Annotated in this window: 61 protein-coding genes (1 of these 61 only partly in view); 17 read left to right on the top strand and 44 right to left on the bottom strand. The window is 35.3% G+C overall.

Going from position 1 to position 97,654, the window contains the following annotated elements; translation table 11 throughout:
* The 4 genes from ACIEHO_RS06440 to ACIEHO_RS06425 all read right to left on the bottom strand — a co-directional run.
* On the bottom strand, positions 1-682 hold a 682-nt coding region (locus ACIEHO_RS06440; RefSeq protein WP_406969837.1), incomplete at its 3' end, for a hypothetical protein.
* Between the two features lie 796 nt (positions 683-1,478).
* The gene (locus tag ACIEHO_RS06435) at positions 1,479-2,369 is read right to left on the bottom strand and encodes a universal stress protein (RefSeq protein ID WP_406969835.1); all 891 of its coding nucleotides are present in this window, start codon (positions 2,367-2,369) and stop codon (positions 1,479-1,481) included.
* Positions 2,370-2,562: 193 nt separating this feature from the next.
* Positions 2,563-5,112 carry an ABC transporter permease gene (locus tag ACIEHO_RS06430; RefSeq protein WP_406969833.1) on the bottom strand — a complete coding sequence of 850 codons (2,550 nt, stop codon included), beginning with the start codon at positions 5,110-5,112 and terminating at the stop codon, positions 2,563-2,565.
* Positions 5,109-5,795: an ABC transporter ATP-binding protein gene (locus ACIEHO_RS06425; protein ID WP_406969831.1), complete on the bottom strand. Its 687-nt coding sequence runs from the start codon at positions 5,793-5,795 to the stop codon at positions 5,109-5,111. The genes ACIEHO_RS06430 and ACIEHO_RS06425 overlap by 4 nt, the downstream gene beginning before the upstream one ends.
* A gap of 73 nt (positions 5,796-5,868) precedes the next feature.
* On the opposite strand from ACIEHO_RS06425, the gene ACIEHO_RS06420 reads away from it, so the two are divergent.
* Positions 5,869-6,558, top strand: a complete 690-nt coding sequence (locus tag ACIEHO_RS06420; RefSeq protein WP_406969829.1) for an arylesterase — start codon at positions 5,869-5,871, stop codon at positions 6,556-6,558.
* A gap of 56 nt (positions 6,559-6,614) precedes the next feature.
* Here the strand turns inward: ACIEHO_RS06420 and ACIEHO_RS06415 are convergent, their stop codons facing one another.
* Positions 6,615-7,022: a CBS domain-containing protein gene (locus ACIEHO_RS06415; RefSeq protein WP_406969827.1), complete on the bottom strand. Its 408-nt coding sequence runs from the start codon at positions 7,020-7,022 to the stop codon at positions 6,615-6,617.
* A gap of 213 nt (positions 7,023-7,235) precedes the next feature.
* Here ACIEHO_RS06415 and ACIEHO_RS06410 point away from each other — a divergent pair, with 213 nt between their 5' ends.
* Positions 7,236-7,604 (top strand): hypothetical protein, encoded by a 369-nt coding sequence (locus ACIEHO_RS06410; protein ID WP_406969825.1) that lies wholly within the window; start codon positions 7,236-7,238, stop codon positions 7,602-7,604.
* A gap of 76 nt (positions 7,605-7,680) precedes the next feature.
* Positions 7,681-9,312 (top strand): ABC1 kinase family protein, encoded by a 1,632-nt coding sequence (locus ACIEHO_RS06405; RefSeq protein WP_406969823.1) that lies wholly within the window; start codon positions 7,681-7,683, stop codon positions 9,310-9,312.
* 81 nt (positions 9,313-9,393) lie between these two features.
* On the opposite strand, the gene ACIEHO_RS06400 is transcribed toward ACIEHO_RS06405, so the two are convergent.
* Positions 9,394-9,993, bottom strand: a complete 600-nt coding sequence (locus ACIEHO_RS06400; RefSeq protein WP_406969821.1) for a hypothetical protein — start codon at positions 9,991-9,993, stop codon at positions 9,394-9,396.
* 175 nt (positions 9,994-10,168) lie between these two features.
* Between ACIEHO_RS06400 and ACIEHO_RS06395 the strand changes: the two genes are divergently transcribed.
* From ACIEHO_RS06395 to ACIEHO_RS06360, 8 genes are all read left to right on the top strand, one after another.
* On the top strand, positions 10,169-10,939 hold the full coding sequence (locus tag ACIEHO_RS06395; protein WP_406969819.1) for an MlaE family ABC transporter permease: 771 nt from the start codon (positions 10,169-10,171) through the stop codon (positions 10,937-10,939).
* A 2-nt stretch (positions 10,940-10,941) separates the two neighbouring features.
* Positions 10,942-11,721 (top strand): ABC transporter ATP-binding protein, encoded by a 780-nt coding sequence (locus tag ACIEHO_RS06390; protein ID WP_406969817.1) that lies wholly within the window; start codon positions 10,942-10,944, stop codon positions 11,719-11,721.
* 11 nt (positions 11,722-11,732) lie between these two features.
* A complete protein-coding gene (locus ACIEHO_RS06385; protein WP_406969815.1) occupies positions 11,733-12,719 on the top strand; it encodes an MlaD family protein in 987 nt (328 codons plus the stop codon).
* Positions 12,720-13,000: 281 nt separating this feature from the next.
* A complete protein-coding gene (locus ACIEHO_RS06380) occupies positions 13,001-15,106 on the top strand; it encodes a bifunctional aldolase/short-chain dehydrogenase (protein ID WP_406969813.1) in 2,106 nt (701 codons plus the stop codon).
* Between the two features lie 81 nt (positions 15,107-15,187).
* Complete coding sequence (locus ACIEHO_RS06375) at positions 15,188-16,468, top strand: sugar isomerase (RefSeq protein ID WP_406969811.1); 1,281 nt, start codon at positions 15,188-15,190, stop codon at positions 16,466-16,468.
* Between the two features lie 12 nt (positions 16,469-16,480).
* Entirely contained in the window at positions 16,481-17,851 is a 1,371-nt protein-coding gene (locus tag ACIEHO_RS06370; RefSeq protein WP_406969809.1) for an FGGY-family carbohydrate kinase, read from the top strand.
* Positions 17,852-17,943: 92 nt separating this feature from the next.
* On the top strand, positions 17,944-19,233 hold the full coding sequence (locus ACIEHO_RS06365; RefSeq protein WP_406969807.1) for a class II aldolase/adducin family protein: 1,290 nt from the start codon (positions 17,944-17,946) through the stop codon (positions 19,231-19,233).
* Between the two features lie 39 nt (positions 19,234-19,272).
* Positions 19,273-20,688 (top strand): purine-cytosine permease family protein, encoded by a 1,416-nt coding sequence (locus ACIEHO_RS06360; protein ID WP_406969805.1) that lies wholly within the window; start codon positions 19,273-19,275, stop codon positions 20,686-20,688.
* Between the two features lie 124 nt (positions 20,689-20,812).
* Here ACIEHO_RS06360 and ACIEHO_RS06355 read toward each other — a convergent pair whose 3' ends face one another.
* The 9 genes from ACIEHO_RS06355 to ACIEHO_RS06315 all read right to left on the bottom strand — a co-directional run bounded on the left by ACIEHO_RS06355 (position 20,813) and on the right by ACIEHO_RS06315 (position 42,121).
* Positions 20,813-23,689 carry a polysaccharide lyase family protein gene (locus ACIEHO_RS06355; RefSeq protein ID WP_406969803.1) on the bottom strand — a complete coding sequence of 959 codons (2,877 nt, stop codon included), beginning with the start codon at positions 23,687-23,689 and terminating at the stop codon, positions 20,813-20,815.
* A 271-nt stretch (positions 23,690-23,960) separates the two neighbouring features.
* Positions 23,961-27,296, bottom strand: coding sequence for a hypothetical protein (locus ACIEHO_RS06350; RefSeq protein ID WP_406969801.1), 3,336 nt, complete (start codon positions 27,294-27,296; stop codon positions 23,961-23,963).
* 188 nt (positions 27,297-27,484) lie between these two features.
* Positions 27,485-29,284, bottom strand: coding sequence for a prolyl oligopeptidase family serine peptidase (locus tag ACIEHO_RS06345; RefSeq protein ID WP_406969799.1), 1,800 nt, complete (start codon positions 29,282-29,284; stop codon positions 27,485-27,487).
* 34 nt (positions 29,285-29,318) lie between these two features.
* A complete protein-coding gene (locus tag ACIEHO_RS06340; protein ID WP_406969797.1) occupies positions 29,319-32,330 on the bottom strand; it encodes a glycoside hydrolase family 2 protein in 3,012 nt (1,003 codons plus the stop codon).
* Positions 32,331-32,339: 9 nt separating this feature from the next.
* Entirely contained in the window at positions 32,340-35,234 is a 2,895-nt protein-coding gene (locus ACIEHO_RS06335) for a glycosyl hydrolase 115 family protein (RefSeq protein WP_406969795.1), read from the bottom strand.
* 38 nt (positions 35,235-35,272) lie between these two features.
* A complete protein-coding gene (locus ACIEHO_RS06330) occupies positions 35,273-36,874 on the bottom strand; it encodes a family 43 glycosylhydrolase (protein ID WP_406969793.1) in 1,602 nt (533 codons plus the stop codon).
* Positions 36,875-36,957: 83 nt separating this feature from the next.
* Positions 36,958-38,082, bottom strand: a complete 1,125-nt coding sequence (locus ACIEHO_RS06325) for a glycoside hydrolase family 88/105 protein (RefSeq protein ID WP_406969791.1) — start codon at positions 38,080-38,082, stop codon at positions 36,958-36,960.
* 13 nt (positions 38,083-38,095) lie between these two features.
* Positions 38,096-40,846: a glycosyl hydrolase gene (locus tag ACIEHO_RS06320; protein WP_406969789.1), complete on the bottom strand. Its 2,751-nt coding sequence runs from the start codon at positions 40,844-40,846 to the stop codon at positions 38,096-38,098.
* A 9-nt stretch (positions 40,847-40,855) separates the two neighbouring features.
* On the bottom strand, positions 40,856-42,121 hold the full coding sequence (locus ACIEHO_RS06315) for an oligogalacturonate lyase family protein (RefSeq protein ID WP_406969787.1): 1,266 nt from the start codon (positions 42,119-42,121) through the stop codon (positions 40,856-40,858).
* 162 nt (positions 42,122-42,283) lie between these two features.
* Between ACIEHO_RS06315 and ACIEHO_RS06310 the strand changes: the two genes are divergently transcribed.
* Genes ACIEHO_RS06310 through rhaM form a run of 3 tightly spaced genes read left to right on the top strand, consistent with a single transcriptional unit; the run spans position 42,284 to position 45,003 of the window.
* On the top strand, positions 42,284-43,651 hold the full coding sequence (locus ACIEHO_RS06310; protein WP_406969785.1) for a sulfatase family protein: 1,368 nt from the start codon (positions 42,284-42,286) through the stop codon (positions 43,649-43,651).
* A gap of 12 nt (positions 43,652-43,663) precedes the next feature.
* Positions 43,664-44,680 (top strand): family 43 glycosylhydrolase, encoded by a 1,017-nt coding sequence (locus ACIEHO_RS06305; protein WP_406969783.1) that lies wholly within the window; start codon positions 43,664-43,666, stop codon positions 44,678-44,680.
* Positions 44,680-45,003 (top strand): L-rhamnose mutarotase, encoded by a 324-nt coding sequence (gene rhaM / locus ACIEHO_RS06300; protein ID WP_406969781.1) that lies wholly within the window; start codon positions 44,680-44,682, stop codon positions 45,001-45,003. The genes ACIEHO_RS06305 and rhaM overlap by 1 nt, the downstream gene beginning before the upstream one ends.
* A 65-nt stretch (positions 45,004-45,068) precedes the next feature.
* Here rhaM and ACIEHO_RS06295 read toward each other — a convergent pair whose 3' ends face one another.
* The 29 genes from ACIEHO_RS06295 to ACIEHO_RS06155 form a co-directional block, all read right to left on the bottom strand.
* Entirely contained in the window at positions 45,069-46,526 is a 1,458-nt protein-coding gene (locus ACIEHO_RS06295; RefSeq protein ID WP_406969779.1) for a right-handed parallel beta-helix repeat-containing protein, read from the bottom strand.
* A 149-nt stretch (positions 46,527-46,675) separates the two neighbouring features.
* Positions 46,676-48,316: a right-handed parallel beta-helix repeat-containing protein gene (locus ACIEHO_RS06290; protein ID WP_406969777.1), complete on the bottom strand. Its 1,641-nt coding sequence runs from the start codon at positions 48,314-48,316 to the stop codon at positions 46,676-46,678.
* A gap of 98 nt (positions 48,317-48,414) precedes the next feature.
* Positions 48,415-51,402 (bottom strand): LamG-like jellyroll fold domain-containing protein, encoded by a 2,988-nt coding sequence (locus tag ACIEHO_RS06285; RefSeq protein WP_406969775.1) that lies wholly within the window; start codon positions 51,400-51,402, stop codon positions 48,415-48,417.
* A 206-nt stretch (positions 51,403-51,608) separates the two neighbouring features.
* Positions 51,609-53,363, bottom strand: a complete 1,755-nt coding sequence (locus ACIEHO_RS06280) for a RagB/SusD family nutrient uptake outer membrane protein (RefSeq protein WP_406969773.1) — start codon at positions 53,361-53,363, stop codon at positions 51,609-51,611.
* 36 nt (positions 53,364-53,399) lie between these two features.
* The gene (locus ACIEHO_RS06275; protein ID WP_406969771.1) at positions 53,400-56,561 is read right to left on the bottom strand and encodes a SusC/RagA family TonB-linked outer membrane protein; all 3,162 of its coding nucleotides are present in this window, start codon (positions 56,559-56,561) and stop codon (positions 53,400-53,402) included.
* A 21-nt stretch (positions 56,562-56,582) separates the two neighbouring features.
* On the bottom strand, positions 56,583-58,058 hold the full coding sequence (locus ACIEHO_RS06270) for a fasciclin domain-containing protein (protein WP_406969769.1): 1,476 nt from the start codon (positions 58,056-58,058) through the stop codon (positions 56,583-56,585).
* Positions 58,059-58,100: 42 nt separating this feature from the next.
* Positions 58,101-59,786: a fasciclin domain-containing protein gene (locus tag ACIEHO_RS06265; RefSeq protein WP_406969767.1), complete on the bottom strand. Its 1,686-nt coding sequence runs from the start codon at positions 59,784-59,786 to the stop codon at positions 58,101-58,103.
* 12 nt (positions 59,787-59,798) lie between these two features.
* Positions 59,799-61,277 carry a RagB/SusD family nutrient uptake outer membrane protein gene (locus ACIEHO_RS06260; RefSeq protein ID WP_406969765.1) on the bottom strand — a complete coding sequence of 493 codons (1,479 nt, stop codon included), beginning with the start codon at positions 61,275-61,277 and terminating at the stop codon, positions 59,799-59,801.
* A gap of 24 nt (positions 61,278-61,301) precedes the next feature.
* Positions 61,302-64,586: a SusC/RagA family TonB-linked outer membrane protein gene (locus ACIEHO_RS06255; protein WP_406969763.1), complete on the bottom strand. Its 3,285-nt coding sequence runs from the start codon at positions 64,584-64,586 to the stop codon at positions 61,302-61,304.
* A gap of 1 nt (position 64,587) precedes the next feature.
* The gene (locus tag ACIEHO_RS06250; protein WP_406969760.1) at positions 64,588-66,831 is read right to left on the bottom strand and encodes a fasciclin domain-containing protein; all 2,244 of its coding nucleotides are present in this window, start codon (positions 66,829-66,831) and stop codon (positions 64,588-64,590) included.
* A gap of 376 nt (positions 66,832-67,207) precedes the next feature.
* Positions 67,208-70,354 (bottom strand): efflux RND transporter permease subunit, encoded by a 3,147-nt coding sequence (locus ACIEHO_RS06245; RefSeq protein WP_406969758.1) that lies wholly within the window; start codon positions 70,352-70,354, stop codon positions 67,208-67,210.
* A gap of 6 nt (positions 70,355-70,360) precedes the next feature.
* Positions 70,361-71,506, bottom strand: a complete 1,146-nt coding sequence (gene lepB / locus ACIEHO_RS06240; protein ID WP_406969757.1) for a signal peptidase I — start codon at positions 71,504-71,506, stop codon at positions 70,361-70,363.
* A gap of 110 nt (positions 71,507-71,616) precedes the next feature.
* Positions 71,617-72,147 carry a hypothetical protein gene (locus tag ACIEHO_RS06235; protein WP_406969755.1) on the bottom strand — a complete coding sequence of 177 codons (531 nt, stop codon included), beginning with the start codon at positions 72,145-72,147 and terminating at the stop codon, positions 71,617-71,619.
* Positions 72,137-73,138 carry a BF3164 family lipoprotein gene (locus ACIEHO_RS06230; protein WP_406969753.1) on the bottom strand — a complete coding sequence of 334 codons (1,002 nt, stop codon included), beginning with the start codon at positions 73,136-73,138 and terminating at the stop codon, positions 72,137-72,139. Before ACIEHO_RS06230 ends, ACIEHO_RS06235 begins: the two co-directional genes overlap by 11 nt.
* 77 nt (positions 73,139-73,215) lie before the next feature.
* Entirely contained in the window at positions 73,216-73,500 is a 285-nt protein-coding gene (locus ACIEHO_RS06225) for a hypothetical protein (protein WP_406969751.1), read from the bottom strand.
* A gap of 21 nt (positions 73,501-73,521) precedes the next feature.
* On the bottom strand, positions 73,522-73,839 hold the full coding sequence (locus ACIEHO_RS06220; protein ID WP_406969749.1) for a hypothetical protein: 318 nt from the start codon (positions 73,837-73,839) through the stop codon (positions 73,522-73,524).
* 336 nt (positions 73,840-74,175) lie between these two features.
* Positions 74,176-74,376 (bottom strand): hypothetical protein, encoded by a 201-nt coding sequence (locus ACIEHO_RS06215; protein ID WP_406969748.1) that lies wholly within the window; start codon positions 74,374-74,376, stop codon positions 74,176-74,178.
* Between the two features lie 31 nt (positions 74,377-74,407).
* On the bottom strand, positions 74,408-75,934 hold the full coding sequence (locus ACIEHO_RS06210; protein WP_406969747.1) for a TolC family protein: 1,527 nt from the start codon (positions 75,932-75,934) through the stop codon (positions 74,408-74,410).
* Complete coding sequence (locus ACIEHO_RS06205) at positions 75,921-79,019, bottom strand: efflux RND transporter permease subunit (RefSeq protein ID WP_406969745.1); 3,099 nt, start codon at positions 79,017-79,019, stop codon at positions 75,921-75,923. Before ACIEHO_RS06205 ends, ACIEHO_RS06210 begins: the two co-directional genes overlap by 14 nt.
* Positions 79,020-80,111: an efflux RND transporter periplasmic adaptor subunit gene (locus tag ACIEHO_RS06200; protein WP_406969743.1), complete on the bottom strand. Its 1,092-nt coding sequence runs from the start codon at positions 80,109-80,111 to the stop codon at positions 79,020-79,022.
* 124 nt (positions 80,112-80,235) lie between these two features.
* The gene (locus ACIEHO_RS06195) at positions 80,236-80,754 is read right to left on the bottom strand and encodes a hypothetical protein (protein ID WP_406969741.1); all 519 of its coding nucleotides are present in this window, start codon (positions 80,752-80,754) and stop codon (positions 80,236-80,238) included.
* Between the two features lie 6 nt (positions 80,755-80,760).
* Positions 80,761-82,017 (bottom strand): 6-bladed beta-propeller, encoded by a 1,257-nt coding sequence (locus ACIEHO_RS06190; RefSeq protein ID WP_406969739.1) that lies wholly within the window; start codon positions 82,015-82,017, stop codon positions 80,761-80,763.
* A gap of 70 nt (positions 82,018-82,087) precedes the next feature.
* On the bottom strand, positions 82,088-82,444 hold the full coding sequence (locus ACIEHO_RS06185; protein WP_406969737.1) for a hypothetical protein: 357 nt from the start codon (positions 82,442-82,444) through the stop codon (positions 82,088-82,090).
* 211 nt (positions 82,445-82,655) lie between these two features.
* The gene (locus ACIEHO_RS06180) at positions 82,656-84,551 is read right to left on the bottom strand and encodes an O-antigen ligase family protein (RefSeq protein WP_406969735.1); all 1,896 of its coding nucleotides are present in this window, start codon (positions 84,549-84,551) and stop codon (positions 82,656-82,658) included.
* Positions 84,552-84,926: 375 nt separating this feature from the next.
* On the bottom strand, positions 84,927-86,876 hold the full coding sequence (locus ACIEHO_RS06175) for a hypothetical protein (RefSeq protein WP_406969733.1): 1,950 nt from the start codon (positions 86,874-86,876) through the stop codon (positions 84,927-84,929).
* An 80-nt stretch (positions 86,877-86,956) separates the two neighbouring features.
* Positions 86,957-88,465 (bottom strand): rhamnogalacturonan acetylesterase, encoded by a 1,509-nt coding sequence (locus tag ACIEHO_RS06170; RefSeq protein ID WP_406969731.1) that lies wholly within the window; start codon positions 88,463-88,465, stop codon positions 86,957-86,959.
* Positions 88,466-88,484: 19 nt separating this feature from the next.
* Positions 88,485-91,346 (bottom strand): glycoside hydrolase family 2 protein, encoded by a 2,862-nt coding sequence (locus ACIEHO_RS06165; RefSeq protein WP_406969729.1) that lies wholly within the window; start codon positions 91,344-91,346, stop codon positions 88,485-88,487.
* 8 nt (positions 91,347-91,354) lie between these two features.
* A complete protein-coding gene (locus ACIEHO_RS06160; protein WP_406969727.1) occupies positions 91,355-92,665 on the bottom strand; it encodes a rhamnogalacturonan acetylesterase in 1,311 nt (436 codons plus the stop codon).
* Positions 92,666-92,756: 91 nt separating this feature from the next.
* Positions 92,757-93,803, bottom strand: a complete 1,047-nt coding sequence (locus ACIEHO_RS06155; protein WP_406969725.1) for a GntR family transcriptional regulator — start codon at positions 93,801-93,803, stop codon at positions 92,757-92,759.
* Positions 93,804-93,973: 170 nt separating this feature from the next.
* On the opposite strand from ACIEHO_RS06155, the gene ACIEHO_RS06150 reads away from it, so the two are divergent.
* The 3 genes in view from ACIEHO_RS06150 to ACIEHO_RS06140 are tightly spaced (at most 21 nt apart) and all read left to right on the top strand, a layout consistent with a single transcriptional unit that may run on beyond the window.
* A complete protein-coding gene (locus ACIEHO_RS06150) occupies positions 93,974-95,446 on the top strand; it encodes a glycoside hydrolase family 28 protein (RefSeq protein WP_406969723.1) in 1,473 nt (490 codons plus the stop codon).
* A 10-nt stretch (positions 95,447-95,456) separates the two neighbouring features.
* Positions 95,457-96,536: a PKD domain-containing protein gene (locus ACIEHO_RS06145; RefSeq protein ID WP_406969721.1), complete on the top strand. Its 1,080-nt coding sequence runs from the start codon at positions 95,457-95,459 to the stop codon at positions 96,534-96,536.
* A 21-nt stretch (positions 96,537-96,557) separates the two neighbouring features.
* A protein-coding gene (locus tag ACIEHO_RS06140; RefSeq protein ID WP_406969719.1) for a DUF4450 domain-containing protein crosses the window boundary here: on the top strand, positions 96,558-97,654 show its start. The gene runs 2,344 nt beyond the window's last position; only the first 1,097 of its 3,441 coding nucleotides appear in the window; it begins with the start codon at positions 96,558-96,560; the stop codon falls past the right edge of the window.

Below are 97,654 nucleotides of genomic sequence, written 5' to 3'. Positions count from 1 at the left end.
TCGCCGAACCCGTTCCTCCACAAAGGTCAGAAAGTGCAGTAAAGTTATTTGACCAAGTTACATTACTACAAGTATCCAAGGCAGCAGCGCCGCCATTAGAATTTAACCATGCAGTAAGAGCAGTTCCATTACCGGCACCATCACATTCAACAGTTTGGTCAGATGCAGCGGTATCTATGCTAGGGTCTGTGGTATCTTGAATTGTAAAAGTAGCTGTCGTATTAGCAGAAAAAGGATCTCCACAAGTATCAGTAGCAGTAAAGGTTACTGTTACTGAGCCTGTTGTACCACAATCATCATTAACAGGATTTGTTATGGGGTCATAGTCATTAGACCATGTTACTATACCAGCACAACCACTAGAATGAGTTGCACCACCATTAGAGCTTAACCAATTATTAAGTTCAGATGCATTTCCGGAGCCATCACATTCAACAGTTAAATCAGAAGCAGGATTGTCTATAACAATAAGCACATTAGAGCTTATGAATTCCGCTTTTAGATTATAGGCATTACCAACACCAAACACTTTAACATAATCAGATATTAAACCATAGTAGGGGCTATAGTAATTTGAAGATACAGGATTTCGATCTAAGTAAATATTATTAGCCAATAAAGTACTGGATAATAATAGAGTGCCTAGAACACAAAGAAACATGTAAATGTAATTTTTTTTCATCGCCCATATCACATATTAACATAACATATACATATGTATCTCCTATATTTAATATAAATCTCTAAATATTGGAGTACCCTAAGCGGTTAGGTCATGAATTTTAACTTACAATTAATGCACTTTAAAAATCGAAAGATGGAACATACAATTAAAGTAGTTATATTGAAGGCAAAGCACAAATAAAGTCGATGAAAGACCTTATAATCCCATTAAGGTTAAATACTAAAAATTTTAGTTGTAAGTGACTTATAATAAGGCAATAAGATTAATCATTATTGTATGCAATAAAATAAAAAAGGTGATTAGCCCATTACACCTATCGAAGATATAAATTGGTTTAAATCAAAAACCATGTCTGTAACAGACAGACAGGCACCCCAATTTTTGTTCCTGATAGCCAACGGAGTAAAAAGAAACCCTTATCCATTGGTTCAACTATTTAAACTTTTAGAAAACGCGAGGTGCTTAATAAAGACACAACTTCTTTAAAACCAAAAATTACAATAACGCTATTTAAAAGGCAACTATATGCCCTATTATGATGGGATGTATGAGACCATTAAAAAAAACATGTTCTCCTGTCACTGCAGAAGATGGCACGCATTTATTTGAAGTGACTGAAGCGGCATCTAAAAACAATAAAGAAGATACAATGATTCAAAGTTAATTTATGTAACTCTAAATCTCGCAACATAATGTCCAGTCTAATATAGTAAGTCCATAACTCAATTAGGGCTGACCAAGTTAAACTAAAAACAGGTAGTATTTGTTGCAGTTATTCTATAATATATGACATCTAATACATCTTTACTCCATCATCAATCGAAAAAGTCAAATTTCCAGACTTTACACTAGGCTTTTTAAAAACTAGCAAAGGAATAGAAATATCGGATTCCATATCTTTTACCAAATCTTTGTAAAATAAATTGGTAAGATTCAAATCGCGTTTGCGCTCCAACATAGCTAGCATACTTGCATTTTCTTCATTTACAATATTTAATAACCCAGATTTTATTTTAGTCGACGCTATGGTTTTAAATGTTATTTCAGAATAGGTCAACTGTTTCGAAACTCTATCCTTAAATTGTTTCATTAGTAATTTCGCTGGGTACTCATAAGTTTTATAAACATGTATAACTTCTATTAATGCCGAAAACGGTTTTGCTATTTCCACAAGTTTCTTTAGTGATAAAATATCATATTCCTCAAAATCTGTAGCATAAACTATAGTTGAAATCGTGTTATAAGTCATTCTATTTGGTACTATTAATTGCGGTATTTCTATATCATCTAGTAGCGCATTAGCAATATTACCGGAAAAATACCCACGTGCACTATAGCTATCTTTCATGCCGATAATAATTAAATCGGGGTTTAGTGTTTTAGAAAGTCGCAAAATACTATCCGATATAGAATTGCTTTCAACCACGTGTGTAGTGATTGACTTTTGTTGGAATTCATTTTTTAAATTAACCTTGCAATATTTGTCCACCAAATCCATCTGTTCATTATGCATTCTTTTTTTTAGGGATTCTACTGGTTTTATTGATGAAAATGATATGGGAGGAAATTCATATACATGTAGAACATGCAAATCTGCTTTCATAATAGAGCTAAAACGGTAAACAAACCTCAACGATGAAGCATCATTATCCGTACAATCTGTGGCATATAGTATAGTTTTCATATTTTTTTCTTTAACTGAATAAAGTTAGGCTTCAGTTACCATTTTTAAAATGATATTTATCATATCCCTATAAACAGAATTAATCCAATATTAATTAATAGAGATTAGAGATATTATAGTCTAGGTCAATAACTTTAAGATTCAAGCAATTAAAATTACTCTCTTTTAATTTCCAGATAGCCTTTTATTTCTATTAAGCTTCTTTTCTCAAAACTTCCAATGGCGAATTTTTAATAACGCTCCTACTATTGTAGATCCCTATAACAAGAACCAAAATCGTAATAAAAGGAAAGATTACAACAAACGGAACTATTGACGGTGTAAAAGGGGTTTCAAACATCCATAAGCCTATCAATTGGCTACCAAGTAATGAAAGTAAAATACCGGTTAAACTCCCAATAATTCCTAAAAACATATATTCTAAAGCTATTATTTTAAGTATTTGGTTGCTTTTTGCTCCCAGTGTTCTTAGCAGTACACTTTCCTTAATACGCTGGTGTTTACTGGTACGCACCGCACCTATGAGTACAATAACACCTGTTAGGATACTGAAAAATGCCATAAAGTTGATAATCCAACCTATTTTATCAAGAAGTTTTTCTACAACATTTAGAATCTGGCGTAAATCTAATATGGAAATGTTCGGAAATTTATTAACCAATTTTTGTTGTAAACCAGCTGATTCCTCCTCATTCGGAACACGAGTTGATATAACCCTAAATTGTGGTGCCTTTTCCAACACCCCTTTAGGAAAGACAATGTTAAAATTCAACTGCGGACGCCCCCAGTCCACTTCCCTTACGCTTCCTACTTTTGTGTTTATTAATACCCCTTGAACATTAAACGTGATTTTATCATCCAAAGTCACTTTAGCATCTCTTGCAAAATTATCACTTATAGAAATAGGTACTAAATCTGAATTGGTTACAAATTGAGTGAACTCACCTTGTTGTATGGTTTCGGAGGATAAAAGCGAATCGCGATAGGTGGTCCTATACTCATGGTTTAATATCCGCCCGCTTATTCTTATTGTTGAATCATTACGTATTTCATTGACCGTTTTGCCCTTAATACTATGAACACGCATGGTCACAATTGGAATATTGTCAATTACGGGGTAAGATTCATTGGTTATTGTTGCTTCAACGCCATTAGTTTGGTTATTTTGAATATCGAGCAATATCATGTTGGCGCTATTTGTTTTAGCTTCAAATGAAGCTTGGGAAAGCAAAAGGTTTTTACTAAAATATAAGGTGCTAATTAAAAATGTACCTACACCAATGGTTACTACTAAAATTAATGTTTGATTTTTAGGACGGAATAAATTAAGTAAGCTAGTACGTGCCACAAAACCCCAAGAATATGGAAAGAATTTTTTTATGGCTCTCATAAAACCATGAGCAACCCCTCCTAAGATGGAAAAGGTTACAATAATACCGACTAAAAATGCCAATGCATATTCGATGTCTTTCAACAGCCAAAACGCAAATAAAAGAATAAAAGTAAATATAATGACCAACACGAATAGACCGGATTTTAATGATTTAGAGCTCGTCTCTTCTTGAATGCGAAGGGCTCGTAATGGTGAAATATAGATTGTGCCGATTAATGGATATAAAGCAAACAAAATAGACATGAACACTCCTAATAAGACTCCCACTAAAATAGCCTGGGGGACGAGACTTATTTGAACATTTATTGGTAATAACCCCTCGAGTAATACAGGAAAAAATTGTTGTAAAAACACACCAACTAAAGTCCCTAAAATACCTCCTATTAAGCCTATAAAAGCAATTTGAATGAGATAAATAAAAAACGTTTGTATTTTGCTCGCTCCAAGACACTTTAAAATAGCAACAGAGCGTAGTTTTTCTTTAATATAAATATGAACAGCACTAGCTATGCCCACACAGCCTAAAAGTAAAGCTACAAACCCCACTAGGTTGAGGAATTTACCAAAATTATCATAACGCCTTCCCAGTCGAGAACTGGTACTGGTATGCACATCCAAATCGGCATCGTTGGCATCTAGTCTATCGTCTATCGCATCGTCTAAAAGTTTTAAATTCGTATTTGATTTTGCAACAAAATAAAACTCGTAATCCAATCGACTTCCTGTTTGTACAAGTCCAGATGCTTCAATATAGTCATAAGGAATAATTACAGGCGGAGCCATGCTATTGAAAAATGAAGAGCTGCCTGGTGCAGATTTTAAAGCACCACCAATTGGCAGTGTTGTTTTTCCTATTTTTATGGAATCTCCTAATTTCAATGAAAATTGAAGCATAACGGTGGCATCAACCAATGCCGTTTCTTTTTCCTGATAATTTTTAGCGGCTTCTAGTGGTTCAGTTTCCAAAGCCCCATAAAAGGGAAAACCGCCTTCAATACCACGTATACGCACAAATTTAGTAGCCCCTTGCCTAGGAAATGCTACCATGGATGGAAAATTAATTTCACGAGCATCTGGCCCTCCTAAAGAGTCCATTATAGCCAAAACAACTTCATTAGGTGGCTTGTTGCTATCTATCTTATAGTCACTTCCCATTAAAGATTTTGACTGGAGCTTAATGTTTTCCTTCAAATTTTGACTAAAAGACTGTATAGATACCACGGCAGCAATGCCAAGTACAATTGAGGCTATAAAAAGTGTTAATTTTTTCCAGCTTGACTTGCCGTCCCGACAAGCCATTTTTAATATCCAGCCAAAACCAACTTTAGAATCAAATGTTTGTTGTGTCATTGGGCCAGTTTTGTATTTTCAACAATACGTCCACCCTTCAGTTTAATCATGTGTTTGGCCTTTTTCGCTAATTCAATATCGTGCGTTACTATAATGAGCGTAGTACCTAATTCTTTATTAAGGTCGAATAGCAAACGTTCAACCTTTTCTCCTGTTTCGGCGTCTAGGTTTCCTGTAGGTTCGTCAGCAAAAAGTATTCTTGGATTATTGGAAAAAGCTCTTGCCAGAGCCACTCGTTGTTGTTCTCCACCAGATAATTGTGAAGGATAATGGTGCAATCGGTCTGCCAAACCAACCTTTACTAAAAGCGTAGTAGCTTTTAAAGTGGCTTGTTTGTCTCCTTGTAATTCAAGCGGAACAGCCACATTTTCTAAGGCCGTAAGTGTTGGCAGCAATTGAAAGTCCTGAAAAATAAAACCAACTTTTTGGTTTCGAAGCTGAGCACGTTCATCCTCATTAAGGGTGCTTGTCTTGGTATTACATAGTTCAACAGTGCCAGAATCTGGTTGGTCCAAACTAGCACAAATGCCCAATAATGTAGTCTTGCCACTGCCCGATGGCCCCACAATTGCAAAAGTGTCTTGTGCTTCAATAGAAAAATTAATATCCTTGAGAATAGTGAGTTTTTTTGAACCACTAAAATAACTTTTCTCTAAGTTTGTAACGTTTAATATATTTACCATCAGCGTTTTTTAAGAGGATGTTTTGGATTTTCGACAAATTAAAAAAATGATTTCAAAAATGAATTTTTATGCCATGCGAAACCTGTTAATGTTTTGTTATTTTTTATTGATAACCATCACTGTTTCATGTAAAGAAACAAACAATAAAACAACTGAAAGAGCCGAAGATAATACCGAAGTTAACGAAGTTGGGCAAGCTACAGCCTCTAAAGACAAGATTATTTTGTTTTTTGGTGACAGTTTAACTGCAGGAATGGGATTAGATACAGAAGAAGCCTTCCCTGCCTTAATACAGGAAAAAATAGATTCGTTAAATTTACCACATCAAGTGGTGAACGCAGGTTTAAGCGGAGAAACCTCTGCCAGCGGCAAGAATAGAGTTGATTGGATACTGAACCAAAAGGTTGATATTATTGTATTGGAACTTGGTGCTAACGACGGGTTACGAGGTGTGCCATTGAGCGAGACCAAGAAAAACTTGCAGGCCATTATAAACTTTGTGAAAGAGGAAAATCCTGAAACCCAAATAATTTTGGCTGGTATGCAAATCCCCCCTAATTTAGGGTTGGAATATACTTCTGAATTCAAGAATATTTTTCCTGAACTTGCCGAAAAAAATAACTTGAAGCTTATTCCTTTTCTACTCAAAGATGTCGCAGGAATTCCAGAGCTGAATCAGAACGACGGTATTCATCCAACGGCCGAAGGACATAAAGTTGTAGCCGAAAATGTGTGGTCTGTATTAAAAGATGCGGTAAATTAAATTTACTTCTAGTTTATATTACCATATCCCTTTATCTGCCATATTGCTTTGTACAATTAAACGGCTTTCTTCAAGTAATAATTAATAATATCTGCTGTAGAAACAATACCAACTAATTTATCAGCCTCCAAAATAGGAATCGCATGATAATATTCTGTAGATAAAACTTTTGCTGCATCATTAATACTGGAGCTCGTGGTTAAATAGAATGGTTTTGTGGTCATAATATCCTTAACCTTAAGTTTTTTATAAACCTCATTATCATCATTAATTCCTGCGCCAACAATATTATACATAAAGTCTATTAAACTAACCATACCTACTAATTTCTCATTTTCTAAAACAGGAATGTGGTGATGCCATTTCTTTTTCTCATAAATATGCTTTACATCCAACAGATTTTGATTAGGTGACACTGTAACTACATCTTTTGTCATTACTGATGTTATCGAGTTGGTTTTCATGGCGTAAATATTTTTGTCTATCAAACACCTTAAAATTAAATCATTAAGCTCAAATTTAACATGATAAAAATCATGTTAAATAAAGGAAATTGTTAATACTTTTAATATTGAAACAAGTTATATCTACAAAGCCTCTAGCCTGTTTTACTATTGGTGCAAATATCAAATATAAATACCATTCTTTTTTGGGCATGACAACTAAAAAATAAAGACATGAAAACTAAAACCATAATAGAATTACTTACTTTAAGTTCTAGCATTTATGTTTTAGCTAGAGACACTAAATTTTTGGAAAAACTAAATGAGTATTCCGAAAAAGGCAAAGAAAACATCAATAAAGCAATGGCAGAACCGCAATTGGATGAAAACGGCAATGAACTAGAGTTTATGGATAAAATATTTTTAAAAACTCATGAGCTCAAAGAAGAACTTGACCAAAAAATTGAAGAATTAGTTGTTAAATTCTACAAAAAAATAAACGTTGCACACCTAGATGAAATTAAAGCTCTAAATGAAAAAATTGAAAAGTTAGACAAATCTGTCGCTCTATTAGAGGCTAGACTAAACAAACTGGAAGCTTAACAGCATGGGAATAGTAACCAATATAGTAAAACGATTTAGATCCTTCTCTAGATATAATCAAATTCTAAGGGTTTTGATGAAATACGGATTTGAAGATTTGGTACAATACCTGGAGAAAAACAGGCACTATAGCTTTATTCAAAAACTCATTCCGGACTCTACTAAAAAACGCGTGGCCAAATACAGTAAATGGGCTAAAATGAGACTAGTTTGTGAAGAACTAGGCCCTACTTTTGTCAAGTTCGGTCAGATTTTAAGTAATCGACCCGATTTAGTTCCGTTAGAATTGACTTTCGAATTAGTAAAACTTCAGAATAACGTCCCCCCTATGCCCGAAAGTGAAGCCAAACAAGTTGTTGAAACCGAATTAAAAGATAAAGCTGAAAACCTATTTGCATGGTTTGAGCCAAGGCCATTTGCTTCTGCATCAATGGCGCAGGTGCATAAAGTGACTTTGCATTCCGGAAAACGCATTGCATTAAAGATACAGCGTGCTGGTATTTATGATGTCATTATTGAAGATATTAAAGTGATGTACAAAATCGCCCATGTTTTAGAACAAAGAATACCTTCTTTAAAAAGCTTTGACCCCATTGGTCTGGTTAAAAATTTTGAAACTTCTATTTTAAAAGAACTCGATTTTATACATGAATCAATTAATGTCCAACGGTTCTATAATAATTTAAAAAAGGACGATTCTTTAGAGCAATTTGCTCAGGCTCCAAAAGTATATCTACAATTTACAACCTCAAAAGTATTGGCTTTAGAATTTATTTCTGGCATTAAAATCGACAGAACGGATGAGCTTAAGTCTAAAAACATTGACACATCTGTTATAGCACGAAGGCTAAGTATTAGTTATTTTAAACAAGTTTTTGAATATGGCTTCTTTCACGCCGATCCCCACCCGGGCAATTTACTGGTGTTACCTAATAACCATATTTGTTATTTGGACTTTGGAATGATGGGCAGCATGTTACCTAGGGATATATCCATTTTTGGAAGACTATTCATAGCCATTATCCATAAGGATGTAAAAAAAATAATTAAGGTGTTACAATTGCTCTCAAATAATGCGCCCATAATGAACAGGAGGGATTTAGAGTTTGATATAAACGAATTTGTAGAGAAATATTATGTTAGGGATATCCATGACAACGAAATGAGCACTGTTCTATTAGAACTTAAAGACATCATCATTGCCCACGGCTTAATTGTACCTACATATTTTTTCCTTTTTGCTCGATCTTTAGTTACCATTGAAGGTGTAATTGAAAAACTAGATCCAAATTTAGAACAGTTTGAGATCGTAAAACCATATCTTAAAAGGAGTGCTACCAATAAATACAACCCCATCAAAATAGGAAAACAGGTTATTAATTCAATAGTAGAATTTACTGATTACATTGAAGACTTTCCATTAGATTTTAAAAATGCCATACGTAAAATAAATTCAGGTAAAATAAAAGTTGATATAACCCACAAAGGCATAGATCCAGTGGTTCATACGTTGCAACGCATAACAAAGCAATTAATCACGGCGTTTATTGTGGTAGCTCTTATTGTTGGCGCATCGCTATTCATTATATTCAAAATATCCCCACTTTGGAAAGGTATTTCACTATTAGGCCTAATGAGTTTTATAATAGCGATAATTTTAGGTTTTGGGATGTTGTATAATATCAAAAAAGGCGATTATGATTATTGATTATGTTCAAACCTTAATTTGGTATACCAACTAAAAAAACACAATAAAAATTGTGCTTTTTTAGTTAATAACATAATGCATTTAGGGCTTAGAAAATGCTTTCTTAAAATGACCAAAAGCCTCTGAAATTTCGCTTTGAAAATGTTCTAATTTTGTTTCTTCTTTTTTCTCGGCATATTTACCTCTAAGCTTATCAATAAAAGAATTAAAGTCCTTTTTCCCTTGTTCGAAAGATGTTTTTGCTTCTGGTTTTACTTTTTTGAATTTTTGTTCTAAAATCTCTAACTGTATTTTAAATTGTTCTATCTCAATAAGCGTTAAAGCGTACATTCTATTTAACGTTTCATTGGTTTTTATCTTCACTTCAATATCATGTATTATGGAGAGCAATTGCTTTTTTTGTTTATTAAAAACCTCTTTAGTCTCTGCTTTTCCTAACGCTAGTTGCACCCGAAGTTCGTCAAATTTAGTGTGCAGTTCTTCAATTTTCACTTTCACATCTTTTATTTTGAATTCGCTGTCGTGAATAAATTGGTTAAATTGTTTTTTAACCTCTTCATATTTATCTTGAGCTTCTGCTTTTCCAAGAGCTGCTTGCACCTGAAACTCCTCAAGTTCTGTTGCCGATTTTCTAAGGGCATCTATAACCTTATCGACAAAATGGATATCCTTATTTTTCATGACTCTTAAATTTATGGTTTTTCTAAATATCTGAACAAAATAGGGTTTGTGCAATGATATTTATCAGTTTTCAAAATCATACAAAACAACTTCTGAATTTTACTTATTACTATATGATTTTAATCATTTTATATGTATTGATAGTATAATAACTTTAAATACCGAAAAATATGTCATGCTAAGCTCATTTAAAATAACGCAATTTTTCTCAGAAATTGGTGAACTAGTATATTTTACCAAAAGGTTTTTTAAAGAACTTTTCAATAAACCTTTTGAGTTTAGTGAATTATTAAGACAATGCTATAACATAGGCTACCGCTCCTTCCTACTAGTAGGTGTTACCGGCTTTATTATAGGTTTAGTAATAACCTTGCAAACTAGACCCACACTAGAGGAGTTTGGTGCAGAATCATGGATGCCATCTATGGTTAGCATATCTATAATTAGAGAGATTGGACCGGTAATCATAGCATTAACTTTTGCAGGGCGTATTGCTTCTGGAATTGGTGCAGAATTAGGTTCTATGCGTGTTACAGAACAAATTGATGCCATGGAAGTTTCTGGTACCAATCCATTTAAATTTCTTGTTGTAACCAGAATTGTGGCAGCAACAGTAATGCTTCCTATTTTGGTGATTATAGGTGATTCTATTGCTTTATACGGGTCATATATCATTGAAAACTTAAAAGGCGATGTGTCGTTTCAGCTATATTTCAACAAAGTATTTAATGCCTTAACGTTTGGAGATATTATTCCGGCAACCATAAAAACCTATTTCTTTGGGTTCGCCATTGGTTTAGTGGGGTGTTTTAAAGGCTATTACTGCAACAGAGGTACTGTTGGCGTTGGTGTAGCGGCGAATTCTGCCGTTGTATTTTCGTCTATGCTCCTGTTCATAATAGATTTTATAGCGGTATTTGTTACAGATATATTCTTTGAAATTTAAAAATGTATAAAAATCAAAACATACTGGATTTAACTGAAAGTTTGAGCTCTAAACAGCCCATACTGGAAATTAAGGAATTAAAAAAATCATTTGGTCAAAATGCCGTATTAAATGGGTTTAATCTCCAGCTTTTTGAAGGTGAAAATCTTGTGATAATGGGTAAATCAGGATCAGGGAAATCGGTGATGATAAAGTGCTTGGTTGGCTTAATGCTACCAGATTCAGGCAGTATTAGTGTTATGGGAAATGACATTAATGCACTAAACCGTATAGATTTGGATAAATTAAGAACAGAAATTGGTTTTCTATTTCAAGGTAGTGCGTTGTATGATTCTATGACGGTAAAGGAGAATTTAGAATTCCCTTTAAGACGGCATAAGCACAAATTTGGAGATATCACAGATACAACACCATTGGTTATTGAAGCTTTGGAAAGCGTTGGTTTGGTTGATACTATTGATTTAATGCCTTCTGAACTTTCCGGTGGTATGCAAAGGCGGGTGGCATTAGCAAGAGCTCTAATATTAAAACCTAAAATAATTTTATACGATGAACCCACAAGCGGATTAGACCCCATAACATCCAAAGAAATTATTGAACTTATGCGGCGAATACAGCATCAATATAAAACATCGTCGCTCATTATTACCCACGATGTAGATTGTGCTCGTGTGGTATCGGAACGAATAATTCTATTGGTAGATGGTGTTAATTATGCTGAAGGAACTTTTGACGTATTAAAGGCATCAGACGATGAAAAAATAAAGGCATTCTTTAAATAAATACGAGAGTTATGAGAAAGACAAGCAGTCAAAAACTAAAGTTGGGCATTTTTATCATCATTGGGCTAATACTTTTTGTAGTTGCCGTTTATTTAATTGGCAATCGCCAAAACATGTTTGTAAAAACATTTTCAATTAGCGCAAATTTCAACAATGTAAATGGATTAATGCAAGGTAATAACGTTCGGTATTCGGGAATTAATATCGGAACCGTAAAAACCATTTCAATGATAAACGATTCTACCATCAATGTAAACATGGTTATAGAAGAAAAGATGGTAAAACATATTAAAAGGAATGCTATCGCGACTATTGGCACAGATGGATTAGTAGGAAATATGATTGTTAACATCATACCTGGCGAAGGTGATGCAAATAATATTTCTTCTGGAGATATTATTAAAAGTTACACTAAAATTGGAACAGGAGAAATGCTAAACACCTTAAATGTAACTAACGAAAATGCAGCTTTATTGACAGTTAAATTGCTCAAAATAGCAGATGCTATGTCTGACAGCAAAGGAACTTTTGGAATGCTTATAAACGATACCGTTGTATCTTATAATTTAAAGCAAACTGTTAACCAATTGCGCATTATGAGTATTGAAGCAAACAAGGCAATGAAAGATCTTAATACTATTATAAGTACAGTTAATTTTAACGAAAGTGTTGCCGGAAAATTATTAAACGACTCTATCGAAGCACAAAAAGTAAGTTTAATACTAACGAACCTTGAAACATCCACAGAAGATATTAAAACGGTTATTGACCATTTAAACATAATTATTACCGATTACAGAAATGGAAATGGCGCTGTTGAATACCTTTTTAAAGATGAAGAATTTGTAAAAAATATCGAACAAACAATAAAAAACATTAATGAAGGTTCCGAAAAGTTTAATCAAAACATGGAGGCCTTCAAGCATAATTTTTTAACTCGCAGGTACTTTAAAAAATTAAAAAGGGAACAAAAGAAGTCCGAAAACCAAAACGATTAAAGAGACCCAACCCAACCCAATATATTTGGCTATTTCCTTATCGCTGCCCCTTATTTTGTAGCAACTAAAAAAGTGTCTTTCCTTATGTCTATTATATGTTCTCTAAGTTTATTAATTTAAACGTTTAACCACCTTATAAAACCTAAAATTTTGTAACTTTATATTCATTTTTTTTAAATCTTAAAGTCCATTTACTATACAAATCTAAAATTACAGTACAGTACAGGATAGAATCATTTTAATCTTAATATATTTTTGTATCATAACTTTTTAAAAACAACATGAGTACAGCAACAAAAAACTTTAAATACGTAGATTATCTTTGGGATAATGAAAAAGCAGAAAGCTTAGGAGACGACCAAGTAGCTTTATTTTTATATCGCTCAAATATTTTAGGGGCCGATTTAAGAATTACAAACTATGGAGGTGGAAATACCAGTTGCAAAACCATTGAAAAAGACCCTTTAACAAACGAAGAAGTTGAAGTGATGTGGGTAAAAGGTTCCGGTGGAGACATTGGTACGTTAACACGTTCTGGAATTGCTGGTTTGTATACCAATAGATTACGCGATTTAAAAAACGTATATGGAGGCTTAGAAGATGAAGACCGTATGGTAGGGCTTTTTAACCACTGTATTTACGATTTGGACAGTAAAGCGCCTTCTATCGATACGCCTTTGCACGGGTTGCTACCTTTTAAACATATAGACCATTTGCATCCAGATGCACTTATTGCCGTTGCAGCTGCAAAAGACAGTGAAAAGGTAACCAAAGAAATTTGGGGCGACACCATGGGATGGGTGCCATGGCAACGTCCTGGTTTCGATTTAGGCTTACAGTTGGAAAAATGTTTAAACGATAACCCAGGCATTAGAGGTATTGTTTTAGGCAGCCACGGATTATTTACTTGGGGAGATACTTCATACGAATGTTATATGAACAGTTTAGAAGTTATTGAAATGGCTTCTGAATACATCAATAAAAAGATTGCTGAAAAAGGTTCTGTTTTCGGAGGACAAAAAATAGAGAGCTTGCCAAAAGAAGAACGTTTAGAAAAAGCAGCTCAGTTAATGCCTTTATTAAGAGGCTTATGTTCTTCTGAAAACCAAATGATCGGTCACTTCTCTGATAGCGATGTGGTTATGGAATACATCAACAGCAACGATTTAGAACGTTTGGCCCCAATGGGAACATCATGTCCAGACCACTTCTTGCGTACTAAAATCCAACCTTTGGTTTTAACTTTAGATGCAAATGAAGACCTATCTGATGCCGATGCCATTCTAAAAAAATTAGAACCAGCTTTCGAGCAATACAGGCAAGAATACGCTGATTATTATAATACGTGCAAAAAAGACAATAGTCCGGCCATGCGTGATCCAAACCCAGTAATCATTATCTATCCTGGTGTTGGAATGTTCAGTTTTGCAAAAAACAAGCAAACTACACGTGTAGCTAGTGAATTTTATATTAACGCCATTAACGTAATGCGCGGTGCTGAAGCCATCACAGAGTATACATCACTTCCGCGACAAGAAGCTTTTGATATTGAATACTGGCTGTTGGAAGAAGCTAAACTACAGCGTATGCCAAAAGAGCAACCGTTATCGCGAAAAGTAGCTTTTGTTACTGGTGCTGGTGGTGGTATTGGAAAAGCTATTGCTGATAAATTAGCAGAAGAAGGTGCCAATGTTGTGTTAACCGATATTAATGAAGACAGTTTAAAAGAAGCACATGCTACCTATAAAAGAGATGTATCAACATATGCCATTTGCGATGTTACCAATACAGAATCTATTGCATCTGCCTACAAAAAAGCATGTATTGAGTTTGGTGGTGTCGATATTGTGGTACACAGTGCCGGATTGGCAATTTCGAAAGCTTTGGAAGATACGACTGATAAAGATTGGAATATTTTGCAAAGCATTTTGGTAAAAGGTCAATTTGACTTAGCAAAACAATCGGCGGCAATCATGCGCAAACAAGGTCTTGGTGGAAATTATATTGCCATTGCAAGTAAAAATGGATTGGTAGCAGGACCAAATAATGTGGCCTATGGAACGGCAAAAGCAGCTCAGCAACATATGGTACGTTTATTGGCTGCTGAATTAGCAAAAGATAAAATCAGAGTTAACACAGTAAATCCTGATGGTGTTATTGTAGGAAGTAAAATCTGGGAAGGTGCATGGGCAGAAGGCCGAGCAAAAGCCAATGGTATTACAGTTGAAGAATTACCTGCATTTTATGCCAAAAGAAATTTATTAAATGAAATAATCACCCCTACGGATATCGCCAATGGCGTATTCTCTTTAGTGGGTATTTTAGATAAAAGTACCGGAAACATCATCAATGTTGACGGTGGAATGGCAAATGCCTTCGTAAGATAGTTATTAGAGTTAGTTTTAGTTTAAAAACTTCCATAGCATATTAAATTATATATGGGAGTTTTTTTTTAAAAGTTAAAATCCATGAAAATAGAGCAAAACCATATTCAAGATACCAATAAAAAGGGCCTTCAATCGCACCAAGATCAATTTGATTTTTTATCGAATAGTTTATCTAAAAAAGGTGCCGATGTAAACGGCATTATCAATAAACTTAAAGACTTTCAAGTAGCTATCCCTAGTTGGGCATTAGGTGCCGGAGGCACTAGATTTGGGCGTTTTTCGTTTTATGGAGAACCTTCCAACTTAGAGCAAAAAATTCAAGACGTTGGTATTTTGCACGCTCTTACCCAAACAGCAGGTGCGGTTTCGCTTCATATTCCATGGGATATCCCTGAGGATTATAATGCCATAAAAGACATTGCCAACGGATTGAACATTAAGTTTGATGCTGTTAATTCCAATACTTTTCAAGATCAAACCAATGCAAAAGAAAGCTATAAATATGGCTCGTTAAGCAATACCAGCGAAGCTGTTAGGCAACAAGCTATTCAGCACAATCTAGATGTTATAAATATTGGCGACAAACTAGGCTCCAAGGCCTTAACGGTCTGGTTGGCCGATGGATCTTCTTTCCCTGGGCAAAACAATTTCCAAACGGCATTTCAAAATACACAGGACAGCTTAATAGATATTTATAAGGGCTTGCCAGATGATTGGAAAATGTTAGTAGAATACAAGCCATATGAGCCAAACTTTTACAGTACGGTAATCCAGGATTGGGGAGCCTCATTAATGTTGGCCAATGGCTGCGGAGATAAAGCCTACACTTTAGTGGATTTGGGGCATCACTTACCGAATTCGAACATTGAGCAAATTGTTTCTATTTTACAATTAAAAGGTAAATTAGGCGGTTTCCACTTTAACGATAGTAAATATGGCGATGACGATTTAACCGTTGGAAGTATCAAGCCTTATGCCCTATTCTTAATTTTTAACGAATTGGTTTATGGTATGCAGAATAATCCAAACAACCCGGATTTAGCTTGGATGATTGATGCCAGCCATAATATAAAAGATCCATTGGAAGACTTAATACAATCCTTAGAGGCCATTCAAGAAGCATATGCCAAAGCCTTGTTAATTGACCAAAAAGAATTGAAGGCGGCTCAATTGGACAACGATGTGGTTAAGTGTCAAGAAATCCTTCAAGATGCTTACAGAACCGATGTGCGTCCTTTACTAGCAAAAGCTAGATTAGAAGGTGGCGGTGCTTTAAGTCCGGTAAACGCTTATCGCTCATTGGGAGTTAGAAACGAATTGATAAAAGAAAGAGGTAAAAACACTGTAGCTACAGGACTGTAATTAGTTTTTGAAATGATAGATGTAACGGCGGTATTTGACATAGGAAAGACCAATAAAAAATTCTTTCTTTTTGATAAGGACTATAAGGAAGTTTATAAAGAGTACACCAAATTCGATGAAATTGAAGATGAAGATGGTCATCCAACCGAAAATTTGCCAGCACTTCAAGATTGGTTAAAAAGTGTTTTTGAAAACATTTTAGAAAATTCCGAATACAACGTTGAAGCTATTAACTTTTCAACATATGGTGCAAGCTTTGTTCATCTTGATGAAAATGGCGAAGCATTAACCCCGTTATACAATTACACCAAGGAAATCGACCAAAGTGTCATTGATTCTTTTGTTGAAAAATACGGCCCAAAAGAAGATTTCTTAAAAACTACAGGATGTTTCGATTTAAGCCTTTTGAATTCTGGCTTACAGTTATATTGGATAAAACATACCAAACCTGAAGTTTTCAAGAAGATAAAATATTCTTTACACCTGCCACAGTACCTCAGTTATATTTTCACCGGAATTCCGCTAAGCGAGTACACCAGTATTGGCTGCCACACGGCTCTTTGGGATTACACGAAGAAAGATTATCACGATTGGATTTATAAGGAAGAATTACATAAAATCTTACCAACTATTGTTTCAACCGAAACAAGCATCAACATGAACTATAACGGAAAACGCATCAAAATTGGTGTGGGCATCCACGACAGTTCTTCTGCTTTGTTACCTTATGTTAGGAGTGTAAAGAAAAAGTTTGTATTGGTTTCTACAGGAACTTGGAGTATTACGTTAAATCCTTTTACAGACCACCCTATAGTTGAAGACACCGACGCCGAAGATTCCATAAACTACATGAGAATAAATGGAAAACCGGTTAAAGCTACAAGGTTGTTTTTAGGCAACGAATATAAAATACAAGTAAGCAAATTAGGTGAACATTTTGGAGTTGATGAAGATTACCATCGCCATGTCAAGTTCAATTATGAAGTGTATTCTGAAATTATGCACGACTTTAAACATATGTTTAAGTGGGAAAGTATTTCTGACCCCGATATGCCTTCGGAAACAAAAATAACTTACAATAAATTTGAACACGCTTACCATCAACTTATGACGGAGCTCGTTTTACTCCAAATTAAAAGTATAAAAGACGTTGTTGGCGGTGACAAGATTAAACGCTTGTATGTTGATGGTGGTTTTAGCGATAATGACCTTTTTGTAAAACTACTATCCCATCATTTTAGAAATATGAAATTAAGAACTACCGATTCTTCACTAGGTTCGGCATTGGGAGCTGCTATTTCAATTTCAGATAAAAAATTAAATTCAAAATTTTTAAAGAAAAACTATTCATTAAAAAAGCATGTCCCATTTATCATCAGCTAATTATCAGTAATTCGAATTAGTGCCTAATTCTTATAATTCTACTAAAAAACTGGTGTTAAGTTTAACACGCTTTACATCTAAAATTTATAAAAATGTCAAAGAATCACAAATTAGAGCATCCCAGAGAACAGATTACAAAAATTATTAGTAGAATTTATAAAAGAGGAATGACTACCACTTCTGGTGGTAACATTTCAATTATCGACGAGAATGGTGATATATGGGTAACGCCATCAGCTATTGATAAAGGTTCGCTAAGAGCTTCAGATATTATTTGTGTAAAAAAAGACGGTACCGTTATTGGTAAACACAAGCCTTCATCAGAGTTTCCGTTTCACAAGGCCATTTATGAAGCAAGACGAGACATTAAGTCGGTAATACACGCCCACCCTCCTGCTCTAGTGTCTTTCAGTATTGTACGCCAAATACCAAATACCAACATTATTTCTCAAGCCAAGCACATTTGTGGTCCAATAGGATATGCAGAATATAGGTTGCCTGGTAGTGAAGATTTAGGAGATGTTATTGCCGAAGAATTTAAAAAAGGGTTTAAAGCAGTTATCATGGAAAATCATGGAACGGTTTTGGGCGGCAGTGATTTAACAGATGCCTTTGAACGTTTTGAAATGTTAGAGTTTTGTGCTCGCACCATATTGTACGGTTCACAAATAGGTGAACCAAACTATTTAACGGATGATGAAATAAGCAATTTTGACAAGCAGGCAGCACACATGCTTCCTGAAATGGAAGAAACAAAACATTTACCCGATGAAGTTGAAAAACGATTGCAAATCTGCAAAATAGTCAAACGGTCTTGCGAACAAGGTCTTATGATTAGCTCGTATGGTACGGTATCTATGCGCTACAAAGACAATGACTTTTTAATAACACCAACCGATGTTAGCCGCTGGGACATGAATCTTGAGGATATTGTACAAATAAAAGACGGAAAAAGGGAAAAAGGAAAAATACCAAGTAGAGCAACTTGGATTCATCAAGAAATTTATAAAAACAATCCTGATGTCAACTCTATAATTATGACGCAATCGCCTTATTTAATGGCATTTGGGGTCACAAAATCATACTTAAATGTTCGTACCATTCCAGAAAGCTGGATATTTTTACAAGATATCCCATCGGTAAAATATGGCACTCACTTTAAGTTTAACAACAACTCAGAAATTGTTGAGAATTGCACAACAGCATTAATTATTGAAAATGATTCGGTGATTATAACTGGCGATAAATTATTACAAACTTTTGACTATCTTGAAGTCGCAGAATTTAGTGCTAAATCTATTGTTTTAGGAGCATCTTTAGGCGATATGGTTCCAATAAACGATAATCAAGTTGAAGAATTAAGAAAAAAGTTTTTAACATAAATACACCACAAAAAAAGTACTAACTAAACTAACTATTATATGGCTTTATCTCACATAGAAGAAGAAATTATTGAAGACATCGCAGGCGGAGAATTTGAAAGAACCCCTGTGCCAAAATCAAACTTAAAAAGCTGGAAGAGTTTTCTTGGCATGTATGCTGGTGAACACGCTGCAGGTACCGAGTTTATGATTGGACCATTGTTCTTAACCGCAGGTGTAAGCGCCTTCGATTTATTGGTTGGCCTTTTACTTGGTAATTTATTAGCCGTTTTATGTTGGCGCTATTTAACGGCAGAAATTGCTGTAAAAAACAGAATTACACTTTATTTTCAATTAGAAAAAATTAGTGGAAAAAACCTAGTAACGGCTTATAATTTAGCCAATGGTATTTTGTTCTGTTTTTTGGCAGGTTCCATGATTACCGTTTCGGCCACTGCCGTTGGTATTCCGTTCGATATGCCTATGCCAAAATTAGATGACACCATGCCTAATGGTATAACTTGGATCATTATAGTTGTTTTAATTGGGGCGGTAATTTCCATTATTGCTGCACGAGGTTACGATACGGTTTCAAAAGCAGCCAATTGGATGTCTCCAATCATCGTTTTAGCATTTTTAGCTTGCGGAATTGTTGCTTTAAGCCAATTGGGCGTTTCTAGTTTTTCAGATTTTTGGGAGATTTGGGGTGAAGGAAAAGAGCCTTTTCCAGGCCAAATAAAATATACATTTTGGCATGTTTTAATCTGGTCTTGGTTTGCCAACAGTGCCATGCATATTGGTATGTCTGATTTATCAGTATTTCGTTTTGCAAAAAAAGCAAGTTCGGGATGGACTACGGCAGCAGGTATGTACGTGGGACACTATATGGCTTGGATAGCCGCCTGTTTATTATATGCTGTTTACTTAAAATCTCCTGAAGCTCAGGCATTTTTATCAAATGGAGAAGCGCCACCTGTAGCACCAGGCCCTTTGGCTAATAATGCCATAGGTGTTTTTGGAATCATTGCTGTAGTTTTAGCAGGTTGGACTACTGCCAACCCAACTATCTATAGAGCGGGCTTAGCGTTTCAAGCTATTCTACCCAAACTATCAACCGCAAAGGTCACTATTTTAGCGGGAACCATAGCTACCATAGCTGGATTGTTTCCTGCTTTTGCCATGAAACTATTAGGTTTTGTAGCCTTGTACGGTTTTATCCTAGCTCCTGTAGGTGCCATTATTGTGTTTGAACATTTCTTCCATGAAAAATTCGGCATAATTAAAAATTACGCAGAAGAAGCCAATATTAAGTTCAACAAATCTGTGCTTTGGGCATGGGCTATTAGCTTTGGTCTTTTTTACTTTATATCGGTACAATTTGACGTATTTTTATCATTTGTAACGCTTCCCGCTTGGCTGCTTTGCGGAATATTGTTTTTGATATTTAGCAAACAGTTTCAGAACAAAAATAAATAAACTGATTATAATCAATTAATAAAAAAAACTTCCATTAAAAATGGAAGTTTTTTTTGCAATATTGTTTTCCTCAGTATAATATATCCGCGCCGCAGGTTAAATAAATTAATATATGTCCCTTCGTTTAATTCTTAATTATTTTAACTGTATTTAGTTTTTTTCCTATAATTTTCAGGAAATAAATACCATTTGGTTTATTTGAAATATCAAGTGGTAAGTTATTTTGAATATTGCTATGCTTTTCAGAAGCAATCAAAGCACCGTTAATGCTATACAACTCTGTATTAACTTCATTTATCTCAGACGGCAGAGCTATATTAAAAATACCATTTGACGGATTTGGATAAATACTATATGAAACGTTTTTCTTCTTGGTATCATCAGTATTTAGAATAACATTTACATTCCCTTCTAAACTAATGTAATCGTACATAAGATGACTATTTCCTGAATTAGAGGGCATCAAAAAGGTTAATGTATTTTCTCCGTTAACTTTAAACAAATGGTTGGGTATATCAAAAGTTTGAACACCGTATTTAGCACGATTGGATTGGCGCAGCCAGGCATTGCCGCCCGAAGGCGTTTCAGGGTATCCTTGATATATGTTAGCTCCGTTAAAATCTATCCAGAATTGTGCATGGTCTGCACTGGCAAAAGCGACCGTCAACTTGGAGGAACCACTTGGGGGAAGTCCATTTGTTGTAAAATTAAAGTTCCAGTACCATCGGTTCCAGCTTCCATCAGACATCTTAATATATTTAGTATGCACATAGGGAATCACTTCAGACCAATTTTTTTCCGAAATATCGTACTCTATAGGGTTCGAAAAAGTACTTTCAAATTTTTGTTCTACAAATCCTTCACAATAGTCAAAATCGCCTAGTTTAAACTCAGCGGCAGTTCTATTAGGGATTCCTATTTCCCAAAGCAGTTTTCCGTCTTCACGAGGAATAGTCCAATTTATGTCTCCCGTATTGGTTGTATTATTGGCAAATACTTCTATATTTTCCATCTTAAAATCACTAATTGCCCCATTTTTAAAAGCAAACAACGTGTACGTCCCGGGGCGTATATGTTTTATGTTAAAATCTCCATTTGCATCGGTTTTGGTCCAATATTGGTAACTCTTACTTTCAAACTGCCAGTCGCCACCTGAATTAGGGTTTAATTGTGTTACTCCTATCCAGGCGTTACTTCCATCTAAATCGGGTTTTTCAGAATCTGTTATTGAAAAGTTTCCTATTATATTGCCACGACCGTCGGCTTGAGGATATTCAGGGGTGTCTTTCAGCCACGTATAAGGCCATTCGGTTCGTTCTTGAGCAGCCCTTAATTTGGCATCTTGCCAATTGTTATCACCAGTATCTTTTAAGGAGGTATAGATCAAGTACGGACCGTAAATTTTAGACCATTCTTCACCTTGTGGAATGGTAAAGCCTCTGGAGTTGTAATGTACTTGATTAAATAGCACATGAATAATACTGGCCGCAGCATTTAATTCGTGACTTGTTGGTCCTTGTGGAAAGTATTCATGGCTTCCGAAAACAGCCCATGAACCAATATTATTAACATCACTGGCATGCCCCCATACAGGAAGTTCTAAAATATTCTCTGAATATTGATATTTACCATCATACTTACCTGCTCTTACCCCTGTGTTGAGTTTTACTATTTCCTTTATCGCTGTTGTGGATGCGTTTTGGTAATCGTAAACAGATGGCATCTGCCAACTTTTTTGTTCCGTAACATATATGTTTTCAGCTAAATAATCGGTACCATCATTAGCGATCCAAAGCACTTGCCGCCATATCCCTAGGTCAAAATCTGGGTACTCAGGTAAATGATGTAAAATATTGTAAGAGTAAAGTCCGGTGTCATTTTTTTTAAGAACGTAGTGAACATCAACATCTACTGCTGGTTCCAAATTATCTTCTGAATACTTCCTTTTAAAAGAAACGTCAATGTAATCTTCTGTTTCTTCCTTTATTGAGAATTTACAATTTGAGAGCTTTGTATATCCATAAGAACCATTAAAACTAAAATAAGCCCCTACCCTGTCATTGTGACTGTAGTTGGTTTGTGCTAATGTTTCAACACCATTAATTTTTAACGAGTTAATATTGCCAGTAAATTTATCAATAGTCGCTTGTAAAATGCCGTTATCCAGAATTACATAAGTACCATATTCTTTAAGCAAACTGTTAGGGTCTTGGCTAATTGAAACTATGGTATTACTTCCGTCAAAACTCACGTCTAGACTTTCGCCGTTAGGTTTTGAGATTTTTCCAGATGAAATATAGTTGTTCAACACCGCTGTATGGTTTCCATTTACAATTAAGGTACCTACATCTGAAATATGAATCTCACCATTCCCTCCTATATTAACTCCGTTTGACACATCTACAACACCTCCTGAAATGTTTAAAATTCCAGTTGGATTGCTGCCCACAGGACTTGTAGCAATTTCTAAATACGACCCCACGTATACCGTACCGCCCAAAACATTAATTGCGCCATTAGCTCCATTACCATAGCCCACATAAAATTGATGTTTACTATGGATGGCTCCTCCATTTAAATTAATAATTCCATCAGTTGTATTTCCCAATTTAACATCACTCCTTATGTTTAGGTCTGCAGGTGCGTTGAGTGTTACCGTACCGTTTATGAAGTCACTTGACCATGAAATCAAAATGCCATTAAAGGTTACTATAGCACCCTCTGAAATATTCAATCCACCTGGTCTGTAATTAACATTGTTAGAGTTACCTCCAGTTTGTACCGGCGCGTTTGGAGCACCTGGATCAATCACTAGTTTTACGGATTGTATATCAGAAAAATTAATGGTGTTATCGCTCCAGTTGTCTACATTATAAAAATCATGGTCAACGGAACCTAACCAATTTGCAGTGGTTTGAGAAAAGGAAAAAGGCATCAAGCCCAAACACATAATTATAAAGGCATACGAACATAATTTTGTATAATAAAAACCTAAATTCATAACTATCCGTTTTTAATAAAAATAACGATATGTTTTTTAATATAATAGATATAAACAAATTTATTTGGTTATCTATTAATGCTTTGCATGGCTAAAAGCGAAAGTGCATATTAATTAAAAAGGACAATACCAAAAACAGATATTGAAAAGCTTCTTTTGATAACTTGACATTTCATGATTTAAAATTTATTGTTATATAAGAAAGGGTGCATGTAAAAACATGCACCCTTTCTAACATAATGTTATGTTTATAAAAAATTTATAACATTTATTATTTAACTAATAGCTTAACGGCTTTAGTTCCTTCTAAAGTTTTAACTGTAGCGATCCAAAGACCAGAGCTAAAGTTAAAGTTTGTTTCAGTGTTGGTTTTTATGGTTTTAACCAAAGCACCTGTCATACTGTAAATATTAACTTCAGTAGAAGATTTTACATCAGAAACATAAATTCTGCTTCCAATAGCTCTTACGTTAGAAGATACATTAGAAAACTCTCCTACTTTGTCTATACTAAGCGTAAAGTCAGGGTTAGAAACTAATGAATTAGGAACAGCTTCACCAGCAAGCATGTACGCTGCATTTCTCCAGATAGTTAATGCTTCAGGAGATATGTTGGCTCCGTCACCTCTAATAATTGCTCCATAATTAAAAGCAAAGGCAACCATTGGTGCTTGAGTTGTATCAGCTGCGTCTGTACCTAACTGTGTTCCTTGTGGAATACTGTTTATTATAATAGAGGTATCAGGTGATGTAGTAACATCTGAAACTGTAGCAAGGTTTGTACCTGTAACACTAATTTCAAGATTATTTAATACATCAATAGCGTTTGTCCCAGTTGCACCAGTATTATCGGCCAATTCACTGTAAAGGATAACATCGTTTCCTCCTGAAAAATCAATTCCATTGAACAACATATTAGTTTGATTACTAGGGTCTATAGAAACTTTAGTATCTCCTGAAAGTTCAACGGTCGCACCAGCTGAAGATATCGCTCTACCATCCCTTAATGCCCATGATTTGTTCATTATAAAAGGAATTGTAAGGTTTTTAGGAGCTAACGGTCCAGTCCAAATACCATCACCAGAACCAAAAGTTTCTTGTGCTATAACTAATTCATAACCTGAAAGATCTAAACCAGTACCATCCGCATCAGTTTCAATTACAGTAACATTAAAATTATCATCTGCTTGAAACATTCTGATGATAGGATCATCTGTAGAACTTGATGCACTGGCATCACTTGTAAAGCCAGCTTTTTGTACATAAGCTAAATCTATTACCGGAGCAACATAATCAGGGTTTACATATAATTCATCAGGTGAAATCATACCTGTTAAGTGGTAAGCTGCATTTCTCCAGATAGTTAAAGCTTCAGATGAAAGGTTAGCACCATCGCCTAATGCAATGGCTCCGTAGTTCATAGAGAAAGCAATAACTGGCACTGCTAATACATCAGCAGCATTTTCTCCTAATTGTACACCTGGACGCAATTCATTAAATACAATAGCTGCACTTGGTGTAGTTACATCTGGAACTTGAGCGTGCAATGAACCTGAAGAACCTCCAATAGTATTGTTAACAATATCTAAATCATTTAAAATTTGGAAACCAGTAGTTCCGCCAGAAGTTCCATCATCGTTTGCTAGTTCAGCAAAGATTCGGATACTATTTCCTTCAGAGAAATCAATTCCACTAAATAATGGGTCTGATCTTCTTTCACCGTGAGGTACATCAATAGAAGTTGCTGTTGACGCAACAATATTTGCATCAGTTTCTGTAATTCCGGCCTTACCAGAATTCCAAGCAAAAGTTTTATTGAAAATCGTTGGAATGCTCATGTTTTGAATAGCAGCTGAACCAGTACCACTAAAGATAGCACTACTAGAACCAAATGTTTCTTGAACAATAGCTAAATCATAGCCTGAAAGATCGATATCAGCGGCTGGATCAACTAACACAGTAACATTAAAGTTAGGATCTGCTTGAAGCATTCTTATGATGGCATCATTATCAACTGCAGAAGCACCAGCTCCCATAGTTTTAGATGCAGTTAAATAAGCCACTTCTTTAGCAGCTGCTCCAGGTACGGAAGTAATTGTCGTGTTAGTAAAATCAAAACTCACATCAAGAGAATGTCCTGGCACCACTTTTAGCTTTCCATCTGCTACTAAGCCATCAATAATACCTGTTTGACTTCCTGCTAATAGAAGGCTACCACCACCGATAGTAACGTGTCCAGCTCCTGAACGGTCTGCACGTGCATCAATATCATAGGCTCCATTAAGTTCTAATGAACCTCCTGTAAGATTTACAGCACCATAGCCACTGTAACCACCAAGTAACATACCTTGTCCTGTTGAAGTTACCTGACCCCCACTTATGTTAAGTTCAGCATCAGAGCCGTCTGCTAAAATCAAATAGTTTTTAGAGTTCATAAGACCACCGCTCACATTGATTGTAGCCTTTTCACTTTGTCCGAAACGGGCTTGGTTTCTAATATTAATGTCGGCACCATCAACAACATTTAAATCACCTGAAAAACCATTGCTTCCACCTGCCCACACGCCTAAACGCGCCGCAATTGTGATAGGTACACCTACTGCACCGGTAATATGGCTTACTGCACCACCTATAAAATCATTGTCAGGATCAACAGACTCTAAATTAACACTTAATGTTGGTGCATTTGGTGCATCTGGATCTACTGATACATCATCAGATCCTTCAGGGATAATACCTAAATCCCAGTTACCCGGATTTGTAAAATCTGTATCTACAGTACCTGTCCAAACGATAGCATCACCTGGATCGTATGAAACTACAAAAGTTTCATCAGCACCCGAGTCATATGACACTCCTATCAATCTACTTGGTCTCGTTGTAATTTTACCTGCAGCTACATAAGCTTCAACCACAGCGGTTTGGTCTCCACCAAGGTAAAGTGTACCACCGTTAATATATAACTCACCAGTACCTGCACCAGCTTCATTAATAGCAAACCCATTTGCAATGTGTAATTCTCCACCTGTTAAGTTGATAAGTCCATTACCAGCATATCCTCCTAGTATCAAACCATTGCCTGTTGAAGTCACCATACCACCTGTAATGTTTAAAGTAGCATCACCAGCATCACCAATAATTAATTGGTTTTTTGTTTCCAACACAGCACCAGTCCTAACGGTTACGTTAGCAGGGTTATCAAGGTTACCAAAACGTCCTTGATTTCTAATATTAAGGTGAGCACCTGGTGTATCTGGAATACTATCAAGCACCAAATTACCCCCAAAACGGTTACCTCCGCCAGCCCAAACCAACATAGGTGACCAAATAGTTAATGTTGATGTTGAACCATCTAAATGGCTAACGTGATCCGTGGCATTTCCCGCTTCAGATAGTGTGGTAATGTAGTGAGGCAAGTTTGTCGCCGTTTCACTGATGGTTACATCCGAAGAACCATCGGGAATTCCTGCTGGATCCCAGTTTGCCGGATTGACAAATACCGTATCTACAGCTCCTGTCCACATAGTTGCATTTTGCGCACTTAAAGTCCCCACAGTGAAGACCAAAACACAAAACGCAGTAAGTTTACTTAGTAAAGTTGTTTTCATAATTTAGTAAAGTTGTTTTAATTAATTATTAATTTATTTAGCGGCTTGAATTTATAAATTATAATTCACAATTCATAGCATAAAAAGATTTTTTAAATATATAAACGAATTAGACCATTGCTATCCTGCACTTACCTGCAATCGATTATTCTTTTAGATAAAATGCTCTTTTTAGGGTTAAATGACATTTATTGATTTTTTATTTCTCTTAATAAAGAAGCGGGTATCTTAAAAATTGTTCCGTGTCTTGTTCCTTTTGGGAATTCTATTTTATCCGAAATATCTTTCCAACTATTCAAGTCTTTTGACTGTACCGCCCCGTATTTGTGATCAGTGTATTTATCAAAATAAACCACCCATTTGCCATCAATCTTAATGGCTGTAGGCCCCTCTGCCCAATACTTACCAGTAATTGGTTCGCTAGCTTCAGAATAAGGTCCCGTAAGTTTGTCGCCAAGAGCCACCTTCAAATTTTTTCTTACCGGTTTTTTTGTTTCATCTTTTAAAAACATCACATATTGATTGTTATGCTTTTGAATCGTAGCATCTATAACGTTAAAACCAGGTTCGTATAAAAGTTTGGTATCACTAAAAGTTTTGAAATTATTCGTTACCGAATAATACATTCTATGGTTATAGCCAGCATCTTCTTCAATTTGGGTTTCAGGGAATTTACCTTTAATGGTGCTTGCCCAATAAATCATGTATTCCTTATTTTCTTCATCATAGGTTATTTCTGGAGCCCACGTGTTACGGGTTCCTTCTTCATGCGCCATAACCGGAATGAACTTTTGCTCAGACCAATTGATTAAATCCTTGGAGTTAGCATAACCAATACCTTTATCGGTCCAACTTACCGTCCAAACCATATGGTAAAGTCCGTCGCCACCTTTAATAATACATGGGTCGCGCATGAGTTTATCTTTACCTACTTCTGGTGTTAAAAACGACTTGTCATTATTTAAGGATTTCCATTTATAGCCATCTTCGCTATATGCCAAATGCAAACCATCTTCTCCATTCCCTTTGAAATAGGAAAACATGTAAACTTCCTTTTCAGGAATAAATTTGTTGGCAACCAACCAATTTTCGCAAGCTTTTGGCCAATTGAGATGCGTACCAAACCTCCCCAATCCAAAGCCATGCCCACCATCTTCGTAAACATGCATCTCGGCAGGTACTTTGTTTTCCTTTAAAGCGAGATAATAATTAATGCTATTTTCTACCGGAACAGAACCGTCATCTGTAGCATGTATTAAAATGGTCGATGGTGTATTCTCATCCACTTGTTTTTCATTGGAATATTTCTGAATTAAATCTTCTGAAGGGTCTTTTCCTAATAAATTGATTTTTGAACCTTGGTGCGTTATACCATCTATCATAGAAATTACCGGATAGATTAACATAGAAAAATCAGGGCGCGCACTGGTACCATCTGAAGCATAAACGGCATCATTATAATGCGTTGAAGCTGTTGAAGCCAAATGTCCTCCTGCAGAAAAACCGATAATACCTATTTTATTGGGATCGATATTCCAATCCTTAGCATGTCGCCTTACCTTTCTAATAGCTTCTTGTGCATCTTGTAGTGGACCAATGGTTTTGTTTTCCATGATGATATCGCTAGGTAATCTGTACTTTAAAACAAAAGCTGAAACACCTATGGAATTAAGCCATTCAGCAATTTTATCGCCTTCTTTTATGTGTGATAAAATCCCATAACCACCACCTGGACAAATGACTACAGCGGCATTATCATTCTTTTTATTATCCACCAGAAACACTTTTAATGTTGGGTCCACAACCCGTCTAAGCCCATTAATGTTCCCATTAGAGTCTTCTCTGAAACTGGGAGCATAATCATCATTTTTTATAGAATTCGGAACTTCTTCCCATAATTTAACTTCTTTGCCTTGAGCGAATGTATGTGATGAAATTCCAAAAAGAAGCGCTATAATTATAACTAGTGTGTAGTTCGATTTATTCATATTATTTTATTTTATTATTTGATACTATATAATTTTAATTGATGCTTTCGTAAAACTCGATTTCAACAATACGTAAATGGCCTTTTATCTCTGCTGCCTTTTCCTCATCCTTGAACATATCCAATTCTTTGTTGGGGTCTACTTCTACGATTTTATCAAATGCGTCACTATCCGTATTTGCGCCTATGAGTTCAATGGTTATTTCTTTTGTCAATTTGGGTTTTAATGGTAAAGTAACATAACCCAAACTGCGCTCTGTTTCTCCTTCAAAAAGCACTTGGTCACCGGCTAATATGCGGATTGGGTAACTTTTTCTCCGCCATCCCGTAAATTTGACCACACATTGATTTACCAAGGACGGCTTAGTTAAGGTGTAGGTGATTTTACCCGTTTTTATTCTGCCGTCGTTGCGCCATTCTGTAAGTTCGTTATCGTCAAAGCTATTATAAACGCTCTCTTGATTAGATAATGCGGTTGCATAACTAATAAAAACAGGAATTCTTTTTATGGAATATGATGGCGTTTCGGGTGTTGGCCCTCTGTCTAAATATGAGGGAAGGTTTTGGTTGGGTAAATCTGTTGAAAGTCCGTTGTTTGTCTTTACAGGAATTGTAGCCAAATTAACTTTAGCCGATTTTAATCCCTTTGATTTTGCACTAATACTAATCTTATCCGCTTCAAAACCTGAACGAATCATAACTCTATTAATACCATTTTCTACAGGTAATTGTTTAGACAGAATATAGTTATCAGGACCTTTCGCTATCCCTCCAAGCCATTCAGCATCTCCTTTTAAAGAAAATTCAATTAAACTATTATCTATGGGGCATAGGTTTCCGTTTTTATCCACCACCTCAATATCTATCAAAGCAACATCTGCACCATTGGCCAAAAAGCCGTTTGGACTTGTATGAGGTGTTAATTTAATTTGAAAAGGCTCTCCTGCCGTTAACTTTTCAGCTTCGCTAAGCACTTTTCCATTGGCATCATAACTTATAGCCTTTAAGTTGCCTGCTTCCCACTGGATATTTTCAAAAGTGAACAAAAATCGCTTACTCTGCTTACCAAAACCTTTAGATTTTCCGTTTACAAAAAGTTCTACTTTATCACCCGATGATACCACATAAATGTTTTTCACAACGTCTTTGGTGTAGTTCCAATGGCCTAGAATATGGCTTCTGTAGTTTTCAATATCTACCCAGCCATCCCACATGACTTGATGGGCAAAATAACCATCTTTTGGAATCCGCATGGGGTCTACTTCACCACTTCGTCTGTAATTTTCTGCTCCTCTAAAATGTGTGTTAGTATCAGAAAAAATAATATTAACACCGCCAGAACTAACACGGTAACCCGTTCCTGGTCGTTCTATATAATAATCGTACCAACGCGTAATATCTTCAATGGCGTGTGAGTCTTGATTACGGTTATATGGACTGGCATCTTTTACTTTGCTTCCATTAACATTGGCGTGCGTAGTACCTCCTTCTCCATCTTTATGAAATGGCGGACTATATTCATCCCAGTATTTCCTTAGACCTTCATCCCTCGAATATTCTGTGGCCCAAAGTGGTTTGCCAGCGCTTTTATTAATATACAACATTTCACCACCGTATTCGGCTTCCCGGCTGTCTAGCATTTCTCGCGAACCAATAGCACGCCCACCATACGGGTCATAGGTGTTTCTAAGGTTTTTCATCTCGAACATATGTGGTTCACTAATGACCTCATTGCCACATTCATAAAATATAATACTAGGATTGTTTCGGTTATAAATAATGGCATCGCGCATCAGAGCCACACGTTGCTTCCATTGGGCACCTTTAGAATCTCTTTCGGCATCTCCAGCTGGCATGGCTTGTATTACCCCTAACCTGTCACAAGATTCAATATCCTGTTTCCACGGCGTTACGTGCATCCATCGTACTAAATTGGCGTTGCTTTCCAACATCATTTTATTACTAAAATCGCTTAACCAAGCGGGTACCGACATGCCAATTGCCGGCCACTCATTACTGGTACGCTGCGCATAGCCTTTAACTTGTAAAACACTATTGTTTAAAACAAATTCACCATTTCTGAATGCTGTTTTTCTAAATCCTGTTTTTGTATGGACTTCATCAACCGATTGTCCGTTAATTTTCAATGTACTTTTTACAGTGTATAAATAGCCATAACCCCAACTCCAAAAATGCAAACCTTCCAAATATTGACTGGCTTTTAAAGTAGTTGTTTCCCCAGGTTCGACCTGTATGTTATCTCCCGAAAATTCGGCTACTTTTTGTCCTTCTAAATCAAAAACCTCAACTTGTAACGCTACGGATTGGACATCTTTTAATTCATTCCTAACTTCAGTTTCAACATGAATATCGGCACTTGCATTTTTAATACTAATATCCTGGGCATAAACATAAACACCAGTGGTCTTTAAATTTGAATACAACGGCAGTGTTTGATAAATTTTGTTGGTAACATGCAGATACACATTCTTTGGAATACCGCCTAAATTGACATTAAAATTGGTATTGTTCCAACGGTATGTGGCTCCTGTTGCAGTTTCTCTATACTTCCAATCGTTATCTATTCTTAGTGCTATTACATTTTTAAACGGATATGGTTTTACCACGTCTGAAATATCAAAACCGAAGGCCATTACGCCATTTTCGTGTATACCTACTTTTTTTCCATTAACGTAGATTTCGCCCCCCTGTCGAATACCTTCAAACTCAATAAACACCTTTTTATCGATGGCATTTTCAGGAAGCTTAAAAACTTTTCTATACCAAACAATACCTGTGGTGAAATTGGTTATTTCTTCTTTAAAAGTTTCTTGTTGGTTATAGGCATAAGGTAATGTAACATGTTTCCAATGGTTGTCATTAAAATTTGCATCAACAGCTTGCGGATGTTCACCTATTTTAAATGTCCAATCTGAATTGAAATTGAATTTTGTCCTTTTAAATTCTTGTGACAGCATTTGGCTAACACTAAAAACGATGCATGCTATTAGAAGAATCTTTTTACATGATTTTGTGATGGTATCCATTGTAATTACTTATTTCTTTATGGTTTCAGGTATTAATTGATATGGTAAATTTGCTTTACCCGATGTATCTAAAACAATATAATCCAACAACACTGCTGGATCTACCATAAACAGTTTTAAAGTTTGTTTCCCTTTTGAATTAATTGGCACACGAATTTGTTTTTGTGCTTTATTACTTAACACATTTTGCTTCCATTCCCTGCTTCGTCCTTCCGTTTTAAAATCTAAAACCTGAATGGATTCGTCGTTCCATTGCAGGGCAATTCTAAGCCGTCCGTCCGTTGTGGTTGGATGTGTTGGTAAAGCCACAAGGTTAACAATGGCATAGTCTGTTAGGGTTTCAGTGAAAAATTCATATTGCAATATTGGGGCGGTTTTATGGTCTAAAATTGGTTTACTGGATAATGGTGATGCCTCCATAACCGATTTACTGTGCCCTAGCAGATTAACACGTTTCCATTGTGTAGTTATTGAATTATTTTTATCGGTGAAATGTTCAACATAAGCTACCACCATTCCATTTTTTTCTATAAAACTTCCTTCTAAAATAGTTTCATAGCTATTGGATATTTTAATTTGAATGGAAATAACTGATGTCCCACTTTTTATCTGAATAGTTTCTAAAACTGGTTTACCTTCTTGTTCCCAAGCTTTCCAATCTACTGAAACTTGAATTCTAGTTTCTAATTCTGAATCATTTAAAACCCCTGAAGTCTGACTTAACTTTAACCAATTTGGAATTTGCTGAAACTCCCAAGTAGCTGTTTCATTATTATTTTTTAAAAACACATCGACAAAGTAGTTATCTGCATTTCCAACGTAAAACACTGGAATCCTTAATGTTCCGTCGACGACTTTAAGTGTATCTTCAATAGAAACACCAATTTTCCCATCAGATGCTTTTGCCAGTAGATCTATTTCTGGATTATTAAAAACAGGAAGTCGCCGTGGTTTCATATCCATCATACCTTTCCACTTCCCATTGGAAAGTGTAGTGTATGCTTCGGTTAACTTTTCAATAGTTTTGTATGATTCGTGTGCTAATACCTTGTATTTGCTTGCACTTTTTCTGCCCTGTTCAACATACGCTAGTGCTTTATCCCGATACAGAAATTTTCTATTCATATGGGCAGCGCCTTTAACCGGATAACTAACCAATTGTGTGAAGGTACTTATTAAATTATTGGGTAAATTATTTTCTATTGTATTTACTTCCTCCTCTATTTTGTTAAAAGCTTCTATTCGCTTTTGGATTTCGTCGCCATTACTAAAGGCATTGTAACCTGATTTGTAAATGGGAGTGGTCGGTTCCGTTTGGCTCCAGCCCATAAATTCGGGACGGCGCTCAAATGCCAATTGATAATATTCTGTTTTTATTTCTGAAATGGTTTTTCCGTTTGAATTCCCAAATATGTCCGTAAAAAACGCTTCTTGATGCTCTGCAACATATTCAGGATTTTGAAATGGTTCTGTATTGTAAGCCATATCTAAAAACAGCTGCATGTTGTATTCCAAGGGTTTTATATCGCCCACATTTAATATCCAGATATTTTTATTGTTAAGGTTGTAGGCTTTCATCATTTCTTCTCGAATCAATACTGGATTGGTAGAACTCAGCCATAAATAATCATGAGGCCTTCCCCAATAGGAAGCATGGTAATAAACACCGCCACCTCCAGAGCGTTTTTGTTCCTCAGGATTGCTTAAGGCACGTATGTATCCGTAATTATCGTCGGTCCACACCAAAGTAACATCATCGGGTACTTTGAGTCCATTTTTATATAAATCCAACACTTCTTTATAAACCGTAAAAGCCTGTGGAATTTGTGTTGCATCCGTATTTATATGCTTCTTAAGCATGCTCCTCTGATCTTTTATAATACCGTCAAGAAGCGCTACGGCCTCATCCTTACTTTTTACGCCTTCCATACCGCTGTCATGTACGCCTCGCATGCCCATAGTGTATATCGCATCTACATTTTTAGCTTCTTTTACTCGGTCTTCCCAATACTTAAACACCTCATCTTTGTTGGTTTTATAGTTAAAACTCCCCATGGTTCCTTTATCCCACTCATCCACATTATTTCGAAGCATGGGTTCAGCGTGTGATGTGCCAATTACGATATTGTAAAGTTCGGCCATTTTTACATTGCCCGGATAATGAAAAAACGCTTTTGTACTAGGATGCATCGCGGGCCAAATAGTATTAGCATTGAGTCTAAGCAACAGCTCAAAAATCTTTGAATAGGTTTTGGGACCTATATCCCCCGTTTCAGGTTCAAAATTATGCTCTGCCCAAGGTTGTAAGCCCCAGTCTTCATCATTTAGAAAAATACCACGGTATTTCACCGAAGGGGTTTTGCTGTATAAATCGGACTGGTTTAAAATAAGTTCGTCCTTCTTTTTTACGGGAACATCAGCCCACCAATACCAAGGCGATACACCAATTTGTTTAGAGATATTAAAAACCCCATAAGCTGTTCCTCGCGGATTCGTTCCTGCTATAACAAAGGCTTTTTGTATGTGCTTAGTTGGGTTTGCTATTGTTTTATAATGATAACTTTCCCATTGGGTTTTAAAACCTTCATTTAGCGATTCTCCCTTTAAAAAAGTATTTATGAGTGGTGAATCTAAACTTCCGATGACAATCGCTTTTCCGTTGGCAGAATTTATTTCGGTAACAACTTTTGGTCTATAATTAGTAACTTTATAGATGTCTTCAGAAAGTAAGTTCGCTGTGATAGAATCTAAGGCTTTTCCCTTTTCGTAAAGAATTACGGCTTTTGTATCGCTACTATAAATTTCAAATGCTTCAGAAGTGTCATTCTTGAAACTATTTGCGCTACCACACGCTATGAATATTAGCGCTATCGCGGGGCACAATATTAACCAAAAATACTTCATCCTATAATTTTACAAATTAATCCTTTTCATAATTTTGGTTACTTCTTTATCAATACCACGTCATCTATTTGGCAACTACCGCCTGCTTCTGCATCAGCATAAACACCTACTTCCACTTTTCCGTTTTTAACTTCGATATCCTCTAGAGTTATTGTTTCCCAATTATCAGTTTCATTTTTTACGGAATAACTTTTTTGAACACCTCCACTTTCAGCGTACATTTTCAACGCTTTGAATTTTAGGTTGTGCTTAACCTTAGCGCTCAAATTGTAGATACCATCCTGCAAGTCGACATAGCGCGATGATTCTATAATTTGATATACTTTACGCTTAAAAGCAACTTTATCTTCTATATTCAAGCTTTTTTCACCAACAACCGTTTTTCGGTCTTCCCTAGTGTTGAAATAATTGAGTTGAGGAGATTCCGAATCGCCAACAACCACAGCATTCCCTTGATAAATATGAGTTACCCAACCTGTAATATGTGCCTGAATGGGTTTTACTGGAGACGGTATTTTTCTGCGATCCGCTTCAAAACTGGCATTCTTCACATAATTATTATCATTGGCGACTTGCCATTCGCCGGTGGCTTCATTTAAATTCCATGAATTTAGGGAATTTAGATATGGCGTGCTACCTTCAAAAGACATGGGCATCCATTGATTGTATCCCAAACCATTTCCTGCGAAATCTGCCCAACGGTCGCCGCAATACACAACGGTTTCATGCTTTGTGCCCTTAACATTTACAAAAAAACCCGTTTGGGTAATGTGCGCAAAATCATCCATACAACCTGGTGTAATAAGCATTTCATTGGTCGGTTGGTACGGGCCTTTAATATCGTCGGCCACAAGGTAGTAAGCATAGGAGGAATCCCAGCCATAAAGGTTCGACGCAAACACATAATATTTTCCGTTGTACTTAAACATACAATTGCCTTCGCGCCCTTTCCCTTTAAAGATTTGAGTGCAATCGAGCAGCGTTACCTTGCCATCTTTTACACCGATTTCTGAAATATAAATTTTATGTCTTCCTTTTCCATAAGAATACACCAGATATGATTTTCCAGTATCATAATCGGTAAACACGGTTTGATCACCTGTGTTTGGCGTACCTATCCTGTCGGTCATATCTAATCGTTGGTGCCATTTAAAAGGACCTGTAGGTTTGTCTGCTAATGTAATCAGCACTTGATTGTTATGTTGAACGAACAATGCGTATTTTTTTAACGCTTTGACATAAGCAACGCCTAATCTTCCCATCCAGCCCGTTCTAGGGTAATTCTTATCAATTTCTGCTTTGGTGAGTACAGGCTCCTCTTCGGTCCAATTGACTAAATCGGTGGAAGTATAGCAAGTTACATCCACAAAATGAGTTCGTTCGTGCGTAATGGCTGGATTAACTCTATACGATTGGGCTTCTTCGTAATGCACCCCATACCAAAAATATTTTTCTTCACCAGTTTTTTCATCTGCAAATCTAAAAATTCCACCGCCTTGACTATAAATAGGTTCACCTTCAATAGTATTCCAAAACTGGTCATTTTTAATGTTATTAAACTGGGCAAAAAGCGATTTATTTGATCCTATGATTAATAGTGCAATAAAAAAATGCTTTAGTATGTTTTTTGAATTCTTCATTAATTTAAACTGTAATTGTTTTAAAAAACAAAGCACCACAGTTATTGACCAAGGTGCTTTATTTTAAGTTAAAATTGAATAGATTAATCTATTCTATAAATCTCAGCTCCAGCTAATAAAAAGCACCCCAAACCGTAATCTTCAAAATCTGGAACTTTATCATAGGACAATGGTTGTCCGTCTTTCGGTTCTTTTCCTGTAGATTGTAAATAGCCTAAAAATCCGTTTTTATGCAAGGCATCTTTGGTCATGGCATGCCATCCTTTTTCGATGATTGGCAAATATTTATCCTTATCTAAAATACCGTTATTAACACCATAAGCCATTCCGTAAATGAACAAAGCTGTTCCCGATGTTTCTTTACCACCAAAATGTGTAGGGTCGTGCAAGCTTACATTCCAAAAACCGTCTTTTCTTTGGATAGCAGCCAAAGCTTCAGCCATCGATTTTAAATCCATAATATATTGCTCTCTATGTGGTGCATCTTCTGGTATAATTGCCAATGTCTTAGCCAATGCCCCAATAACCCAACCGTTTCCTCTACTCCAATAGCTATCTTCGCCATTGGGTTCGGCATATGGTGGGTCGAAATCAGCATCACGCCACCAAAGGCCATCTTTAGGGTTATAAAGTCCGTTATCGCCATGTTTATCTCTGGTGAACATATACATATCGTACATTTTCTGAAAATAACGTTCGTCATTTTCCAACACACCTAATTTCGCAAAAACAGGCATGCCCATCTGGATGGCATCAATCCAAGACCAATCATCCAATTGTGGTGTATTTAAAAGCATATTAATACAAGCCTTGGTGTTCTTTAGCTTTTTTGAATCCGGTTCAAGGTTGTACAAATCGATGTAGGTTTGCGCCGCACAATAATCATCAGCATTACGATTAGCATTACCATTTCTGAATCCCCATTTATGGAATTCGGCCCAATCGTAAGCATACTTATAATACGCTTCTTTGGGATAAATTTCATGCAATGCCATTAATCCCTCATAGTAAACACCTCGGGTCCATATATTACTTGGCCGCTCTTTATTGGTAACAATGGTTTTGCCAACATCTGGCCATTTTTCCATAAAGTAGTTGTTGGCAAGTTGCATATTATTTAATACCTCTTCCCTATTGAAAGTAGTTTGTGCCATGCTAGAGCCAGAAACCAATAAAGCCAAGCAAAGGATTAAAAGATTGTTCTTCATTCTTAAATGTATTTTAGTTTTTAATTTCTTTTAGAGCGTTTAAACTAATTGGGCCTAGTAATCCAGAAGGCATGGGGTCCCATTTTGTAGCATCAAATTTTTGGTAGTCTTTATTTACCATGTTTATTTCATAGAAATTTTTCCATTCTTCGCCTCTTAATTCTTTAGCACGAACTCGATTGGCAGATAAGTTTGTCACTTCTATGGTTATAGTGTTTTTTCCTTCTTTTAAATTTCCGATATAAATTTCAAACGGGTTTGACCAAACCGAGCCCACATATTCACCATTCACCCAAACTTTAGCACTTTCTCGTACATCACCTAAATTAAGTTGCCAATGTTTAATACTACTATCAGGGTTTTCAAATTCCATACTGTATTTTGCGGTACCTGAAAAATATTCAGCAGCCTTACTTAAAGTAGTCCACGATTCCAGTTTGGTAATTGTCGCGCTTTCTGGTAGGTCTGGCCCACCACGTAGAAATGAAATATTCCAGTTACCATTTAGCCCGTAAGATTCGTTAGAAGGTTCCAGGTAACTCCAGTTTTTTATATCTGAATTCGTTGTGGTTTTTAAAAATAAAGACTCTCCTGGATTTATGTAAACCTTAACCCATGTTTTGTCGTTCTCTGTTTTGATTAACGCCTTTCCAGAAAGGTCTTTGTTGGCATCATAGATTTCGATGTCTTTGCCTGTAACATTTATTGGAATATATTTATTTACGGCATTTGCGGTATGGTTTACCAAATAGTATATTTTTTCACCGTCAACAGCTCTTCTGATATATTTTAAACCAGTTTCTACCAATGCTTCAGGTTGGATGTTAGCCGCATTCAAATCACTATTAAGATTTGTTGATTTGGAAGCTAATTTAGCGCTTTCTGAAAGCAACTTTTGCATGCTTTTATTTTGCGAATTATAATCAAGGAATCCGGGAACACTTTCCGGAAGGTCCTCAAAAATAATATGGGCACCAGCTTTTTTAAGTTCAATTAACTTTTGAAGTGTTTCTAAAGGCATGTACTTGCAGTCTGGCACTACCAAAGCTCTGTAACTGCCACCAGGTAAATTTATTTTGCCATCTGAAACTGTGGCTTTTTCAATAAAATTATCAGAAATAAAATCGGTTGCATAACCTTGCTCCATCAAACTTTTTGTGGCATTATAAAACGGTTCGTAATGCAACCACTCTTCCAATGAATGAATCTTAAATTGAAAGAACAGACTGCCTTTTAAATAGGTGTTCCAAACATCGTAAATAGGCCAATACAAAAGTGTTTCGTTGTCTGGATTTCCAGCTTGTAAGTACTCTTGGCAATTGGTGATATATGAGAACAATTCTGCCTCATCTTCCCCTATAGCTAAATTCGGATTAAAATTAACCGACGCATAAAACTTCCAACCTGGCCAATCTGCACGTTCTGGAGAATAGGTGGTACCATGTAAAAATATATGGTTAACACCGTTAACAAATAAATCTTCAAGTTCTGGTTTGCATTGCGACAAAGCCACTTTAAAATGGTCGCGAAGCCATGTAAAGGTTTCCGACGAGGTTAATGGTTTTCCTGCAATGTGTGCGGCAGACGAAGAGAATTTAAGCATTACCGGGTCGGCATCGCCTTCTCGAATATCTTCGGCTTCCCTTCGCAACCCTGGAATATCATAAGGCATCGAGCCAAAAGTTTCGCATTCAGGAATATCGGCGGAAGCGTATAAATCGATTAAATTACCTGGAGAACCATGTGCTTGTAACCTCGATTTAAAATTACGGTTGTTTGCCCATTGCGTCCAAGGTTCATCAAACTTATACAACAATAAATCGGACAATGTTTCTCGGTAATCACTTTTTACGCGATTGCCTTCTTCTGTATTTTCATCGCTCAATAATAATGGTAAAAAAGGCTTTAAATCATAACCTCTATAGGTTTGAAAAGCTTCAAAAAAGTTTGGCGTAAAATCGGTGCCATATACTTCATAGCTATCATTAAAAATAGACCGAATTTTGCCATCAAAACCTATAAAGGCTTCAGCAAAAGGTTTTACATAGGTGTTTAATGCTTCTTCGGAATAATGGTCTAGCGTAAAGCCAGCACCACCAGGGGCTGCACGTTTTACTTTTTGTCCCGTTTTACCTGTAAAAATAGCGTAAACAGTGTAATTATCATCTTCAGGAGTCCAGTTAAGTTGATTTTCTTTAAGTTGCCCTGTTAGGTCGATATAATTTCCATTTTTACCATAGGCCAACAAATAAGCTAATTTGGCAGGTTGTCTTTCTTTAGGGTTTTCAACCTTAATTTCCTTGGAAAACACAGCTCCCCTTTCAACTTCATATTTTTGAGTGATTAATTTAGTTGCGGCAAATTCTGGAGTTACTTGTGGCCCACCATAAGGCCATCCTGTGCCAAGGGTTAAATCGACTTGCATCCCTAAGCTGTCAGCCACTTTTGTAGTGTAGCTTAGCATGTTCATCCACTTTGGAGAAAGGTAATCTATAAAATTATCTTCTTCACCTTTTACCCCATAAATAGGTGCGATTTCAACACCGCCAATACCGACTTTATTTAAGTCTATCAAATTTTGTTTTATGTTAACCGAATCGACGGCGCTACCCATCCACCACCAGCGTGTCCATGGTTTATTTTGACTTTGAATATTTTGAGTGTTTTCAGTTTGGTTTTCTACTGAATCTTTATTGGTATTATCAATACAGGACAGCATGAAGCCACCTAGTATGGCTACAACAAGTAAACTATTTTTTCGCATGATGTTTAATTAGTGTTCTTTTTCAATGTCTACGGCGTAAATTTGTGATGTACCTTCAAAATTTGCCCTAAATATAACTTGTTTTCCATTAGGAGAAAAATGAACATTTGGCTCTAAATCGTAATCGTGGTTTTTCATGTTTACCAATTTACGGGAAACCAAACTGTCTCCCTTTGGTGTGAAATGATAAATCCACATACCGTCTTTAGCCCTTGCTACCTGACCGGGGTCTCCTCCATCGCCAGCGAATGTTTTCTGGTTGGGTGAAATATTAAAATGAATAGACCACTCATCACGTTTTAAGCCGTATCGAGTTTCTTTTCCCGTATCAAGATTTTTACCGGCCAAATAAAACGTAACACTTCTTGGAATTTGAAGATCGTACCAAATGGTTTTTCCGTCATGGCTAAAAAATTCATGACCTGCAATTTCCCTCTCCACAGTTCTTTTATGCATGAGTTGGTTTTGTTTTGTTTTTATGTTAATCGTCCAAATTCTATCCACTTTATGCCATGGTCCTTCGTGACAATACATGAGCAAATCAGGATTTGTTGGAGAAAATTGAATATGATTAAGCCAAGCGTTTTCTGAATATATGTTATTTAATTTCTTAGTCTTTAAATTAATGGTTATTAAACTTCTTTCAAGTTTTGCTTCATATATTTTATCAAAATAACTTGATTTAGAAGGGTTTTTCTTGAATATTTCATTTTCTTCTTTGGTAATTAAAGCTCCCCCCAACAAGGTTTCATCTGCATTTAAAGTAGTGACTGAGCCAATTACTTCCCCGTTAAATTTATAAATAAACTCTGTTTCATGCGTATCTATGTGAGTGGCAAAAACACTATCTTTTACCATATAAAATACTTTGCGAGTTTTGGCGCCAACAATTTCACCTCTTTTCCTCCCGGGTTTATTTGTGATTTGACTAACGGTCTTACTATTTAAATTAACAGAAAAAAATTGACTTCCTGTTTCCGTTCTTCCTGAAAAAATCATTAAATCATCTTTTCCGTCTTTAGATTTTAAAAACGGATTGTTATGAAAATAAAAACTGCGGTTATCACCTTTTCTATCAACCAACTTTTCAACCTTATGCCCTGTTGCAGAATCAATCCAAACTTTTGAAAATGAACTTTCTTTGCCGGTTTCCATTACTGGAACTTGATCTACTTCAGAATTCTTTGGATTCGATGATGACTCCTTTGTCTCGCTTTTACAAGACACCATTCCTATAACTGTCAGTCCCAGTATAAATTTGCTAAAAAGATTCATTTATTATTTTTTCCTAAATATAAAATCAATTATGATCACCCCTATCCTGTTGCATCCTGTTTACTTCATGATATTTGCAGTATAGGGCAGGATGCCAGTAGCAATTGATTTAAATATCTTTGGTTGTTAGGTTATATAAATATTAATTTAAACATATAATGAATGTATTTTTCAAAGTTTATTTTATCAGGATGTTTATTGCTCTTCTTAGGGGCTTGCAATAACTCTAAAAAAATAGCAACCAATAGAAAAAACCCAAACATCCTCATAATAATTGCCGATGATGCCGGTTGGAACGATGTGGGCTATAACGGTTCCGAAATCAATACACCAAACATCGATTGGCTATCTAAAAACGGTAAACAGTTAAATCGGTTTTATGCCAACCCTACTTGCTCACCTTCTAGAGTTTCGATTTTAACGGGAATGCCAGCCAGCAGAATTGGTATAGTGGCTCCTATTAGTGGAAAAAGCAATAAAACCCTGCCAGATTCGATTACTACACTGCCTCAAGTTTTGAAGCAACACAATTATGAAAATGCACTCTTTGGTAAATGGCACTTGGGTTTGGATATTTCGAACGGTCCGAATGCCTTTGGTTTTGATTATTCTTATGGGTTCCTACATGGACAAATAGACCAATATACACACCGATACAAAAATGGTGATTCCAGTTGGTATAGAAACGATGAAATGATTGAAGAAGAAGGTCATACTACCGATTTGGTCACTAAAGAGGCTATTGCATGGCTAACCAAAAAACGAGATACTACAAAAAATTTCTATGTTCAACTCGCTTATAGCGCACCTCATTTTCCTTTGCAAGAAGAGGACAAATGGAAAGCGCCATATTTAGAAACGATTGCTGATAGTTCGAGACGAGATTTCGCTGCGGCCATGACACATATGGACCACAGCATTGGCAAAGTTCTGGAAACCCTAAAGCAAAACGATTTAGAGGAAAACACTTTGGTTATTTTTTTAAGCGATAATGGCGCCATGGAAAATTGGTACCCAACAACGCAATATAATGGCGACCATGGGCCTAACCCTGTTTTGGGAAGTAATGAACCTTTACGTGATTGGAAAGCTTCAAATTATGAAGGTGCTGTACGTGTGCCAGCCGTATTTTATTGGAAAGACCATTTGAATGTAGAAACTAATTCAAATTACATGTCGGTATCAGATATTATGCCAACCATACTGGCTTTGGTAAACGCCGAAAACCCCAAAAATGTTGAAGGAAGTAATGTTTGGGCTTCCATTGAAAATTCAACTATTGAAACCGAACACCCTATATACATTCGTGGCCATAAGCAGGAATGCCTTATAAAGAAACCTTGGAAAATAGTGAGAAAACGCTATAAAGACCATTCACCTGCTTTATATGAGCTTTTCAATATTGAAGAAGATCCTGAAGAGGAGCATAATCTAATAGATAAAGATTCTATAGTTACCAATAACATGAAAACACTACTTCAAAATCAATTCAAAAAAGACGATAAAACCGTTAATGTTGAATTAAAATAACCATCTTTTTTAATGAGACTTAAATCAACATACATCCTTATTTTATTGTTGAGCTTTTCGTGTAAAGTCACTAATAAAAATATAAATAAATCATACCAGGCGGATAAACCCTTATTTAAAGACCCTGTTTTTGATGGTGCTGCAGACCCTACGATAGTTTGGAATAAAAACCATAAAAAATGGTATATGTTTTACACCAATAGACGAGCCAATAATACTGCTGCTAGTGGAGTAGCGTGGGTACACGGAACAAAAATTGGAATTGCCGAATCTGAAAATGGTGCTCATTGGACATACAAAGGCACCTGTAATATTGATTACCACATTGATGACGTTACACATTGGGCACCAGATGTTTTAGAGCACCAAGGTACTTACCACATGTATTTAACCATTGTACCAGGTATTTTTGAAGATTGGTACCATCCAAGGCATATTATCCATTTAACTAGTGAAAACTTAACGGATTGGGAGTTTCAATCAAAATTAGAATTGGCCTCAGAACGCTGTATCGATGCCGATGTTTTTCAATTACCAAACGGCACTTGGCGCATGTTCTATAACAACGAAAATGATGGTAAATCTATTTACTATGCTGATAGTCCAGACCTATATAATTGGAATGATAGTGGTACGAAAGTGATAGACGATCGGGGTGAAGGGCCAGTTGTTTTTCAGTGGAAAGAAAAAAACTGGATGATTCATGATGCTTGGCGTGGCCTGGGTGTTTATTCTTCTGACGATTTTAAAAGCTGGAAACGACAAAAAAACAATATTTTAAAAGCGCCTGGGGCTGGAAAAGACGATAAGGTAAAGGGTGGGCATCCCGATGTAATTATCAATAACAATAAGGCCTATGTGTTCTACTTTACCCACCCTGGAAGAGTTTCTGAAAATGAAGGCCAAGACACTTACGAAACGAGAAGAAGTTCTATTCAAGTTGCAGAATTACTATATGAAAATGGAGAAATCATTTGTAATCGAAACGAACCCGTTTACATTAACCTTAAATCTAAATCATCAAACTAATGAGCGAAACTATAAGAAATGCCTTTAAGATGAAATTAAAGCCCGGTTTTGAGGCCGAATACAAAAAACGTCATGACGATATTTGGCCAGAATTAGAAACATTGCTCTCTGATACAGGCATTCAAGATTATAGTATTTTTTTAGATGAAGAAACGTTAATCTTATTCGCCGTCCAAAAAATTTCTAAAGATTTTGATGTCGCTTATTTACCCAATCATCCTTTGGTAAAAAAATGGTGGGCTTACATGGCCGATATTATGGATACTAATGAAGATAACTCACCTATTGAAAAGCCGCTAAAAGAAGTTTTTCACATGGATTAAACAAAAAAAAAAAAAAACAGACCGAAATAATCGGCCTGTTTTATAAATGCCATTAGACATATACTCTATTTGATTGCAATCAGTCTTGAATATTTTTGATTGTTTCTATCTTTTAAAATCAGCATGTAATTCCCAGAACTTAGATGGTTTCTATTTAAAATAAACGAATTATTCCCAGCAGAAAAGGCCTTTTCTTTCAAACTTAAAACCTCTACTCCCAATAAATTATAAACACCCACCTTAATTTTTGTTGCCTGTTTAAGATTAAAAACCACGTTGGTTTGAGTTGAAAATGGGTTTGGATAATTACTCAAACCATCTTCCACTAAAAAATCTTCGACACCCAAAGTTCCAGTTTCAAGATATCCCAAATCTGGGGCTGACCCATTAAATGGCAAACCTACATCTACCCCAGCATCAATGAGGTCGCTACCTGCTACCAATGCCATAAAATCGACATTTGGCAAACTTCCATCAGCTGCTCTATTGGCGGTCATTAACTCGAAAATATCTAAACTTTCAAAATCTGCAGCATTAGCCACTAAACCATTTTGCCAACTGTTATTGGTAATATCTTTATTTATTGCGTTAAAACTATCGTTACTTCCACTAGAAACAGACACCGAATTTTTTATGGTAAGTGAATTAGCAATATTGCTACTACCAAAACTTATGTTTCTTCCATTGCTATAGGCAGAGCTATTATAAATTTCTATAACGCCACGATTACTATTATGGTCAAAGCCATCATACACATTACCTGCAGCAATACAGTTATAATAAATAGCGTTGTGCTTAAGCAATTTGTCGTCGCTTCCTCCAGTTTTAAAACCGTTACCATCGCCGGCACCTACCGCACCGCTTTTTAAATATCCGTTTCTAATGGCCCAGCAATTTTCATAGGTTGTTGTAACGTTATCAGCTCCTCGAAGGTATCCATCCCAGCCATCATCAAGGTTTTGCCATGCCCGACATCCAATAAATTTATTACCAGTTCCTACGTCTAATTTAGCCGCAAACCCATCAGCATTTTCTAAAGAGGCATCTGCATTGTTAAAAGAATCGCAGTTAACAATAGTGTTGTTGGCACCACCATTTCCTATTTGAAGCCCAGAATCTTTGCACTCGCTAAACGTACAAAACTCAATAAGGTTATTGCTACCATTTATAAACATGCCATTATCTCCAGCACCAAAAACATCAATACCTTTTATGTGCCAATAATTGCCCGATAATGTAATAGCCCGGTTCGAAGAACTTTCAGACATTGAAGAAAAATCCAATAGGGCCCTTGACGTATTATCCGGATGAGGAAGTAGAGAAATTAAATTTCCACTCGTTCCATTTTTTGTTATTGAAAACCTTGATGTAAATGTATAGGTTCCATTAGTTATATAAATGATATCACCAGCAGATGCCGACGATAGCGCCGATAACAATTGTTGTGGCGTACTTACTGTGGTTTGAGCGAAACCCAAAATACAACTAAGTAAAAATATTGAAATAAGTAATGTTTTTTTCATGGCAAGTATTTTATTGTTTATTACAAAGATATGAACTTTATTTACCGCTTAGCTCAATTTTTTGTAATCGATTGTTCATTTAAAATTTGTCAATAAAAAAACGGGCAACCATAAGGTTAACCCGTTTTAGTAATTTTAATATGTAAAAATTATTTGACACTTATTAATCTAGTGCTTTTTTGTCCGTCTGAACCTTTTAAAACCAACAAATAATTCGCTGAATACAAGCTATTTCTGCTTAAAACAATACTGTTTCTACCTACTGAGTAAACTTGCTCTGGTATTTCAAATACTTTTACTCCCAATAAATTGTATAGTGACGCTTTAATTTTTGTTTTTTCATTCAAACTAAAAACGACATTAGTTTCTGATGAAAACGGATTTGGATAATTATAAAAACCTTCCAATAATTCACTTTTTTTTACACTTAAAGTTGCAAATTCATTATACCCTAAATCAGGTGCAGCTCCATTATACGGAAATCCAACGTCATACCCAGCATCTATAAGGTCGCTTCCAGGTGCCAGTTTTAAAAAGTCTGTATCGGGTAAACTCCCATCTGCTTGTCTTGGAGCCTTCAATAATTCAATATCGTAAGCGATAAAATCTTCAGGCGTAACGGTAACATCCAAATCAAAGTAGTTATTGTTAAGTGTGCATTGAGATTCGTTTATATTTGTGATTTCATTTGAAGGATTAGAAGCGCCAGCCCCTAGGTTGTTTGCCATAACGTGCCCCCACCCGTCAACATCTGTACCGTAATCTGTAGGATTTAGCGCTTTGCAATTTAGCATATTATAATTTTCAGTGTTTTGAAATGCAGAGTTATTATACCAATAATTTCCATTTAAATGGTGATTGGCATAGAAACCGCGCAATCTATTTTTTGCGGCAATGCAAAATTGAACGGTATTCATTGGTATCGGGGCGTACCTATCTACCACTTGTTGGTAGGTCTGCGCTGCCTTACCATAACCACCGGCTTTAAACCCAGTACCATCACCTCGAGACACCAAATCACTGCCTGTTCCCGAAGCAGATGAATAGCCATTGTAAAAAGCCCAACAGTTTTCGATTAACACGGGCTCTGCCGAATTAATCAAATCAAAACCATCATCACTATTTAACCAGGCACGGCAACCTCTAAATATATTTCCGGTATCACCGTTTCTTACGTGACAACCAAATCCGTCAACGTTTCCGCCAGTTCCTCCTTGAGATACAGAATCCCAATTTTCGTAGGCATCGCAATTTAATATCAAGTTATTGGAACCACGCAGAATATACACACCAATAGCCATGTTATTGTGCATACTGATATTTTCGAGCGTGTTGTTGCTTCCTTTTATTTCGAAGCACTCTGATTGCGTATGTGATGTTATGGTAACCTGTACCCCAATAATTTCAATACCTCTTATATGGATATTACTTCCTGTTAAATAAAAAGCAAATATGCGCTTGTCTGCCGGCTTAATGTTTTGATAATCAAAAACTGGTTTTTCATTTTGATAGGCAAAATAATTGATGCCATTTTTGTTTAGCTCTGTTACATAGGCCCAAATACTTTCAAATCTTTGAATTTGGTCTTCGCGCATAGTGTACAACCCACCGCGAATGTAAACGGTATCACCCCATGAAGCAAGTTCTTGTGCTCTTTTTATAGATTCTACCGGATAAAAAATACTTCCATTATTCGCATCGTTACCATCTGGAGCTACATAATAATCTGCTGCAAATGATAAAAGGCTTAAACAAGAAAACAATAATGCTGCAATGTAATTCTTTGTCATTTTTATTTTTTTATTAAAGATACTGATTTTTAATATTTTACTTAAATTTTATTCGGCAATAGCCATAAATATGGCTTATCTTTTAATAAAATTAAAATCTAATTGGCGATTAATTTAAGGTTTTGATTTAAATTATTTCCCTTAACATTCAAGATGTACAAACCTTGAAGATTTTTGTCTTCAACATTCAACACGAAATGGCCTTTTCCAACTGAATCAATACGCTCTTTTAAAATCACTTTCCCGGTAACATCTGTTAAAGTTATATTTAACTGTGCTCCGTTGTAGGAATTAATTTTAATATTTAACTCTTGATTTACCGGATTTGGAAAGACATTTATATCTGAATTGTAATTAAATTCAATATTGCTTAGTGTACCATTTTGGTATAAATTTGATACCTCGGCGTCACTTAAAGCAAAGTTGAATATTTTAAGTTCATCCAATTGCCCTTTATAAGGTGCTGGAGATGTTCCATTTAATAACTCTAACTCCCCAATATTCCCTAAAATTAAATCGCTAATTTCAGCAATACCAGTAACGCCTGTTTCATCCAAATCACTAATAAACACACCGTTTCTGTATAATTTCAATTTATGCTGAACGATATCTCGCATAACAACTACATGTACCCAAAAGCCAGAGAAGAAAGGTGTTCCGTTGGTAGACAATTCTTTCTTGGTTACGTTATCATCTATAGCAAAACGAAACTCACTATTTTTAAATTCAATATTAAATCTTTTACCAGTAGAACCCGAATTACCATTTACACCAAACGACCCTTTACAGAGTAAATAAGCACTATTAGAACCTGTCGGCAATAAATTAAGTGGTGCTTTCATCCATAATGAAACTGAAAATGACTTATTGTTTAAATAAATTTGATCTTGATTTGGAATATTTACTATAAAATCATCATTTGGCGCCGTTGAAAAATCAATGGCATTGTTTTCCTTGCCGGCAACTCTAACATTGGCGTTATCGTAATTTGAATCTAAAACGCCATGATTAGCATAGCTTGAACCATCAAATATTTCTCCTCCATCCGAAGCCGATTCATCAAAAGACCAATACCCAACCAACTCTTCTGGAACGTTGGCTATGGTTCTAAAATTCCAAATATCTCCCGTAACTAAGCCTTTAATGTTAGAAGCGTCTATTCGCCAAAAATAATTCGTATCTGTACTCAAACCAGTTACTTGATATGACGGGCTTACGGAATATCCCACGTCGGCAACTTTAGCCAAGTTAGATTGGTCTTCTCCAAAATAAACCTCGAAGTTTTCTGTGTTGGAGCTACCGTTCCATCTCAATGTTAAATTACCTCCAGAAAGCTCGACAAAATTAAAACCATTAGTAGGCATAGGCTCTGAAGGCTTATCTGGTGCCGAAGGAACGGCTGGTGTTACTATTGAGGCCGTTATATAAGCCGACGCATCAGTACTATTTATGGCTTTAATTCTATAATAATACTGTGTGTTTGGTGCTAAATTTGAATCGTTAAACGTCGTAACATTCGCTCCTACTTGCGCTATTTCGGTAAATGAACTTCCATCGGTTGAGCGCTCAACAACATAATTATCCTCGTTATCCGCATTGTCGGTCCAGTTAATGGTTAAAGAACTGCTTGGTGGCGTTTCTACTGTATTAACGTTGGTAAAATTTACATTTGAAGGCGGAATTAAAAAATCTGGAGGTGTTTGATTAACCAAGTTGTTAATGTAAACTTCAATATTTAAATAAGGTGCATTCGAAATACTCACCGAAACGGCGTCAGATGGATTATTTTTATCTAAACCATTAGCATCCTCCCAATCATCTGGCATACCATCAGAATCGGTATCTTGAGGCGAAGGCGCTCCGTAAACATGACCTACACCTCCATTGATAAAGGGTAAATCTGTTTCTTTATAAACATAAAAAGCTTCAGTACCTTTCGATGTTAAATCGGCAATCATTAAACTATCTACCTGATCGCGTTTTGGGTAAGACGCACCTACGCTTAATACTATATTATCAAAAGCTTGTTGGGCCGTTAAGGGTGCATTTTTTACTGGATAATCGTAAGGTGTAGCTTGCAAACTGTTCGCATCGCCCGTAGGATAGCCAACTAAATCTTCGGGCACCAAATCACCATCCAAAACACCATTCTTGTTACTATCGAAATAGTTTCCCGAACCGTATAAGTAGAAATTAGAATTCCCTCTGTTAAAGGGCGTAGTGACCCCATCGCCAGTATGTGGACCACTAATAAAATAGTTATTGATAATATTTACATTGGAAATACCGGCTGAATCACCTCCCATGATGTAAGCGTCTCCAGATTCAGTATGACCATATGTGTTACCATAATTACCCCAGTTGTAAACCACGTTGTTTACAAACTCGTTAATACCTTTTACTTTCGGATTACGTGTTTTATTACTGATGTATAAATTTCCAATCAAACTAATTTTTCCGTCAGAAGGTTGCATGAGACCTCCAGCCGAGTGATTGTGCCTGTGTAAGCCATGACCAATGATTGAATTTTGAACTGTAATATTATCAGGGCTAGTCCCTTTACTATCCCAGTTGACTGAAAAAACTTCATCTGTTCCCCAGGTGAAGGTCATATGGTCAAAAATCATATTTGCTCCATTTGACACCCCTGAAGCATCTTTATTTTTAGCCCATCCTCCAAAACGTATTCTAAGGTAACGGGCAATGGTGTTGCTAGCTCCCGAAAACATGACACGTTGCCCATAAAAAACGATACCTTCTCCTGGCGCGGTTTGTCCTGCTATGGTTGTATTCCTTGGAACTACCATATCTGAGCCCACATTAATGATACCTCCAACCGTAAACAGAATAAATCGCCCTTCTTGGCTTATAGCATCCCGAAATGACCCTGGACCACTATCGTTTAAATTCGTTACCAAATACACTTCTGGATTGCTTGCCCCTCTAGCACCAGTTGTATAACGTCCAAAACCTGTTGCTTCAGGAAACGCTAGGGTTTGGGCATTAATGCTGCCATAGCTTAAAAGCATAAGACCTAAAGTAAAAACTTTTAAAACAAATTTGGTAAGTGAAATTTCAGTTTTCATAGTTTGCTGGTTTTATTATTTCAAAATCGTTTTGAAAAAGTCATGATTTTTAGATGCAGATTGAAGTGTAAATAGTCATAACATTTTTACCAAAAAAAGGCCTTAAAAAAATGGGATTAAGGCCTCTTAATAATTATATATCTATAAAGTCTTCTAATTCTTATTGAAGCGATTTTCTTCAATCAGAAACAAAAATCAGTTTAATACTACTCTTCTTCTTTCCAATTGAATGGTAGGTACCAATTTTCAGTATTCATTAACTTAGACCTTACTTCATCAGCATTTGCGTTACCTTCTTTGGAAAGTTTTTCATAAATCTTATCTGCTAAGAAAGCAGGGTCGCCTCTTCTAAGAGAAATACGTACTAAATCTCCCCAACGATTACCTTCAAAAGCTAATTCTAAGGCACTTTCTTCGATTAAATCATTTTCTATTGAAATTAAGCTATCGCCAATAACTTCTTTAAACTCTACGTAAGCTCTACCCCTTAAACCTTCATTACGATGCCAGTCACCTCTATAGTATGGAAAATCACCTTGTCTGGCATCAAAATTATAAGGGAAAGGTAAATGTGTCTGTTCAAAATCTGTTACGTCTGGATCGTTTTCTGGATCTCCATAAGCAGACTGAATACCGTTATTTAAAAGAGCATCGGCCAGCCTATGTTGACCATCACGATTAGCAGCTTCTGCAAAGCGCAAATGAAGTTTAGCTGCACGATATAAAAACCAATCACCGTCTCTTTCAAATTCATCAACTGGCATAAAATTCGTGAAGTCTAAATAATTAAACAAATACTTAACTATAACCTCTTGGTCATTGATAATGTTATAAGAGAATTTTTCTCCACGTGCGTCATAAGGAATGTCATTACGCTGAGTTTGATTTTTCCATAAATCGATAGCTCTTTGTGATGGTTTAAGCAAATAATTTCCACCTTGATTTGAAAATAGGTCAATAAACGGATTCTTTGGTGCAAAGTTACTATCAAAAGGCAATGACCAAATCCACTCAGTATTCCATCTAGCATCCTTCTCCCTAGCAAATATTGAGCGCCAACCTTGAGTATTATTATTAACCAGACCAGTAGCATCTTGCTCTCTAAAGCGTATATAGCCTACACTTAAATCGTCGTTTGTACTAACGTTACGGGATCCAAGACGGTACGTATCAAAAAGCACAGCTATATCACCACTACCTGTACCCGTTTCCATTACGTTTTTATAATGACTGGCTGCTTCTAAATAGTTTCCATTCCAAAGCTGTAAGTCACCTAAAAGACAGCCTTTATTAATAAAGAATTTTGGTGTGTTATATCCATCAATACTAATAACAAGTGAACTATTCTCACTATATAAATCGGTGTAAGGCAAGCTTTCTGTAAACTCAACAAGTTCATCGATTAATTGCTCAAGCGGCATTCTTTCAAAGTTGCTTGGGTTACCAATATCATCAATATTTTCAATTGGTTCAGTAATATAAGGAACTGCACCGTAATGCATTCCTAACTGCAAGTACAACCAACTTCTTAAGGTTCCAATATCTGAATAACGCTCATTAAATTCATCAGTATCCAGTCTAAAATCGGCGCGCATCAACTCAAAATTCTTGAGTATGTCATTGCACATATTTATGACTTCATAAAAGTCTTTTGGATTGGCATAAGGGTTTTCTGCACTCACTGAATGCTCACTTAACTCTCGAAAAGTTAAATCCGCATTTTCTGTTGGACTTACTAAATCGGCACGTAATTCGTTCAAAACAACATACTTTCTTGCCAATTCCATCAATCTGCCATAAACACCTACTACTGCAGCATCTGCATCAAAAATATCTCGATAAACCTGGTCTTTATTCAGCTTATCCTGTGGCTCAACCTCTAAAAAATCTTGACATGATGTAAACGTAAGGGCAGCCAAGACTACTAAAATAAAAGTTCCTTTAATATTTTTTTTAATCATTGTTTTCATTTTTCTAAATCTAAACATTTAAATCAATTATAGCCCTAAGCGTAAACCAAGTTGAACCGTTGTAAACTGTGGCATAAGTCCAATATCAGCACCTTGCCCAAAGATAGACTGAGACGCACTAAATTCTGGGTCGAAGCCTAAATAATCTGTTATGGTAAATAAATTACTTCCTGATGCATAGACCTTCACATATTTAATGATTGCAGGATCTATTTCAATATCATAAGAAACAACAAGTGTTTTAAGCCTAAAGAACGAACCATCTTCAATCCATCGACTAGAGAAAGAAGCATTTCCTATTGGGTCGCCCCATACGGCTCTCGGAATTGATGTTTGCTGGCCTTCCGCTATCCAACGGTTTTCAATAGCCGTACTTTGGTTTTCATAACCACTCATTTGTTCTAAGCTTCTACGCACACCGTTATACAAATCATTTCCTACTGAGAAATTAAACAAACCTGAAACACTCAGTCTTTTGTAATTAAACACTGTGCTGATGCTTCCTGTGAAATCAGGATTTGGATTACCAATTACTGTTCGGTCCTTTTCATCAATAACATTATCGCCATTTAAATCTTCAAAAATAACATCACCTCCACTAAAAGGAACTAAACTACCATTTTCCATTCGTCGAGATAACCCTGCCGTATTAGCTTGAGCAGTGGTACTATATACTCCATTGGCTTTGTAACCATAAAATAAGTTAGCATCTTGCCCTTCGTCTGTTATGTAGGTTGCTCCTCCAAATTCCGTAAGTATACGATTATTTGGTATACCTAAAACTTCATTTTCATATTTTGATAAATTAATACCTAAATCAAATTTCACATTGGACGTGTGTACCAGCCTACTGTTAAGAGCTAATTCCGCTCCTCGCGTTTGCATATTACCACTGTTAGATACAATATAATCAAAACCACTGGTTGTATTTAGTGTTTGGTAAGTAATCATATCTGTTGTTTCATTATTGAAAACATCTATAGACATGTTAAGACGTTCATTGAATAATGCAAAGTCCGCTCCAAAATTTAGCTTTGTTACACTTTCATGTTTTAAATCTGGGTTCCCAATATTAGACCTCACCAAACCTTGAATTCCTAAGAGATTTTGGGAAATATAAAGCTGTTGAGCTGTGTAATTTCCAATATCATCATTACCGCTTACGCCAAAGCTGGCACGGAGTTTAAACAAATCGATACCAGAATTTTTCATAAAATTCTCAGAAGAAACCAACCAAGCTGCTGACAGAGACCCTAAAGCTCCAAACTTTACGTCTTCGCCAAAACGACTAGAACCATCATAAGCTGTATTCGCTGTTAGAAAGTACTTATTAACATAGTTGTATTCGGCACTTAAATAGGCGTTCACCCAATTCCATTCACCTAGCGCTCCACCAACTTGGCGTAACAAGTTACTGCCCGCACCAACTGTTGTAAAGTCGTCTGTTGCCGAATTGAAACCTAAGCCAAGATCACTTTCTGATTCATTCGATTGCGTTCTAAATCCTAGTTTTGCATTGAAATTATGCTTATAATTAAAACTCTTTTTTAATGTTAAATAAGCATCTGTAAATAAAGAGTATAATTTTTGAACTTCACTTCCACTTCTATTTTTTCCAATTGCAGTTGGCAAAACAATATCGGCTACCCCAAAATCTGGAATAAAGAATGTTTCACGCTCCTTGTTATAAGTTAAACCTGCTAAAAAATTGGCCGATAAATTCTTGCTAAAATCGTACTGAAAGTTAAGGTTTCCGTAGAAACGATAATTTTTGTTAACGCCACTTCCATTTTGAATAATTGCAGAGGGGTTACCCACATCAAAAATATCAACATCGGCTAAATTTGGTGACACTTCACCCGTTTCATTTATAGCATTTAATGCCACAAAAGGAGACTTTGTAAGTGCTAAATATAGGGGGCTAGTTTTATAAGCAAGTCCTTGGTCGTTTTGGTTTTCGGTGTTATGTGTTAATGATAAATTAGCATCTACCGAAAGTTTATCAGTAAGACGTAGTGCAGCGTTAAGCCTTGTACTATAGCGTTCTAAATCAGTGTTTCCTGAAATACCTTCACTACTTAAGTAACCTACAGAAATTCCATACTTGGCAATCTCATCACCACCTCTAATTTTTAGATAATAACTTTGGTTCTGGCTACTTTTAAACACTTTATCCTGCCAATCGGTATTGTTATGGTATTGGTAATATACGCCACTGTCGCGATTATCTAACATCCATGGCATATTGGCTATTTGCTGTTGAGTATCTCCTCTAGTAGCAACCAACTGGGATAAATAAGTTCTGTAAGCAGCTGAGTTCATCACCGGCATTGGTCTAGGATCTTCATTTATACCGCCGTACATTGTAAAGTCAATTTTCGTACTTAAATCAACAGGGCGTGTTGTAGTAATAATGATGACTCCATTTGCACCTTTTGTTCCATATAAAGAGGATCCATCCTTTAATACAGTAATATCTTCAATATCTTTTACCTCCAACATTGAAAGTGGCGATGACGTATTATACTGAATAATGCCTGATCCATAATCCTCATCGTCATATATCATTCCATCTAGAATAATCAATGGTTTGTTTGTTGCATAAAGCGAATTAAACCCTCTAATATTTAAACGTGCTCCTGACCCAGGAACACCCGAATTGCCTACACTATTCAAACCGGCAATGCGTCCCTGTAAAAAATTACCAACTGCTTGATTTACCGGAGCCCCCCATTGCTCTTTCTCAAAATCTAAAACTTGTGCTGCTTTTGGACTGTTATATTGCAACTCTTCATCGTTGCCAGGTAAATTAGAAGTTTGATAAAATTGAGAATAACTTTCTTCGTAAAGTGATATTTCTAAACCACTTTTTCTGTGATTAAGCGGGTAAACTTTATTTTGGTAATCTTGCCCGCTTACAATTAACAAAGCATTTAGATGCGGTACATTTATTGAAAAACTACCGTCCTCCTCTGAAATTGCCGCCGAAAAATCAGCAACAGCTATATTGATACCAGAAATACCATCACCAGTTAAGGCATTTTTTATAGAGCCTGTTATTTTAATACCCTTTTTGGTTTTAGTATCTACCACTGTAGAATCCGTTGGATTTTGAGCATACAGATTACTATCAATTCCACCGAATAACAGTATGCAAAGTAGACTAGTTAGTTGTAATATTTTGTGCATAATAATTGGTTTAAAAGACATTTATTTTATTAGTGGAACTAGTTTTAAATAATCTAATGTTAAAGTATTTTCTCCATTACTACCCGTGTTGGCAGCAACTAGGGAAAGCATGTATGCCCTGGCTTCTTCAAGAGTAAACTCACCTACAAAAACGTCATCATAGACATCAGGATTCACTTCAATGCCAGTACCGTCTTGACCTTCTAAAAATGCTACTGGATTTTCTACTGTCCCATCTGGCATAATCGTGCCTCCAATTCGCAATCTTTGCTTGAATGTGTTGTTTTGCCTATCATTAACAGCTCTCCAGTAAACTTCATAGGTTGTGCTGTAAATATTTCTACCAATATTATAATTGATAGCTAACTCTGGAGTTCCGTGATTCAATACCATAATATCGTTAAAGAAAACTCCATCTGGATCGTCTTTTTCCCTGTAAAGGGTATTAGACCGCACATTTTCACTAAAACCTATAGGCTCCTCGCCTTCTATTTGGGTAGTCAGTAAACGTGTTTCTAAAGGAACATCCATAGTATCCATAACATAAACAATACCATTACTTAAGATGATATCTTCTACGATATTGTCTTCATTAATAGGAACTTTAACGCCAAAAGAAGACACCAATGTATCAGGAAGGTTTTCACGAGCTACAGCCTTATGAAACGCTAAGTCTCTTGTGGCAAAATAGCTGGCGTAAGTTGTTGTAGAATCAGATTCCACAGTACCCTTAATTAAGTAAGGTTTTAACTTTTCTACCTCATCATTAAATGCCCCGTCCTTTAACAAGAAAAACGTGTACTTGTTCTTTTCGTTGTTAAGATTGTAAACGTTGTGCAAGTAGGAATTCTTTAGTGAATCAGCGTACAACTCATGAATCTCTGGCTCATTGGCTTTGGCTATACTATCAGAGCGATATAAATCAAATTGTTTAAGAGACAAAAGATAATCGCTCATAGCATTACTACCTGATAGGCTATTGATATACTGCCAAATATTTTGCTTTGGCTCTATGGCCGCACTTATAATGTGAAACAACCCATTTGAAGCATACTGATCTGCGGTTACCACATTGGATTCAGCCATTACCGTTCCATTTTTAAACTGGTAATACTTATTCGAAAGCATTTGAACCGTTACAGTATCTGCCTCGGTTACTGATGAAAACGCTGTAAGTGCAATATGGTTTCGAACAAACAATCTTTTCTTAGCCAAGTCACTCAACAATTCAGGATTTACCTGTGCCATAGCATCATTATTGGGCGCCCAAACCGTATGAGTTTTGGAGCCGGCTAGAACACCATCTAGTCCTGTTTCGGTTAGAAGTTTTCCAAACTCACTAGTTTGTGATGTGTTCTCTATTCGCTCAGTAAGGTTTTGTGTCAGGTTTTGATCAACCTTGTTAGTATGGTCGTCCCATGGGTCTGAACAGGCTACAACACCGACAAGAGCGATAATGCCTAAAAAACTTCTTATATATAATTTACTTGATATCATCCTTAATGGATTAGGTTTAACTTTAATTATAAATTGGTTTTACTATTCTTCAATAAGGCCATCTCCGCCAGATTCAAATTTAGGGTACAACTGATCCATATCCACAGGTCTGAATTCAACAACATCTAGCCATGTTGGTCCATTTCTACCGTCTTGAACTGCCTCAAACTTTAACTTGTGTCTTCCAGTGGTTGGCACTTCTACAATTCCAACCAACCTACAATTAAATCGATTGGTAAAAGGCTCTATATGTCTTTTATATCCTTGTGATTCTAATACACGTTCTGGCTCGCTTGTGTTTCCGTATTCAGTGAAGTTTACTCTTCTTGCAAATGGAACATCATTAAAAGAAACTTCACAAGATGGAGTCGATCTACCATTTTGCCTGTAAGACACCCACACTTTATATTTTCCTTTAATTATTACAGGGGTTGTAAAGGTTATTGGATCTAGGTAACCATTTCTGAAACGAAATAATTCAACAACGTCGCCATGCCATGCTCTGTCTAAGTATGCACCATCTCCAAGATCTGCCGCCAAATAAGTTAATGTATTGTCATCCGGCCAATCAACATCCCTCAGTTCACTTTTCTGTAACGATATGAAGTTTCCTGGTTTTCTAAAAACCGAACTTAACTGTCTGATTTCAGGCTGATCGCCTAAATCGAAATAAACAGGCGCCGGAAATCTCTTTTTTATGGAGAAATTGTCTTTCATCAAATGTAAAACACCATTGGAAGCTGTAATGTCACTGACCTCACGGTTAATTTCAACTCCTTTTTCTAAAATACCGTTAAATGTCACTTCGTTTATTAAAAGAGAGTCAGATGCCAACGTAACAGTAATTACTTCTAATGGCGCTTTGGTTAGTACAGCAGGTGTGACTGCCAAATCTGCCATATAATTTAATCCTGGTAAAATCCGATAGGCTACAAATAAATTAAGACTATCTTCTGGATTCATAGGATCACCTAAATGGCTGTATCTTGCTTTTAATTCATCTAGATTATTAAATCCTGCTTTTTGAAATACCGCGTCCGTCTGAGCTAGCACCGTAAGATGGCTGGAAATGCTATCGGCATCATATGTAAGAGGCTCATCTAGTTTATCATACCAGCCCGTTGCCTTGAGTGCTTCCGAAAAAAGCGCCAACGATTCATCATCATCTATGCTTTTTGCTAAAGTTTTGTTAGCAACCCTGAGTACTTTATCCAAAACATGAATTATTCCGTTACCAACTTCAATATTGGAACTTACAATACTAGCTTCTTTATTTACAGTAATGCTAGAAACACCATCTATAAATGCTGCTCCAGTCACTAAAAACTGACCTTGCAAGCTAGGGCTTGGTATTTTACCATCTGTAAAAGAAACTGTTGAAACCTTTTCTGGTAAAATATGTAATTTCGCTAAATCCTGAAGTTCTTCTAATGGAATATCACTCACAGAGCTTGCTCCAAATTGATCAAGTAGCTGAGTAACCGCCTCATTAGTTGGAAGAAACATGGTATAGGTGCCGTAGGTATTCATAAACGCCGAATAACCTGTTACGTCCAAAATTTCCAAAAATAATGAGTATTCTTCATTAGCTTTTAAAAACTCTGTAATGTTTAAAGTGTCATCTGTAGACTCTTTGTATTTTTGAGATGTACAGTTAAGTACAAAAATAGTCACGAGCACCGTAAGCGCGAGTCTCGTCAAATTTTTCAAATTAAATATTTTTTTCATGACTACAATTTTTTATTTGTAAAATGGGTTCTGAACAAGCTGTTTATTGGTAAACAACTCATTTTCATTTATTGGAAGATAATGACTGTTAGAGTCTTGCAGTTTAGCCAAAATACTCTGCTGCTGGTTAGCAGGTGCACTTCTTAACGCTACAGCCAATAAAATATCGATATACGCATAATTATCTTTTCGCGCATTACGCAAAACATCAAACCATCGTTTCCCTTCAAAAGCTAATTCTCTTGCACGTTCAGCAAGTATGTATTGTCTAATTCCTATCTGATCATTAATACCTGGCTGCTCTTCTGTTATACTGATAGCAGCACGTTTTTCTCTAATTAACTCTATAATATCTAAGGCTTCACTACCTCGATTAAGTTCATTTAGAGCCTCGGCTTTCATTAATAATACATCGGCATAGCGGTAAATAAACCAATGCGTATCAAATTCTTGACGAGATTTACGTTGCTCTTCATTAATACCCGTGTATTTATAAATCTCATTAGTACCCGGAACAAGTGATGCGCGTTCTCCACGTACATCTTTATTTTCAGGATCTTCAAAATCTATCCCAAAAACACTTTCTATTACAGTTGGTGCCGCTAAATACTCAGGACGCTCAAATAAAATAAAATAAAATGGGTTTGTATTTTGGGTTGTATACTGAAGTTCGAATATACTTTCCGTTGAATTTCCTCTAGCGAAAACCGTTGTAAACCATTGTGGACTGGCATCAATTAACTCAAATTCACCTGAATTTATTACTTTATTGGCCGCCCCTAGTGCAGCTTCATAATTTTCTTGCCATAAATAAACATCTGTTAACATCGCATTAATGGCATTTTTTGTAATACGTCCCTTATTTGATGCGTTGTCTTCATAATCCTCAACAGCAAAACCTTCTGCAGTAGTTAAATCTATCACAGCTTGTGCAAAGATATCTGCCTGTGGCGTTGTTGGCAATTGAAAATTATCTTGGTCTGAAAGCGTTGCCTCCAATTTTAATGGTACATCTTTAAAGGTGCGCGCCAAAGTAAAATACAGATAGGCTCTAATCGCCAAGGCTTCAGACAAATAATTATTAAGTTGTGTTTGTGTGAAGGTTGGGTCATTTTCTAACACCCCGGGAGCTAAATCTATAACCGTATTACAGTAATTTATAACTCTATAAAACAAATACCAATTTGTTAAATTATTTGCCGGTAAAATATTAGAGGTAAGCAATTCTACTTGCTCATTGCTCATACTTGGACCAGGACCTACCATACCCCCTCTAAGCTCTCCATAGGCAAACATATATTCCGCAATTGTGGCATCTGTTCTAAGCATAGCCGAATATATACCTATTACAGCAGACTGAACGTCTTCCTTGGTTTGCCAAAACTCTTGACGAATGGTACCGTTTTCAGGCTTTAGATCTAAATAGCTATCACAAGAAAAATTGATTGTTACTATTAAAAAAGTCAGCGTATATAAAATTTTTGTTCTCATAAGAGTCAAACTATTGTATTAAAATTAAAATCTGGTTCTAAGACCTACTGTAAATCGACGTGTTGGCGGTGTTCTTGAATAATCGATGGCAATACCAAAAGGGTCTCCCCCTCTCATACTTACCTCAGGGTCTTGACCACGATACTTTGTAAAAGTCATTATATTATCTGCTGTAAAGTAAACACTTAAATCATCTAACTTTATTTTCTTCAAGAATTCTTTATCAAACTGATAGCTGAAAGTTGCCGATCTCCAACGTAAAAATGAAGCATCCTCAACATAACGATCAGATCCTAACCAGTTGTATGCAGCACCGTATACCGCTCTAGGCATATTAGTTACATCTCCTGGATTTCTCCATCGCGATAAGGTTGCTGTACTTTGGTTATCAAAAGAATACATATTAGTAGTTAACATATCGGTACCATTAACGATATCATAATCTAACCTATAAGTAAAGAACAGCAGTAGTTTAAACTTTTTATCAAACGTAATATTTGGACCAAAACCTCCAGTAAATTTAGGGTTACTATTCCCTAAGTAAACTACATCTCGGCTATCAATGTTTCCATCTTTGTTAACGTCTTCATAAATAGCATCACCAGGCTGGAACACGTAATCTATACTAGGAAAATTAAAGCGCATGTAGACTTCTTGACCGTTAGGACCAACAATTACATTACCATCAGCATCTCTTGCGCGTGTAGAAGCCAAGTCTGGATATACCCCTTTAAAACGGTAGCCATAGAACGATCCAAAAGGGTTATCGGTTTGAAGGAATCGTTTATATGACCCATTACTAGAAGCATTTCCACTTTCACTTGGGAAAAATTCTGAAATTTCACGTATTATGTTTTCATTTCTTGAGATATTGAAATTAAAATCAACCTTCCATTTGTCGGATTTAACCGGAGTCGTAAATAATCCAACTTCCCAACCTTGATTGTCTAGAGTACCTACGTTTTGGTCTGAAATTCCAGAATAACCGGATATTGAAGGCACCTCTAGATTACGAAAAAGCAGGTCTTTTGTTCTATTTTGATAAACATCTACATCTATTTGAAAACGATGGTCAAACATTTGTAAATTTAACCCAATGTTTTTTCCTGTTAAGGTTTCCCATCTTAAATTAGACAACTCCATATTTGAAGAAAAAACTCCATTCTGCCCTAAATATTGCGTGTCAAAATTTCCGTAAATATTAAAGTACCTATAATCGTTACGAGGTGTTCTACCCGATTGTCCTAAACTGGCACGAAAACTAAAGTCGTCAACAAACTCAAATTTTTCCATGAATGGTTCGCCTGACACCCTCCAACGCGTTGATATAGAAGGAAACAACCCGTAACGATTGTCTGGTCCAAACTTAGAACTACCATCACCACGAAGCCCTACGTTTACAATGTAACGATCCAACAAACTATATTGTGCATTAACAAGAGCCGCAACACTTCTAGACTGACTGTTACCATTATATAATCTCAATTCAGAATTTTGCGTTCTAGACGCTACCGAAGGATCGGTTAAAAATACAGAAGCTGTATTGGACGTTAATGCCTCATGCGAAGAAAACCTAGAATCGTTGGTTTGTATGGATAAAATAGTTTGTAACTTATGATCTGTGCTTCCTAAATCTGGTGTATAGATAAAATTTGTTTTAGACTGCACACTAGCTCTGTCGATATCAGAATCTGCTGCACGGTTTACTACCGTTTCAGTAAACGGACGACCTGTTGCATTTTGAGGCAAGAACGACTTGGCCTTTGTACTACTAAAATCAAATTGAAGATCGAAAGTAGAAAACAATTTACTTGGAATTAAATCTATTTTTAATTGAAATTTAGGTACAATTCTAAATTCTGTTTGCTCATTGGTAGCGTACTCAGCCAAAGCAACAGGGTTGTATGTTCTTGGATAGGATCCTTGAATGTTTTGTGCCGGAGAAAAATAATTAGGAGTAAGATCACCCAAATCATCATACTCATAAATCCCCATGTTAGGCATTTTAGTATATGCGACACTTCTTAACCTGTCCCTATCGTTCGATCCAAATGTATTCACATAATTTCTTTGCGTAACCGAATTGGTATATGCTAAATCAGCCTTAAACCGTATCCTATCAGAAACTACATAATCTAAATTTAATCGCCCATTAATACGCTCAAAACCGGTTCCTTTAGTAACACCTTTGGCATTGTAATAACCAACTGAAGCATAGTACCTAGCTCTATCACCACCACCTTGTAAGGATAAATTATGATCTCCGGTAATTCCGGTTTGAGAAATGGCGTCCACCCAATTGGTGTTGTTTCCATAATTTTTATACCAATATACTTCTTGAGGATCATACTGGAATTCTTTAACCGTTAAGGTGTTAAGCGGCGTTCCCGTACGGTTCATAAAAGCCTCAGGTATTAAAATTGAGTATTGATCACCACTTAGCATAGGAATAGTTCGAGGTAACTTTGAATAGGTACCTGTAAAATTATAACCAATTTTAGGCCTACCTACTGCCCCCCTTTTGGTATTTATAATTAATACCCCAGAAGCAGCACGTGCACCCCACATAGCAGTTGCCGCGGCATCTTTTAAAATGGTGATACTTTCTATATCACTTGGTGCTACATTTAATAAGGCTGCATAACCTTGCTGATCGGCAGAACCAAAGTTAAAATCTTCAGGAATTGCAGTTTCAAATGGCATTCCATCTACAACTACTAGTGGATCCGAAGACCCTGTAATGGAAGATGTACCTCTAATTCTTATCTGCATTCCAGCTCCTGGATCACCTGAACTAGCGGTAATATCTACCCCAGCAATTCTACCTTGAAGCGCCTCATCAATCGAAGCTGCCTGTGTGTTTTCAACATCGGCCGCACTGATGGTTACTGCACTGGTAGTTAAGTCTCTGGCCGCAATATTTAAAAGACCACTTTCTGCAGTTTTTGTTGCACTAATTACAATTTCTTCTAGACCTTCAATGTTTTCAACCATGTTTACAACAAAGTTTCTCTTTGATCCAATGGTAAGGGTTTGGGTCGTAAAACCCATCGAAGAAATCACTAATTTGTTACTGGTGTTTTTAACCAAAATCGCAAAATTTCCGTCAAAATCGGTTACTACACCGGTTATCGTTCTATTTTCTGCATCTTGCTCTATCACGGTGGCTCCGGGTAGTGGTTGCTGACTGGCAACATCCAACACCTGCCCTCTTATTACGTCAGAATCTTGCGCAGAGAGCTGCAAAGTCGACATAAAAATTACGATAAATGAAAAACGGTAAAATAAGTTGGTAATATTATATTTCATTTTATTCCGTGTATAAAAGATAATTATCTACTAAGTGAATTAAACTGCGATCGGCTAAATTGTTGCTTTCGCTCGGTATATAGGTAGCTTCTCGATTTGCTGAATCTAGAAAACTCAACTCACCAGGAGCACTTATTACATTTATATAGGTTTTATTGCCTTCAAAATCCTTGAGCAATGTTTCCGTTTGTCCACCAATTAAACCATCATCAGAGGCTGTACGAGTAGCTAAAATATGATACTTTATAAAAGACTCTACTTGCTCTTTTTCTTCGGGGGATGACGGGTTATTGTTTGATGGTAAAACGCCATCAGCAACGGCTTGTGCTATAGCAGCATCATTAGGAACTACAAAGGTATAGGATGTACCCAAATCTACACCGCTTATGGCTCCGGTTGTTTGATCGAATAAAGAAGAACTATATAAATACAAGAAGAAGTTAAAATATGCAGGCTTTTGCAAGGCCAAATCAAACAATTCAAATCCTGGAGTGACTTCGGTAAATTCAATAATATCATCAATATAGTAGGTTCTACCATTACGTTGGTCTTCAAAACCTAAAATATTAACTCGTGTTTCTTCTTGTAAAACTTCTCCTCCTATAATTTCAATCTTCTCATTACCTGCTCCCCATACTTGGTTATTCTCCCATTTAATGTATTCTCCCGCTAAATCGAAATCTCCAGTACGTATAATTCCTGAGCCAGAAAGGTCATTCATTTCATCATTAGGTGTTGGTGCGATACCATTATATAACACACGCAGTATACGCGATCTAGCTAATGTACCTGCTACACTGTTCCCTGTTTCAGGATCGGTATATACCCACTCGTCCCTGTTGATATTATAATCATAACCATGCTCGCGCAAAATGTCATCTGACGGCAAAAACAAAGTATATTTACCACCAAGATTGCTTATAATTTCACGATAACCAGAACCATCATTATAAAGACGTGTAGCCAAAGTAAAATCTGGATCTAAATATGCCGATGTATAGACACTAAAGAACAAATTAGACTCCTGCACTTTACTTGTACCATAGAAGAACCCATTACTTAACACCTCGGCCTCTGTAACGTCTGCATTTAAATCAAAACGCATATCTTCTTCGAGGCCGTTACTGTAAGTTGATAACTTTGATGGCCATGCCGCATTTTGCACCATGTGCGCATTATAAAAATCTTCGAAAATATATTTTGGCAACTTATCTAAAGCAGAATAATTTTTTAACAATATGTCATCAATAAACGGTTGAAGTGCCGTATTATCAGGGGCAAACAAGGTATAGGCATCACTTTGCCCATCATTATCGGCTTCCTTTATATAGTTTTCATTGTTTGGTGAGAAGAATAACGCCGGGTCATAAACTTTTACATAAACTTCGTCTGATTTTCTTGTGAAATTCTGATAGGTATCGGTAGCGTCTTGATCAAAAACGTACTGTACCAAATTATTCTCCAACATCTCCCTAAAGATGCTATAGTTTGGACTAACTTCTAACTTTTGGTCTAGACTAATGAGCGGCAATGAAACTTTATCAACTTCGTGAATAATTCCGTTTTCAGCCACAATATCAGATTCCACTGTTGTTCCAGCTAAAACATTAAAGCCTATATACGAAGAATTTGGATAAAAGTATTCATAATCAAAAGCACTTAAACCAAGTGCATCCATATATTCAGTTACAAAATAGGATATGTATTTATTATTGTTGTCGCCTGGAATATAATAATCTGCGCCTGGTTCATTATTACGATTAGAACCAGCAACTACTATTTCACTACCATCAACCGTTTTAGTTTGAAAACCATCATAGTAAGCCGTCCTCCTTCTAAAGGCGTTATCTTCTTCCCATCCTATTCTTGATTGATAATCAGAAAGTCTCTCTGTTCGAAAAGCATTGTAGATTAAAGCATATCTTACAATTTTTGACGCCATAGTAGAGTCGATACTAGATACATTGGATATCCCTTGTTCTTGAAAAAAGTTTTCAAAAGCAGCATCATTTGGTGCCATCATGGTCCAATAACCAGATTTGCCCAAGATATCCTTGTAGCCTGCTTTTTCAATTAAAGTCGTTAAGTTGGTGAAATTACCACGGGCTTCTAACTGCTGAAAAATGGGTTGTTCAAGATTATCTGGTCTTGCGTAATACTCATCAAACTCTTCTTTGCTATTACAACTAGCAAGGAAAAAAATAAGCGGCAAGTAAAACAAATAATAAAGTGTTTTCTTATTCATTATGAGTTGAGTTGATTTATTTATAATTGAAGTAAATTGTTTAAATGATTTAGTATTGGATCAAATTAGTATTTTTTTCTTAAAGATTTAACATCTTCTTATAAAAAATTTAACACTCAAAATTATTATTATGCACAATAAACACCATCCTGCTCCATCCTGTTAAACCCTATCTTTCTAAATAAAGTGATGTATTTATTATGTAATACCCAATGAAACAGAATGTTAATTTATTTAAACCAAAAAATAATTATTTTTTTAACAGAATTGATTTTGGACAAATTAACAGTGAAAGGCTTGAACAAAGGCAATATTATAATTGTATCATACCCAAAAACTTAAAAATAGCCAAGCATTATAAAATACTTTATTCTATTTACTTTTTAATAAGAAACACTGGCAAATAAAATATAATACCGATAATGGAAAAAATCAAACCACCAATAGAACCAACGGCAAACGAAAACCAAAAAGCCTCATTCCGTCCATTCCAGACAAAGGGGATTAAACCTACAATAGTTGAAGCCATTGTAAGTAAGACGGGTATTATTTTATAATTAAATGCTTTGAAATAAAGTTTTTGCAATTCTCTTTTGGGGTATAATTTTTTTAAATTGTTAAAATCGTTAATTATATACAATGCTGAATTAACACTTATACCACACAATAAAATAAATGACGCATAGCCTCCTTGATCGAAATTAAATTCGAACAAATAAAACGTTAAAAAAACCCCGATAAAAGAAATAGGAATCATACTTATTATTGCAAAAGGTTGCACTAAAGATTCTAGTAAGACAGCACAAATAAAGAAAATGATGAAGATAACAACAAAAAGTGCATAATACTGGTTAGCACCATCTTTGTCCCAATTACCATTTTTAGTCTTCCCCATATTAAATCCAATGGGCAATTTTTCCTTAAAGGATTTTATATTATCGTCTTTTACTTTTTTTGCTAACTGGTAAGTTCCAATAAAATCATAAGCAACAGTCAAACTGTATTTTTGATTCGTTTTAGAAATCGTGTTACCCGAATGCCGCTTATCAATAGTGGCTAATTGATTCAATTTATATTGTTGATTTCTAATCCATAATGGCGTGTTTTTTAAATCCCACACATTAAATTTTTTGTAATTGTCGGACACTAATTTCACAGACTGTAGTTCATCGTTGTTAACGATAGAAGCCACATTATTAGAATACACTTGATTTTTTAAAAATCCATAAATACTAGATTGAGAGACACCCACGTCTGCTATTTTTTCCAAGTCAAAATCCAGATAAAACTCCCCTAATGCCGTCGTAGAACGACCGCCACTTTGTATTTCAACCTCCCTAATTCTAGACATGGAACTATCGATAAGTTGTTGTTTAAAGGCCTCTGCGTATTTATACAACTTATCATAATTATAACCTTCCATAGTAATTCTTTGGCTTTTATACCCTGTACCCAAGGCATTGGAAAACCCACGCCCTACTCCTGAGACCGTCCAATCCGAAGCTCCCAAACTAATGGCTTTAGACTCCAGCAAGCTCTTTAAAGTAAACGGAAAACTCCCAAACTCAAATGCATCCTTAAAATAAATATTGATACTGGCATTTTGCGGATTGTACACATTGGTCTCATACAGGCTTACTTCGTCATATTTGGAAATTAAATTCTCCATGTGTTGCACCGCTTCGTTCAATTGTTCAATGGAACATCCCGGCGGCATTTTCCCAGTCACCCTCAACATCGTCTTTTCGGGTTCTGCATGATACGAATTTGCAAATGTTTCTTCCGAAAAAAGGCGCAAAGACCCTCCAATAATTTTTTCAAGCGTTGGCTTTACCTCTTTTCTAAACCACTCATCACCGAGTGTTTTATTATAAGTATTTGCCCAAAAATCCTTTCCCTTAATTTCATCTGGTGCTAAATGCAAAGGCAAACCAAAGCCCAAAATAATCAGTAGAACAAATACCCACTTTACAGGTTTTCGTTTAAAAAAGGACATTACATTAGCGTAGGCATTGGTAAATTTCACCACGCGGCGTTTACGTTTTCTAGAAAAATTAACACGCTTATTTTCTATCTTGAATTTTTCTAATAGTGCTGGCACAAAAAATAAAGACACCACCAAAGACACACCTATATTTATCCCAATAACAAAAGCAAAATCCCATAAATTTATGCGCTGCGCTTCCTTTAAAAAGAAAATAATCACCAATGCTCCTATGGTTGTTAAAGTTGCCGCCAATATGGCCAGAAAAGCCTTTTTATCACCTTTGTTTCTTAGGTGATCTATCATGATAATGCTATTATCTATGATAATACCGAACGAAATGGTAATACCGGCAAAGGAGTATATATGCAGTTCAACATCTAAGATATAATAAAAAATAACGGCAATAGACAAATTGGCTATAATGCTTAAAAGTAATACCGATAAATACTTAATACTTCTATTTATCAGTACAATCAACACTAATAAAATGAGTAAGGAATACAGGGTACGCCTTTCTATTTTACTTATTTCTTCTGTTAAAAACTCTGTAGCATCGTTTGTTAATTTTAAGGAATACCCGTCTTGATATACCTCATCCTTTAAATTATCAATTACCGACCTTACCTGTTTTGCCAGTTCAATGGTGTTGACACCCTTTTCAGAAAACACCACTATGGATACGGAGTTTAATCCATTAATTCGATGGTAACTATTTACCTCAGCTTCCTGAAATCTAATTTTAGTTACATCGTCTAAATAAATAATCCTATCCCCAATTTTCTTTATAGGAATAGACGCCCAATCAATAGTTTCATCGGAATTAAAAACCATGGCCATGGCCACTTCCTCTTTTTGGGAAGTGTTTTTGGAATAAAAGCTACCAACGCCTAATTGCCTTTTTTGAAGATAGGAGTTAATAGCCTGCGAAATATCATCTGCCGATAGGTTTAGCTGTAATAATTTGTCAGTACTATATTCCACCACCCACTCGTATGATGTGGCTCCTCTAACACTAACTTCATTAACGCCTTTAATTTCAGAAAGCCGTGGCACGAGTTTATCTTCGGTGTATTTTTTTATATAATAGGGATTTTCATGAGCATTGATACTGTAATTCAATATCGCTTTTTTTCTATCCAAGTCGTCGTCTTGGATGCTACCGGATATATAAGGATAACTTACCCCTTCTGGAAGTTCCTCATGAGTTTGACGAATAAGGTTAGCGAGTTCAAAACGAATCGCTTCCATGTCGGCACCCTTTTTAAAATCCAAAAAAACAGAACCTCTACCTTTTCGGGATACAGACCTTATATTTCTAATCCCCCTAACGGTATTAAAAACACCTTCCAGTTTAGAGGTCACTTCTTGTTCCAAAACCTTTGCCGAAGCATTACGCCAGCTAAAGCTAACGTTCAAAGATGTTTTTTGTTGGGAGGGTTTAAGCTGTACACTCAACAAAGGGATTAGGCTCAGTCCTATTATGGAAAGACAGACAAAAATTGTTAATATGGTAAAAGACGACAACTTAGGCTTCATAGTATGTTAAATACTTTTAAACAGTCGATTCCATTGAAATTCATTGTCTTTATTAGAAAACAGCACACAAGACACTTTACCAATGATATTTTCTTCGGGTATAAAACCCATATATCTGGAGTCTCTTGAGTCTTTTCTATGGTCTCCCATCATAAAATAATAGTTCTTCTTAAAAATATAGCTCGAAATTGGCTTACCGTCTTTAAAAAAAAGATTGTTTTGCTCTTCAATATCCAGATTTTCATAGGTTTTAAAAATATACTTATATAACTGGTAGGAATCATGATTTAATTGTATCTCCATTCCCTTTTTTGGTATCACAATAGGCCCGTAATTGTCTAATGTCCATTGCTTTTCCTTATACCAAGGAAACATTTTGGCCCTTATGGGAGCATCAGCAATTTTAATACTCAATGAGTCAATACAATTCAGCCGTCTAATCTGTTCTGCCTCAACATAGGATAGATTTGCCTGTTTCCGACCATTATCCTTAATTGATGCAACATGTGATTTAATTTCAAGGGTATCTATTGCACTATAAAAGTGTCTTACGTTTTTTAGCTTAAAAACATAGTTGTTCTTAACATGCTTTGGGGATTTATTGAATACATCATTTATATAAACTTCACCACCTACAATTCTTAAAGTATCTCCCGCAATGGCCACACAACGCTTTACCATAATCTCCCTGTTTTTAAAAACAATCACATCGCCTTGTTTTATAGACCCTGTACCTGACAAACGATTATAATCCCAAACCTTTTCCTTAACCGCCTTCTCTGAACTATTCTTTAAATAATAGAAGATATTAAGCAAGGGTATGTCATAAGGGGACTGCGGTAAAATGGGACCATATTTTAACTTATTAACCAGAATTACATCTTTTGGATATAACGTGTTTTCCATGGACGAACTTGGAATTAAGTAAATATCCACTATAAAAACACGAACACCAATTGCTAAAAAAAGCAGCATTAAAAATGAAAACAATACATTGGCTGTTTTTCTTATAAATTTGTGTTTTATATAGTTTACGCCCCTATATAATAATGCAACGATAAGTACCACAATGCATAACCAAAACAGGCCTAAAAAAGACAAAAAAATCAACATAGCTATTAATGTTAAATGTTTTTTATCTATATACGACATTATTAATGTTTTTTTTCATATAAAATCATATTCAACACCAATATCTCAAAACATAGTTTAAGTAAGGATCGTGGTATTTAGTCTACATGTAAACTGTTATTATCTAGATTTTAGTTTTTCAAGAATTTTAAATAATTATTCATAATATCAGTTGAAATCGTAGGATTGCCAATAAGTAATATTTCTCCTTTTTTATTTAATAAAACTGCTGAATTTTTATACCCCCTGTCTAAAAAAAATGTATGTGCTTTACCAAATTCATCCTTTTGATCATGGTATACAACCTCTAAAGGAAAACCTATTTCCTCTAAATTAGCTTTAATAACAGCACTACTATTTCCTGATAAAATAAATTTGAAATCAACGTCAAATGAAGCAAATTTTTGAACCATTTTTTTCCATTTAAACAATTGCAAATAACAAACACCACAATCACCATTATAATAAGCTACAATTCTATATTTTTTTTCTAATCCTGACGAATCATTAGAAACAGCTAACGGCTTTATTGACTGATAAGAATTTAAAATACTGCCTAATACAACTACTTCTTTAGCATTAGAGGTGTTTTCTTTTTTTTCCCTTAAACCGTTACAAGAATTTATGAATATGTATATTAATAAAAGAACCTTAAATTTCAAATTTCAAAATTTTATTTTCTTCATAATTCAGGCCATAAATGTATTTATCATTATAAACATCAAAAGTAAATATCCCTCTGTCCAAAATTAGCTTTTTTTCTGGTTGACCATTTAAATTAAAAACAAAAATCACGTCTACATCAATTTCACCCATTCGACTAGCATATAAAGCATATATAAATTTTTTTGTTACTCTAATGGAATTATAAACAAAATCTCTACCCTTAAATTCTTCATCTGGAATTTCATTTGTAGGCCCTACAATGGATTTCCATTTATTGTTTTCTAAATCAAATAGTTCTATCAATGGAAAATAGTGATATCCAAAAACAAACAAATCATCATTATGTACCATATGAGCATTATTAATTTTACCACTATTTTTACGAAAATCATTAAAAGATATATTTGTCTCTAAACTTCCATGCCCTTTAACATTTCCCCCTTCAAAATTAGATTCAAAAAATCTAAACTCGGTATTATTTTGGTCAGTATAATAAACCTTGTTTTCATAAATAAACGCGTTACGACAATTAACAGAATCTGCAACTTTATATTCTTTTATACAGGGCTTATTATTTATTAGTGAATCAACATTATATTCTACTATTTTCTTTTGTTTAGGATCTAGAATTAATAACGTCTCGTTGTCGGATTTAGAAATAGACCAAGCCACAATGGTTTCACAAGGACCTTTCCCTTTAGTTCCAAACGTTCCAATAAAATCTTCCTCAGGTAATTTAACTATGTTTAAGTATTTGTTCGATTTAATTTCATTCAAGTACATATATTCTTCGTCAATTTTAATTCTGTATGACACTAATATAGAATCAGACACCCTTTTTAGTACTTCACTTTTCAACTTAGAAACAATACTAAACGAATCATTAGAAAAACTAATAGTGTCTTTGTTCTCTAAACTTAACGTTGTTTTTTTTTTACAAGAAAACAGTGAAATTGACATTATAAGCGTAACTTTTATTATTTTCATATTCAATTTTTATACTTAGACATAAGTAATACAACGTGGTGAGATATCACTTATGTCTTAAGTTTTTTATTTTAAAATTAAAAATCTTTATAAGTACTGTAGTTAGCGGTGTATGTCCCTGTCACAGTTCCATCGTCACATAAATAAGTAACAGTACATGAATCAAGTGGATGATCTTCACAAAAATAATCTATATCATCGTATACATGATCTGAAGATATTCCACACTCAGCATTTGCTTTATTAATATTCAATAAACTTGACAAATCAAAATCCTGTTTTGATTCATTTAATGAAGGCGTGTTTAAAAACATTAACAAAGACATTAGACCAACTCCTACTAGAAAAATACATTTTTTCATTTTTTTAAAAAATTTTATTAATTAAATATACTCTTCCGTCATATAATCACAGATGATCTGCCACCCACTTCCATCGTCGCATATAAAAACTATGTTACAACTGTCATTTGGATGTCCTTCACAAAAATAATCGCAATCTTCTTGTTGTTGCGCTAATGTCATGTTACATTCTGCATTTGCTATTTTAACGTTTATTATGTCAGATAAATCGAAATCACTATTAAAACTATCCTTAGTATTTGTATTAAAAGACATGAACATAGCAATAAAAGTAATACCTAAAATTCCTATTATTCTCTTCATTTTTTTAATTCTCTTCATTTTATTAATTTTCTTCATTTTATTAATTTTCTTAAGGCTACAACACCCTTAAATAATTGTTATAATTTTCAAAGTCTAAAGAGGCATGCCACTTTGCAAAACACAACAACAACCGTATCCTTTTTGGTTGTTATAATAGATTTTAAATCTTATTTTTGATTTTTACGATTCAATTTATAAGATTCCTGCATTCGCTGTAATAAATCTATCCTCTGGGTGCTGTTAGTTTATTGACATAGGCTTTCATTTTAAAGGTTATACATTTTTTAGCTATTTTAACTTTTTTAAACCCAGAGGTTTTTATCTTTAACTTGGCAAAGAAAACAAGTTACTGGGACAAATTTTGTCATTGTACTATTTTTTCATACAATATTTACGTTTTGCCCTACAGTAAACTATGTCGTGTCCTTGCAACCTTAAATTTGCTATCATTCTTTTTATGGTTTTTTTGCTACATCTATAATCTGAGGCTACATGCTCTAAAGACACCAACATTTTCCTTTCAATTAAAAACAAAAGATGCTTTTCCTTTTCTTTTTTTTCTAGATAGGTCATAGTTTAGTTTGTTTTTGTATTTAAATGAGTTTTAATCTAAAATTCCTTGTTCTAAATCTATTGTTAACTCTCTCGATTTTCTAAAATTATAAAGTGTATACTGTTGTATTTCGTAATAATACCGCCAATAGTTAGACAATTTGGTCATATAACTCTCGTTACTGGATTGCCATGCATTTAAGGCACTTGTTAATCGCAATAGGTCAACTCGACCAGCCAAAAAACGCTTCTCTGTTATTACATAAGATTCGCGGGCTATCTCACTGGCGCGTTGCGCACTTAGCACTAACTTTTCCTGAAGGTTAAAATCCGTAACCTTAGCCACAATCTCTTGCTTTAATTTACTTGCCGTTTGTTCGGCATCAATATCTTGAACGGCTTTGTTCATCCGGGCTTTTTTTATATTTCCCCGACGCTCTCCCCAATCTAAAATGGGCATTGTAAATTTTATGGATACCAATTCTTGCTGCAACAAGTTAACATAAGCATTGGAAAATGTTTCAGCTTGTTGGTTTAAACCATAACTGGCCGATAGCGACAAATCGAAACGGTTATCTTTAATGGCTTTGTCCAAATCCCTTTGGGCTTCAATTTTGCTGATTTCTAAATCCAGCATATCTGGATTATTTTTTTTGTATAACTCTATAGCGTTTTCAACATTAATTTTTAAACTTGAAATCAACTCGGGCAGCACTGGCACGGAATAATTCGATAAATCGCTCCTTAAAAACAGCTCCAAATCTTCTTTTATGCGCTGTAGGTTCTTGTCTTGGACCGCCAAATCGGTTTCAGCATTGTACAACTGCAGCTCTAAGTTTAAAACATCTTCTTTTTCAACACTGCCTATATCGTAACGCTTTTCACCTATCTTAAACAGCTTTTTAGACGACGCTAGTTTTTCTTCTGCCATGGTCTTTCTTTTAGATGCTAATGCCCAGTTAAAAAAGTATTGTACCGTTTTGATATTGATATTTTGAAGTTCGTATATCAACTCCTTATGAGACTTTTTATACTCCAAGGGAGCTGTTTTTTTTAGCCATTTAAAACTGTTATATGCCATTAATGGTTGGGACAAGGCTATACTAACAGGGGTTACATTGTAGCTTTTAATAGTAGACTCATTGTAATTTATCAATTTATTGTATGTAGAGTTTAACGATATACGCCCCCCTGTTGGAGAAATATTTTGGCTCAGTGACAAACCAGCATACGAATTTAAACTCCTTATTGGCCTAAATACATCTTGGTTTAAATCAGAATCGTAACGTTCCACAACTGAACTCCTATAAGTTAATGGCTGTGTGTTAAACGTAACTTTGGGCAATAAACTAGCCTTAAAAGACCGGAACGCCCAATAACTATACTCGTGTTTTCGTTGTGCTTTATAAGCATCTAAGGAATTTTTGCTCGCTATTTTCAATACCTCCTCAAGAGTGATTTTTTGCCCTGTTTCCGTTAGCGTGCTTTGAGCAAAACCAGTAGACATAAAAAAAGCAAATACCACCGAGCACCTTACTACTATTGATGTTTTTCTATCGATTTTTTTAAACAAACTCATTATTAGCTTTTTTATAGGTGATTTTTGAAAAATAATAATAACATAATGGTATAAAGTAAAGGCTAACGATAGTCCCCAGCACCATACCTCCTATTAAAGATACTGCCAAAGGTGCTTGCAATTCTGCGCCTAACCCTGAGGAAAACAACAATGGAATTAAAGCTAAAATGGTCGTTAAGCTGGTCATTAATATAGGTTTCAATCTTCTTTTGCCTGCTATTAATAATGCTTTTATTAATGGATAGCCTTGACGCTGCAACTGAATAATCGTATCTATTTTTAATATAGAGTCGTTTATTATAATACCGCTCATAACCACAATACCGATGAGCGACATTAAATTTATGCTCATACCAAATAACTTTAAAAACAAAAATGCACCAGCTAAATCTATGGGAACCTCTAACAATACAATAAAAGGAAGTAAGAACGATTCAAATTGCGAAGCCAATATAAAATAGAGCAATAGCAAAGAAATTAGCAACACTACCATTAATTCTTTTAACATCGCTTTATTGGAAAAAACACTGCCCGAAAAGTTAACCTCGTACCATTTATTATGGTTAACAATTCCTTTTATTTTAGATTCGGTGTTTTCTGCATTAGCACTGTTGACTTCTACATCCATAGGGTAGTATTCTCCTTCTGTTCCCCCAACAATAGTTTTTAAATCTTTAGTGCGCACCACTTTTATAAACTCTTTTACATGTATTAGAGCACTATCTCTGGAGACAACCACTGTTTCATCAAGTACAGCTTCAATAGACTTCACTTTACCTCCCAATACTATGGGTACGATATCCTGATTATCTGTTATGGAAAACACAGAGCGCTCTCCAAATGCACTCTTTAGTTTATTGAACAACTGATTTTCGTTAACATCGTAAATCATTAATTTTTCTTTATCAGCCACTAGCACCATGGACTCTTGCCATACTATAGGCTTTAGCTGAATATGTTCTGCACTGGTATTTACTTGATACCAAAGTTCTTGCAACTGCTCATTTTGCTGATTTTTTAAACCGCTTACATTACGCATTCTGGCCACCAAAGCAGGTTCGTCTTCAGAAAATATAGTACTAAAGATATTGTCCACATCTTCATATTTATATAAGGCATTAGGATACTTTTCAGACAGATAAGTATTTAATCTTTTGGTTATATTTTCTAAAGTTTTTTGACTCCCACAATTTAAGTACAGGGTGACTTCAGATGGTTTGGCGAGGGCTTCTTTATCTAGCACGAATTGCTGACTACCTACTAAAGCTGTATGGTCTTTGATATCACCTTTAACAAGCTCTAAAGCCTCTAGAATGCGTTGTTTATTTTCATCTGCGTTAATTTGTTCGTTCCAATCTACTTTTAACAAAATTTCTGTTTTTGAAAATTCCGGCATCTGCGTTTTTGGCAACATGGTATAGAGAACGGCTACCGAAGCCAGCAGTATGACAATGATTAACCAAGATAATTTTTGCTTTCGCATTACCAAGCGAAACCCTTTCTCGTAAACCGAATTATAGTCTATAGGGTTTGTTTTTTCTAAAAACCTTGAAATCCTTCCTTGTTTTGTCCGCTGCCGTTTATGAAATAAATAGTACAACACAGGAAGCAAGGTTAGGGACACCAATAACGACACAAAAAGCCCAATACTGATAGCCATGGCTTGATCGTAGAACAAGGCACCGGTAACACCGCTAATAAATACCAAGGGCAAGAATACAGCACAAGTAGTCAAGGCGGAACTCAACAATGGCTTAAACACTTCGTTTGTTCCCAAAACACACGATTTAGACAGAGGGTTTCCTTGCTTGCTATATTGGGTGATATTATCGATAACAATAATGGAATTATCAATCATTAAGCCTATGCCTAATACTAGACCTGAAAGTGATATAATATTTATGGATATACTAAAAAGCTGAAAAAACAGCAGGCAAACCACCATAGAAACGGGAATAACAATGGCTATTAAAAATGGAGATTTTATGTTCTTTAAAAACAGGAACATAACGGCGAAAGCTAGAATAACACCCCACAACAAACTCTGCGTTAAATTACCAATAGCGTAATCCAACAACTTGGTCTGACTTCGAGTGACCCTAAAGTCTATAGCTCTATAGTCTTTCCTTAGTCGTTTTAATAACTCCTCAAGTTTTTCTTTCAGGTCGCCCATACGGGCATCGTGTTGCTTTATAATCGCCATGGTAACGGCTTCCTTACCATCGGACAGCACCAAACCCTTTCGCTTTTGGGGATGTTCCACAACTTGGGCAATATCTTTTAATTGGAATACACGATTGTGCTTTTCTATGTATAGGTTTTGAACATCTCTAATATCTACTATCTGGCTCCCCAATCTAATATTGTATTGATATTGGCTATCTTTTATTGATAAATTACCAATTTCAACATCAGCTCTTTGTATAGCACCTTCTAACTCATCTAAACTAAGACCTAGAGACAGTAATTTTTCTAAACTTGGTATGATTAAAATTTCTGAAGCTACCAAACCGCTTATATCCACCATAGCCACCTCGTTAACCTGCTCTATGCGTTTCTTTATAACCTGATTGGCAAAACGATTAAAATCAACAAACTCTTGCGGTACAGGGTACAAGTCTTTATTTCGGATAGCACTTGTCTTTTGGTTATCCTTTAATGTCGCACTAATATAGAAGACAGGAATATCTGTAGCACTGGCTTTAATGACTTTTGGACGCTTCATAGTTTTTGGTAAACGCCCCATAAAACGGTCTATCTTCTCGTTAACTTCGATAAAAGAATAATTGATTTTAGTACCATGGATAAAGAGCAACCTGACTATGGCCATGCCGTTAGTGGTTTCACTTTTTATATCTTTTAAATGGCTGACCTGTTTTAACTGGTTGCGTAAGTGCTTTACAACACCATCCTCCAATTGACGAGCAGACATGCTTTCATCACTGATCTGTACTGTAATTTCCGGGATATCAATATCTGGCATTAAGGATATTGGTATAAAGTTGGAAGCGTAAAACCCTAAAATTAATACACCTAGGGTTGTCATTAAAACCGCTATGGGTTTATTTATAAGGAATTTTACCATTTATCTTTTACTCTTCTTAACAAATACCTCACTATCGTGAGCTAAATTTAAATTGCCCGATACAATGATAGAATCCCCTGGATTTAGTTTCGCAGAACTTTTATCGGGGTGTGGTATAACGGCGTAGTTTATGCTATTTTCATTGGTGGTCAGTACATAGGTCCAATACGCTTTTCCATCAACTACTTTAAATAACACTTCTTGGTTTTGGCGTAACACAACAGCTTCCTTTGGCACGACAAGTTGTTCCGGTATATCTTTTTGTATCAATACTTTTACGTTCATGCCCTCTATCAAGCTTCCATCGTTTTTTACAATGGCCTTTACCAATATCGTTCCGTTTTTTTCTACTATGGGGTTTATTGTGGTAATCTTACCCTGATATGTTTTTTCAAGAGCGAAAGGCATAATCTCTACTTGGTCGTTAACGCTTACATCACCGATTTCAGATTCTATAAGGTAAAACTCAACTTCAAAAGTTGAGTCGTTGATTAAGGTCATAAACTCCCTTCCGGCACTTATTTGTTCAAACTGTTTGCTTTCAATATTAGCTACCCTGCCACTAAACGGAGCTATTAGCTTAGAAGAGCGAAGTTCATATTGGGCATCTTCCAAGGTTCGCAGGGCATCATCATAACCACTACGTATGGCTACCATGTCGTATATGCTTTTCGGGATGCTGTCTTTTACATCGTAGTCGTAACCTCTACCTAAAAGTTGGTCTTTAAAATCTAAGGTAGCTTTCTTTAGGCTTATAGTAGCTTTATCGAGTTTTTGTTGGAATTTATAGGGGTTTAATTCCGCCAAGGTTTGCCCTTTGCTTACTTGATCGCCATTCGACACATATAACTTTTCCAGACGCTCGCTAACTTCAAACTTTAAGGCATTTTTTTGAATGGCAATAAGTTTCCCATTACTAACCAACTCACGCTTAAACGGCTTTTGTTCTAACAGGGTCACACTTACTTCGTTTTTTTGAATGCTGTGTGCTTTTTTATCAATAAGTTCTTCTTCTGATTTGTCTTTTTTTTGTATGCAGTTGAAACAGATTAAAAAGCAAATAAAAAATAATTTAAAAACTCTCTTTAGCATAATTATTTATAAGTTTTACAATTCTTTAATATTTTTAGATTTCTAGTTTTCATAAAATAAAATGTGATTTAAATAAATACTTACATTAAGACTTTTAACATTTACCTCTATTTCTTTTCAACTTTCACTCCCAATAAAAATTAGATATTTCAGACAAGTAATTATCAAAATCTAATATGTTTTCTTTTTTTGGTATAAAAACAGATTTTTGCGATAAATCTTCATCTAAAACATATACATAAGGCATGTTTAAACTATCTATGCTTGTTTTATATTTTGTTTTGTAAACTTTTGATTTAATATTATTTATCCTCTTAAACAAATATAAATCCCTATCATATTCATAATCAGTAAAAAAAGCATGTGGAATATCTTTTTTAATTCGCTTTAGGGAAGATAATAATGAGTCAACACAAGTATTACAATTCAGTTTAGAGTACTTAATTACTAGTAATGGTCGCTTTAATTTTTTCAAAAAAACGGTATCACCATTTTCATCTTCTAAGACCTTCCACGTATCCATTTTCGGACCTTTCACAAAATACCTACCTTGTGAGCTTTTATCTCGGCAAGAAAAGCTTAAGAAGCACATCCCTGCTACTATAAAACATATAAATGTTTTTAATTCAAATACATTACTCATAACGTTTTAGAAACTTTTTAGTTTATAGAAGCACAACACGGGGTTATCTGTTTTATTTAATGTTTTACATAGTTCTTTTACTCGAGCTGATTTAAAATCGATTTTATTAATATTTTTTAGAGTATTAACAAAAACCGAAGGCTCCTTAAAGTTCACAAAAATATCTTCTTCATAAATAGCATAATGGCTAACAATATCTCCTGCTGTGTGTATATCGTCACTTACAAATCTTTCCCATAATATGGTATTCCCTGTTACTTTATCGAAAAAGAGGTTTCGATATTTTGAATTTTCTACATATTGAATGAAAAGTTTACTTTTAGTTTCAAAATGTGTTCCAATAAACATATTAAAATCAAGGTCTTTTGTTGCTTTATAATAACTTTTATAATCTTTTAATTTTTGGCTAATAAGTTTTGTTATATTTTTCTTGCCAAAATTTAACTGATAAGTGGGCTTTACTTCTCCTTTCTCTATATTGTAAATGAAATTTTTCGTTACAGGAATTGTAAAACTAAGATGATTCCCTGAGTAATAAAATTGATCGAATTTTGATAGTTTTAAATTAACTTCATTTTTAATATCATATGTATTATATGTATTAATTAAGCCTTCATTACTCTTTATCAAAGATTTATTATTTAAAATAGGAAGGTGCAAATTAGACCTATTACCCAATAAATAATACATTATGTTGTTTTGCTTACACAAATTTGCAAACCTAAAAGAAGTTTTAACAGTTTTCACAAAACTCCCTTCAAAATTGAAGTAAAATAATTTAGCCAACCTGTCATCATGTATAATAATATTCTTATTATCAGAATCAATAGTAAAATCATTAATTCTAGTATACTCCTGTGGCCCCTTTCCCTTTTTATTTATTTTAAAAACAAAATCTCCATCCATAGAGAAAACAAAAAGATTCCCAGTATTTCTACTATCTAATATAAATATATACTCATCTTCAATTATTATTTTATCTATATGACCAAAAACACTTTCATCTTTTGTTTCAAGTGGAATATACCAACAACTATCTATAATACTAGTCCCTTTCAATACAGCAAGGTCTTCATTGTGTATATCTAAAATTTTTACGTCATCATAATCTATCTTTTTTTCACTTAGTGTGTCTATTTTTATATTTTCAACACTGAATTTTTTATAATTTTTCAACAATTCTTTCTTATCATTATTCTTACTACAGCCTGCAATAATTACAAATAAGGATAAGACAAATAGTGATTTCGATTTGTTATACATTTATTAAATTTTAATTTATCTAAATTTCACCAAATCATAAAAATTATGACTTGGTGAAATAATTTATATGTTATGCTCTTTCACAATCATTAGGCCAACAAAATTCATCTCCATCTACACATGTACTATATTGCCCAGGGTAAGTTGATGTTGTTGTTTCTTCTTCCCACCCTCCGACTGGAGTATCTATAGAAGTTATACCCAACCAACCTAATATACCATTAGCTTCAGTTTCTGAGATTTCACATTCTTTCCATTCTTCATAATATAAATAAGTATCCCAAAAACTCTCAGATTGAGCTTGTGCCTGAGATAATAAGTATATTAAATCATCATTATTTGATTTTCTATTTTCATACTGATTAAGGTTAAAAAAGGAACAAGCTAGAACAATTATCATCCCTGTACCTACGAAAATTTTTTTCATGTTTTTATTTTAATTTATTATTTAGAGAGTAAACTAATCTCTTTTATTTATTATTTTTAAAAGGCTCTTTAGAAGTGCAACCTTTAAAACACTTAAACTTATTTTATCCGAAATAAGTTTAAATCTTAAAAAATAAGATTTCCTCTGGGGTATTTTTAGTCTAAGTCATTGGCTTAAAGTTTTAAATTAATAAAATGTCAATCTTCATTTTTCACCCAGAGGTTTTTGCTTTATATTTTGTTATTATTGTTTTCATCTCGGTCTTCATTTCTTCTATGGCCGTTGAAGGTATTTTTACTTTTTTATCAAGTAGTCTCTTTGCCATGGTTACCGCCTGGGCCTCATCACCACTCTCATCATATAATTTAGCCTGTAAATACAATGGATAAAACCTAGAAGGAATCATATGATAAGCCCGCTTATAGGCCATTTCTGCATTTTTATATTGTTTTTCACCCCTGTAGGTATCTCCCAACGCCGTTTCTATAATGGTAGTATTCAGATGTTGCTTTGCTTGCTGCAAAATTGAGATTGCTTGAGGGTATTTTTTTGCTAAACATAGCGTTTTACCATAATTCATCAAAAAGTCTCCATCATCCTTAAACAAAGGGTAAGCGGCTTCATATTCTTTTATAACATCATCATAATTGTAATAGGGACTTAACGCAAATTGCCAAGTTTTAAATCCTTCACTAAGTGTGCTGGTGCACACCCCCACTTTAGTTCCCCCCAGTATTGCTATTAACAGAAATGACACCTTAGCACTTCTAAGGACAGTAGTGTTTCTGGATATTTTTATGTGATTAAAATTCACATCCATACTAGCCAACATAGCAAGTGCAGTCACTCCTATTATTTTAATGGGCAATATTTGCGTCGGGTATGAAAAACATGCAAAAATACTAACGGAGAATAAGCATATTTTAAGAATATTTGAAATGTACACATTCTCATGTGCTACTTTTATTTTAAGTAGAAAAACGATAAGAGCTACAAGAAACAAAAAACCAACAAAACCATTTTCAACAACAAACTGTACAAACTCATTAAATGCATAATATGAATTGTCGGCTACCATAGCTTCAGCCGTTTCCCCATGTTCGGCAAAATAATTGGCTTGGGCATTCATATAGTGTGCTTTAAACCTATCAAAACCTACTCCAAAAACAGGAGTATCTGCTATCATTTTGGTAGTTACTTTCCAAATAAATAGGCGCCCCTCAGCAGAGCCTTTTTTAAAATGATAAACACTTAAAAGCCCTAAGCCCAAAACAGCTATGGCGAGTATTGTTAGAATTGTTTTTTTTAGTGCACTTGTTTTTTTTAAGAGCTTATTTAAAACAGCATATCTGAGTTCCAACAAAATTAAACTGCTAGCCAATGTGGCTAAGCATGCTGCTCTAGATTGTGATGCTGGTAAAACCAGCAATATACTTACCATGCCCAACAAAAGAATATACTCAAAAATGTATTTTATAATTTTGTTAAAGAAAGGTGCTTTGTTTTTTTGTTCAGCTTGCACTGCTATGGTTTCTTTAAACAAATACATGCCAAAAGCTATGGGCCATACCGCAGCAAGAAAACCAGCAAAAGGCCCAGGGTTAAAAAAGCTGCCCGTCATTCTAAACCCGGAATGGTTTGATGGATAATAACCTAGTAATTGTAAATTGCCATATATGGCTTGTATAGTTCCTGAAACTACTATAACCAATAACAACCAAGGATAATTTTTTAGTGAGATACGCCTTAAAACCAAGTACAGGAAACTTAACCCAATTAATTCCATATACCGAATCGAGAACCCAAAACGAGGCTGAATATAGTATCTATTCAGCGTTATATAAGCCAACAGAGCAAAAAGCACTATATCTAGTTTAGAAACTGAAAAGGACATGGATTTACCTATAACCATGTTAAAGCAGTATAACCCTAATAGTATTAAACAAGCATATTGAAACCAAATAAACTTACTGGTAATGGTAGACATGACATATCGCGTGTCATTAATTTGGGGTAATATTAAAAAAAGCGAAACCAACAGGATAACTAAACATGAATTTAGTGTATCAGTTAGGTTTACATGCTCTTTTTTTAGTTTTAAAGTCATTATTTTGAAAGAATAATTCTACTAAAATAATGCTAAAGAAAAAATTAACTTACCTGTACTGTCCTGCTTATCGTATTGTTTAATATTAAAAAGATTACTTTTTAAGTAAAAAGTAGGATAAAAACTAAAGGTACAAACGATTTTGGAGCATATAAATTAATTATTTAAATCGTCGTACATTGCGTTTATTGAATACTATTGGATGTTATTTTGAGAAGTTTTAATGGTAAGATTTTATCGAGAACATTAGTTTTATGACTAAAATTTGATTCTCGAGACTAATTATTGTTTCTTATCTTAAATTCGTTAAACAAGAGGCATTAGCTACACTGAACAATTTATTTAAAAAGCGCAACGGGTTTATTTAATTAAAAATTACCACCATATTTGTTTACCGTCTTCATAAGTAAATATGCGTTCTTCTTTTCCTTCTGTTAAACACCGTAGCCAATACATTGTTTCTGAGGGCACATTTTTATAATTTAAAAAATAGTCGTTTGCCATTTTTTTACCCGAAGATACCCAACCGTTGTCCCAATAAAACAATTCGTACTCATTACCAGGAATGATGCAATTTGTATCATTTTTTGGACAAAAGCGAATTCTGGATATTGGTCTTGGAGTCTCAAAATCGAGTCTAAACCTTCTGCCATTTTGATATGTATTAAGGTCACCATCAAACGCATTGGCGAAACGCCCTTTTAGCGTTCCGTTTTTATAAGTTCTATGCTCAACTTTTTTGAGCACCCCACTGCTGTCTTGGTAACATTCTATTTCGGCTAATCTAATAACTCTACCGTCGTCTGGAGCAATTAATTGAATATACTGAAGCGTGTCTGGTCTTTTTAAATCAATTTGCTGCATATAAAACGGATAGTAATCGATGTTGTGCAAAACCTTAGCATCTTTGAAATCTGGATCATTGGCACCTTCAATACGACATCCTTTAAAATCAATAACCTGATTAGCCGCATAAGAAAACAAAGGGAATTTTCGAATAAGTTTCATGTCTATACGTTTTTCGGTATTACATTTAAATGTTCGCTTTAGTCCTGAGTTTTCTATCAAAAAAGGATCCCCAAAAGGCTTTAAACCAGATTGATAGGTCATGGGCATTAACATAACATTCTTACCCATATCCTTAAATCTTGCATTACCATACCAGTTTAATTTAGCAAATGCCACTGGAACCCATTGGTTGACATCAAAAGTTGCCAAATACGCCATGGTTTTGTCTTGTAAAAACTCATTACCAATTTCAACATCTGCAACATCGAGGTATTGGGATGTTACATCAACCATGTTAGGTCTGAACAAATTAAGGTAAATCTCCTCCTTCGGGACCCTAGAAACCAAATTAATAATGGCAGGTTGCTCAGTCCATGTTTGTCTAAACATTTTTGGAATAGTTTTTTCATACTGTACATAAAGCCCAAATGGCATTTCATTTTCCTTAAAAACATGTGTGGATTTTGGATCCATCGCTGCATTAAGATTATCGACGAGGTTTTCTGGGTTGTTATCATTTTTTAATAGTTTCGAAACCTGTTTTTTTCTATTTGCTAAACCAACATAGGCATGCTGCGACGATGGCCTGTTACCCCAGTTCGGAATGTAGTCGTATGTGGCTGGAGCACCCGCAGCCCTTAAATGGTAAATAACATATCTACACATGGAGGCGCACTCACCCTCCTTTGATATATCTAACCATGAATAATTGGCCTCTAAGGGAAAATAACTTCGTATGTTAACCTTTGAACTTATAGTATTATAGGTATCGGAAATATGATAATGATATAAAGAATCCAAGTTTTTTAAACTAGGACGCAACGAAATAAGCCTTTTATGAGTCAGGTAAAGTGAGTCTCTCCAGTTGTCAAAAATTTCAGATGTTAATTTATGTGGTAGAATATATTCATTAAAATCATTAAAACTGATAGAGTCTTTCCAACTGGATTCTAAAAGTGCTTTTAAAGCAAGATTATTATTATGCGTTAATTTTTCTTTGCTGACATAATCCTTATCAAAAATTTCGTGATAATTAGTGTTATTTAATATTCCTAATGATTTGTATAGAGAGTCTGCTATTAAGTTTAAGTCTTTTTGGGATGTTCTCTTTAGATGGCTAAACACATCTAAATATGATAATATTGAATCAATATTACCTGTTAAAACAGTTGTTCTATTTTCAAAATTTGAATTTGAAAATTGCCTTGTAGATTCTAATTTCTTTAACCATAAAGCGTCAGGTTGTTTAATTTTTTCATTATTACAACCTAATAAAATACTTAATATAATAGCACTAAACACTGTTTTTTTTATCATAAAATTAAAATTGAATAAACTAATCTTGCTTTATGGTAAAAATAGAAAATAATATTAAGTAAATATAATCTTACGATTATTTATGGGTTATTTATTTGAATGGCTCCTCCCAAATATTCAAGATTTTCATTTTCCTTTATTAAATTGGCAATAGTTAAAGCAATGAAATTGGCTCCTTCTATACCAGTGTGTGTATGATCTTTAGGAAAAAAAACTTTTACCTTTTCCTTTCCCAGTTTCTGATATTCTTTAGCTAAGGCATTACTTAAATCAATAAAGATGGCATTTTCAGCAGCAGCGACTTCTTTTGCCCATTTCACATAGGTGTCATGTCGCTGTTCTACTATTCCATTTGGCCATTCATTTCGCGGGGTAAGACTTAAAACTACTGGGAGTGCTCCCTTTTCTTTCACTTCCCTTATCATTTTTTTCATGTACCAACCATAAGTATGCACCGTTTCGGTAATACTGTCTCTTTTTACTTCTTGAGTTTCGTCGCCCATACCTTTTAGAGAGCCTCTGTATTTCTTTTTATCAATATTACCTGCATCGTTATGGCCAAATTGTATAAATACTACATCGCCTTTTTGGAATTCCTTTTTAGCGGCATCCCACAAACCTTCATAAATAAAAGTTCTTGTACTTCTTCCTCCCCTAGCCTTATTGATAACATTTACCTGCATAGTATCGCAAAATCTCGGAAATGCCATACCCCATCCAATCGCATTAGGATTGCTACTATTAGCCATCGTTGAATCACCAATTAAAAAGATATTTTTCTTTTTGGGTAATATTACGTCAGGTTCCTCAAGTATATAATTTTTCAATGAATTAGTAGTATGCTTTAAACCATCAACAATTATAGATGCCGCCATCACCGCTCCTTTTGCGGACGTATGGGTGTGATCACGCTTGTAAAAATAGGTTCCAGTAACTTCTTCTTCTCCAAAACTTTCTAATTTTGAAGCCATTTTATCGTTTAAATCAATAAAAGTAACATCGTTCCTTTCGGCTATTTGCTTTGCCCAAAGCCCATAAGACTTATTATTTCTTGGCACTAATCCAGTTTTCCAATCGTTTCTAGGTATTGGCGACATAATAATAGGTATGGTCCCTTTTTCTTTCGCATTCTTTACTATTTTTTCAATATACCAACCATAGCTATGCACTATTTCATGCTCGCTGGTTATCATATTATCTATTTCTTCAGTTTCATCCCCTATACCTTTTATGGTGCCTCTAGCTCTAATCGTATCGTTTACTGGTCCATTATCGTTATGTCCAAATTGAATTAAAACGTAATCGCCTTTTTTTAGTTTACTGTTTACGGTGTCCCAAAGCCCCAAGTTTTGGTATGTTCTGCTACTAGTGCCTCCTAATGCATGGTTTTCAATCGATACTTTAGACGAGTCTAAAAACTGACCTATAAAGTCGCCCCAACCCCATAAACCACCATAGCCATCTCCTCGTCCGTTTTTCACCGTAGAATCACCAACAGTATAAACCGTTGGTTTGGTGTTTTTTTGCTGAGCACAATTTGAAAATGAAACTGTTAGAAATAGAATTGTAAGATAATGTAATATTTTCATGAAAATTTATTTAGTTGAGTTAGTTGTCTCTAAAATCAAACCACAATGTCATCGGGATACCATCATCTCCACTCTTAATCCTTATATTGGTAGGTTGGCTTTCAGGTCCTTGATGCTCCAAAGGTTTAAATGCCCGCATCCCTGGTATTTCGTACATAAAAGAAATGTTACCCTCTGGAAATCGTGGCTGTGGAAAGGTTTTTGAAACGGTATTTTTAGGTAAATCTGGTGTGAATAATCTTAAAAACAATTTATCATTTTCACTGAAAAACTTAAAGTTCCCATTTTTTGTTTTAAGGTTTCCTGCAATAAAATTGGCATGATAGCCTTTAAACTCTGGATATACCAAATTTTCAAAACTTTCTCCCGTAATCGTGTTGTTATAATCTTTCTCCCAAAGACCAAGGGTTGTGCCTTTTATTCGGTTTTTCCAAACATGATAGGGTCCGTTTCCTAACCATTTTATGCTCTCAACTCCTTCTTCAGGAAAATCGAAAGTCACACCAAATTTATTAATGGCTCCTTCAAAAAATGCACCGTCAAAACCACTATTTCTTCCTGCATTTTTTAATAAAATTAGCTCTAATTTTAAACGTCCATCGCTAAAGAGTGTCCACGTGGCTGTATCAATACCACCAGAATATTTAATGGTACAAATTGCAGTATCGCTATTTTCTTCAACCGAAACAGATTCAACCTCGGCTTTCATTCCAATAGGTTTCGGGCCATTTACAAATGGGACATTGCCGTTTTTGTTTTCTATTTTAATTATCTCGCCAGTAGATGCACTCAATTTAACAGAAATTGATTTAGATTCTAATAAAACTTCATTATCAGTTTTTGAAGCTTTGGGCGATTTTCTTGTCTCATCTTTTGCCATCAATTTGTTCGCATAATAAGGTGCGCGGTGAATGGGCCAAGACCAAGTGTAAATTTCTCTGCCATGTTTATCGTTCGCAGTAATTTCTAACCAGTCACCTTCAAAGAAATTGGATGGCACATCAAATTGAATTTTCCTGGTTTCCCCTGGTTCTATAGTTTCAATTTGGATGGGGTTTCTCGCAATAAGTTCGGCTATTTCATCGCCATAAATTGAATGGTCTGGGGCTTTTAGAATCTTATAGTCTAACTTACATTCATTTAGATTTGTAAAGATGTATTCGTTTGAAATCATAAACGAGCCATCAAATTTGGACGTGATCATTTTTGGTTGAAAATGAATGGGCGACCAAACTTCTTTTACTGTAAAGAAGCTGCCTTCCTTTTCTCTATGAGGCCCTAAAACACCGTCGGCTGCCAAATTACCTTTCGAATCGTATTTTTTTTCGCCAGTCCAATCGGTTCTCAAAACGGCCTCATCCAGCATGGCCCAGAGAAATGAACCAGCAAACAATGGACTTTGCTTATAGCGTTTCCAGAAATCTTCCAATCCTGCTCCAATCCCGTTATCGTATGTACCGTGCATGGTTTCTGTTGGAAAAAATACATTTTCGCCATTATTAAATCGGTGCATCCCTGTTAAATAGGTTGGATAATGATGCGTATCCCAACCGTTGAAATCGGCCCATGGATGAATAACAATTCGTTTTTGCGGATCGTAAATATTAAAAACGTGGTCGATTTCGTAATTCCAGCCGCCTTCATTTCCATGGTCCCAAATAATTACAGATGGATGATTTACATCTCTTTGTACGGTCTCTCTAATTATATTTGTTCCTGTTTTTGTATCGTATCCATTTTGCCAACCAGCGACTTCATTTAAGACGAAAAGACCAAGCGAATCACAAACTTCCAGAAAATGCGTATCCGGTGGATAATGAAAACGAACGGCATTCATATTCATATCTTTCAACAAATTAATATCTAAAACACTAATGGCCTTATCGGTACTTCTTCCTGACTCTGGCCAAATCACATGACGGTTTATGCCCTTCATCAAGATCTTTTTTCCATTAACGTAAATACCGTCTTTCTTTAAGAACTCCAATGTTCTAAAACCAATTCTGGTTTGCTTAGTATGCAAAACTTCACCATTGTTTTTTAAAGACAAAGTTAAAGTGTACAAGTTTGGGTCTTCAGGACTCCAAGTTTTCACATTATTCCATTGGGCATTTATAGTTTGAAAATTTTCGTTTTCCTTCAACTTAAAAGTGAAGGTTTCAAAATCCTCTTTACTACCAACTGAAGCAATACTGGCTTCAACAGTTGTATTCTCCTGAATATTGACAAGGTTTAAATCAGCCCTTAATGTACCATCCATTTTGGCATCAACGGCAACATGCTCTATAAAGGTTTCAGGTGAAACTTCTAACCAAACTGGGCGATAAATTCCTCCAAACAACCACCAGTCGGTTTTTCGTTCGGCATTATTAACCGAGTTATTACTGGAGTGTTTTGAAACATGTACTTCCAAAAGGTTTTCCGTACCGAATTTTATAAGTGAAGATATATCATATTTAAATTCATAAAAGCCACCTTGATGAATCTCTCCAGCCGATTTTCCATTTATTTTTACTTCGGTATCGGTCATGGCGCCACCAAAAACAATGGTGATGTTTTTCCCCTTATAATCGATAGGAATATTGAATTTGTATTTATAAAAACCTTCCTCTTTACTAGGTTCTTTTTGATTTAATTCTTTGTACCAACGTCCATAAGTATATTCGCCAAAGCCTTCCATCTCCCAATTTGATGGTACATTTATCGTTGACCATACATTACTGTTATTTCCACCAGTACACATAAATTCCCATTGTACAGGGTTTTTAAAATCTTTACCAGAGAGCAGTATTTTTTTGGTTTCTTGCGACGTTACATTAGAGCAATTAAATGCAATAAAAAGAAACAATAGCGTATTAAGTTTAAAGTTTAGTTTAGTCATAATTATGTTTAATTTCCTTCTGGTTTTTTAATTTCGAATCGTGAGCTCATAGGCAAAGTCCAATTACTGAAACTATCAGGGCCTGCTGGATTGTAATTTGGAATATCGGGTTTTAAATATTGTATGATTTCTAAATTTAAATCTCTAATACCCTGCACAACACTTTTGGCTATTTCGTTAGCACCAAAGCTATTAAAATGGGTGTTGTCGTTTAAAGGTTTTGGCTGGTTTGGAAATGTATTAGCTGGATATTGTACAAAGGCCTTTCTTGAAGGTTCAACACCCCAACTTTCATACATTTGCGTTGTCATTTTTGTAACATCAATTAGTGGCACATTTAAATCGTTTGCCACTTTTCGCATAGCAGCTGGATAATCGCCATGGGTTGCTTTTAGAGTGCCATCTTTATTAAAGGCCCTTCTTTGTGTTGGTGTTACCAAAACGGGATTACCTCCTTTGCTTTTCACGGCATTAATGTATTCCTTTAAAAGCTGAGTATACGACTGCCAAGGTCCGATACCTTCTCCCCTACGCTTTTCATCATTATGAGCAAATTCAATAAATAGATAATCTCCTTTCTTAATCAAAGACAGTATTTTTTCCAAACGCTTTACACCTTTAAATGCCACCAAGGAAGAGCCAGACTCAGCATAGTTGGCCACGACCACATCATCATTCAAGTAATTGGTAAAAAACTGTCCCCAAGACGCCCAAGGTTCAACATCCTGGTCGGTAACTGTAGAATCACCAGCTAGAAAAAATGTTTTTACATTATTAGCAGGTGTTATTATAATTCTTTGTACCGAAGGGTTTCCCAAAAACTCTAAGGTAAGTTTATCATCCCAATTTAATTGATTTTTATCTCTATCCTTTAATTTTATTGAAGACGATTCGCTGATTTTTGGAGACCTTACGTTTACAACAAAGGAATAGACTGCTTCTTCATTCCTTCCAAGTTTCTTTTCTTTCAACATTAACCGCCTAGACTCTGCTTTAACGGTCGTATTTGAACACTTGTTTCCTCCTAAAACCAATTCCACCCTGTAATTGCCTTCAGGTACTTTTACCGAAAAGTAAATCGACGAATTATTACTCGTAAAAAAATTCTTTTTAAATGTTAAGTTCTTTTCAGACCCAAAATCGAAACCGTATTCGGCTTCCTCAGTATAGGATTTGGCACTGTCAATAACTATCTCAGAGAGGTCTTTTACCTTTTTTCCGAAATAAAAGATTTTGTTAACCCCTTCATTTTGGGCAGGTGCAGTATAAAATACCCCAGCAATAAAAAGAAATAAAACACCTCTGAAAATTGGTTTCATGGATTAATTTTTGACCAAAATATTTCCAAAATGAAAAAGATCCATCCTGTACTATGATGAACCTTGCTTTTTGTTTGTTAAAAAAAGGCTATTAAACTGAATTTCGTTCAATATACTCGAAAACATTTTTAACCCTTTCTCTCTTGTTGTTCAACACTAAATAAGCTGCAGTTTCACCCATGGCTCTGAAATGAGTGCTTACTACGTTAATACCTAATAAATCCTTCAACGGCGTATCATTATATGAAATAATGCCTATATCCTTGCCCATAATTAAGTTCTTTTTGCGGACTTGCCTTACCAGATTAACCAAGTCATTTTCTTCAATCACAACATAAGCATCCTTACTGTCCAATTCCATGTCATCATAAATTTCATCCAATATTTCAAAATCAAAATTATTTTTTGAGCAAAATTTCATAAATCCGTTTACAATTCTTTTTGGGTAAGGATAAACAGTTTTTGATGGGTAAACCAAAACCAACTTATCATAATTTTTAAGATTATTAAGGCCTTCCTCCAAAGCCTCATAAATATCCTCTTTAAAATCCTGATACACGGCACCATAATCTCCTTCAATTTCAGTCTTTCTATTATCTAAAATTATTAGTTTGTCTTTAGGTATCTTTTCAATTATTTCTATTACCTTCTTAGTTGTACTGACATGATTGGAATCTTCACTCTTAAAATGTGGCATAATTACATAATAATCAAAGGCTCCAAGATTCCGTTCTAAAGTTTTAACAAAAATAGATTCTTCACAGTGATAAACCGACAATGTTACATGAGCATTAATACCAAGTTCTTTTACAAAAGAATTAAAAATCATCATTTTATATGAACTAAGTTTATTTACCATAAAAAAGACATTAATTCTCGATATAAGATCCGTCTTTGTTATGTAATAACCTTTTCCCTTAACCGAGACGATGGCTTTTTGTTCTTTAAGTAATTTATAAGCTTTCTCAACCGTATCTCTAGACAAGTAACAAGATTCGCTTAACTCGTTTATGGAAGGTATTTTTTCGCCAACTTTTAATTTTCCTTTTGATATATCATGTATTATAGAATCTACAATTTGCTTATATTTTGGGACACGTGATGACTCATTGATTTTTATTTCAATTGATTGAGACATATAATTGAATAAAATAAATTAGTTTTAGTTAAGTGAATATAGCAAAAAAACAACAATAACACGAGACAACAAGCATGAAACTAAGGTTTTTTATTTTTTTGTCGACATGATTGTACAGGACACTAATAGTTTATTAAAATAATATTTTTACTTCTTATCAAAAATCAATTATGAAAAAATTAAAACCTCTTTTGTTCTGCTTCGTTTGCCTTAACCTTATAGCATGCAAACAAAAACCAGATCCAAATAAAAATATCAACCAACTTAAACCCGATTGGGTAGAAAAAGTGGGCTCCAAAAACTTTGAAATTTCAGATAAAACTTATTACGTAAACGATTATGGAGCCATTAATGACGGAACCACCTTAAACACTACCGCCATCCAGAAAACTATTGATGCTTGCGCTGAAAATGGCGGTGGAACGGTAACATTCAAACCAGGTGAATATTTAATGGGTTCTATTTTCATAAAAAGTAGCATAAAATTTGAAGTTCCCAAGGGCGTAAAAATTTTAGGTAGTGAAAATATTAAAGACTATAAAGAAATAAATACCCGGATTGCAGGTATTGAATTAAAATGGCCGGCCGCATTAATTAATGTTAGAAATGAAAAAAATGTAATACTTGATGGTGAAGGTATTGTTGACGGGCAAGGTAAAGTTTTTTGGGACTATTATTGGGATTTACGAAAAAACGATTATGAACCACGAGGATTACGCTGGATTGTTGATTATGACGCGAAACGGCCAAGAACCTTTTTGATTTCAAATTCGAAAGATGTGGTTTTTAAAAATTTGAATATTCAGCGTGCGGGTTTTTGGACCGTTCAGGTGCTTTATTCTGAATACATCACCATTGATGGCTTAACAATTAAAAATAACATTGGAGGACATGGCCCGAGTACTGATGGTATCGATATTGATTCTTCCAAATGGATTTTAGTTCAAAATTGCGATATAGACTGCAACGACGATAATTTCTGTTTAAAAGCTGGTCGAGATTGGGACGGACAGCGCGTTAACAGATCAACCGAATATGTGGTGATTAAAGATTGTATGGCTCGCCAAGGTGCCGGTTTATTTACCATAGGCAGCGAAACCGCAGGTAGTATTCGTCATGTTTATGTGTCAAACATTAAAGGATTGGGTACCAAAAATGGATTGAACATAAAATCGGCTACCAACCGAGGCGGAACGGTTGAAGACATTTACATGGAAAATATAAAAATGGATAGCGTGCGTACCTTTATGCAAGTAGGAATGAACTGGAATCCGGCGTATAGTTATTCCAAATTACCAGAGGAATTTAATGAAAATGACATTCCTGAACATTGGAAAAAAATGTTGATGAAGGTAGAACCCGAAAAAGGCATTCCAACATTTAAAAACATTACCATCAACAATATCGATGTGAAAGGCGCTACCACAGCCATTAATGTTAGTGGTATTGAACAATCTATTGTTGAGAATATAACGTTGAACAATGTAAATATTAAAGCCAAAAAAGCTGGACAAGTAAAATACAGTGCCAACTGGAAACTTAATAATGTAAAGATAATTGCCGAAGACGGTTCTAAAGTCACTTTGGAAAACACTTATGAAATTGAATTTCCAGAATCGGTTTATTCTAAAAATAACAACTAATAGAGATTTAATGCTGAATTCAAAATATTTGAAACAACTTCCATTTTTGTTTTTAATGGTCATACTTAACATTGAAGCACAAGAAAACCGCAGTTTTAAAGTATTTCAATTTCCCGCTAATCAAATTCCAACTGTTAATGGAAATACCGATGATTGGGATATGGTTCCTGAAAGCTATGTGGTTGGTATGGACGAACTGTGGGACGACAGTAAAAAACAACCTAAAGCCAACCCAAACAATTTGGATGTTAAAGTGAAAGTAGGCTGGGTAAAGGGCCTTAACCGACTCTATTTTTTATATGAAGCTTACGATGATTACTGGGATTTTTCGGATTCAGGATTACACAACGACACCTTTGAAGTTGTTGTTGATGCCGACCAATCCGGAGGACCGTTTATAGACCGTTTTCACCCCAATAAAACTTTGGATATTATGGATGCCTATTATTCTTATCATGGCGTTCATGCGCAAAACTATCATATTTTCACACCTGCAAAAAATAAAGATTGGACCATGGTTTGGGGCAGCCAACCATGGATTAAAGATTTGCCTTACGCCAACGCCGCTTATAACTACAATTTTAAACACGGCGAAAGTGGAAAGCTTATTTTAGAGTTTTGGATAACACCTTTTGATTATGCAGGAAATAATCCAGAACGAGCTGTAAAATCGGTTTTAGAAGAAAATAAAAACATTAGTCTTTGCTGGGCTATTATCGATTACGATGATGTAAACAAAGAAGAAAACAATGGGTTTTGGAACCTTTCAAAAGAACACACCATGTACGGCAATGCGTCATATTTATTACCTTTTAAACTAATGCCCTTGGAAAAGGAATTTACCAAAGCTATTGATGCCAAATGGTCTTTTAAAATTATTAATATGGATAAAAGAACAGTCGCCTTTAATGACGAATCCATAGGTGAGATTAATTCATGGCATTGGGATTTTGGTGATGGTAACACTTCAACCGAACAACATCCGGTTCACCATTACAAAGAAGCAGGAAAATATGTTGTAAGTTTAGAGCTTAAAGGGCTAAAGGGCACTTCAAAACTGTCTAAAGTTTGGGATGTGGCCCTAAAATAGAAATCAAAAAAAATCGTTTCAATGACATCCAAAATGTCTGTTTTTACAAATATAGGTTTAGTTTTCAGTGTATTTCTATTGACTTTTAGCTTTACTCAACATGGTTTTGCTCAAGAAAAAGCTTCATTAGATTCCTCTAGAAAAATTCATTACATACCAAAAGGACAAAGTTTTGCACTTAAAAATGGTACACGAAAATTTAACCGAGCCCTTTATGGAACCAATACAGGATTTCGGGTAGAAACGGGCGATTTACCAGAATTTGCATTGTATTTAAAAGGCATGGGCGGTAATTTAAAACTCGGTATTTCAAATGGTGTAGAAAGTAAATGGTTGTCTGTTTGCGATTCTGTATCCACGAGATATGACCCTGGCACCATGATTTACAAAATCAGGGATGCCATACTTAAAAACGGGATTATAAATATTCAAGTGGTGGCTCATGCTGAAAAGGAAGCCATGATTTTAAAAGTTGAAACTAAAAGCATTCCTAAAAACATCGACCTAGTTTGGCTCTACGGAGGTGCTAATGCCAAAAAATTCCATCGTGAAGGCGATATTGGTGCCGACCCCGAATCAGTATTTTATCTACAACCCGAATATTGCATTAACAATCAATATAAAATCAATCATACTAATTTTCTCTTAAAATTCGGTTCAGAAACCAACAAGCAAAAAACGGGCAACAATAGACAGATTGTTGGGTATTTTCCAAAATCTGAGACACAACTTGTTGAAGCAATGGTTGAAGGAGCACCAATATCCATTTATAATAGGAATGCTGACAAATTTCCAGCTATAATAGGTAAAATTAAACTAAAGAAAGAAAATGAATTTTTCTGGAAAATTGAAAATGAAGGACAACTTTTAAAAACATCGCAAAGGGAGATTAAAACCGAATTTAATCAAGCCTTGGAAAAAACCGAGCGCTTAAAAAACAGAGTGAAACTAAAAACTCCCGATGAATATCTAAACACATTAGGAGGTGCGCTAGCTATTGCAGGTGATGCCATTTGGGAAAGCCCTGCTTATCTCCATGGTGCCGTGGCTTGGCGCATGCACCTAAACGCTTGGCGTGGTGCATATGTAGCAAATCCGCTGGGGTGGCATGACAGGGC

This window comes from Flavisericum labens (assembly GCF_045446075.1).
In the GTDB taxonomy this organism is placed as follows: domain Bacteria; phylum Bacteroidota; class Bacteroidia; order Flavobacteriales; family Flavobacteriaceae; genus Flavisericum; species Flavisericum labens.
The sequence above is the reverse complement of the archived record's forward strand: the minus strand, read 5'-3'. Positions and strand labels throughout refer to the sequence as shown.

Excerpts from the sequence above, each read along its gene's own strand:
- ACIEHO_RS06380 (WP_406969813.1), top strand. The coding sequence starts at position 13,001 with ATGAGTACAGCAACAAAAAACTTTAAATACGTAGATTATCTTTGGGAT.
- ACIEHO_RS06195 (WP_406969741.1), bottom strand. The coding sequence starts at position 80,754 with ATGAGTAATGTATTTGAATTAAAAACATTTATATGTTTTATAGTAGCA.
- ACIEHO_RS06175 (WP_406969733.1), bottom strand. The coding sequence starts at position 86,876 with ATGATAAAAAAAACAGTGTTTAGTGCTATTATATTAAGTATTTTATTA.
- ACIEHO_RS06385 (WP_406969815.1), top strand. The coding sequence starts at position 11,733 with ATGAGAAAGACAAGCAGTCAAAAACTAAAGTTGGGCATTTTTATCATC.
- ACIEHO_RS06230 (WP_406969753.1), bottom strand. The coding sequence starts at position 73,138 with ATGAAAATAATAAAAGTTACGCTTATAATGTCAATTTCACTGTTTTCT.
- ACIEHO_RS06190 (WP_406969739.1), bottom strand. The coding sequence starts at position 82,017 with ATGTATAACAAATCGAAATCACTATTTGTCTTATCCTTATTTGTAATT.
- ACIEHO_RS06165 (WP_406969729.1), bottom strand. The coding sequence starts at position 91,346 with ATGACTAAACTAAACTTTAAACTTAATACGCTATTGTTTCTTTTTATT.
- ACIEHO_RS06145 (WP_406969721.1), top strand. The coding sequence starts at position 95,457 with ATGCTGAATTCAAAATATTTGAAACAACTTCCATTTTTGTTTTTAATG.
- ACIEHO_RS06160 (WP_406969727.1), bottom strand. The coding sequence starts at position 92,665 with ATGAAACCAATTTTCAGAGGTGTTTTATTTCTTTTTATTGCTGGGGTA.
- ACIEHO_RS06310 (WP_406969785.1), top strand. The coding sequence starts at position 42,284 with ATGTATTTTTCAAAGTTTATTTTATCAGGATGTTTATTGCTCTTCTTA.
- ACIEHO_RS06180 (WP_406969735.1), bottom strand. The coding sequence starts at position 84,551 with ATGACTTTAAAACTAAAAAAAGAGCATGTAAACCTAACTGATACACTA.
- ACIEHO_RS06340 (WP_406969797.1), bottom strand. The coding sequence starts at position 32,330 with ATGGATACCATCACAAAATCATGTAAAAAGATTCTTCTAATAGCATGC.
- ACIEHO_RS06405 (WP_406969823.1), top strand. The coding sequence starts at position 7,681 with ATGAAATACGGATTTGAAGATTTGGTACAATACCTGGAGAAAAACAGG.
- ACIEHO_RS06225 (WP_406969751.1), bottom strand. The coding sequence starts at position 73,500 with ATGAAAAAATGTATTTTTCTAGTAGGAGTTGGTCTAATGTCTTTGTTA.
- ACIEHO_RS06335 (WP_406969795.1), bottom strand. The coding sequence starts at position 35,234 with ATGAAGTATTTTTGGTTAATATTGTGCCCCGCGATAGCGCTAATATTC.
- lepB (WP_406969757.1), bottom strand. The coding sequence starts at position 71,506 with ATGTCGTATATAGATAAAAAACATTTAACATTAATAGCTATGTTGATT.
- ACIEHO_RS06350 (WP_406969801.1), bottom strand. The coding sequence starts at position 27,296 with ATGAAAACAACTTTACTAAGTAAACTTACTGCGTTTTGTGTTTTGGTC.
- ACIEHO_RS06345 (WP_406969799.1), bottom strand. The coding sequence starts at position 29,284 with ATGAATAAATCGAACTACACACTAGTTATAATTATAGCGCTTCTTTTT.
- ACIEHO_RS06425 (WP_406969831.1), bottom strand. The coding sequence starts at position 5,795 with ATGGTAAATATATTAAACGTTACAAACTTAGAGAAAAGTTATTTTAGT.
- ACIEHO_RS06375 (WP_406969811.1), top strand. The coding sequence starts at position 15,188 with ATGAAAATAGAGCAAAACCATATTCAAGATACCAATAAAAAGGGCCTT.
- ACIEHO_RS06305 (WP_406969783.1), top strand. The coding sequence starts at position 43,664 with ATGAGACTTAAATCAACATACATCCTTATTTTATTGTTGAGCTTTTCG.
- ACIEHO_RS06365 (WP_406969807.1), top strand. The coding sequence starts at position 17,944 with ATGTCAAAGAATCACAAATTAGAGCATCCCAGAGAACAGATTACAAAA.
- ACIEHO_RS06185 (WP_406969737.1), bottom strand. The coding sequence starts at position 82,444 with ATGAAAAAAATTTTCGTAGGTACAGGGATGATAATTGTTCTAGCTTGT.
- ACIEHO_RS06265 (WP_406969767.1), bottom strand. The coding sequence starts at position 59,786 with ATGAAAAAAATATTTAATTTGAAAAATTTGACGAGACTCGCGCTTACG.
- ACIEHO_RS06430 (WP_406969833.1), bottom strand. The coding sequence starts at position 5,112 with ATGACACAACAAACATTTGATTCTAAAGTTGGTTTTGGCTGGATATTA.
- ACIEHO_RS06170 (WP_406969731.1), bottom strand. The coding sequence starts at position 88,465 with ATGAAAATATTACATTATCTTACAATTCTATTTCTAACAGTTTCATTT.
- ACIEHO_RS06325 (WP_406969791.1), bottom strand. The coding sequence starts at position 38,082 with ATGAAGAACAATCTTTTAATCCTTTGCTTGGCTTTATTGGTTTCTGGC.
- ACIEHO_RS06395 (WP_406969819.1), top strand. The coding sequence starts at position 10,169 with ATGCTAAGCTCATTTAAAATAACGCAATTTTTCTCAGAAATTGGTGAA.
- ACIEHO_RS06370 (WP_406969809.1), top strand. The coding sequence starts at position 16,481 with ATGATAGATGTAACGGCGGTATTTGACATAGGAAAGACCAATAAAAAA.
- ACIEHO_RS06290 (WP_406969777.1), bottom strand. The coding sequence starts at position 48,316 with ATGACAAAGAATTACATTGCAGCATTATTGTTTTCTTGTTTAAGCCTT.
- ACIEHO_RS06400 (WP_406969821.1), bottom strand. The coding sequence starts at position 9,993 with ATGAAAAATAAGGATATCCATTTTGTCGATAAGGTTATAGATGCCCTT.
- ACIEHO_RS06420 (WP_406969829.1), top strand. The coding sequence starts at position 5,869 with ATGCGAAACCTGTTAATGTTTTGTTATTTTTTATTGATAACCATCACT.
- ACIEHO_RS06270 (WP_406969769.1), bottom strand. The coding sequence starts at position 58,058 with ATGATATCAAGTAAATTATATATAAGAAGTTTTTTAGGCATTATCGCT.
- ACIEHO_RS06280 (WP_406969773.1), bottom strand. The coding sequence starts at position 53,363 with ATGATTAAAAAAAATATTAAAGGAACTTTTATTTTAGTAGTCTTGGCT.
- rhaM (WP_406969781.1), top strand. The coding sequence starts at position 44,680 with ATGAGCGAAACTATAAGAAATGCCTTTAAGATGAAATTAAAGCCCGGT.
- ACIEHO_RS06260 (WP_406969765.1), bottom strand. The coding sequence starts at position 61,277 with ATGAGAACAAAAATTTTATATACGCTGACTTTTTTAATAGTAACAATC.
- ACIEHO_RS06360 (WP_406969805.1), top strand. The coding sequence starts at position 19,273 with ATGGCTTTATCTCACATAGAAGAAGAAATTATTGAAGACATCGCAGGC.
- ACIEHO_RS06410 (WP_406969825.1), top strand. The coding sequence starts at position 7,236 with ATGAAAACTAAAACCATAATAGAATTACTTACTTTAAGTTCTAGCATT.
- ACIEHO_RS06330 (WP_406969793.1), bottom strand. The coding sequence starts at position 36,874 with ATGAAGAATTCAAAAAACATACTAAAGCATTTTTTTATTGCACTATTA.
- ACIEHO_RS06355 (WP_406969803.1), bottom strand. The coding sequence starts at position 23,689 with ATGAATTTAGGTTTTTATTATACAAAATTATGTTCGTATGCCTTTATA.
- ACIEHO_RS06320 (WP_406969789.1), bottom strand. The coding sequence starts at position 40,846 with ATGCGAAAAAATAGTTTACTTGTTGTAGCCATACTAGGTGGCTTCATG.
- ACIEHO_RS06390 (WP_406969817.1), top strand. The coding sequence starts at position 10,942 with ATGTATAAAAATCAAAACATACTGGATTTAACTGAAAGTTTGAGCTCT.
- ACIEHO_RS06285 (WP_406969775.1), bottom strand. The coding sequence starts at position 51,402 with ATGAAAACTGAAATTTCACTTACCAAATTTGTTTTAAAAGTTTTTACT.
- ACIEHO_RS06150 (WP_406969723.1), top strand. The coding sequence starts at position 93,974 with ATGAAAAAATTAAAACCTCTTTTGTTCTGCTTCGTTTGCCTTAACCTT.
- ACIEHO_RS06210 (WP_406969747.1), bottom strand. The coding sequence starts at position 75,934 with ATGAGTTTGTTTAAAAAAATCGATAGAAAAACATCAATAGTAGTAAGG.
- ACIEHO_RS06315 (WP_406969787.1), bottom strand. The coding sequence starts at position 42,121 with ATGAATCTTTTTAGCAAATTTATACTGGGACTGACAGTTATAGGAATG.
- ACIEHO_RS06255 (WP_406969763.1), bottom strand. The coding sequence starts at position 64,586 with ATGAAATATAATATTACCAACTTATTTTACCGTTTTTCATTTATCGTA.
- ACIEHO_RS06205 (WP_406969745.1), bottom strand. The coding sequence starts at position 79,019 with ATGGTAAAATTCCTTATAAATAAACCCATAGCGGTTTTAATGACAACC.
- ACIEHO_RS06415 (WP_406969827.1), bottom strand. The coding sequence starts at position 7,022 with ATGAAAACCAACTCGATAACATCAGTAATGACAAAAGATGTAGTTACA.
- ACIEHO_RS06155 (WP_406969725.1), bottom strand. The coding sequence starts at position 93,803 with ATGTCTCAATCAATTGAAATAAAAATCAATGAGTCATCACGTGTCCCA.
- ACIEHO_RS06215 (WP_406969748.1), bottom strand. The coding sequence starts at position 74,376 with ATGACCTATCTAGAAAAAAAAGAAAAGGAAAAGCATCTTTTGTTTTTA.
- ACIEHO_RS06435 (WP_406969835.1), bottom strand. The coding sequence starts at position 2,369 with ATGAAAACTATACTATATGCCACAGATTGTACGGATAATGATGCTTCA.
- ACIEHO_RS06250 (WP_406969760.1), bottom strand. The coding sequence starts at position 66,831 with ATGAATAAGAAAACACTTTATTATTTGTTTTACTTGCCGCTTATTTTT.
- ACIEHO_RS06200 (WP_406969743.1), bottom strand. The coding sequence starts at position 80,111 with ATGCTAAAGAGAGTTTTTAAATTATTTTTTATTTGCTTTTTAATCTGT.
- ACIEHO_RS06220 (WP_406969749.1), bottom strand. The coding sequence starts at position 73,839 with ATGAAGAAAATTAATAAAATGAAGAGAATTAAAAAAATGAAGAGAATA.
- ACIEHO_RS06275 (WP_406969771.1), bottom strand. The coding sequence starts at position 56,561 with ATGCACAAAATATTACAACTAACTAGTCTACTTTGCATACTGTTATTC.
- ACIEHO_RS06295 (WP_406969779.1), bottom strand. The coding sequence starts at position 46,526 with ATGAAAAAAACATTACTTATTTCAATATTTTTACTTAGTTGTATTTTG.
- ACIEHO_RS06245 (WP_406969758.1), bottom strand. The coding sequence starts at position 70,354 with ATGAAGCCTAAGTTGTCGTCTTTTACCATATTAACAATTTTTGTCTGT.